Genomic DNA, 115343 nt, shown 5'->3' on the forward strand with positions numbered 1-115343 from the left:
GTTGCCGTAATCGGTCACCACGTGCTGATCCCATATCTTCTGATAAAGGGTGCGAGGGCACATTACGTTTTTCTCCTCAAAGGCAATGGCTTACGGTTCCCTCCCGGCAGTTTCGCGACAGGGGGCGCCACCACTTTTTTCCTTGATCTTGGGTGGACCTTACTATTTCATGAATACGCATTCAACAGAAAAGCTGCCTCACTGAATCAAGTAGGCGTAAACAGCAACAGGGAGAGCATCATGAGGCTCGGAGTCGATGTGGGCGGTACGTTTACCGACCTGCTACTTCAAGATGACGCGGCGAACAAAACGTACCGGGCGAAAACGCCCTCGACGCCGCAGGACCAGTCGATCGGCGTCGCCGAAGGGGTGCGCCTGATCTGCGAAAAGGCGGGCGTGAAGCCGTCGGACATCTCGCTCGTCCTGCATGGGACGACGGTCGCCACCAACGCCGTGCTCGAAGGCAAGGGGGCCCGTGTCGGCCTGCTGGTGACCGAAGGGTTCGAGCACACCCTGCACCTTGCGAAATCGTGGACGCCTGGTCCGCTGTTCGGCTGGATCGTGATGGACAAGCCCGATCCGCTCGCCGCACTGAAGGACACACGGGGTATCCCCGAACGGGTCGACGCGCGCGGCAACGTGGTGCGCGAACTCGACGAGGCGAAGGCGATCGAATTGATCGACGACCTCTGCGGCTCCGGCATCGAGGCTTTGACGATCTCGCTCATGCACTCCTACGCCAACCCCGCGCACGAACGGCGGTTGCGCGAGCTTGTGCAGGAGCGTTTCCCCGACATGACGGTTTCGCTGTCCTCCGACATTCTGCCGGAATTCCGCGAATACGACCGCGCGATCACGACGGTCATGAACGACTATGTGCGCCCGATCATGACGCGCTACCTGTCGCGCATCGAACAGCGCCTGAAAGAGGTCGGGGTCGAAAGCCGCCTGCATATCGTGCGCTCGGACGGCGGGTTGATGAGCGCCGAGGCCGCTGCGCAACGGCCCGTCCACACCGTGCTGTCCGGTCCGGCAGGGGGCGTCACCGCCACCGCGATGACCGCGCGGCGCACGGGGATCAACAAGCTCCTCGCGTTCGACATGGGCGGCACATCGACCGATGTGTCGGTCATCATCGACGGAAATCCGATGATCTCGCGGTCGACCGACGTGGGCTATTTCCCGGCCAAGGTGCCGACGCTGGACGTGCGCAGCGTGGGCGCAGGCGGCGGCTCGATCGCCGAGGTGTCCGAACTGACCACCTCGCTTCGCGTGGGTCCGCGCAGCGCGGGCGCGATGCCCGGCCCGGTCGCCTACGGGCGCGGTGGCACCGAGCCGACCGTTTCCGACGCGAACGTGATCCTGGGCTACCTTCCCTCGCGCCTTCTGGGCGGTGACATGACGCTGGACGTCGACGGCGCGCGCGAAGCGGTCGCCAGCATCGGCAAGAGCATCGGCCTGTCGCCGGAAGACGCGGCGCAGGGCATTCTCGACATCGCGAACGAAGTGATGCTGGGGGCCTTGCGCGTCATCACCGTGCAGCGCGGTCTCGACCCGCGCGACTTCGGCATCGTCGCCTTCGGTGGGGCCGGACCGCTCCACGCCAACGCCATGGCGCAGGTGTTGGGCTGCTACCCGGTGGTCGTGCCCCACAACCCCGGCGTCCTGTCGGCGCTGGGCTTCCTCGAAGCCGAGTTCAAGAACGAATTCGTGCAGACCCTGATCGGCTCGGTCGCGGGCATGAACGACGGCAAGGTGTTCGAGCATTTCGCCGACCTTCGCGGCAAGGCGCTGGAATGGCTCGACGAGCAGGAGGTCGAAAAGGCCGACCGCGGGCTCAAATACACCATGGACCTGCGCTATGAGCAGCAGGGGTTCGAGGTCGAGATCACGGTTCCGTCCGAGATGATCGACAAGGCGGACGGGCTGGACACCGTGCTCAAGGATTTCCACGAAACCCACGAGCGTCTTTATGGTGTGCGCTTCGACCTGCCGATCGAGCTGGTGGCGCTGCGTGTCGTCGCGACCGGGGCGACGCCGCCGGTGGAATACACGATGCCCGAGGACGGCACGACCGACGTGGCCGAAGCGATCATCGAAACGCAGCCCGCCTATTTCCACGGCGAATGGATCGACACGCCGCATATCGACCGGGACCGGCTCGCGACCGGCGCGCGGATCGAAGGGCCGGCGATCGTGCGACAGTACGATACCACGACCGTCCTGCTGCCGGATCACTATGCCGAGGTCGACGAGACCGGCAACCTGATGATCTGGCCCACCAACAAGGGAGAATGATCCAATGACCAAGAAACTCGACCCGATTACACTCGACCTGATCGAGAACGCGCTTCTGAACGCGCGGTTCGAGATGGACAGCGTCGTGACCCGCGTTGCGCTTTCTCCGGTGATCCGCGAACAGCACGACGAGTTCCCGATGATCTGCAACCCTGCGGGCCAGATGGTGGTGGGCCAGTTCGGCTCCTACATCCCCGAGATCGTGGAGCAGTACAAAAACAACATCAACGAAGGCGACATCTTCGTCTGGAACGACCCCTACGCCTGCAAGGGCTCGATCTCGCACAACAACGACTGGTGCGTGATGATGCCGATCTTCCATGAGGGCCACCACGTCGGCTACAGCTCGATCTTCGGGCATATGGTGGACACGGGCGGCAAGGTGCCCGGTTCGATGCCGGCGGATGCCTACACGATCTGGGAAGAGGGGCTGCGCGTCCCGCCTGTGAAGATCTACGAGGACGGCAAGCTCAACGAGGGCGTCCTCCAGATCATGCTGAACAACAGCCGGACGCCCGACATGAACCGCGCCGACCTCATGGCGCTCATCGCCGGGTGCCGGACGGCGGCCAAGCGGGTGCAGGAAATCTGCGACCGTTTCGGGCGCGACAGCTATCTGACCGCCTGTGACGAGCTGATGTCGCGCACGCGCGAAGCGATGCGTGTGCTGATCTCGAAATACATCCCCGAAGAGCCGGTGACCTTCACCGACTACGTGGACGACGACGGCGTGGGCAACGGCCCGTTCAAGCTGCACCTTTCGATCTACAAGAAGGGCGAAGTCGCGGTCATCGACTGGACCGGGACCGACGATCAGGCCGAAGGGCCGATCAACTTCCACATCCACGAAGGTCTCTGCAAACTGTTCTTCGGCGTCTACATGATTATGGCCTTCGATCCCAAGATCATGTTCAACGAAGGGTTCTACGACCTGTTCGAGATCATACTTCCCGAAGGCAGCCTTCTCAATCCCAAGTTCCCGGCCGCTCTGTCGAACCGCCTGAACACGCACACGCGGTTCTTCGACTGTCAGGCGGGCGCGCTGGGCCAGCAGGCCCCGCACCTGTCGATGGCGGCGGGCTACGGCACCAGCCCGCACTTCATCTTCACCGGGACCGACGAGAACGGGAAGTATTTCCAGCTTATGGAGCTTCTGTTCGGCGGTGTGCCGGGCCGTCCGCGTGACGACGGTCTGGACGGACACGCGTGGTGGCCGCTCTTCAGCGCGACGCCCATCGAATACATCGAGAACTACTACCCGGTGATCGTGGAGCGTTACCGCCCGGTGCAGGATGCCGGTGGGGCCGGTCTTCACCGTGGCGGTGCCGGGATCGAAAAGGTGTATCGCGTGCTCGCCTCCGGTTCGATCTCGATCCACGACGACCGCGAGGTGGTGCCGCCCTGGGGCATCAACGGCGGCCTGCACGGCGGCACGTCGAGCAAATGGGTCGTGCGCGCGGGCAAGGATGAGCCCGAGCGCATTCCATCCAAGACCGACAGCGTCAAGGTTGAACCGGGTGACCGCATCATCTTCATCACCGCCGGGTCCGGTGGCTGGGGCGATCCGCTGGAACGGCCCGTCGAGAAGGTGCTGAAGGATGTGCGCGACGGGCTCGTGTCACGCCAGAAGGCCGAGCGCGACTACGGCGTGCTCATCGGCGAGGATCTGACTGTGGACGAGAACGGGACCGAGGCTCTGCGCAAGTCGCAGCGCAAGGAGCGGGGCGAACCGGCACCGTTCGATTTCGGCTTCATCCCCGGCGTTCACGAAGCGGCTGAATAAGGCCCTTTGCGGTGGGCGTGCCTAGCGCGCCCACCTTCCCATTCCGGGCACGGTGTGGCCCGGGATCAGATCGCCGGGGATCACCCGGCGCTGCGCTTCGGCCCCTTTCAGGTTTTCCGGCGCGGCCTTCAAAAGCTCGAGCGTTTCCGCGACCATCCGTTCGACCGGCTGACGCACCGTCGTCAGGCTGTAGGGCGCGCGCTGCCCCTCCCGGATCCCGTCGAACCCGGCGAGCATGATGTCATCGGGTATCTTCAGGCCGAAGTTCTCGTTCAGTGCGTCGGCGCAGCCGATCGCCATGATGTCGTTCACCGCGAAGATCGCGTCGGGGAAGCGCGGACCCGGCCCGTTGAAGCGGCGGATCATGGCGTTTCGCGCGCCGGAATAGCTCGATTCACCGTCGACCTCTTCGATTTCGACCCCGGCGACCCCGTCCACGGCGGACCGGAACCCTTGCACCCGGTCGATGCTCGTCGATCCCTGCGGATCGCCCCGCACGATAAGGATGCGCCGCGCGCCCGCGGCCGCCATCAGCCGCCCCAGAACCGCGCTCCCCTCGAAGTTGTCGCACTGGACCCCGGACAGTTCGGACCCGACGACGCGGCGGTTGAACATGACCACCGGAATGCCCAGACCTTCGCTGAGTTTCACGAGTTCGGACGACATCTGGGCCGAGGTGACGACCAGCCCGTCGATGGGATAGCGCATCGCCTGCATCATCACGTCGTCGCTGTCGCGCCCGTCCTGCACCGAAAAGGCGAGGACTTGGCGATGGGTGCGCTGGATGGATTCCACGAACACCTGCAACGTCTCGGAATAAAAGGGATTGTTCAGGTTTCCGCTGATGACCGCGACCATGTTGCTGCGCTTCGACGACAGGCTCGACGCGAACACGTTCGGCACGTAGTTCAGTTCTTTCGCGGCGGCCAGAATGCGGTCGCGCTTTTCCTTCGTGATGCTCGCACCGGGCGTGAAGGCGCGCGACACGGCGGGCTGTGACACGCCCGCAAGTTTGGCCACGTCGAAGGAAGTCACCCGTGATTTAAGACGTGCCATCGATACAAAATACCTTTTCCGTCCACCACCGCGCCGACCGGGGCCAGCGCGGATCACTCTCTAATGGATTGCACGCCCCGAGGCGATCATATTCTGCACCCATGCCACGGGCCCTTGGCGGGCGGCAATCCCTGCATCCGAATTCAAGGCTCGGGGAGAAACCCAAGAATGCATGATTGACAATGAATCGAATTCTGAGAAAGATGTGAATGCGTATTCAAGTCAACGACGAGTCGACCAAAACGACCGCGACGCACATCAACGGCAACAGGGAGATACACATGACACACTCCAATACAATCAAGGGCCTGGTATCGGCGCTGGCGCTTTCGGTCGCCGGTACGGCGGCAAGTGCGCAGGACGCCTCGGAAGGCATCGCACGCGCTCAGGAGGCCCTCGCGCCTTACCTCGAACAGCCGGTTTTCACGGCGCCGGGCGACCCCTTCGATATTCGCGAATGCGCCGCGGACCGCAAGATGCTGGCGATCCCGAACAGCAGCGCCAACCCCTTCCTCAAGGGGATCATCGACCGCATGAAAGCGGTGGGTGAGGACATCGGGCTCGAAGTCGCCGAATGGGAAAACCAGGGCCAGCCCAGCCAGTGGGTGCAGGGCTTCGACTTCGCGATCCGCGACGGTTTCGACGTCATCAACCTGATTTCGGGCATCTCGCCCGATACCGTCGTGCCGCAGATCACCGCCGCCAACGAGGCGGGCGTAAAAGTGACCACGTCGCACTTCTACGACCCCTCGGACACGCCGAACGAACTGCTGTCCTCGACGCTTCCCGTCGGTTTCAACGAGATCGGCAAGATCCTCGCCAACTGGGTCACGGTGAACACGGACGGTGCGGGCAAAGTCCTTCTCGTCGTGTCGCGTGAAGTGCCGCCCACCATTCCGCTCGTCGACGGGTTCGAAAGCGTGCTCGCCGAGAACTGCCCGGATTGCGAAATCGTGCAGGAGGTCAACGTCGGCGTGGCCGAATGGGGCACCAAGATCCAGTCGTCGGTTCAGTCGGCGCTTCAGGCCAACCCCGAGATCGACGTGATCGTGCCGATCTACGATTCCATGTCGCAGTTCGTCGTCCCGGCTCTTCGCCTGACCGGCAACCTCGGCTCGGTGAAGGTCGCGACCTTCAACGGCACGCCCTTCGTGCTCGACTACATCCAGGAAGGCTCGGTTTCGATGGACATTGGCGAAAGCCTCGACTGGATCGCCTATGCCACGGTCGATGCCAACATGCGTGACCTGTGCGGTCTGCCGGTGCCGGAGAAGCTGAACGTGCCGTTCTACATCTTCGACGAAGGCAACGCCGAGATGGCAGGCACGCCCGCGCAGTTCGACACGGGCTATGGCGACGCCTACGTGTCGGGTTTCCGTGAGCTCTGGGGCCTGAACTGATCCCCATGACAACCGAGCAGATCTCTGCGCGGAACGATCGGGTGGCGTCGACACAGACGCCACCCACGCTTCGCCTGGAGAACATATCCAAGACATTCCGCGCGACCCGCGCGCTGGAAGGCGTCTCGCTGACCATCGAGCCGGGTGAGGTGCATGGGCTTCTGGGGACCAACGGCTCCGGAAAGTCCACCCTTATCAAGGTTCTGGCGGGGTTCCACGCCCCCGATCCGGGCGGTTCGATGCAGTTCAACGGGCGCGACGTTCCGCTGCCGCTGGACCCTTCGACCTTCCGCCGTCTCGGGATGAGTTTCGTGCACCAGAACCTCGGCCTCGTGCCGTCGCTTACGGTGCTCGAAAACCTTCGCCTGTCGCAGATCGCGCTCGGCAAGGGTCGCCGGATCAACTGGCGCAAGGAACGCGCGGCGGCGCAAGAGACGCTGGACCGCTACGATGTGGACGTCGAACAATGGCGCCGGATCGACGAACTCAGCGCCGTGAACCGCGCGCTCATCGCGATCATCCGGGCCTTCGAGGAAATCCGCGAAGAATGCGAGCGCACGGGTGAACCCGGCCTCGTCCTGCTGGACGAACCCACGCCGTTCCTGCCAAAGGAAGGCGTGGACCGGCTGTTCCAGCTTATGCGCCAGATCGCCGATCATGGCTCTGCCGTCACCTTTATCTCGCATGACATCGACGAGGTGATGGAGATCACCGACCGCGTGACCATCCTGCGCGACGGCAAGGTGTCGGGCGAAATCGAAACACGCGATGCGAGCCGGGACCAGATGATCGAGATGATTATCGGCCGCTCCCTTGCCAGCGCCGCACCCCCCGTTCACGTCGCCCGTAAGTTCGAACCGATGGCCCGGCTGAAGGGCCTGTCGGGTGCAGGTATCCCGACCTGCGACATCACGGTCGGGAAGGGCGAGATCCTCGGGCTGACCGGGTTGATCGGCTCGGGCTACGACAAGATCCCCTACCTCGTCTTCGGCGCGGACTCCGCGCATTCGGGCGAGATGACGCTCGACGACGGCAAGCACTTCGACCTGCGCACGATGACACCGGCGGCCTCCATCGCCGAAAACATCGCGCTTCTGCCCGGTGACCGGGACACCAAGAGCGGCGTCGGCAACATGAAGGTGTTCGAGAACATGCTTCTGCCCGACATCGGCGGTTACGTGCAGGGCGGGTTCCTGCGCAACGGCCAAATGCGGCGCGAGGCGAAGGCGCTCGGAGAACGATTCGAGGTGCGCCCGAACGACCCGGAACTGAACCTGGGCAACTTGTCTGGCGGGAACGCTCAGAAGGTTCTTATCGCCCGTTGGCTGAAACGCGAGCCGAGGCTTCTGTTGCTGGACGAACCGACGCAGGGCGTCGATGTCGGCACGCGCGCCAACATCTTCAAGGCGGTGAAAGAGGCCGCCGCCAAGGGTATGTCCGTGATCTGCGCCAGCTCCGATGCCGAACAGCTCGCCGAGCTGTGTGACCGCGTGCTCGTCTTCGCGCGCGGCTGTATCGTCGATGAGCTGGCCGGCTCGCAGGTCGACAAGGACAACATCACGCAAGCCTGCTATTCGTCGCTGGGCACGGCCGAGGGTCGTGCACAAGACGCAGCGGGCCAAGACAAGGGGACACCATGAGCACGTCCACGGAATCCGCAACGCCACGCAAGAAGTCCAATGTGAACGCCATGCGGCTGTTCGAACGCTACGCGCTGATCCTCGTGTGGTTTCTGCTGATCGCAGGGTTTTCCATCGCCATGCCGGAGTCCTTCCTGCGCTGGGGCAACTTCTCGATCCTGTTCGCCTCCTACGCGCCCGCCGCGCTTCTGGCGCTGGCGATCATCATTCCGCTCACATCGGGGGACTATGACCTCGCCGTCGGGGCGACCATGACATTGTCGTCCTGCATGATCGCGGTCCTGAACTCGTGGATGGATGTGTCGATCGAGCTTTCGATCCTTCTCGCCCTTATGGGCGGGCTCGCGGTCGGCCTCTTTCACGCGCTGTTCATCGTCTACTTCCGCATTCACTCTCTGGTCGTGACGCTGGGCAGCACCTCGCTCATCTCGGGCATCGTTCAGTGGTTCACCAATTCCTCGACCATCGGCGGCATCGACAACGCGTTGATCATGTGGGTGGTCGGTGGACGGCTGTTCGGCGTGCCTTACGCCTTCTACTACGCGTTCGCGGCGGCAATCGTCCTGTGGTATGTCTTCGACTTCACACCGCTTGGCCGGCGGCTTCTGTTCGTCGGGCGTGGGCGCGAAGTGGCGCGGCTGAACGGCATCCCGGTGGAAAAGATGCGCGTGGGCGCGCTCGTCGCCTCGTCCGTCGTCGCCGCGCTCGCCGGGGTGCTCTATGCGGGCGTCCTCGGGTCCGCCGACCCGTATTCGGGGCTGAACTACCTGCTCCCCGCCTTCGCCGCGGCCTTCCTTGGCTCGACGACGATCATGCCGGGGCGCTTCAATCCGTGGGGCACCATCGTCGCGGTCTATTTCCTCGGCACCGGGATCACCGGCTTGACCATGTTCGGCATTCCGCTGTGGGTCACGAACGTCTTCAACGGCGGCGCACTGATCCTCGCCGTGACGATTTCGCAGCTGACCCGCGGGCGCGAGGCGTCTGACATCGGCTAAATCGCGAGCGCAGGACAGCTCTCAGCGGGCGAGCTTCTGAGACGGGTTCGGGCTCTGCCGAGGGCCCGCGCCTGCTGAGGGTGCCGTCTGATGGTCGGGCAGGGGGCTTACCGTTGGCCCACATCGGAACCCGACCGCTTCGCTGCACTGGCGACGTGTTCCGGTCTTCTCGCGGCAAAGGCTACGAGAAAAAAACGGCATTGAAGCACTGCGTTCACGACCGTCGATTATGATGGAACGCCAAGTCGCACCGTCTGCTGTCCTATACGGTTTGCAACACGTCTGATGAGCCGAAGCACTCACGAGTGAAAGTTCACGCGCGGTCTGCGCACAAAATGTCAGTGCGCAAATACAGTCTTAAAAGGCACTTGCCTCCCTGACACCATCAGTCCTCGCGTTTGACCCGCTTGCGTCCCGAATGCGTCCAGTCCGGTTCGACCGCCTCGCGGGGTGCCGTAAGCGCGGTTTCGCTCAGGTATTTGGTCGAAGACCAGCCGCCGTCGACCGCAAGGATTTGACCGTTGATCCAGGCCGATTGGGGAGAGGATAGAAACCAGATCGCGTTCGCGATGTCCTCGACCGTGCCCCATCCGGCGGCGGGGGTCATGTCGGTGTTCATGCGCCGAAAGGCTTCGACCTCCAGCCGCGCCTCGGTCATCGGGGTCGGGATCACGCCCGGCGCGACCGCGTTCGAGCGCACGCCGGATGACCCGTATTGCGCCGCCATGTGCAGCGTAAGCGCGTTCAGCCCGCCCTTGGCCGCCGAATAGGCCCCACCGCGCAATCCGCCGACAAGGGAATAGGTCGAAGACACATTGACGATGGTCGCCGTGTCGCCGAACGCCGTCAGCGCCTCCCGGCACAGGCGGAACGGTGCGCGCAACATGAGGTCGAGAAACCGGTCGAGCGTGTCGTCATCGGTGGAATGCACCGGCTCCGGGCTGCCGACGCCCGCGTTGTTCACGAGGTGATCGAGGCGCCCGAATTCGTCCATCGCCAGCGCCACGGCCCGTTTCGGCGCGTCGTCGTCGGTGATGTCGGCGGCGAGCGTCACCATCGGGGCGGGGAGGTCGGCCAGACTGGCCCGCGCGGCGTCTAGTTTCGTCGCGTCCCGGCCCACGCCGACCACGGCGACGCCGTTTTCGAGGAATGCGCGCGCGGTGGCGAGGCCGATACCGCTCGAGGCGCCGGTGACGATGGCTGATTTCATGCGTTGTCTCCATAGGGCGCGAGCGGTGCGGGCAGGCTCAAAAGATCGGCTGGTCCGATGAACTGAGCAAGCGCATGGGCGTGTTTGAGAAAGAGATGGGCGTTCGCCTCGGCGGAAAAGCCGATGCCGCCGTGAATCTGGATGCCGGTGCGCGCGTTTTCGAGCGCGACGCGCGGGGCGAGGCGGGTAAGGGCGGCGACCTGAAAGCCCGCGTCCGGGTGACCGTCGCAGAGCGCAATCGCCGCCATGTCGAGCAGGGCCGACACCATCTCGATCCCCAGCGTCATGTTGGCGGCATGGTGCTTGATCGCCTGAAACGTGCCGATGGGTTGACCGAACTGCTCGCGGATCTTGGCATAGTCGACCGCCAGATCACGCGCGCCGGTGGCGACGCCCAGCAGTTGCGCGGCGGCAAGCAGGCGGGCGAGGTCTGCGTCCACGGGCCGATTGGTGCCGGTGCGCGCCATCTTGGCGACGGGCAGACCCGCGCCGAGCGGGGCGGTCGTCTTCGGGTCGGTGACGGGCGAAAGGCCGAAACCGCCGTCCACCCGTATCACCGCGTGATCCGCGCCCTCCGGGTCGATAAGTGTCCACGTTCCGTCGCCCGCGACGCCGATACAGGCGGTCACGGCCGCGTCCAGCCGCCGCGCGATGGCGGTGGCGAGCGCGCCGGGGCCGACGAGGTGACGGCCCAAAGCCACGTGCAGATGCGCCTCTTCCACGATGCCGAAGCCCGCGCCCCCCGCATCTTCTGGCAGGGCGAGCGCGAAGGCCCCGAAATCCTCCAGCGGGGCAAGGTCGTCACCGCCCATGCCCTCTTGCAGGCGCGCCACCGGATAGTGGCTGTCGAGCATCGCCTGCGCGGCGTCGAGGATCTGGCGCAGGTCTTCGCCGGGGGTCAGATCGAAACTCATACCCGTGCCTCCCGCGGCAGGCCGAGGATGCGCTCGGCGATGATGTTGCGCTGAATTTCCGCGGTGCCGCCCGCGATCGTCTCGGAATAGCTTTCAAGGTAGCCGTGCGTCCAATGGCTGTCGGTCAGACTGTCGGGGCCGAGCACGTCCATTGCCGCACGCTCGATCCGCTGGGCGAGTTCCGCGAAGGTCAGCCGGACGAGCGAGCCGTCGAAGGGCGTGTCCGGGTCGCGCAGGGCCGTGCGATAGGTCATGGCCCTCACCCCCGCCGCCTCGGCCCGCAGGTCGGCAAGGCGTTGTGCGGTCGCAGTGCCGGGTGTGGGTCGGGCAAGTGCGATCAGCTCTTCGACCTTGACCGACAGGTCGAGTTGCAGCGCCATCGCTGCCGTGCGCCGTTCGAAGGCGAGCGTCGTCATGGCGACCGACCAGCCGTCGTTCACCTCGCCCACCACGGCGTCCAAAGGGATGCGCACGTCGTCATAAAACACCTCGGCGAAATGCGTCACCCCCGCCATGTTGCGGATCGGGCGGACCGTGATGCCGGGGAGCTTCATGTCGCAGATCACCCAGCTCAGCCCGTTGTGGCGCTTCGATCCCGGCTCGGTGCGGATCAGAAGCTCCTGATAATCCGCGATGTCGGCGTAGCTTGACCAGATCTTCTGGCCGTTGACGACAAGATGGTCGCCCTCGATCCGTCCCGTCGTCTTGAGTGAGGCGAGGTCCGAACCTGCGCCGGGTTCCGAAAACCCCTGACACCAGATCGAGCGACCATCGAGAATGCGGGGCAGGTGAAATGCCTTCTGGGCTTCGGTGCCACGCGCGAACACGGTCGGCCCGGCGTGGTTCAGCGCGACGAAGGTGCAGTCGAGCGGTGAGGGGGCACGGGCGCGGGCGTATTCCTCGTACCAGATCAAAAGCCGCGCAGGCGACAAGCCGTGCCCCCCGTATTCCTTGGGCCACGCCAGCCCGGACCACCCCGCAGCGGCGCATTTTGCCAACCAGTCGGTCGCGTATGTGCGCGAGGCCTCTCCTTCGCGCGGCGCAGGCTCGGCCGGGCGGTTTTGGATGAGCCAGTCCCGCGCTTGCGCGCGAAACGCCTCGTCATCGGCCGTCGGGTCAAGCTGCATCGCATTCATCCACAAAATTCCATATCGTGGGATCATAGAATTGCATGTGGTTGTTTCCTCCCTATGCCCGGCTTCCCGGCTCGGCCATAGGCTATACGCCTGAAAACATCTTGGTCAAGCCGGGGACTGTTGACATGGGGCGGGTCGGCCGGCATTTTCAATTCCGCCGCGCGGGCCAGAAACTGTCTCGCATAATGGGAGGGTTTTCGATGGATTTCACATGGACCGAGGAAAACGACACCTTCCGCGCGCGGGTGCGTGACTTCCTCGACCGTGAGTTGCCCACCAACTGGGACGAAATCGCGCGGCACGGGCCGGGTTCGCGGGAACAGACCGAGTTCTCGCTCGAATTCTGCCCCAAGCTCGCCGAGGCCGGATTGCTCGTCCCCCACTGGCCCGCCGAATGGGGCGGCGCGGATCGTCCGACGTGGGAACATTTCATCATGGGCGAAGAGATGTGGGCGGTGGGCGAGCCGCGCGGCGGGCAATACATGAACGTCAACTGGATCGGCCCGGTCCTGATGCGCTACGGTTCCGACGCGCAGAAGGCGCAGTACCTTCCCGACATGGCGGCGGGCCGCGCGATCTGGTGTCAGGGGTTTTCCGAGCCGGGGGCGGGCTCGGACCTTGCTTCGCTGCGCACCAAGGCAATCCGCGATGGCGATGACTACGTCATCAATGGTCAGAAAATCTGGACTTCCTATGCGGGCATGGCCGACACCTGTTTCCTGCTCGCGCGCACCGGCGGGGCCGATCAGGGGCGCTCGGCCATCGCGATCTTCCTCGTCCCGATGGACACGCCCGGCATCGAGGTTCGCGCGATCCCCAGCCTCATCGGCCACGGCGACATTCACGAGGTCTTTTTCACGGACGTGCGCGTCCCGGCCTCCTGCCGTCTTGGCGAAGAGGGCGAGGGGTGGACGATCATCTCCTACGCGCTGGCCAACGAACGTGTCGGCATCCCGCGCTATGAAATGTCGTCTCAGGTGCTCGACGTGATGGTCGGCGAACTCAAGGCGCGAGGTGCGTTCGGCAATGCAATCGTGCGCGCCAAGGCGGCCGAGGCGGCGGCGGCCTGCGAAGCCGCGCGGCTTTTGGTCTACCGTGTGGTGGACGAGCGCGCGCGGGGCGTGCCGCCGGGCACCGCCGCAAACCTCGCCCGTGTCGCGGTGGTCGAGGCCGACCATGCGGTGACGGATTTCGGGATGGATTTTCTGCCCGACTGTTTCTCGGGAGACGGCCACGCCGGGATGCTCGCCCATCATGAACGCGCCATCGTCACGGGCATCGCGGCGGGGGCGGCTGAAATTCAGCTGAACCTCGTGGCCCGCCGCCACCTCGACCTGCCGAAAGGGGCCTGACCATGCACCTTGCGTTCAACGAAGATCAGGCGACCTTCGCCACCGTGCTCGCCCAGATGCTTGGAGATGAGGCCGAGACCGGCTTTCACACCGTCGCGGATTGGGGGCGGTTCGATTATGGCACGGCGCTGGATGCGCGGCTCGAAGAGGCCGGGTTCTATGACGCCGCCGCAGAGCCGGACCTCGGCACCGTGGCCGCCGCAGCGATGGTGCACGAGGTGGCGCAAGTCCCGGTGACGGTCGAATGCGCGGCCTCGGCGCTGCTGCGCCCCTTCCTCGGCGGTGACGTGCCGCGCCCGCTTGCCGTCGTGGTCGATGACGCGCCCGGCGCGATCCGTTTCCTGCCGCAGGCGGGGGCGCTCCTGTCGATCACCCACGGGGCTGTGCGGCTGGCGAGGCTCGACGGTCAGGTGCGTGAGGTGGCGAGCCTCCTTGCCTATCCGATGGGTGAGGTGGCGCGGGACAAGCTGGACTGGACCGATCTGGAGGTCGAGGCCGCGCAAATCCGCACACTCTGGCAGATCGCGCTGGCCGCCGAGCTGTCCGGTGTCCTAGCCGGAGGCCTGTCCTCGGTCCTCGCCCATGTGCGTGAACGGACGCAGTTCGGCCAAGCCCTTGGCAGTTTTCAAGGCGTGCAGCACCGCCTCGCGACGGATTCGGTCTGGCTCGAAGGCGCGCGGCTCCTCATGCTCAAGGCCGCGTCCAGTCGCTCGGCGCAGGATGCGAGCCTCGCGCTTGCCCATGTCCAGAACCATGCCACGCGGATCGGTTATGACCTGCACCAGTTCATGGGGGCGATGGGCCTGACACTGGAACACCCGCTGCACCGTTGGACCTACCGCGCCCGCGCGCTGCGCGCCGAAATGGGTGGCGCACCGATGGCCTTCCTCGACTATGCTGAGGCGAGATGGAGGGCGGCATGAGCGACCTGCCGGAGTTTGAAACCCTGCTGCTGACCCGCACCGGGCGGCGGCTGAAGATCACGATGAACCGGCCCGAGGTGCTCAACGCCTTCGGTGGCCCGATGCATTCCGAAATCATCGACGCTCTGGCCTTTGCCCGCGACGACACCGGCAGCGACGTGGTGGTCATCACCGGGGCGGGTCGTGCCTTCTCGGCAGGCGGCGACATCGAGGGGATGCGCCGCGTCATCGACGATCCGACGCTGTTCGACAAGGAAGCGGCCGAGGCCAAGGCGCTCATCTTCACGCTTCTCGACATCGAAAAGCCCGTGGTGGCGCGGATCAACGGCGCGGCCATCGGGCTGGGCGCGACCATCGCGCTGTTTTGCGATGTGACCTTTGCTGGTGAAAGCGCCAAGATCGGCGACCCGCATGTGGCCATCGGTCTGGTGGCCGGTGACGGTGGCGCGATCATCTGGCCCGCGCTCATCGGCCTGCACCGCGCCAAGGAATTCCTGCTGACCGGCGAAACCCTGACGGCGGCCAAGGCAGGCGAGATCGGGCTGGTCAATCACGTGGTCGCCGACGATGCGCTCGACGCCGCCGTCAACGGGTTCTGCGACAAGCTGATCGCCGGGGCGCAGCCTGCGATCCGCTGGACCAAGACCGTCATGAACATGGAGCTGAAGCGCATGGCCCATGCGCTGATGGACCCCGGCATCGCTTATGAATCCCTTTCCGTGCGCACCGAGGAACACAAGGCCCGCGTCGATGCCTTCCTCGCCAAGGCCCGCGAGAAACGGAAATGAGCAGGATCGACGAGCGGATGGCGGGGCTCTCCCCCGACCGTCACCGCGCACCGCGTCGTCCCGGTCTGGGCGAGATTGCGCTGGACCTGACCGCGCAAGACCCCGACCGCGAGGTGATCCGCGACGGCGAACACCGCCTCACACGTGGCGAGATGCTGGACATGGCGCTGCGCTTCGGCGGGGCCTTCGAGCGAATGGGGCTGACGCCCGGTGCGCCCATCGCGTTCCAGCTTCCGAATTGGTGGGAGGCGGCGGTCATCAACCTCGCCTGCGCGCTGTTCGGCTACCGGATCGTGCCGCTCTTGCCGATCTACCGGAAGGCCGAGTTGCAGGTGATCCTGCCCGCTTGCGGGGTCGAGGCGATCTTTCTGCCGCCCGCCTCGGACAAGGTCGATCACCCGGCCATCGTGGCCGCGCTCGATGCGCCGCCCGCCCATGTCGTGACCGTGCGCGGCGACGCGCCCGGCGCGGCCCGGTTCGACGATCTGGTCGCAGGTCCGCCAGCCGAGCCGCGTCTGCCGGACAGCCGGGACGCCAAGATCGTCATTTTCACGTCGGGCAGCACCGGGCGGCCCAAGGGCGTGATCCACACCCATGACAGCCTCGACGCCGTGGTGCGCAACACCGCCGGGTTCTGGTCGCTCGGGGCCGAGGACGTCATGTATGTGCCATCGCCCATCGGCCATATCGGCGGGTCGATCTATGCCTTCGAGTTCCCTTGGATCACCGGCTGCCGCACGGTGCTTGAGGATCGGTGGGAGCCTGCGCGCGCCGTGGCCCGGATCGACGCCGAGGGTGCCACTTTCATGGCCGGGGCGACGCCGTTCCTGACCATGCTTCTGGAGGCGGCGGGGCAGGCGGGGTCCGACCTGCCAAGCCTGCGCCGCTTCGTCTGCGGTGGGGCCAGCGTGCCGCCTGAACTGGTGCGCCGCGCGCTTGCCGCATGGCCGCAGGCGATCGTCTCGCGCGCCTATGGCTCGACCGAAGTGCCGCTGGCGTGCCCCGGCATCCGCGACCGGGCCTCCGCCGAGGCTCACGCCGAAACCGACGGGGAAATGGCTCTCGACCTCATGCTGGACGAGGGCGAGATCTGCGTGCGCGGGCCGCAGATGTTCGTGGGCTACCTCGACCCCGAGGACGACGCGGGCGCCTTTACCCAAGACGGCTTTTTCCGCATGGGCGATCTGGGCCGGATCGTGGACGACCGTTTCATCGTCATCACCGGGCGCAAGAAAGACATCATCATCCGGAAGGGCGAAAATATCAGCCCGCTGGAAATCGAGAACGCGCTGCTCGCCCACCCGCTGGTCGATCAGGTCGCCATCGTCGGCGCGCCGGACCCGGAACGCGGTGAGATGGTCGTGGCCTTCGTCGTGGCGCGCGACGGCTTCGATTTCGCGGCAATGACCGATCACCTCATGGCCGCCGGATTTGCACGGCAGAAGTTTCCCGAACGTCTCGAACGGCTCGCGGCGCTGCCGATGAACGCGGTGGGAAAGGTGCAGAAACCTGACCTGCGGGCCAAGGCGGCGGCGCTGGTCACGAAGGCCTAGGTGCGGTTCGAAGCGTGCAGGCCATGTTCGGTGCCGATCGCGCCGGGCGAACGGAAGGCAAGACCAGAATGAAAGACGGCAATCAGGACGGAACTCAGGCGATCCGGCGCGCGGCGGCGATCCTGAAGCAGATCGCGCATGTGTCGGGGACCGCGCCCAAGACCCTGCGCACGATTTCCGAAGCCGTGGGCCTGCCCCGCTCGACCACGCATCGCATCCTGAAAAGCCTCACCGATACCGGGCTGGCCGCCTACAACGCCGAGACCCGCCGTTACGAGGTGGGGATGCTCAGCTACGAGCTCGGCCTCGCCGTCAGCGACCGGGTGCTGGGCCTCGCCCCGTGGACGGCCTGCGTCGACCGCGTGGCCGAACGCGCGAACGTCACCACCTATCTGATGCGCCGTTCGGGGTTCGAGGCGGTGTGCATCCACAAGGCCGAAGGCCGCACGGTGATCCGCGTGATCCCGGTCGAAGTCGGCCAGCGGCGCTATCTGGGCGTCGGGGCGGGGGCCACCGCGCTTCTCGCCGGGCTGCCGGACGCGACCGCCGCACGGGTGATCGCGGCCATCGCGCCGGAGTTCGACGCCTTCGAAAGCCTGAGCGCCGACAGCGTGCGCGACGCGATGGAACGCGCGCGTCGCACCGGCTTTGCGGAAAGCCGGGGGCGGGCCTATCGCTCGATTTTCGGGTTGGGGCGGGGCATCAGGGCCTTCTCGGACCAGCCGGACCTTGCCATTTCCATCGCCGTCCACGCGCAGGATGTGAACGACACCCGGATCGAGGACTGGAAGCGGATCATTTCGGAAGAGATCGAGGCGACCGAGGACCGGATCGGGCCCGTCGGTTAGGTCGGACCGCGCGCGACGTGCCGGATGAACATTTCGGCAAGGTAGGTGGCATCGTCGGCCAGCCTGTCCGTATGACCGTCCACGATAGCCTGAATGCTCATACCGCTGATCGTCCCCGAAATCATGCGCGCGCTCTGGTCGATGTCGATATCGGGAAGCAACTCGCCCATGTCCTGCGCCTGTTTCAGGTAGCTGCGCAGGTTGGCGTGATAGGCCGCCTGAAGCGCTGCGACACGCGGTTGCAGGTCCGGGCTCGCGCCCATGGACTCGACGATCAGGTGATACAGGGCGATGGCGCTGTCGGGCATGTCGCGCACGGCGTCGAGTTGCAGGCGGATGCGTTCGGCCAGCGCCGCGCAGCCCCGGCGGTCGCCCACACGCTTTTCGACATGGCGCAGGAAGCGGTCCTCGATCGCTTCGAGCACAGCGATCAGGAGGGCGAGCTTGGTGCCGAACCGCTGCACCGGGAGGCCCTTGCTGTAACCCGCATCGAGTCCGATCTGTGCGAGGTTCGCGCCGGAGATGCCCTTTTTGCGGATAAGCGCCATGGCCGCGCGCAGCATCCGGCGGTCGGATTCCTCGCGCCGTTCTTTCTTGGGGCCCAGTTCAACGCTCGCGTTCATCGAAGTGTCCTTTCACGCGTCGCGCCTTTTGCCACCGGGCGCGGAGGGTTCGCAAGCCGCCCCGCTCATCGCATCGTGCTGGCGCCGGGCAACCACGTCACGATGCCCGGCACGAGGATCAGAAGGATCACCACCGCGATCGCGGTGAGGGCGAAGGGCAGCACGCCAAGAAACACGGTGCCGAGGGAAATGGGCTTGCCGAGGTTCGCCTCCGGGTCCGACGCGATCCGGTGGACGATGAACGTCAGGATACCAAGAGGCGGGGTCAGCAGCCCGACTTCGGCCATCACGACAAGAAACACGCCGAACCAGAGCGGATCGACGCCGACCGAGATAAGCGGCGAGAGCAGAACGGGGATGGTGAGCAGCATCATCGCCAGCGTGTCCATGAACATGCCGAGGATCAGGTAGGCGACGATCAGGATGAACAGAAGCTCCACGCGTCCGAGCCCGAGTTCCGCGATTTCGGTCGCGATGAAGTTGGGCACCTGACTTAGCGCCATGGCGCGGGTCAGGACGGCGACGCCGACGATCAGCAGAAAGACCGAGGCGGTGCCGGTCAGCGTGCCGATCAGGGACTCTCGCAGCATTCGGACCACGGCGCGCAACCCGCCGCCGGTGCGAAACAGATGGATGGCGCCCAGGATCAGGGCGGCGAACATGCCGCAGACCCCGGCCTCGGTCGCGGTGAAGATACCCGCGAACAGCCCGCCGATCACGATGGTGATGACGATGGCGATGGGGATGACGTCGAGCGCCGAGCGCCAGCGCATCCCCCATGTCACGTCCGACATATCGACACGCGGGGCAAGGCCGGGGCGCAGCTTGGCGCTGACCACGATCATCGCGGCGAAGGCAAAGGCGAGGAGCAGGCCCGGAATGACGCCGGCCAGAAGCTGTTGGCCGACCGGCAAGGACGCGGCCCCGGCATAGACGACGAGCAGAAGACTGGGCGGGATGATCTGCCCCAGCGTGCCCGCTGCGGCGACGCTGCCCACCGCCAGTTGCGGGCTGTAGCCGGATTTCAGCATTTCGGGGATCGACACGCGCCCCAGCGCATAGGTGATGCCGATGGTGCTCCCGGAACTGGCTGCCAGGGCCGCGCCCGCGAAATTCGTGGCGACCGCCAGCCCGCCAGGCATCCAGCCCAGCCACACGCGCGCCGCGCCGAAGGCCGAGGTCGTGAGGCCGGATTTCCACAAGATCATGCCCATCAGGATGAACATCGGAATGACGGACAGGGACCACGACGCGGTCGCGTCGAAGGCCACGCTTTCCATGGTCGAGCGCACGACCCGCGCGCCCGACAGGCTGTAAAGCCCGATCACGGCGGCGCCCAGCATGGCGACCCCGACCGGGATGCCCATGAGCAGAAGCACGATGGACAGAAGAACGATCAGAAGCCCCACGATCTGTTTCGGCAGATCGCCCGCGAGCATCAGGTAAAGCGACCCGCCCGCGACGATGAGCGCGATGACGAAGATGACGACGCCGACGCGCGAGGCGGGGCGGGACAGGGTGGCAGCCTCGGCGCTCATACGGCTTCCCCTTCGGCATGAACCGTGTCGGGCAGCGGGTAGCGCCCCGAGAAATAGCGAAAGCTGGTGGCCGCGGTTTGCAGGGCAAGGGCCAGAACCCCCGCGGGGGCCATGAACATGGTCGGCCAGACGGCGACCGGCGGGCTGGACGACGTGGTCTTGCCGAAAGCGGCCGCATCCATCGCCTCGTTGAACGCATGATACGCCAGCACCAGAAGCAGAACGGTGGCGATCAGACCGAAGACCCCTTCGACCATCCGGCGCATCGTTGCCGGAAGCGTGTCGAGGAGGATCGTCACCTTGATATGCTCCTGCTTCCATTCGGTGAAGGCGAAGGCCATCAGCGTGAGTGTCGGCATCCACCAGTTCTGGGTGTATTCCAGCGTGCCGGGGAAGGGCCGGTTCATCGCCGCGCGCCCCGTCACGTCGACCAGCACGTTCACGGCGAGAAGTACCAGCGCGACCCCTGCGATCAGGGCGAGGGCCAATGCCAAGCCGTCGACAAGCCGCAACAGCGCGGGGTCGGTCGGCCCGGGGCCGGTCGGGTCAGCGGGTCGGTTCACGTCGGTCATGATGTTTGAAATCCTTCACCCGAAACGGCGGCGAAGCAAGGGCGGCCCGCCCCGGCTTTGGGGGGCGGGCCGGAGAGGTTCAGTTCATAAGGCCGGGCGTGACCTCGGAATTGAACTTCTCGTAAAAGTTCGACAGGTCCACCTCGGACAGCCCGGCGAAGGCGTCCACGATGGCCTCGGGCGTGCGCTCGGCCACTTCGTAACCATCGGCGACCAGCGCCTCGGTCCAGTAGGCGATGCGCGCCTGATAGTCGTCGACGAAGGCCTGCGGATCGCTCACGCTATCCGGTGCCGTGTCGGCCAGACCCGCGACATAGGCCGCGCGCTGTTCCTTGGCGATGGGCTCCAGCGCCGAGACGTCGTTCGTGTGGATCACGTCGCCCGCGGCGATCAGCTCGCCCGCCTTGGCCTCGATGTCCATGTAGCCTTCCCAGATGTCATAGGCGGCCTTCACGTTGGCTTGCGTGATGAAATCCTGAAGCTCTTTCGGAAAGTCGTTCCAGACGTCGAGATTCATCACCCAGGTCGAGGCCTGAAGCTGCGCCATCGTCACCGGCACGTATTCCGGCGCGACGTCCTTCAGCACCAGCCCGTCCGCATATTGGTTCGGGTTGATGACCATGCAGTCGAACACGCCGCGTTGCAGCCCCTCATAGGCCTCGCCCCAAGCGATCGACACGGGCGTCATGCCAAGCGCCTCGGCGGTCTGCGACCAGACGGCACCGATGGCGCGGGCGCGTTTGCCCTGCGCGTCTTCGGGGGTCGAGATCGGCGTGTTGCACAGAAGGTTATAGGCGGGCGTCGCCGTGGCTTGCAGCACCTTCACGTTGTGGCTGGCGTATTCCTGCGTCAGCGGCTCGAAAGTCAGCACGGTTTCCAGCGCGGCTGCACCGCCCGCCGCCACGTCATGCACGGTCGAGCCGGACAGGGCGGCACCCATGCCGAAAAGCCACGATCCCACGGGCAGTTCCTGCGGCATGTAGGACGGGATGATAAGGCCGATGTCGGCCACCCCGTCGCCCACGCCCGACAGCGTGTCGAGCGCACCCAGCAGGGACGAGGACCAGTAGTTCTCGAACGTGATCTTGCCGCCGGTGAATTCGGTGATCGACTCCTCCCACGCGACCATCGCCTTGCCGAAGTTGGCGTTCTGGTCGCCCGAGAAATCGGCGAGTTTCAGGGTCATGGGCTCGAGATTGTCGAGCCATTCCTGCGCTGTGGCCTGCGACGTGACCGACATCGCGATCAGCGCGACGGCGGACACACTTGTCCAAGTCTTGAATGTCATCAGTTCCTCCCTGTGCCGTCTCCGGCGCTTGTCCTTGTCGCGGCGTGGGCCGCGATGTCAGGAACGCTAGCACCTCCTACTTTGTGGGACAAGATTTCATGCTTGGCTAATTCATTGGTAAGCGAAATATTTTGTGTGAAGGCGGGCCGATGCGACATATAGCCATGATTTTAAGGGGTATTTGTGCGGACGCACCTTTTCAAGCCTGCGACGGATTATGTCTCGAAACGTGAGATGATGCCGGTTTTGTCCCGTTATATGAGATGGCGGCCTGCGCCGTCGCAAAATACGGGACGGATCACCACATCGCGACGAAGTCGGGGTCGAGGTGCACGTCGATCAGAAACGGCGCGGTGCGGGGCCTGTTTTCGAGAGCCTCCGGAAGCGCATCCAGATCGCCCGCGCAGCGGATCGCGACCCCGTCGCCGCCCAATGCGCGGGCGACGGTCGTGAAGTCCGGCCAGTCGAACAGCGTGATCGAGGGGTCGAGCTGCTTGTCGCGGAACTGGATATGCTCGGCCCCGTAGCTCCCGTCATTGAACAGCACCACGATCAGGTCGAGGCCCGCGCGCACCGCCGAATGGAACTCGGCCAAATTGCCCAGCATGAAGCCGCCGTCACCGCAGAACAGCACGGTCGGGCGGTCCGGCCGCATCACGCCTGCGCCGACGGCGGTGGCAAGGCCAAGCCCGATGGCCCCGAAACTGGCTGAGGTCACATGGTCGCGCGGGCCGGGGGCGGTCAGCAGGCCATAGCTCTTCACCATCCAGCGGCCCGCGTCCGTGACCAATGTGCGATCCGAGGGCAGGATGTCGTTCAGCCGCGCCAACGTGGTCAGGAAATCCACCGAGCCGTCGCGCGGGGTCGTTGCGGTCGCGGGCGGGGGCATGTCCAACCCCTGAGCGGGCAGATCGTTGGTGAAGCCCGAGCCGGGGATGTCCGCCTCGTCGATCCAATATCGAAACGTGTCGGCCACGCTCGCCGGATCGCCCAGAATCGACACATCCGCAACCGCGCCGGTGCCCAGGTCGCAGGCCCGGTCCGCAATCTGGATCACGCGCTTGTCCTTGACGAATGCGCCCTGCGCCGTCGTGTGGAAATTGAGCGATGCGCCGAACGCGATGATGCAGTCCGCGCCCATGATCGCATCGGTCGCCTGCGGCGTGCTGACAGTGCCGCAAACGCCAAGTGCGTGGTCCTCGCCCCGAAACAGATTCTTGGCGCGCATCGTCGTGGCCACCGGCGCCTCGATACGGCGGGCGAGTGCGAGCAATGCGTCGCGCGCGTCGATGGCCCCGCGCCCGGCCAGCACGACGGGCCTGCGCGCGGCGGCGATCATGCCGACCGCGTTGTCCAGCGCGTCGCCCTCGATCTCGGTCTTGGGCAGGCCGGGCACGTCCCAGCTTACGTCATGGCCGTCGACATCGGACCATTGGAAATCGGCGGGCATGTTGAAGGCGATGGGCCGCCGCTCGGCCTTGGCGCGTCGCACGGCGCGCGCCAGATCGTCGAGGGCCGTTTGCGGGCTGCGCATCTGCTCGAACCCCGCGCCCGACGACAGGACCACCGCCTTCTGGTCGATGTTCTGAAGGTTCTCGCGGTCGTGCACCGGCGTGTCGCCACACAGCAGCACGATCGGCGTATTCGACCGCACCCCCTCGGCAAGCGCCGTGACGCAATTGGTCAAAGCGGGGCCGTGGGTGACGGTGCAAAAGCCGACGTCGCCTGTCAGCATCGCGGCCCCGATGGCCATGAGCACGGCACCGTTTTCGTTCGCGGCGGTGACGTATTGCGTGCCGTCCAGCCGCGCGTAAGCATCGACGAAATAGGCGTTGGCATCGCCAACGACGCCGAAAAGATGTGTCACGCCATGTGCCGCGAGACTGCGGGCGAGACCCGCGAACAGGTGATTGGGCATGTCGACTCCCGTGGCCGGCTGAGCTGGCGTCTTGATTTCGCTAACTCACGGATTAGCGAAATTCGCCGGGTCGGGCAATGGAGACGTTCAGGAGGTCTGCCCGATCTGGGTGGCACGAGAGAGGGCGCAGCGGTTGTTTTTCCGGCCTGACCCATCCGCGACGCGTCCTTTGTCTGCCGTAACGTGATGTAAGATCAAATGGTTATCCGCTACAGTTGTAACGTCCGGAAACCGTTGCCACAGGTTCGGACGGGTATCTCACCGCCGAGCCATGAAAGCGAAGTTTCTCAGATGCGAGGGCGAGCCAGCCAAGGCGCAACCTCGACCCGCTGACCCAAAAAACGCCCGGTGAGGGACACAACTACGTCGCGGCGAAAGCGGACGAACCTGCTCTCGCCCGGACCCATTCGAGAAGCCCCGCCACCGGCACCCCACAAGGTCCGTTTCGAAATTCCTGTTGACATCGCAACAAATCCTGACGAACGTGATGAACGTGCCGGAGAGGGAAACCGGCCAAGGGAGGACATCATGAAAGTCAGTTTTACCGGCCTTTCGGCCGCCGCTCTTCTGTTGCTCGGAACCAGCCTCGGTGCGCAGGCCGACACGATCAAGGTCGGCGTCGTCGCGCCGTTTTCGGGGCCGTTCGCGCTCTACGGCAAACAGTTTCAGGAAGCGATCGAAGTCTATCAGGCCGAGCACGGCACCACCGCCGGCGAGCACGAGATCGAGTTCATCTACAAGGACTCCGGTGGCCCGAACCCGGATCAGGCCCGCAGCCTGACCCAGGAGCTTCTGATCAAGGAGCAGGTGGATTACCTTGCGGGCTACGTGTTCACGCCGAACGCGATGGCCGTCGCCCCGCTTCTCGACCAGTCCGAGACGCCGCTTGTGATCTTCAACGCCGCCACCAGCGCGATCAACGCGCAGTCCGACTTCTATCTGCGCACGAGCTACACGCTCTGGCAGGTTTCGATGCCGCTGGCGGAATGGGCCTATGAACAGGGCATCCGCTCGGTCGTGACGACGGTGACGGATTACGGCCCCGGGATCGACGCCGAGAACGCCTTTGTCGCGGCCTTCACCGAGGCCGGGGGCGAGGTGCTGGATTCGATCCGGATGCCGCTGTCGACCACCGACTTCACGCCGTTCATCCAGTCGATCCGCGATCAGTCGCCGGATGCACTGTTCACCTTCCTGCCCGGCGGCCCGCCCACCTTCGGGTTCACCAAGACCTATAACGAAAACGGTCTGCGCGACGAGGGGATCATGTTCCTGGGCACGGCCGAGACGGAGGAATCGAACCTTCAGGCGTTCGGGGATGCCGCCATCGGCCTCACCACCGCCTACCATTACTCCGCCGACCACGACAGCGACATGAACCGGGCCTTCATCGCAAAGAATCTCGAGTTGCATCCGGACTCGGTGACCAATTGGGCGACCATCGGGGCCTATGACGGCACGCACCTGATCTATGAAATGGTCGAGGCGGCAGGGTCCGACGGGCCCGCAGCGATCGAAGCGGCGAAAGGGCTGGAATGGGAAAGCCCGCGTGGCCCGCTGGTCATGGACCCGGAAACGCGGACCGTCGTGCAGAACGTCTATATCCGCGAAGTCGAGCGCGACGCGGAAAGCGGCCTTCTGGTCAACCGCGAGAAGGGCGTGATCGCCACCGTGGGCGATCTCGGCTGGGGCAAGTAAAGGACGGGGCAGGGCGCCTTCGGGCGCCTTGCCTGACCGGCAGCAGGGCAGGCGATGTCGCTCATTCTCAACATCCTGATCGACGGGGTCGCCTATGGCATGATCCTGTTCATGATCTCGGTCGGCCTGTCGGTCACGATGGGGCTGATGCGGGTCATCAACCTTGCCCATGGCGGGTTCGCCATGCTGGGCGGTGTCGTCGCCCACGTTCTGATGAGCGAGGCGGGCGTCGGATACGTTCCCGCCGCGCTTCTCGGCATCGCGGCCACCGTCGCGCTCGCCTGGCCTCTGGAGCGGCTGATCTACCGCCGCATCTATGGGTTCGGCGACTTGCAGCAGGTACTGGCGACCATAGGGCTTACGTTCCTGATGATCGCGACCGTGAACCGCCTCCAAGGCTCCACGCTGCTTGCGCTCCCGTTGCCCGGCGGGCTTGCGCAGTCGGTGGACCTCGGGTTCCGCACGCTGCCACTGCACCGCATCGTCGTGATCGGGGTCGGCGTCGCGGTCATCATCGGGCTGTGGCTGCTGATCGACCGGACCCGGTTCGGAATCCGGCTACGCGCCGCCGTGGACAACCGTGCGACGGCCGGGGCCATCGGGATCAACACCGGACTGATCTATTCCGCGACCTTCTGCCTTGGTGCGGGTCTCGCAGCCCTCGGCGGTATCCTCGGGGCCGAGATGCTGCCCATCGAGGCCTATTATCCGCTGCGCTACATGGTGCTTTTTCTGGTCGTCGTCGCCGTCGGCGGCATGGGGTCCATCGCGGGAAGCTTCGCGGCCGCGCTGGGCCTCGGACTGATCGAGACCGCATCGCGCTACCTCGTGCCCGAATACGGGACGATCTTCTATTTCGCCTGCATCATCGTGTTCCTCGCGGTCAGGCCCAAAGGTTTGTGGGGGCGGCTCGCATGACACGTCTCGCCCGTATCCCCTTCGCCGCCGAGGCGCTTCTGGTCCTCGTCGTGATCGCGGCCTTCTTCGCCTTCCCCTACAACCTCGCGTTCGTGACGCGCATCCTCATCATGGTGCTTTTCGTGCTGTCGATCGACCTCGTGCTCGGGTTCGCGGGGATCGCGACACTGGGTCAGGCGGCGATGTACGGCACCGGGGCCTATGCGGCGGGGCTGTTCGCGGTGCATGTGACGGCGGCGCCGCTTCCCGGTCTGGTGGTCGGGATGGTGGCCGGTGCGATCCTCGCGGTCGTGTCGGGTCTAGTGCTCATGCGGACCAAGGGCCTGACGCTCATCATGCTCACCATCGCGGTGGCGCAGATCTGCCATGAGATCGCGAACAAGGCGCGCGACGTGACGGGCGGGGCGGATGGCCTGCGCGGCATCCGGATGGAGCCGGTGCTGGGCCTGTTCGAGTTCGATTTCATCGGCCGCACGGCATATTGGTATGTGGCGGTCGTGGTGTTCGTGGTCTTTCTCGTACTGCGCAGGCTGGCCGCCGCGCCGCTTGGCCTGTCGCTGCGCGGCATTCACGAAAGCCCCGAACGCATGACCGCCATCGGCGCGCCGGTCTACCGCCGTCAGGTGCTCGCCTACACTCTGGGTGGCGGGATCGCCGGAATAGCCGGGGCGCTGGCGGCGCAGGTCACCCAGCTCGTCAGTCTCGAAGTCTATTCCTTCACGCTGTCCGCCGAGGCGCTCATCATGCTGATCCTCGGGGGGACCGGGCGGCTGTGGGGCGCGATCGTGGGCACCGTCCTGTTCATGACCGTGCATCATGTCGCGGCCAGTGCCGATCCGTTCAACTGGCTGTTCCTGATCGGGTTCCTCGTCCTCGGCGTCGTCTTTTTCCTGCCGGGCGGGATGATCCGGCTTCCGGCGGCGCTCATGCGGTTGGGGAGGCGCTCATGACCACCGGACTTCAGGTGCGCGGGCTTCAGAAACGGTTCGGCGGGATCGTGGTCGCCGACGACATCAACGTCGACCTGCCATCCGGCGCGCGTGTCGCGCTGATCGGACCGAACGGGGCGGGCAAGACGACCTTTTCCAGCCTCATCACGGGCAAGCTGACCCCCAGCGCGGGCGAGATCACGCTGGACGGACGCGACATCCGCCCGATGGGCGAGGCCGAGCGGGTGCGGGCGGGCATCGCCAAGACGTTCCAGATCACCACGCTGTTTCGCGACCTCACGGTGCGCGACAACCTTCGCCTTGCCGCGCAGGAACGCGACGGGCGGGCGCGGGCGTGGTTCCGGCGCGCCGACAGCTGGGCCGATGTCGAGGACGAGATCGCCGCGCAACTCGCGGCCTTCCGGCTCGCACCCTTGGGCGACAAGCGCGTCTCCGACCTTGCCTATGGCCAGCAGCGGTTGGTGGAAATGGCGATGACCCTGATGCTCAAGCCACGCGTCCTGATCTTGGACGAGCCGGCGGCCGGGGTTCCGTCGTCCGACAGCCACCTGATCACGGATGCGATCGAACGGCTGCCCGACGACCTCGCCGTGCTCATCATCGAACATGACATGAAGCTGGTGTTCCGCGTCGCGCGGTCGATCATTGTTCTGGTGAACGGGCGCATCCTGACACAGGGCGCGCCGGAAGACATCGCAGCGGACCAGCGGGTGCGCGATCTGTATCTGGGGGCGCATCATGGCTGATCCGGTTCTCAAGCTCGAAGGCGTCGTTTCAGGGTATGGCGATACCACCGTGTTGCACGGGATCGACCTGACGGTTGGGCAGGGCGAGCGGGTGGCGATCATCGGCCGCAACGGCGTGGGAAAAACCACGCTCCTGTCCACCGTCATGGGCCTGACCCGGCTGCACGCGGGCCGGGTCATGTCGGCGGGCGTCGATGTCTCGACCCTTGCGCCGCACAAACGGGTGGGGGCCGGTCTTGGCCTTGTGCCCCAGACCCGCGACATCTTCCCCTCGCTGACGGTGGAAGAAAACCTGCTCGCGGGCCTGCGTGGCGATGCACGGATCGACGAGGCGTATGAGATGTTTCCGCGTCTCGCGGAACGCCGCACAAACGGCGGCGCCCAGTTGTCCGGCGGCGAGCAGCAGATGCTCGCCATCGCGCGCACGCTACTCGGTCAACCGCGCCTGTTGATGCTGGACGAGCCGCTCGAAGGGCTGGCCCCGGTGATCTGCGACATGCTCATGGAGACGTTCGAACGGATTGCGGCGGACGGCACACATACCGTTCTACTGGTCGAACAGCACACGGAACTGGCGCTGGACTTCGCGGAACGTGTCGTGATCCTCGACGCGGGCGCGGTGGTCGAGGATGCGACCGCCGAGGCGCTCAGGGCTGATCCCGCACGGGTCGAACGCCACGTCGGGGTCGGGATGCTGGCGGACTGAACCTGTCGCCCTTGACAGTCGGCCCTCCATTGGACAGTTCGAGGTGACGATCTACGCGGGGCCGGTGCATGGCGAAAGACGACAAATCCAAAGACGGAGCGGGCCGCTGCCCGGAAGCACGGATTTCCAGCCCGACGCGGCTGGGCAAGGCCGGTCATCGCGTCATCGACATCAACACCTACATTCCCTACTTCCTGTCGTCGGTGAACAACGCGCTGTCGTCGGGCGCGTCGGCCCAATACCTGCGCGACTACGGGATCGGTATCGTCGATTGGCGCGTGATCTCGATGCTCGCCATCGAACCGGGCATTCCGGCCTCCCGCATCTGCTCGGTCGTGTCGCTCGACAAGGGCGCGACGAGCCGGTCGCTCGCCAAGCTGGCCGAGGTCGGTATGGTCACTTTCGAGACGTTCGAGAACGATCCGCGCCGCCGGAAATGGACGTTGAGCGAGGCAGGGTACGAGATCCACGACACGATCCTCGCCGCCGCGCTGGAACGTGAGCGCAAGCTGATCGCGGGCGTGGACCCGGACGATCTGGAGGCTTTCCTGCGCGTGATCCGCATCATGCGGCGCAACGTCGACGACCTCTAGGTTGCACGGCGGGGACTGCCCCGCCTTCCGGTCTCACTCCGCGCGGAAACGCTGGACGAGCTCTTCGGGGATCGGCGCCGATTTCAGGCCGCGATCCGGGTCTTTCACGGTCCAGACGCGGGTTTCGACCCCTTCGACGCAGACCTTGCCGTTCTTCGTGAGCGTATGACGAATGTCGAAGCTGCGGTCCTTCACTTCGGCCACTTCCGTCGTGATCTCGATATCGTCGCCGTAGCTGCACGGTGCCTTGAACGTCGCACGGGTGTCGACGAGGGGGCAGCCCGCCGCGCCGAATTTCGCCAGCATCTCCTGCTTGGGCCACCCTGCGGCTTCGTAGAGCATCGAGGTGCCGTGGTCGAACCAGCGGAAGAACTGCGGGTTGAACACGATGCCCGCCGGGTCGCAATCGCCCCATTCCACGCGGCGCTTGAGGGTGTTCGACAGCATCATTTGTTCCTTTCGTCGAAGACGCGTTTCGCCTTCATTTCGGATTTCGGCAGAGTGTTCGGCGTCACCACCTCGACCGCGCAGCGGATTTCGCAACGCGAGCGGATTTCCTTGGCCACACGGTCGGCCACGTCGCTTTCGTGTTCGACCAGCACGCGCATGACGTCGAGGCCGTCGTCCTGCGTCGTCAGCCGGATCTGGAACTCGTCGCCGGTGCCGGGAACGGCGCGCACCGCCTCTTCGATCTGCACCGGGAAGAACTTGATGCCGCGCAGGTTGATGAGGTCGTCGGAACGGCCGGTCATGCACCCCAGCCCGCGAACGTGATTGCGGCCACAGGCACAGGGTTCACGGCTGAGGCGGGTATAGTCGCCCACGAGGAAGCGAAGCTGTGCGGAGCTTTCCGAGTTGAGGTTGGTACAGACCGTCAGCCCGCGCTCGCCGTCGGCCACGGGGCTGAGGGTATCGGCATCGACGGTTTCCCAAAGCTGGATGTCTTCCATGAAGTGAATGAACGGCTCGTCGCCTTCCTGATATTCGGGGCAGGAGTAGCCGCCGCAATGGGGGGAGGCTTCGGTGCAGCCGTAGAATTCCACCGCTTTGGCCGCCCACAGGTCTTGCAGCCGTTCGAGCGTGCCGGAAACGCCTGAGAACGGCTCGCCCCCCGTGACCATCCATTTGATCGACGTGGCCGCCGGGTCCATCCCCATGTCCTGCATCACGCGGCCCAGATACAGCGCGTAGGACGGGGTGCAGACGAGGACGGTGGGTTTGAAGCGGTCGATGAAAGACGCGCGCGCGTGGCCGTCCACACCGCCACCCGGCACGACGGGAAGCCCCATTTTGGCCAGTGTGTATTGCACGCCCCAGGCGAACACGTGCGGGCCGAAGCCGACCATCGGGATCGCGCTGTCGCCCTGACGCAGCCCGCCGGAATAAAGCGCGCGGGCGTTGGCCTGTTCCCAATACTGGCGGTCGAAATGGGTGTAGCGGAACACGCGGGGCACACCTGTCGATCCCGAGGACGAAAACAGCATCCAGCCGCGGTCGGCCCAGTCCTCGTCCGAACAGGTCGTGTAGGTGCCGTAGGGCGGATGTTCGGTCGCGTCCTCCATCATCTCCTGCTTGGTGACGATGGGCCAGTTGGCGATCAGGCTGTCGCCGTCTTTCAGGTCCGTGGGGGCCACGCCCAGCTTGTCGAAACGGCGGCGGTAGAAGGCGCTGTTTTCATAGAGAAACGGCGCGACGGCGGCGATCTTTTCGTTCTGGACCGCTTCGATCCGGTCGCGCGACCACGTGTCCTTGTCCGACCAGTATTCCGGCGTGACTGGCGTCGAGCGATCCTCGTGATACGTCTCGAGCACGGCTTTCCATGTCTTGCGCGTCTCGTCCGCGCGGGCGCTTGGGTGCGTCATGTCATCCTCCCTGACGAAAGGCTCCGGCGGCCCTCCCGCCGCCGAAGCCCATGGCTCACGCTTCTTCGAGCGATCCGCGCTTGATGCCGATGTCGGAACGGTAGCTCTGTGCCGCTTTCGAGATCGGGCTCGGGGCCACGGTCGCACGGATGCGGACCTGCCGATGCGGTTCGATGTTGCCTGCCGAGCGCGATCCGCCACCGTCCTCACCCCAGACCAGCACGACCTCGGTGCCCGGTTCGGCAAAGGCCACGTCAACGGAAGCGATCGACATCATCGCGCGTTCGTTGGTGGTGTAGCCGGGATAGGTCGCAAGGCCGATCAGGTTACCTTCGGTGTCTTCGACGCGGTCGTAATGCATCCGGGCGATGGCGGCCAAGGGCATGGTGATGGGAAGCGGGTTCACCTCGCCGGTATCCTCGAGCATCGACTGCTGCACGCCCATCACGTCTTCGGCGTTCCAGACCAGCGTCACCTTGCGGCGTTTCTGCTCGGTCCCCATCGCCTCCAGCGCGTCGCGCCCGATGAAATCATGGTCGAACTTGATGATGTGGCCGTAATTCACGTCATAGGGTGTGAGGTAATAATCCTCGATGTTCTCGGAATAAAGCGACCCGCCGAGCGACATCCGCATGGAGGCGTTCTTGGCGCTCATCCAGTCGCGATAACCCTTGGTGCCTTGTCCGGTATAGACGGCGGATACGGGAACCGCCCACCAGCCGCTTTCGATCACTGTGGTGAAATAGGCGATGGAGCCGACCATGCGCAGGCCGTATTTCTCGCCCGCCGTCATGAGCAGCTTCTTTACAGCGCGGTAATCGTCCCACGGCCCGGAAATCTCCAGCCCCGGCATCCCGCCCATCGAGTGACGCATACCGCGCGCGGTGTAGTCGCCCAGCTTGATCTCGGCGGATTTGAAGAACTTGATTTCGGGCAGGGGGCCGCCGTTCAGCTCTTCCAGCAGTTCCCACGCCTTCGGGCCTTCGACCTGAAAACGGTAGAATTCGCGCCGCTTGGCCTTGTTCAGCGTCCACATCGGGTCGCTTTCGGTCGTCACGTCGAAATCCAGCACTTCGGCGTTGTATTCGACCCATTCGGTCGTCGCCGGGTTGCCCACGACCATGTAGTCGTCTTCGCCCATCCGGTAGAGGATCGCGTCACCGATCAGGTAACCTTCGGGCGAGCAGCAGACGAGTTGCTTGGCTGCGCCGATTTCGAAGGTCTTGAAGCTGTTGACCGACAGGTATTGCGTGAAGGCCAGCGCATCGGGGCCGCGCACATGGGTCGAGTTCATGTGGTAGCTCTGGTCGTGCACCGCGATGGTGTTGCGCCATGCCCATTGTTCGTCGCGCCACGTGGTGAATTCGGGCCGCACGCCGTCGCCCGGCATCATCTGGCTGTAGATCGTCATCGCCGCCTTGGGCGCATTGCGAAACAGATGATCGGTGACGTTGGGAATGGTTTCGAGCAGGTCGGAAAGCGACTGCCCCGTATCTTTCTGTGCCATGGTATCCTCCCTCTTGGCCCGACATCGTATCGCATCTCGTGACCAGTTCGACTCGAGACTAGCGATCTGTTGCGATGTCAACAAGTGCACCTTGTCGATTTCGGGTTGTGATGTCAACACATCTTTCCTCGGCTGCACGTCCCGGAACGGGCGTCAGGAAACTTTAAGTGGAGAGGTTGGGTCGCCGGATTGCGTCTGCGCCGGACCCGACCGACGCTTCGATCCCGCGCGCCTGTTTCACACCGTCCGCGTCACGGCCCGGATTGAGTGGCTCTGTCTTTGCGCCCTATACAGGGCGATGAACACGCCGTGGCCGCGGCCGGGCGGAGGGGTCTTGGTCAAAGTTCACTTCGGCTTCAGGCTGCGGCGGAACCAAGGGAAACGGCAGGTCGCCCTGCCTATGAAAACGGAAACACGGATGAAAGACATCGAAGACATCCTCGCACAGGCGACTTACCGCCGCGATGGCGCACGTGTTTATGGAGCCCCGAACTGGGACAGCACGGCGGTGCTCGTCTGCAACATGCAAAGGTGCTGGACGGTGCCGACCGAGCCCTTCTATCGGTTGCTTCCCGGACAGGACGACGGCTTTTTCCTTCAGGTGAACGACTTCGCGACGCGTGCGCGGGACCGCGGGGCGAAGATCGTCTGGCTTCGGACCATGACGGGACCGATCGGTGCGGACGACTATTGGTCGACCTACCTCGATCATTTCGTGGGGCCGCAGAACCGCGGCCCGGCGGTCGAGGCCCTGTTGCCGGGCAGCGAGTCGCAAGACCTCGATCCGCGCATGACCGTGCAGTCAGCGGATTGGATCGTCGACAAACCGCGCTTCGACGCGTTTCTGAAGACCGGCCTGGACGAGCGTTTGCGCGACAGCGGGGTCGACGGCGTGGTCGTCGTCGGGACCGCCACCAATATCTGTTGTGAAAGCACGATCCGTTCCGCAATGGGGCGCGATTTCGCGACGTGGATGCCGCACGATCTGGTGTCCGCGCCCACGGTCGACGGCCATGTCGCAGGCCTCAGGTCGGTGGCGCAGAGCTTTGCGGAAATCTCGGACAGCGCACAGCTTTTCACGGATTGACGCAACCGACGCGACGCCCGTTCGCGGGCGCCCCACGGCCCGAAACTTCTCGAAATGCCGCGATTTTACGCAGGCCTGCGTGCATGGCATGCACCGCGTTCCGTCGTCGTGCGTCTTGTGCTTGGCCGAGGGCATTCCCCCGGTGACGGAGGGGAAAAACCGTTTGACGCATCAAACCGTGATCGCATTACATAAAATGAGATCGCAGTTTGGGGAATCATGTCACAGGGGACGCTCACACTTTCCACGGGTTTCGAGGGCGGCAGCGCGCTTCCCGTCCGCGTGAGCGGCGAGACCCTGCGCATCCGTCTGCGCGCCGATGCGGCCGGGTCGGACATGAACTGGTTCTATTTCCGCATATCGGGCGCAGCCGGGCGTGAGCTTCGGGTCGTGATCGAGAACGCATCGGACTTGTCGCGCCTTGCCGGGCGGGACGAGGTGCCGGACTGCTGGACCGGGTATCGGCCATTCGTCTCCGCGAACCGGCGCGACTGGACCCGATGCGATGCGGATTATGCGGACGGCGTCTTTACCATCAAGACCCCCGCCGTCGCGGATACGGTCTGGGTCGCCTATTACCCGCCATTCCCGATGGACCGGCACGACGCGATGGTCGCGGCTGCGGTCTCGGATGCGCGATGTCGGCTCGAACGCCTTGGCGTGACGCCGCAGGGCCGCGATCTCGACCTGCTTCGGATCGGAACGCCAGGGCCGGGCAAGCCGAAGGTCTGGATCATGGGCCGCCAGCACCCCTCGGAAACGATGGCGGGCTTCTTCGTCGAAGGGCTGCTTGCCCGGCTTCTGGATCCGTCCGACGCTTTGGGCCGCGCGCTGTGCGACGCCCTCGACATCTTCGTCGTACCGACCGTGAACCCGGACGGCTGTGCCATGGGCAACACCCGGCTGAACGCGCGCGGCATGAACCTGAACCGGGCGTGGGACGGGACCGATCCCGAAACCGCGCCCGAGGTCGCGATGATCCAGACCCGGATGCGTGCGGAAGGGGTGGATTTCTGCCTCGACGCCCATGGGGACGAAGAATTGCCCTATGTCTTCCTTGGCGGTCCCCTTGAGATTCCGTCGCGCTCGTCGCGCCTCGATACGTTGTTCAAAGACTTCGGGCAGGCACTGGAGCGGTCCTGCCCGGCTTACAGCATGGATGACCCTTATCCGGGCGGCGCACCGGAAACCGCCGATCTGCGCATGGCGTGGAACGCGATTGCCGAGGAATTCGACTGCCTGTCGATCCTTCTGGAAATGCCGTTCAAGGACACCCATCGCGACCCCGACCCGGAAATGGGTTGGAGCCCAGCGCGATGTGCCGATCTGGGGCGGTCGATGCTCGATGCCATAGATGCCGTCAGGCGGAGGTTGCGGTGATGGACGATCAGACGACATCCGAGGCCAAACTATCCGGTCCGGGGCCGGTCAACGAACGGATCGTCCGTGACCTCAGAACCCGCCTGATGCGGGGCGAGCTTGCGCCGGGCGAAATCCTGACACACCGCAAGCTGGCCGAGCAACTGGACGTCAGTCCGATGCCCGTGCGCGACGCCCTGCGCCAGCTTGTCGCCGAACGCGCGCTCGAGGTCGCGAACGGCAACCGCTCCGTGGCCGTTCCTCGGCTCAACCACGCCAAACTGCATGATCTGAAAACCATTCGGGAAGGTGTCGAAGGACTCGCCGCGCGTCTGGCCGCCGAACGCTGGAAACCCCACGAACTCGCCCAGATCGAGGCCATTCTGGCGGAAACCTCCGACGGGGCCGGATCGCCCGATGCGTCAAGAAACCAGCGGTTCCATTTCGCCATCTATGCGGCGTCGCAAAGTCAGGTGCTGCTGCCCCTGATCGGGAGCCTCTGGCTTCAGTTCGGTCCCTATCTGCCGCGAGCCGGGCAACTGGCGGGCGGCAAGATCGGGGCGGGAGACAAGTATCATCGCGAAATCGTCGAGGCCCTTCGCGCCCGCGACGCGGACGCCGCCGAAGCGGCGATCGTCGCCGACATCGGGCAGGCGATGGACCTCCTATTGACCCATGGTCTCGGTGACACCGGGAGCGGGGGGTAGAGCAATAACAGATCGCCCCAAGGCGACATTCTTTTCACCCAGAGAGGTAAACTGACATGACTGAGACACGACACGACACTTCGGCGCCCGGCGGCCTGAACCGGCGCACCTTCCTTCAACTCGGGGCAGGGATGGGGCTCGTCCTGACGCTGCCCGCGGGCCGTGCCTTCGCGCAAGGCGCCGATACACTGACGGTCGCGATTCCGGCCGACCTTGGCGGTTGGGATCAAGATTTTCTGGCCTTCGACACCATCGGCCTCGCCGTGATGAAGAACACCTATCCTTACATGATCGACTACCCGGTCATGGATCTGGAAGGGGGGCAGGTCTTTGAAACCGAAGGCGTTCTGCCGCTTTATGCCGAAAGCTTCGAGCCGAACGAAGACGGGACGGTCTGGACGCTCAAACTCAAGCAGGGGATCAAGTTCCCCTCGGGCAATGAACTGACCGCTGCGGATGTGAAATGGTCCAAGGACCGCGCCTTCGCCGCACAGGCCAACGTCGCCGGTATCTACCGCATTCTCGGTCTGACCGAGCCGGATCAGGTGAAAGTCGTCGACGACTACACCGTCGAATTCACCCAAGGCACCGCCTCGGCCATGTCGACGCAGATCCAGATCATCTCGCTTTACGTCTATGACAGCGAGCTTCTGAAATCCCACGCGACGGACGAAGACCCGTGGGCCAAGGAATGGGCCAACGTGAACCCGATCGACGGCGGCGCCTATAACGTGACCGAATATCGTCCGGGTGAGGAAATCGTGCTGGAAGCCAACCCGGAATTCCCGGGCGAAGCACCGGGCGTGAAGACCATCCGGTTGCAGGTCATCCCGTCCGCCGCCAACCGCCGTCTGCTGCTTCAAAACGGCGATGTGGACGTGGCGCTCGCGCTGCCGCTGCGCGACGTGATGGACATGTCCGAAGCCGAGGGAGTCAAGCTTCTGTCGGCTCCGAACAACCAGCTGGTCTTCGTGCCGATGAACACCACCATCGCGCCCTTCGACAACCCGGCGGTGCGCAAGGCGATGGCAAAAGCGGTGCCCTACGATGCGCTCATCAAGTCGGTCTATTTCGACGAGGCGCGCCGCGTGAAAAGCGTTCTGCCGCTCGAAATGCCGGGTTACTCGGAAGCGGGCTACCCCTTCGACACCGACTTTGAAGCGGCAAAATCCGAACTGGCCGAAGCAGGTTTCCCGGACGGGTTCGAAACTTCGATCGTCATCGTGTCCGGCGACACCGAAGCCGAGCGGATCGCGGTCCTGCTTCAGAACGCCTTCGGTCAGGTCGGCGTCACGCTGAACATCGAGAACGTCGATCCGGCCACGATGCAGACGCGCCGTCAGGAGAAATCCGCGCCGCTTCAGGTCGCCGCAGGACAGTTCTGGGTCAACGACTTCGAATACCTCGGCGCCACCGCGCTCAGCCCGACGGGCTTCCTCAACTACGCCAACTACAACAGCGAGAAGATTGCCGAACTGCTCGGCTCGCTGGCCGGTGTTCTGGACGAAGAAACGCGGATGGGCATCATTGACGAGGCGCAATCGGTGCTGGCCGAAGACGTGCCGTGGCTCGTCCTCGCTCAGCCGAACTTCATGCTGCCGGTGACGGAAGGGGTCGAAGGCTGGGTGCAGCCTGTCGATGGCCTGTTCCGCCTGCGTTACCTGACGGCCTGATCCAGACCGATGCGCGTCGCCGCTTACGTCCTGAAAAGGCTCCTACTGCTGATCCCGGTTCTCATCGGGGTCAGTCTGATCGCCTTTTTCCTGATCCGCCTGCTTCCCGGCGATCCGGTGCTTCTGATCGTCCCCGAAACGGCGACCGAAGCGGACATCGCGGCGGCGCGTGAACGGCTGGGTTTGGACCAGCCGATCCTCACGCAATACCTCAGCTACGTCGGCGGCGCTCTGACGGGGGATTTCGGGACGTCGATCACGACGAACCGCTCGATCTCCGCCGATCTGGCGCAGCGTATCCCGCTGACGCTTGAGCTTTTGATCTACTCCATGGCAGTGGCGCTGGTGCTCGCCGTGATCGGCGGCGTGGCGGCGGCGCGGCACTGGCACAAACTGCCCGACAAGGTGCTGCGCTTCGCCGCGCTCTTCGGCAACTCCGTGCCGGAGTTCTGGCTCGGCCTCATGCTCATCCTGCTCTTCTACCAAGGGCTGCACGTCGCCCCGCCGCCCTCTGGCCGGGTGGACATGAACCTCGCCGTGCCCACGCACACCGGTTTCATCCTGATCGACACGCTGATCGCCGGGAACGGCAAGGCGTTCCTGTCGGCCCTGCATCACTTGATGCTCCCGGTCGCGACGCTGGCGATCACAGTGACCGCGCCGCTTCTGCGTTCGGTCCGCGCCTCGGCGCTCGAAGTGCTGGCGAGCGACAATTACCGCTGCGCCGCTGCCCACGGGCTTGCCCCGCGCGTGCTGCGCCAACGCTACCTGATGCGCCAGACGCTGACGCGGCTGCCCGCGCTGTCGGCGATCGTCTTCGGCAACCTTCTGGGCGGGTCGGTCCTGATCGAATACGTCTTCTCGTGGCAGGGCCTAGGGCAATGGGCACTGCGCGGCATGCAGGTGCGCGACTACCCGGTCATTCAGGCCTTCGTCCTCGTCGCCGCGACCACTTACGTCCTCATCTTCCTGCTGGCCGATGTCATTCAGGCCGCGCTCGACCCGCGGGTGAAGATGTGACCGCGATCCTCGCCCTCCCGCGCCGGATCGTCCGGCTGCCCTCCATGGTCCTCGCGGGTCTTGCGATCCTTACGCTGGTCGCGCTCGCCGCCATCTTTGCCCCGTGGCTCACCGGCTGGGGGCCCGAGGAGATGGACATGATGTATTTCCTCGAAGGCCCGATGCCCGGCCATTGGCTCGGCACTGATGCCAACGGCATGGACGTTCTGAGCCGAATCCTGCACGGCGCGCGCATCGACCTTGGCGTGGCGATCGCCGCCGTCGCCATCGCCGTGACGCTCGGCACGCTCGTCGGCCTGATTTTCGGCTATGCGGGCGGCTGGGTCGATCACGTCGGGATGCGCGTGCTCGACATGTTTCAGGCGTTCCCGGTCTTCATCCTCGCCCTCGCGGTCGCCGCGATCCTTGGCAATTCGATGATCAACCTGATCCTGACCATCGGCTTCATCAACGCGCCGCCCTATGCCCGCCTGATCCGGGCCGAGGTGCTGTCTTTGCGGAGCCGCACCTTCGTTGAAGCCGCCGAGGCGGCCGGCAATTCGCATATCTCGATGCTGTTTCGGCACCTCCTGCCGAACGCGCTGACCCCGATCCTCGTCATCGCGCCGCTCAACTGTGGTTGGGCGATCCTGATGCTGGCCTCGCTGTCCTTCGTCGGTCTCGGCGTTCCCGTGCCGGGGGCCGAATGGGGCGCGATGATTTCAGCCGGCGCGGCGGACATCGTGGGCGGGCGCTGGTGGACAGCGACCTTCCCCGGCATTGCGCTGTTCATCACCGTGCTGGGCTTCAACCTCGTGGGCGAGGGCCTTCAGGAGAAGGGGGTGAAGCGATGAGCGCCCTTCTGGACATCCGCGACCTCGCCGTGACCATCCCGACAGCCGAGGCCGAGGTGGAGGCGCTGCGCGGCGTGTCCCTGTCGCTGGCGCAGAACGAGGTCGTCGGCATCGTCGGTGAAAGCGGCGGGGGCAAGTCGATGATCGCGCGGGCGGTGACGCATATGCTGCCGGGGGCCGCGCGGATGACCGGCGGGATCGAACTGGACGGGCGGGACGTGGCCACGCTCGCCGGGCCGGACCTGCAAGCCTTTCGCGGCGGCGACGTGGCGCTTTGCTTCCAATCGCCGCGCTCGGCCCTCAGCCCCACGCGCACCGTGGGCAAGCAGATGGCTGACCGCTTTCGCGCCCATGCGCCCGGCGGTGACCTGCGCGCCCGAGCAGTTGAGGCGTTCAAGGCCGTCGGCCTGCGTGAGCCTGAGCGCCAGATCGACCGCTTCCCGCACGAAATGTCCGGCGGCATGTGCCAGCGCGTGATGATCGCGCTCGCGCTCGCCTGTTCGCCGCGCGTGCTGATCGCGGACGAGCCGACCACGGGGCTGGACGTCACTCTGACCGGAGAAATCCTTGATCTGATCGCAGCGCAGGCACGGGATGGGCGCGGGGTTCTCATCATCTCCCACGACATCGCGGCGCTGTCGAAGGTCTGCGACCGGCTTGTGGTGATCGAAGCGGGGCGGATCGTCGAGGATGGCCCCACGCGGGCGGTGATCCATGCCCCGAAAAGCGACTACACCCGCCGTCTGATCGACGCGGTGCCGGACATCCGCCGGAAACGTGCCGTGACGGACGAAAAGCGCGGTGAAACCCTGATGGTTCTGTCCGATGTCGGCGTGACCTATCAGGGCCGGTTCGGGCGCAATCGCAAACCGGCGCTGGCTGGCGTGAACCTTGAAATCCGCAAGGGCGACACCATCGCCATCGTGGGCGAGAGCGGTTCAGGCAAATCGACCCTGTCGCGCACGATCATGGGGATGCTGAAGCCGACCACGGGCCGCGTCGACTTTCGCGGCACCGACATCGCGCGGCTGTCCTTCGGGCGGAAACGTGGCCTGCGCCGGCATATGCAGATGGTCTATCAAGACCCGCTGGATGCGCTCAATCCCCGTATGAGCGTCGAGGATATCGTCTCCGACCCCCTGCGCCTTGTCGAACGCGACGCCGCGCGGCGGTCTGCACTGATCGACAGGGCACTGACCGAGGTGGGGCTGGACCCGACCTTCCGCACCCGCCTGCCGCACGAGTTGTCCGGGGGGCAGGCGCAGCGGGTGGGTCTGGCCCGTGCACTCGCTATCGACCCGGACCTCGTGGTGCTGGACGAGCCGACATCGGCGCTCGACGTCACCGTGCAGGCCCAGATCCTGACGCTTATCCGACGCCTGACCGAACGGCGGGACCGAGCCTATGTGATGGTGTCCCATGACCTCGCCACCGTGCGCGCGCTTTGCGACCGGGTGGTCGTGGTCGACGCCGGTCGCATCGTCGAGGACGGCCCGACCGAACAGATTTTCACCGATCCGAAATCCCCCAAGACGCGGGCGCTGCTGGATGCCGCGCCGCATCTTGCCGATAGACCAAAGGAAGACGCATGAGCACTGACTACCGGATCGCCGTCGATATCGGCGGCACCTTCGTGGACGCGGTCGAACTGGACATGGCCACGGGTGCCTTCCGGTTCGAGAAAGCCCCGACCACGCCCGCCGCCCCCGCCGAGGGCGTGCTGGACGCCGTGGGCCGCCTGCGCGAAAGCCTGTCCGACGTGTCGATGTTCATCCACGGCACCACGCTGGGCCTGAACGCCGTGCTGGAGCGGCGCGGGGCCAAGACCGGGATCATCACGAACGACGGGTTCCGCGACATCTTCCTCGTGGGCCGGGGCAACGTGCCGGACGCGCATATGTACGACTTCCAATACCAGCGGCCCGAAAGCCTTGTCCCGCGTCGCCGGATCGCGGGCGTGGTCGGGCGGCTCGACTACAAGGGGCGCGAGATCACGCCCTTGGACGAGGATGGCGTGCTCGAAGCTGCACGGCTTCTGGTCGAGGATCACGGGGTCGAGGCTATCGCGGTCGCCTATCTCTTTTCCTTCCGTAACCCGGCGCATGAACAGCGGGCCGCCGAAATCATCCGGGCGCTCTATCCGCAGGTGAAGGTCTCGGTCTCGTCCGACATAACCCGTGAGCACCGGGAATATGAGCGCACGTCCACAACCGTGCTCGACGCCTATATCCGCCCGATTTTCGAACGCTACATCGACGAACTGCGCGCGGCGCTCACCTCGCGCGACTTCAAGGGTCGGTTCGCCATCATGCGTTCCGGCGGCGGGGCGATGTCGGCGCAGGCCGCCAAAACCTCGCCCACGCAGACGGTGCTGTCCGGCCCGGCGGGCGGGCTGGTCGGCGGCGCGCTGATCGCGGAAATCCTTGAGCGGCCCGACCTCGTGACCTTCGACGTGGGCGGCACATCGCTCGACGTCTGCCTGATCGAAGGCACCGTGCCGCAGGTCGCGCATGAGGCCGCGCTTGAGAACCTGCCGCTTCTCATTCCGACCTACGACATCCGCACCATCGGCGCGGGCGGCGGATCGATCGCCGCGATGGAGGCGGGGCTGCTCAAAGTCGGGCCGCGGTCCGCCTCCGCCGTTCCGGGGCCGATCTGCTACCGGCGCGGCGGGACCGAGCCGACCGTGACCGACGCGGCGCTGGTGCTGGGCTACATGGACCCCGAGAGCTTTCTGGGTGGCCGCATGACCCTTGACGCAGACGGCGCGCGTGCGGGAATCGAAGCGCAGATTGCCGGGCCTCTGGGGCTGGACGAAACGCAGGCCGCCGCGCGGATCTATGACGTGATGGTCGCCAAGAACATCGGTGCCGTGCGGCAGTTGACCGTGGAACGGGGCCGCGACCCCGCCGATTTCTCGCTGCTGGCCTTCGGCGGGGCTGGCCCGCTCATCGCGCCGCTCGTCGCGCGTGAGATGGGGCTGGCCGAATGCATCGTGCCACTGCTCCCGTCGGGCTTCTCGGCGTGGGGGATGCTGGGGGCAGACATTGTCGACGATTTCGCCCAGACCGACCTGACCGTGCTGGGGCAGGGCGACCTGTCCACCGTTGCCGATAAGTTCAAAGGGATGGAGGCGGAAGCCGCAGCCTCGCTCGAAGCGCAGGGCGTGGGCGCGGGCGACGCGCTGATGGAGCGTCAACTGGAGCTTCGCTATCTGGGCCAAGAACACGCGCTGACCCTCACGGTCGGGGCCACGCTGGACGAGGCCGACCTGACCGCCCGTTTCGCGGACGCCCACCGCGCACTCTACGGTCACGCGATGGAAAGCCCGGTGCAGGTGCTGACGACCCGCGTGCGCGGGATCGGGCGGACCCGCAAGCCGACGATGGTCAAGGCCGACGCGCCCGCGACGTCCCCCGCGATGCCCGCCCCGACCGCCACGCGCCCGGCCTACTGCTTCGCCCGGCGCGAAATGGTCGATTTCGCGGTCTACGCGCGCGACACGCTCCCGGCCTTCGCGGCCTTCCACGGCCCCGCGCTGGTGGACGAAGGCACCTCCGTCACCGTCATCCACTCGGATCAGGCGGTCGAGGTGAACGCCTACGGCCACCTCGTCATCACGCAGGAAGGAGACGCGGCATGACCACGGTAGACGGCGCTTTCACCGAGATCGTCCAAAGCTACCTTTCGGCTGCGGCGAACGAGATGAAGGCCACGCTTGTGCGCACCAGCTTCAACCCGGTGATCTACGAGGTGCTGGACTTCGGGATCAGTGTCTATGACGACAAGCTCGACCTGATCGCGGAAGCGCCGGGGCTGACGTTCTTCCTTGGCGCGAACGATTACGCGGTTCGCCGGGTGCTGGACTACTACGGGCGCGAGAACCTGAAAGAGGGCGATGTCCTGATCTCGAACTACCCCTACTGGAACGGGGCGCACGCGGCGGATGCAACGCTCATGGCCCCAGTGTTCGACGAGCATGGCAAGCTGTTTTCCGTCATGCTGATCCGGGCGCACTGGATGGACCTTGGGGCAAAAGACCCCGGATACGTGCTGGATTCCACCGACATGCATCAGGAGGGGCTGGTGTTCCCCGGCACCAAGGTCTTCTCGGACGGCAAGCCCGTGCAGGAGATCATCGAGCTTATCAAGTTCAACAGCCGGATGCCCGAACATGTGCTTGGCGACCTGAACGCCCAAGTTGCGGCGCTGCGAACGGGCGAGCGGCGGCTGCACGAGATCCTCAAGAAATTCGGGCGCGCCGATCTGGAAGCCGCGATTGCCGCGATCCAGACCCACGGCGAGACGATGACGGCGGAGGCGCTGAAATCGCTGCCCAAGGGAAGCTGGAGCGCCGAGGACATTCTGGACGACGACGGGATCGGGGACGATCCGGTCCCGATGAAGGTCACGGTCACGATCACCGACGACGATTTCACGATCGACTTCGACGGCTCGTCGGGCGCGGCCAAGGGGCCGATCAACATGCCCTTCGGCGCGACACAGGCAATCTGCAAGACGGTGTTCAAATCGCTGACCACGCCGCACCACGTCTCGAACGCGGGCCAGATGCGCGCGCTCAAGGTCAAGGCCGAGGAAGGGACGTTGTTCCACGCGAAATACCCCGCGCCGACCTATACGCTCTGGACCGGGATCGTGGCGCTGGAGCTTGTGTTCAAGGCCATTGCGCAGGCGATCCCGGATCGGCTGGCCGCCTCGTCCGGCGGCGATGTGCCCGGCTTCATGATGATCGGCACGCACCCGGACACGGGCCAGATGTTCGCGATCTCGAACAACGAGGCCTGCGGTTGGGGCGCCAGTCCCGATCACGATGGGGCAAGCGGGCTTCTGCACCTGTCCGAGGCCATCGTGCGCACGACGCCGCTCGAGGTGATGGAGACCAAGACCACCATGCTCATGGAGCGGGTGGAACTGACCCCCGACAGCGGCGGGGCCGGGACGCATCGCGGCGGCGCTGGCGTCACGCGGGTCATCCGGTTCCTGGATGACGGCGAATTCCTGACCGTGGTGAAGAAAACGAAAAGCCCGCCATGGGCGCTGAACGGTGGTCTGCAACCAGCGGCCAACCGCGTGACGCTGTTCCCCGGCACCGACCTCGAACGCGACGTATCCACCCAGCGCACGCCGGTCAAGGCGGGCGACCGCATCCGGGTCATGTCGGCGGGCGGCGGCGGGCATGGCGACCCCGCTGGCCGATCACGCGAGGCCATCGCGGCGGACATTGCCGAGGGCTACGTGACCCTTGCGGCGGCCAAACGCGACTACGGGTATGAGCCGGATGCCTGATCCCGCCCGTGATATCGACGGGGCCGAGGTGGAAATCCTGCGCGCCCGCCTTGGCTCGGTCGCCGAGGAGATGCGCACGACGCTCAAGCGCACCGCGTTCTCGCCAGTGATCTACGAGGTGCTCGACTTCGGGATCAGCGTCTATGATGCGAACCTCGACCTGATCGCGGAAGCGCCGGGGCTGGCGCGGTTTCTGGGCGCGAACGACTTCGCCGTTCCGACCGTCATTCGCCACGTGGGCGCGGACACCCTGAATCCCGGCGACGTCGTGGTCGCGAATTACCCCTACTGGAACGCCGCCCACGTCTCGGACGTCAGCCTGATCGCGCCGGTCTTTGTGTCGGGCCGGGAGGCGCCCTTCGCCTATCTCTGCGTGCGGGCGCACTGGATCGACATGGGGGCCAAGGACGCGGGCTATGTGCTCGACTCGACCGACATGCACCAAGAGGGGCTGATCCTTCCGGGGCTGAAACTGGTCAAGGGCGGCGTTCCTGACCGGGAATTGTTCGAGCTGATCCGCTTCAACAGCCGGATGCCCGACGTTCTCCTGGGCGACATCGAAGCGCAGCTTGGCGCGTTGAAGGTGGGCGAGCGGCGGCTTGTGGCTTTGGTCGAAAGCTTCGGCGTGGACCGGGTCGAAGCCGGGATCGCCAAACTCATCGCCTACGGTGAAGACGTGGCGCGCCGGGCGCTTGCCGATCTGCCGGAAGGTGAGTGGGAGGCTGAGGACTGGATGGAGGGCGACGGGATCACCGACGACCCGATCCTGATGAAGGTTCGCGTCACGCACCGGAACGGTCGCATGACCATGGATTTCTCCGGCTCCGCGCCGACCGCCAAAGGCCCCGTGAACCTGCCGCTCGGGTCCACGATGGCCACCGCCAAGGTGGCGTTCAAGGCGCTCACCTCGCCGGGGATGCCGACGAACGCGGGCCACATGCGTCCGCTCGAGGTGATCGCCGAGCCTGGCACGATCTTTCACGCCGAATACCCCGCGCCGACCTATACCCAGTGGACCGGGCTGGTCGCGCTGGAACTGATCTATGCCGCGCTTGCCAAAGGGATGCCGGACCGCGTTCAGGCCTCGTCCGGCGGCGACGTGCCGGGGTTCATGATGATCGGGACGCACCCGGACACCGGCCAGCCGTTCGCGCTGTCCAACAACGAAGGCGTCGGTTGGGGCGCGACGGCGACCCATGACGGCAAGGTGGCGGGCAGTCACCTGACCCAGACCGTCGTGCGCAACACGCCTGTCGAGATCATGGAGACGCGCACCGCCATGCGCGTCGAACGGCTGGAACTCAGGGCGGGCAGCTTCGGGAACGGCGAATATCGCGGCGGGCCGGGGATCACCCGCGACATCACCTTCACCGCGCCGGGCGAGTTCCTGTCGATCGCCAAAAAGACGCTCACCCGGCCTTGGGGGCTGAACGGCGGGGGCGAGCCGGAGCCGACCCGTTTCACCTATTTCCTCGGCACGGACCGCGAGAGGCGCATCGGCACATGGCGCACCCGCGTCGAACCCGGCGACCGTGTGCGGGTCGAGACGGCGGGGGGCGCGGGCTATGGCGATGCCGCCCGTCGCGACCCGAAAGCCGCCGCCGCTGACCGTGCCGATGGACTGACGGAGGAGACCACATGACGGACGACACTTTCGAGCTTTACGACCTGCGCGTGGAAGTCATCCGCTCCGGCCCCGGCAAGATCTATTGCGGGCAGGAAGGCGACTATTTCGAACTGCGCGGCGAGATGCTGCATCTGCCGGAGGGGCAGGGGTTCTCGATCTATTCCCTGTCCGCCGTTCTGCCGCTGCTCGCCGCCAAGCAACGCGACACCCACCCGAACGACTGGATGAGCACGGATGCCGCCTGTGCCTGTCCCGACCCGAATTGCCCGACCCGGCTGCGCATCACCCGGATCGGAAAACGCACATTCAGCCACGCCGCGACGACCGCCGTGCCGCTGACAAAGACCGAGGAGTGAACATGAGTGACATGGAACGCGCGACGATGGGCGATGGATATGCCATCAGCCGCATCATCAAAGGCGGCTGGCACCTTGCAGGCGGCCACGGGAAGATCGACGAGGCTCAGGCCGTGCGCGAGATGTATGCCTACATGGAGGCCGGGATCACCGCCTTCGATTGCGCCGACATCTATACGGGCGTCGAAGACCTGATCGGCGCGTTTCGGCGCGATGCCAAGGCGAACGGGCGGACCGACCTGCTGGACAGGCTCAAGGTCCATACCAAATGCGTGCCGGACCTCGACAAGCTCGCAACCATCCAGAAACGGGACGTGGAGGCGACCATCGACCGCTCGCTCAAGCGGCTGGATGCCGAACGGCTCGACCTCGTCCAGTTTCACTGGTGGGATCTGGGGGTGCCGCGTTACCTCGAAGTGGCCTCGTGGCTGTCCGAGATGCAGGCGGCGGGCAAGATCGACCGGCTGGGGACGACGAACTACAACACGGACTGCATGATCGCGCTGGACGGGGCCGGGTTCGACATGACTTCGATCCAGCTTCAGTACTCGTTGATCGACCGCCGCCCGCGGAAACGCATAGTCGATTTCTGTGCCGCCAAAAACATCAACCTCTTGTGCTACGGCACTGTCGCGGGCGGGTTCCTTTCTGACAAATGGCTGGGCGTGGACGAGCCGACCGGGGCGCTCGAGAACCGGTCGCTGACGAAATACAAACTCATCATCGAAGACATCGGCGGGTGGGACGTGTTCCAGTCGCTTCTGCGCCTGCTGCGCGACATCGCGGACAAGCACGACACCGACATCGCCTCCATCGCCATGCGTGCCATGCTGCTGGAGCCGCAAGTGACGGCGATCATCGTGGGGGTGCGCCATGACGGCCACCTCGGCCGCCACGCGCGCGTGTTCGACATCGCGCTCGACGACGACGATCTCGCACGGATCGAGGCCGAGCTCGACCGTCACGACGTGGTCGCTGGCGACGTCTATGACGTCGAGCGCGACCGCCACGGCCGCCACGGGCGCATCATGAAATACAATCTGAACGAGGCCTGACATGACCCTTTCGATCAGCGGCAACATCCCGCAGGGGCGCATCAACGTGATCGACGCCTCGGACCCGTCCAACATCCGCCTGTCCCTGCCGAAAGACCCCGGAACCCCGTTCTTCGCATGGTATAACTTCCGCGTCTCCGGCGCGCGCGGCGTGCCGCTGACCTTCGTGTTCGAGGACATCGGCGCGAGCGTGGCGAACCGCATGGACAACCGGGACGATGTGGAGGACGCTTGGACCAACACAGGGCCGCTCGTCAGCGAGGATGGCGAGATCTGGGTCCGCACGCCCGCCGTTTCGGATGGCGAGACATGGACGTTCAGCTACACGCCCAAGGGCGATCTCGTCACCTTTGCCGAGTTTCCGCCCTTCGGCCCCGAACGCGATCAGGCGCTGACCTATCGGGCGCTGAAAGACGCCGATGTGCGGCTCGAGGTGATCGGCCAGTCGGTTCAGGGCCGCCCCATCGACCTCCTGACCTTCGGCACGCCCGGCTCCGACAAACCGCACCTCTGGATCACGACACGCCAGCACCCGTCCGAGACGCAGGGCGGGTTCTTCCTCGAAGGGCTGTTCGACCGATTGCTCGACCCTTATGACGCCGCCGCACGGGTGTTGCGTGCACAAGCGGTGCTCTACATCGTGCCGAATGCGAACCCCGACGGAAACGCGCTTGGGCTGTCGCGGGCCAATGCGGCCGGTGCGAACCTCAACCGGGAATGGGAAAGCCCGGACCCCGAACGCGCCCCCGAAGTGGTGGCGATCCGTGAGCAGATGCTTGCACGCGGTCTGGATTTCTTCCTCGACGGTCATTCCGACAACGAGTTGCGCTGCAACTTCATCTGGCCGTCCGAGAATGTTCCGACATGGACGCCCGACCGTTGGGACATCTTCCGGACCTTCGAGACGGCGCTGGACGCGGCGTCGCCCGACTATGAAACCGGACACCCCTATCCGGGCGGTGCGGCGCCCGCCGTGGCCGATCTGGGCATGGCATGGAACTGGGTCGGCGCGGCGTTCCCCAAATCCCTTTCGGTTCTCTTAGAACAAGCCACGAAGGATACCACCTTGCACCCGATGGCGGGGCAGGGGTGGCTCCCGCAACGTGCGCGCGGACTGGGGCGCGATATCGTGCCCGCTTTGCTGGCCGTCGTCCCGCATCTCAGCCGGCAGGGACGCGCCGAACCCTACTGACCGGACCGCCGCAACCGCTGCGGATTGGCGCGGTTCATCGGATTGGCGGTGATCCTGCCCGCAACAGTCCGTTTTCAGCTTGGGCAGCCCTGCGGCCACCCTGTTCCAGAACACGTCGAAACGGCTTTATTTCAAGGCCACCCGCGCCCCAGGTCCGGGCGGTCGGCACGCACGACGGGCCGGCGACGTTCGCCGGATGTTCGAACCGCGCGGCCATTTCTTGCGAGCCCGCGAGGCAACACCCGGCGGCGTCAAATTCACGCTTGATTTCAAAATCTTGCGTCGCGCGCCGCCCGATCGGCTCGCGTCGGAGTTCGAAATCGAACGTGTCGTCGCGCCCGCCCGGCCGGACGCGCGAGTGTTGACTCGCCAATCGGTTCTAGCGCAGCGTGAAGGCGAACCACGAGGAATCGCTAAGTATTTTGACGGCGGCCACCCGGACAGGGCGGCTCTCGTGGTGGTCTCTCTGTGGCTCATGACTTGATTGATTGCGGTCCGGTCCGCGCATGTCGCGCGATCCGGGAAAACGAATTTCAGGAGGTATGGCGGCCATGCTGCAACTCAAACATCCGGGCGTCTACACTCAGGAACTGCCAAGCGGCGTGCGGCCCATCACGGGCGCGTCCACCTCGGTCGCGCTTTTCGTCGGCCCCACGGTGACCGGGATCGACGACAGGCCGATCCGTATCTTCAGCTTCGCGGATTTCGAGCGCGCGTTCGGGGGCCTCAGCCAGACCTCGAACCTGTCCTATTCCGTGCTCCACTTCTTCGCCAACGGCGGGTCCGAAGCCTATGTCCTGCGGGTGCCGCCGGAGGGGGCCGTCGCAGCCTCAAGCGGGTTCAAACGGGCGGATACGGACACCCAGACCTCTCTCACCGTCACCGCCCTGTCCTCCGGCGCGGCCTCGAACGAGATTTTCGTGGCCTTCGACGCTTTCGGGATCGAAGCTAACCCCTTCGGCGAAGACGGAGACACCAAGCGGTTCAACATGACGATCACCGACCGGGCCACCGGGCGCGTTGAGCGATTTGGCGACATCTCGACCTCGTCGTCTTCCGCCCGCTTCGCACCGCTCGTGGTGAACGACGCGGGCCTCGGCTCGCAAATCGTCGGCGTCGAGGTGAACGGCATCGACAACCCCGCGCCCGAAATGACCGGGTCGGTCTTTGCGATCGGGACCGCCCCGACCCCGGGCACGTTCGGTGCGGACGTCAAGGTCAAGCTGTCGGTCACCTTCCCGAAAGCCGACGGCACCCCTGATCCGGCGGCCTCGATCGACGGGCACGAGATCACGGTGTTTCTTTCGGGCAAGGCCCAGCCCGCCACGCCGCTCGAACTCGCCAAGAACCTGACCGCCGCCATCGCCGGAGCGATTGCCGAGGACGAAACCCTCAAGGCGAAAATGGGCGACTACGCGGTGGTCGCGACGGCGGAGGAGGGCGGCGCGTTCCTGCGCCTGATGCTGAGTGCCCCGGTCGGTTCCGCCACGCAGGCCCGGCGCACGGACGGGACCGTCACCCTTTCCGCGCCGACATCCGGCACCAACCTGATCGCGACCTACGGGCTCGACGCCAAGACCGAAGGTCCGTCGCGCTACCAACTCGGTGCGAAATACCCGGCGGCCCATGTGAATGTGAGCGGGCTGGTTCCCGGCGCGACCGGGCAAAGCCACGGGCAGCCGACATCGGACGACTTCAAGTCTGCGATCATGGCGTTGGAGGAACCCGACCCGTTCTTCAACATCCTCTGCCTGCCCGACATCGTGCGACCCAGTCCGGGCGACCCCAACGCACCGCAGCATTCCAACTACGGCGCGGTCTATGGCGAGGCCGCGCGCATCTGCGACAAGAAATTCGGCTTTCTCTTGATCGACCCGCCGCCCGACGTGACCACCTATGTCGGGGCCGAGGCGTGGAAAAGCGGGCGTTTCATCTTCGCCTCTGAACATGCGGCCGCCTATTTCCCGAACATCCGGGTGGATGAACCGCTCGTGCCCGGCAGCATCCGGACCCATCCGCCGTCGGGCGCGATTGCGGGGCTTTACGCCCGCACCGATGCGGAGGCGGGCGTCTGGCAGGCACCAGCCGGGACCAACGCTGTTCTGACCGGCGTCTACGGCCCGGCGGTGGACCTGTCCGACAGCCACCACGGCGTGCTCAACCCCGTCGGCCTGAACGTGATCCGCAAATTCCCGATCTACGGAACGGTCGCATTCGGGTCGCGCACGGTGGACGGCGCCGATGCGAAGGGGAGCGAATACAAGTACATCCCCGTGCGGCGCACCGCGAACTACATCCTGCGCTCGCTGTCCGAGGGGCTGCGCTGGGCGGTCCACCAGCCCAACGGCGACGAATTGTGGTCGCAGATCCGGGTGAACGTGAATGCCTTCATGCAACGGCTGTTCCGCGCGGGTGCCTTCAAGGGCGTCACGGCGCAGGAGGCGTTCTTCGTGGCCTGTGACGCATCGACGACACCGCAGAGCGACATCGACCTTGGCATCGTCAACGTGGTGGTCGGGTTCGCGCCGCTGAAACCGGCGGAATTCGTCGTGATCTCACTTCAACAGATGGTCCAGGCAGCGGAATAAGGAGCGGACGGTATGGCACAATTTTCGGTAAACGCGCGGCGTCTCGACCCCTACAAGAACTTCAAGTTCCGCGTGAAATGGGATGGCGACTACGTCGCCGGGGTGTCCAAGGTTTCCACCCTGAAGCGGTCGACCGAGGTCATCAAGCACCGCTCCGGCGGCGATCCATCGACCTCGTTCAAGGCGCCCGGACGCACGGAGTATGAGCCGATCACGCTGGAACAGGGGGTCACCCATGACCGCCGGTTCGAAGCCTGGGCGAACAAGGTCTGGGCTTATGGCACCAAGCCGGGGGGCGAGGTGTCGCTGGATGATTTCCGAAAGGACATCATCATCGAACTGATGAACGAGGCGGGGCAGGTCGTCATGACCTACAACGTGTTCCGGGCCTGGGTTTCGGAATACGAGGCGTTGCCGGACCTGGACGCGAATGCGAACGCGGTGGCCATCGCGAAAATCAAGCTGGAGCATGAAGGGTGGGCGCGTGACCGCGCGGTGGTCGAGCCGAAGGAGCCGACCTTCGCAACGCCATGACCCGACATGATCTGACTGCGGCCGATGTTCTGGACGCCTGGCGCATCGGTGATCCGGCCCCGCCCCATCTGCGTTTGGCGCGGTTGATGGCCGTGTTCGTGCCGGGCGAAACGCTCAGAACCGACACGCTGGGCGCGCGCAACCAGCGCGTGATCCGGCTGGGCCGCGCCCTTCTTGGCGATGCGCTGGAGGCCCGTCTGACCTGCCTGTCCTGCGGGACCGAGATCGAATTCGCGGTTCCCGAGGACGCGATCCTGTCTGCCCCGGTGCCGGGCCCGGACACGGTCGTCGCGGTCACCGTCGACGGTCAGGTCCATCGGTTCCGTGTGCCGACCATGGCCGATCTCGATGCCGCAGGGGATGCGCTGGACCTGACCCGGCGCTGTGCGCTGGACGATACGCCCTTTCCCGAGGCGGGTCTTCCCGCGCTGGAGGCGGCTTTCGCGTCCCACGATCCGGGGGGGGACATTCGCATCGACACGGCCTGTCCCGAATGCGGGGCCGAGACGGAGGCGAGCGTCGAACCGGCGGGCTTCGTCGCGGCGGGCATCGACCGGCTGTACCGCGCGCTCCTGACCGAAGTCGATTGTCTGGCGCGCGCCTATGGGTGGACCGAGGGCGAAGTCCTCTCGCTGCCGACCGACCGGCGGCGCGCCTATGTCGCCATGGTGACGGCCCGTGCGGCGCAGGCGCGGGTGCCGGGCCGGAGGGTCCTGGGATGAGCGGGTATTTCAACGCTTTGCAACGCGCGGCGACAGGTCGACCCGGCGACGCCGCGCCGCGCGTGCCGTCCCGGTTCGAAGGGGGCATCGACCGGGGTGGTCCGGACGGGATGCAGTTCACCGAGGAAGCGGACGAGGACATCGGACCGGACGCTACCTCGCCGCCTGCACGCAAGACGACGGCCGCCCACACGGCCGGGGAGGATGAAGGCCAAGTCCCGCCGCAGACCTTTACGCATGAGCCTAGCGACGTGACCGCGCCATCGGTTCGGACGGCGGAGACGGTTGCAGCTCCGGTGTCCCCGCAGGCAGTCGAAACTGAAGTGGTGCCGCAAGAGACATCAGTTCCGACAACGGCAGAGCAGGATGAACGGTGGACCGCCCCCGCGCCGCCAATGCCTGCGGCAGAGGCCGAAGCAGCACCGGAACCGAACAACCCGACCGAACCCGCACCCGCCGCGCAGGACGTCGCAAAACCGACCGAAGCCTCGGCTCCGCCGCGCGAAGAGCCGCACGCCCAAGACGAACCGACCCCGACCCACGAAACCGACGAGGGTGACCTGTTCACGGCCTTGCTCGAGCAGCTTGGAACGCTGTTCGTCCCCCCGGCTGCCGAGGATGTCAGCCCGGCCCCGTCGCCGCTGGCCGAGGCGCAGGCGGCCCCCGAACTCGTCATCGTCGAAATCGGACAGATCGATATTCGCCTGACCGATCCCGCCGCGAAACCCGGACCCGCGCGGACCCCGCGCCCGACGACGCATTCCCCCGTCGCGCTCGACGATTACCTCGAGACCCGGGGGCGGCGATGAGCGTGCCTTTCGCCGTCCCCGCCACGACCTTCGTCCTGAAGGGGCTGATCGAAGCGCGGTTGAAAACGACCTATGGCAGCCATACGCCGCCGCCGGTCACGATCGCGCCGCCGCCCCGCCCGGCGGCCACCAACGCAGTGAACGGCACGACGCCCGCCGAAGCGGCGGGGCTGATCCTCTACCTGTATCAGGCGGGACCGAATACCGCCTACCGCAACCAGTTCGAACCCCATGTGACCTCGCAGGGGGCACGGCTCGCCCCTTCGCCACTTGTCCTCGACCTCCACTACATGCTGGCGGCCACAGGATCGGGGCTGGAGCGTGAGGTGCTGCTCGGCACCGGCATGTTCGCGCTTCACAACGTCGGGATTTTGTCGCGCCCGCTGATCGCCTCGGTCCTTCATGGCGTCGCGGCCTCGGAGTCCGGCAGCTTCATGGATGGCCTTTACGCCGAGCCGCTCGACACGCCCGAAAGCCAGCCCGAGGAAATCTCGATCTCGCAGGAGCCGGTGGACGTGGATCAAGCCACGAAGCTCTGGTCTGCGCTTCAGTCCCCGCTTCGACCGTCCGCTTTCTACAAGGTTCAAGCGGTCTTCCTCGTGCCGGACGAGGCCTATCCCGACCCCAACACCGTGGACGAGGTGAATATCGCAGTGGTGCCGGACCCGGTTCGGGCAGACCAGGGGGGCGAAGCATGAGCGCCCTCGTGCCTCTCGCCGGGCGGCTGACCGCCGACGCGCTAACCGCATCGGCCAAGGGCGAGGCGCTTGCCGGTTTCGCGCCGCTTCATGCGGCATTGGAGGCGGGAGAGGGGGCGGCGCTGGCCGATCTTGCCGAGACCTTCGATCTGGCGCCGGGCGAAGTGGAACTCGTCGCCGTCCTTCTGGCCTGCGCGACCTCGGCCCCGGTCGCGCGCGAGGTGGCTGAGGCCGCGGGCGGTTTGAGCGGTTGCCCGGTCTGGCTGGCCAGCGCGTTGATCGGGGATCTCGGGCCCGAGGCGCTTTCCGCCAGCCACGCCCTGCGCCGCTTCGAGATCGTCGAGATGAGCGAGGGGGCGCGCGCGGCGGCGCGGCTGACGCTGGCTGACCCTGTGCTCGACCGTCTGATCGGCGCACCTGTGCGTGACACGCTCATCACGGCACGGATGTCTCCGGTCGGCGCGGGCCGGACCGGGGGCGCATTGGCTGGCTTGCGGGTGTGTCTGGCGCGGCGCGGGCCGGACGGGATGCCCCCCGTGGTGCTCGCCGGGGCGATCGAGACCGGGCGGGTGGCCGATGGGCTTTCCGGGCTGGGTCTCGACCCCTGGGTCCTGTCGGCCTCCGACATCCCCGACGATCCCGTTGCGCGGGATCGGCTTGCGCGGGTCTGGAGCCGCGAGGCCGCGCTCGACCGGCGGGCGTTGATCGTGCAGGCGGGCGAGGGCGCGCGCGCCGGACTGCAAGCCTTTTGCGACCGGATCGCGGGGCAGGTGGTCGTCACCGGGCCGGTTCATGCCAATGGGTTCACCCGTGCGGTGATGGTTCTGCCCGACAGCGCGCCGCGCCGGGCAGACGCGATGGTCTGGGCCGCCGCCCTCGGGCCAGAGCGGGCCGACCGGGTGGGATCGCGCGCTCTGGCCCGCGTGGCCGGGCATTTCGCGCTGGGCGATGCCGACATACGCACCGTGGTCGCGCGCGCGGGGGACGAGATCGACGCGGCCCAGGATGACGACGGCGCAGCGGCACGGCTCTGGCACCATGCGGCGCGGGCACATCAGGTGCGGCCCCTTCCGGGCACATCGCTGCGCGAGCCGGTCTTTACTTGGGACGACATCGTGCTCCCCCGCCAGATCGAGGGCGAGATGCGCCGGATCACCGCCCATGTACGCCATGCGACCGACGTGTTCGACGATTGGGGTTTCGGGCGCAGCATGGGGGGCCGGGGCCGGGGCGTCGCGGTTCTGTTCTCGGGCCTGTCGGGCACCGGCAAGACGATGGCCGCCGAGGTTCTGGCCAGCGCGCTCGACCTCAGGCTGATGGTGATCGACCTGAGCCAGATCATCTCGAAATACATCGGCGAGACGTCCAAGAATATTGCCGCCGCATTTGCCGAAGCCGAAAGGAGCGGCGCGGTCATGGTCTGGGACGAGGGCGATTCCGTCTGGGGTGCACGCGGGCAGGTGGGGTCGGCCACGGACCGGCACGTGAACGCTGAGACGGGCGACCTTCTGGCCCGGATCGAGGCGTTTCAGGGCTTTACCGTGGTCACGACGAACATGCGCGAGTCCATTGACCCCGCGTTTCGCCGCCGTTTCAGGTTCGCGTTGGATTTCCCGCTGCCGTCGGCCACCGAACGGCTGACGCTGTGGCAAAAGGCGTTTCCCCCGGCCGCGCCGACCGCCCGGATCAACCTTCACGCGCTGGCCGACCTGCCGCTTTCGGGCGGGGCCATTCGCAATGTCGCGCTCAAATCCGCCTTCGCGGCAGCGGATCAGGGCGGGGCGATCACCGAAACGATGATCGAAGCGGAACTGGCGGCGGAACTGGCGAAAGAGGGCAAGCCCGCCCCCGTCATCCGCTGGGGGGATATCGTGCAATGAGCGAGGCTCCCCTCACCATCCGCATCGGGCGACTGACCGTCCACGGCGCGTCGGGCATCGTGACACGGCGCGAGGCCGACCGCATCGCCGGGTGTCTGGCGCGCGATCTTGCTCCGGCGCTCTTGCAGGCGACGGCGGCGGGCCTGCCGCGTGACCCGGCGGTCGCTGCGGTGGCGGGCGCGGTGCGTTCGGCCCTGTCGCGTGCGGGCCTGAACCTGCCGGAGGGCGAGACATGAGCGGGCGGCGGATGGACCCGGTCGCGCGCCCCGTGCCGGCTAAGCCCCATGTGGCCCCCGCCGAGGTCCGATCCACGCCGCCGATCGCCGCATTCGCCCCGACCCGCGCGGGCGGCGGGCAGGCGATCGGGGCCGACCTGCGCGGACGGCTGGAGGCGGCGTTCGGACGGGATCTCGGGCATGTGCGCGTCCATGACGACGCGCGCGCCCATGATGCGGCGCGGGCCTTGGGCGCCAATGCCTTTGCGACCGGCTCGGACATCGTGTTCGGGGCCGGACGGTATCGCCCCGACACGCGCAGGGGCACGGCGCTGATCGCGCATGAGGTGGCGCATGTCGTGCAGCAGGCCAACCGTCCGCTCGCCAGCGGCGGGCCGACCCCGACGGACGGCGAAACACTGGCGCTCGAACGGGCCGCGGACGGCGCCGCCGCTGCCTTTGCCGCAGGGCGGCCCATGCCCGCGCTCGGCGCCGCGCACCCCGGCACGATCCAGCGCCAGCCGGAAGGTGAGGCCCCAGCGCCGATCACGGACAGCCCGGCAGCGCAGGCCCCCGTGCGTCTCCCGCCGGGGATGAAGGTGGTGCGCGACGTGCCTTTCGGCGATGGCCGTGACGAGCTGGTGGTGCAACTGGACAGCTTCGCCCTGCCGCTCGAAAAGGGCATCGGGCCTTGGGTCAAGGACGCGCACGACCTTGCGGGCGGCGCCGGGCGGCTGGTCTTCACGCCCCTTTTCAACGGCACCGATCCGGAGCGGGTTTCGGCGTTCAAGGAAGGCAGCGAGAAATACAAGAAGATCTGGCTGAACAACTTCGGCTTCTCCTCGGAAATGGCGCTGTCCGACGCGTTTCTGAAGGCGGGCGAGAGCGATCCGGTTGTGGCGACCGCGTTGAAGGCCAAGGGGGTGGACAAGACAGTCAGGAACCTCGGCAAAGGGCTTGGAAAATCCGGCTGCGACATCGACCACATCGTCGAGAAGCAGATGGGCGGCACATCGGTTCCCTCGAACCTTCAGATCCTCGATGCGACCAAGAACCGGGAGTCCGGCAGTAATACGTTCAACAAGCTACTGGAGGTCGTGGATGCGATCCGGGCGCCCGATATGCGCGGCAGCGAGGTGCGCAACATCCAGATCCGGCTTGGCCATGTGACCGTGCCCACGGGAACCGACGACCCGAGTTTCCATATCGAAGACATGCTGCGGGCGGGCCGGATCAAGGGCACGATGCCTGAAAGCGCGACCGCGGGCAGCCCTCTGGCTCTGGTGGCCGGGGGTGTGACCGAGGTGATCCGGGTGGCCGAAACCGGCGTCACGCCCATCGACAATTCCGCCAAGCGCCTGATCCCCGGTGTGCGGATCAAGTCCTACGAACGCGGTGCCGAGGGCGCATGGTCGAAGTCGGAAAAGGTCTCGGGGCGTCTGGATTCGCTCGCCAAGAAACGGTCGGGAGCGGACAGGCCGGAGGTCGACCTGATCGCCGAGATGGCCACCGGACCGGTGCCCGACAATGTCGCCGCAGGCGAGATGCGCAACCTCAGGCTGACGCCCGGCGCAAATGAAAAGATCGAGTTCTACTACCCCTATCTGTCGCCGGGATACCTGAGCTTCGCGCCGCTCGACGCGAAAGGCGGATTGAAGGCCAAAGGAACGATCAATTCGACCGTGCCGATGCTGAGCGACATCGCCGTGGAATATTCGGCGACACAGGACGGTGGCGAGAAACTGGCGGTCGTCGGCGCTCTTGGGAAAGACGCGCTGACGGCGCCCGGCAAGCTCTTTCGCTTCACCGAGGGGGCGCTGGCACTGGACCTGATGCCTGAGTTCGTGCCGCGCGGGTCCATCGGGTTCGAGATCGGGCCCGCCGAAAAACCCATCGCGACAGGCAAGCTTGAGGCGGGCCTGATCGGTGGGGCGTTCAACGTGACCGGATCGCTGGTTCCCGCGATGGGGCTTCCGGGGATCGACGCCGCCGAAGGCAACGTAAGCTACACCTCGGGCGCGGGCTGGGCCGGATCGCTCAAGGCCAAATCGTCGAAGATCAGAGGCGCGCGCGTCGACGCCGAGATCGGGTTTCGGGAGGGCGATGGCGGCATCGCCGTATTCGCTAGTGGCGGCCTGAGTTTCGGGCTTGGCGGCGCGTCGGTCGATATGAAACTGGACTACGCGGACGAACGGCTGGTCTACTCCGGCGGCGCGACGGTCACCGACCCTGTGCCGCTCGTGAAATCGGTCGCCTTGCACGGCACCTATTCCGAGGGCGAGGTCGTCCTGACCGGAAACGCCGGGGTCGAGGTCCGGGGCGTGAATGCAGGGCTGGAAATGACCTATCGCCGCAAGGACGGCGAAGCGGGCGCGTTCAGCGGGACCGGCACGACCCAGCTCAAGGCGGGCAAGGCGACCGGGACGATCACCGTGACGCTGCACCCGGATGGCGTCATCTCGGGCACGGGGCTGATCGCCTATCAACTCAACGATCACCTCCGCCCCGAACTCGGCGTCGAACTGGAGCGCAGCGGACGGGTGAAGCTGAAGGGCGGGGTGAGCGTGGACGACATTCCCCTAAGCCCGGCGTGGCCCAAGGATGGCAAGGCGCTGAACACCCTGTTCGAAGCCGGGGTCGAGATGCCGTTTCCGCTGCCGCCACCCCTGACCTTCATCAACGCGACGGCGGGGATCAGCGGCGCGGTGCGCTTCGGCTACCAGCTGGGCCCCATCGCGCTGAAAGAGGTGACGTTCGAGGGATCGTTCTATCCGTTCGAGGCCGAGATGGAGGTCAAGGCAGCCTTGAGCGGCAAGATCACGTTGCCGGGCTCTCTGAACCTCGAAGGCGTCGTCGAAGGGTCGATCGGGGCGGAACTTGCCAAGGGGGCCGTGGGGGTGAAGGGCAAGCTGGCGGTCGTGCCGGGACTGCATCTGAACCTCGATGCCTCCACGCCGTTTTCGGCCGATTACGACAAGGACGGGCTGGCCCTGTCCGTCGCCGCACAGGCGAAGCTGGCGATCACCGGAACCGTGGGGTTCGAAGCCGCGATCGAGGGCTATGCGGCCTACGGCCTGATGAGCCACGAGATCCGCGAAAAGTTCGCGGAATACGGTCCGGTGAACATCGGGCCTGAATTGACGCTGCATCTGGGCACGCTGTCGCGGGCGAAGGACGGCACCATCACGCCGCCCAGCCTGTCCGAAATCCGCATCGATCCCGCCATCGACCCCAAGGCGTTCATGAAACAGTTCACCGCCGAAGGCACCGGCCAGAACAAGGTCACGGTCACCGAAAAGGTGCCGGATGCGACCGAACGGCTCAAGCGTGGCCTGGAAGATGCGAAGGGCCGGGCGGTGGCCGGCCCCAGCGGCCTCGGCTTTTCGACGTTGGAGTAGCAGATGGTCGCGTTGTCCCAATCTCCCCGTGCGCTGAAAGGTGGCTTCGTCGTGATGGACGGCGACGGCAAGGCGGTGATCCGAACCATCGTGTTCCAGTTCAACCCCGACAGCCTGACGCGGCGACTGACGCCTGCGGGAGCGCAGTCCGGCGCAGAGGGAACCGCGGCGCTGCGCCTGACCGGCCCGCCGCAGGAAACCCTGACATTCGAGATCGAACTGGACGCGACCGACAGTTCGGTCGCCCCGGGCGGTCCCGTTCTGGCACCGGGCGAAGAAGGGATCACCGCCGATCTCGCCCTTCTCGAAGTGCTGATTTCGCCCAAGGTGGACGACATGGTGGCGGGGCATGAGATGGCGATGCGCGGGGCGTTGGAAATCCTGCCCCTGCCTTCTCCGCTGGTGCTTCTGGTGCTGGGGCCGAACCGGGTGCTGCCGGTCAGGATCACGGATGTGTCGGTGACCGAGGAAGCGTTCGACACCAACCTCGACCCGATCCGCGCGCGTCTGTCCATCGGCACCTCGGTTCTGACGGTGGACGATTTGGCATGGGGAACGAAGGGGGCCGAGCTTTACATGGCGGCGCTGGCGCGGCGCGAAAAGCGGGCTGAGGGGAAGGGCGGCGCATTGTCGGCGCTCGGCCTGTCGGGAACGCCATGAGGGGAGAGAGCGCATGAGCGATCCGGTTCTGCCGACCAGCCGTTACTACACCACGCCCGTTCGCATCGACGAAGGCGAAGGCGGGGATGGCGTGCCGTTTCTGGGCCGACGGATCATCCCCGCGCGTGATCGGTTCGTGCCTTTGGGCCATGTCGAACTTGCGGGCGACGAACGGATCGACGCCCTCGCGGCCGAGCGGATGGGCGACCCGCTGCTTTACTGGCGCATAGTGGATGCGGACGGGGCCGACGACCCGGCGCGTGTCACCTCCGAGCCGCGAAAACGGCTGATGCTGCCCTTGCCACTGGAGGCGTCCGGCGATGGCGACACTTAAGGGCGTCTCCCTCTCGCTCAGGATCGGGCCGCTCGCCACATCGCTCGCGCCCGAGCCTTTGATCGCGGCCTTGGAAAGCGCTGAAGTGACCGAGGCGACGGGGCGGCGGTCGGGATATCAGATCACCTTCACCTACGGAAAAACCTCGCCCATCGCGACGGAATTCCTTCCGTCCGGTATGCTCGATCCGATGAACCGCGTGATCCTCGTCACGACGCTCGACGGGGTGTCGCGGGTGCTTGCGGACGGGCCGATCAAGCGCCACGACATCACCGCCACGCGCCAGCCGGGGCAGAACCGCCTGACGCTGACGGGCGAGGATATCACGGGTTACATGGACCTGATCGACTTTACCGGGTTTCCGTTCCCGGCGATGCCGCCCTTCGCCCGCGTCGCGCTGATCGTCGCGAAATACGCGATGTATGGCGTCATCCCCATGGTGATCCCTTCGCCGTTCTCGGTGGTCGCGTCTCCCACCGAAAAGATCGCGCAGCAGCAGGGGTCGGACTTCGCCTATGTGTCCAAACTGGCCTCGGACGCGGGCTATGTCTTTTACATGAAGCCGGGGCCGGAGGTCGGGACCAACACCGCCTATTGGGGCCCCGAAGTGCGGGTGGGCACGGCACAACCGGCGCTGACGCTCGATTTCGACCAGATGTCCAACCTCGACGAGATGAGCTTCAGCGTCGATGCCAACGTCGCCGAGCTTGCCTTCGGGTTCGTGAAGGCCGGCAATTTCTCGGTTCCGGTCCCGGCGCCGCCGGTGGGCATATTGAAGCCGCCGCTGGCCGGGCGTCCGGTCGTGCCCGGCAAGACCCGGCTTCTGGAAACCGAACGGCTGAGTGCACCGGAGGTGGCCGGGATGATCCTGTCCGGCACCGCCAAGGGCGATCCGGTGCTGGCGAACGGAACCATCGACCTCGCGCGTTATGGCCAGCCGCTCAACGCCCGGCAACTGGTGGGCCTGCGCGGGGCCGGGCGGGCGCATGACGGGGTCTGGTATGTCTCATCCGTCACCCACTCGCTCACGCGCGGCGCATGGCGCCAGTCGTTCCAACTCGCCCGCGAGGGCCTGATGCCACAGAAAGAGACGGTGACCCCATGACCGACGGACCCAAGTATTTCGGCAAGTACCGCGCGACGGTTCTGAACAACATCGACCCGCAGAACCAGGGCCGGATCATGGTTCAACTCGGCGACAAGTATGGTGCGTTCCCGTCCACCTGGGCGATGCCCTCCTTTCCCTTCGCGGCCAAGGCGATGGCAGGGATGGTCGCGCTGCCGCAATTGGGCGCAGGCGTCTGGGTCGAGTTCGAGGCGGGCGATCCCGACTACCCGATCTGGTCGGGGGGCTTCTTCCCCGAGATCGGCGGTTTCCCGGCGCTGGCGCTGGCCGGTGCGTCTCCGGTGACGCCCAACATCCATTTCCAGACCACGACCGGAACATCGGTCACGCTGTCGGACAACCCCGCGCAGCAGGTCCTCATCAAGACCGCGACGGGGGCGCTCTTCATGATGGGGGCGGCGGGCACCACGATTTCGAACGGGCAGGGGGCGACCATCGTGATGTCCGGCCCTTCGGTCATCATCAACAACGGCGCGCTTGTCGTGACCTGAAGACGGGGGAAGGGAACATGCCGGGACCGATACTTCACGCCAACACGATCGCCACCTGCCCGCACGGGGGCACGCTGACGATCCTGCCGAAAAGCCCGCGGGTCACCGTGTCCGGGCAGCCGGTCGCGGTGCTGACCGACCCGGGGATGGTGGCGGGCTGCGCCTTCACCCTGCCCAACGGCAAGCCCCAGCCCTGCGTCACGACGCGCTGGATCGCGGCGTCCACGCGCGTCACTTCGCTGGGCCAGCCCGTGCTCATCAATCCGCTCTCGGCCCTGTGCCTGTCGGCCGAGCAGATCCCCGGCGGGCCGCCGATCATTTCCGGCTCGCAGACGCGGGTGGTCGCACAATGACCCGTCTGGCCTTTCCCTTCGGTCCCAGTGCCGAGGGCCGCGCGGCGACGCATATGCCGTGCAGCGCCGCCCATGTGCGCGACATGCTGCGGCACGTCATCCTGACGATGCCGGGCGAGCGGGTCATGCGGCCCGCCTTCGGCTCGCCCGTGCGGCAGATGCTGTTCTCCGGAGGTGGCGGGATCGCGACCGAGGCGCTGGCCGCCGCGCTGGAAGCCGGGCTTCAGCAGGAACTGGGGCACCTGATCGTGATCGAGCGCCTGAGCGCGACCTTCGACGGCGATGCGGCCAGGCTCGACGTGGACCTGGCCTATCGGCTGCGCGCGACCGGGGCCAGCGACACCCTGACCGTGTCGAAGGCGCTTCCATGATCGGCGCACGCTATACATGTTGCGACCCGGGGCGCCGGGCGGCGGTGGCGGCCGCCGAAGGTCTGACGGGTATCGACTATGTCGAGGTGGCGGTCGGGCGGACCGTGGCGGACCCGACGGAGATCCGCGTCAGACTGGTCTCGCCGCTCCCATTGCCCGGACCTGCGCTGACCGGCGAGAATTTCGCGATCACCGGGGGTGTGCGGTTCCCCGCACCCGTTGTAGCCCCGGCTGTCGAGGCGTTGAAGAACCACCAAAGCGTCCTTGGCTACCGCCTGACCCTGCCGGGCGGGCAACCCACCGATTTCTCGACCTATTCGCTCTCCATCGTCCGGGCGGCGGGCGCGCGCCGTCCCCCGGACGGCTTCGATCCGCGTCTCTCCTCGGTCGAGATTTCGTTCAAACGCGATTGCCCGACCGACTTCGATTGCGCGCCCGAGGGCGGCACCCCGCCGCAGAGTTTCGCCAACGAGGCGCTCATCATCGACCGCACCGCACGCGACTGGCCCGCGCTCCGGCGGCAGCTTCTGGACCGGATGGCCGAACTGGTGCCGGGGTTCGCGGGGGCCGAGGCCGCGGATTTCACGACCACGCTGGTCGAGGCGCTGGCCTATCGGCTCGATCAGCAAAGCTACCGGCTGGATTGGATCGGGACCGAAGCCTTGCCCACCACGGCCCGCGAGCCAAGGTCGCTGGTGCGTCACGCACGGCTGGTCGATTACGTCCCGCCGCAGGGGGCCAGCGCACGGGTGCCCGTTGCGGTGACGCTCGGCTCTGGCGGGCCGGAGGGCGCGGTGATGCCCGCCCGGACACCTGTGCTCGTCCGCCAAGGCGAAGCGCCGCCGGTGTTGGGGATCGGTGCCTATGCCGCGCGGCTTCAAGGCGGGGTGCCGGTGGTGTTCGAGACGTTGGCGGATCTGCCGCTCTGGTCGTGGCGCAACGCGATCGGGTTTCACAGGTGGTCCGATGACGCCTGCCTGTTGCCGCGCGGGGCGACGCAGGCGACGCTGGTCGATACCGGGGGCGGCGCCGGGCCGATCCGGGCGGGTGACCTGCTCGTTCTGGTCGAAACGGCGGCCCCGGACACCGGGCTTGCCGCCGATGCAGATCCGCAGCGTCGGCATATGGTGCGCGTGACCCGCGCCGAGCCAGAGGAAGACCTGCTCGACCCATCGTTGCGACTGGTCACCGTGACATGGGGGGCGGCAGACGCGCTCCCCTTCGATCTCGTGTTGTCGGCACGGCCCAACGGGGCGAACGCGGCGCGGGGGGCGGTGGCCTGCGCTGCGGTGCTGGGCAATGTGACGCTGGCCGATCACGGCGCATCGTTGCCGCCGCCGGAGCATCTGACCGACGTGGCGCAGAGTGTGACCTCGACGGCAGAAGCGACCTTGTCCGCGACCGCCGACAGCCTGCGCCCGGTCCTGACCCCGCTCGAGCCCGAGCCGGGGTTCGTCTGGCGCCCCAAGCTGGACCGGGCCGATCTGTCGCGGATCGCACCCGTGGACCTGACGGCGCCCCCCGACACCGCGCCCGCCGCCGCCCTGATGACGGTCACGCCCGAGGCGGCATTGCCCGCGCTCGACCTGCACGACGATTTCTCGATCTGGCGGGCGCGGCGCGATCTGGTGTCCGCGGGCGCGTTCGAGCGCGGCTTCGTGGTCGAGACGACCGTCGACGGGCGGGCGGCCCTGCGCTTCGGCGACGGCGTGAACGGGCTGGAACCTGCGCCGGGGTCGACGATCCGGGCAACGGCTAGGATCGGGGTCGGGACACGCGGGAACATCGGGCCGGGTGCGCTGGCGCATTGCGTATTACCTGTGCCTCTAGAAGGCGCGGCGATCACGATCACCAACCCGCTCGCGGCATCCGGCGGGGCCGATCCCGCCGATGCCGCCACGATCCGCGCCAGCGCGCCCGAGGCGTTCCGGGTGCAGGACCGGGCCATCACGCCCGAGGATTACGCCGAGGTCGCCATGCGCCACCCCGAGGTCGTCAACGCGACCGCCATAGCCCGCTGGACCGGCGCTTGGCAGACCATGCTGATTTATGTCGACCGCGCAGAGGGGCGACAGGTCGATCCGGGTTTCAGGCGCGAAGTCGAAGACTTCCTCGACCGCTACCGGATGATCGGCTGCGACGTGGCGGTCCGCGCTCCGCGTCCCGCGCCGCTCGACATCCACCTCGAGATCTGCGTGGCAGCATCGGCGCTGCGGTCCGAGGTAGCCGCCGCTGTGCGCACGGCGCTGCGGCCCACAGGCCCGACAGATGGCTCGCCCGGATTTTTCCATCCGGACCGGCTGACCTTCGGCACGCCGCTCTATCTGTCGGTGCTGGTGGCGACGGTGATGGCGGTCAAGGACGTCGCCAGCGTGACGCCGCGCCGCTTTCAACGTCTGGGCCGCCGCGATGCAGGCGAGTTGCGCGCCGGGGTCATCCGGCCCGCCGAAGCGGAAATCCTCGAACTGGCGGACGACCCGAATTTCCCTGAACGCGGGCGGCTGACCCTGAACATGGGAGGCGGACGATGACCGAGCGTTGCGCCTGTGGCGATATGGGCTGCGGTTGCTCCGATGGGGCGGCCACCTCGATTCCCGTGGGCGATCCGGTGGTCTTTCGCCACGGAGCCATCCGGGAGCGTATGGAGGACCGGATCGGTCGGGTGCGCATCGGCACCTCCGCCCCGCTCGCCCCGCTGACCACCCGCGACTCCGCCGACCCGGCCATCGCCCTCATCGACGCCTTCGCGGTCGGGTTGTCGAACCTTGCTTGGAACGCGAACCGCCTGTGGCAGGACGGTTGCCTGAGGCTGACGACCGACCGTGACGCGCTGGTCGCATTGGCCGGTTTGGTCGGCTATACGCCGCGCCCGGCGATCTCCGCTGTGACGACGCTCGCGTTGACGGTGGACGAGACCGAGGGGGCGCCAGACCGCGTGACCGTGCCGAGGGGCCTGAAATTCGCGACCGTGCCGGGGCAGGACGAGATGCCCGTGACCTTCGAGGCGGACGAGGACGTTTTGGCACTTCGCGCTTTCAACACCCTGTGGCCCCTGCGCACGCCCGAAATGCCTGTTGTGACCGTCGACACCGAAACGCTCGTGCTTGCGGGCACGGCGAGCGGCGTTCGCGCGGGTGACATCGTGGCCGCTCAGATCACGCCGTCCAACTGGCTGGTCGCAAGCGTGACCGAGGTCGAGCGACCCGCGCCGACGCCACTGGACGGCGACGTGCCGGGCGAGATGACGCCTGCGGTGGCCATCCTCACGCTGGGCAATCAGCGCCGCGTGATTGCCGAAGACGCGGCGGGCATCGGTGCCGACCCTTTGACGGTCGTGGTCCTCGGCGACAAGGCGACCGGGTTCGGCGCAAGCGCGCCCGACATCGCCCTGATGTCCGACGAGGTGCGCAAGGCAAAGGGCGACACGGGCGAGAAGGACGCGACCGAGTGGAAGAATTTCGTCCTGTCACGAGATGGGACCGCAACGGGCGGATCGGTGGATCTGAACGCGGCCTATGCCAAGGTCCGGGCCGAAGGGCTGGCGCTTTTCTCCTACCCCAACAAGGTCCGCATCGCGCAGGATGGCACGCCTTACCTTCCCGGCACCGACGGGCGGCGCCCCGAAGCCAACCCGGACGTGCCGGAGGGCTACGACGTTCACGCCCCCCGGCACGAACGGCTGACGCGCATCGCCTCGACCCGCGAGCGCGCACGCAGCGATTTCGCGATGGCCTCGGAGGTCACCGAGATCGCAGTCGAGGGTGTCGATCTGAGCACGGCGGAGTTCAGCTTCCGCGACCGGCTGCGCGACACCACGATCCGGCTCGAGACCGGGCGCGAAGCGATGGTGGTCGGCCTGAAGGACGAGGGGCTGCCGCGCGACGGCGCGCGTGACCGGATCGAGGTTCAGGGCGTTCTGGACGGCTTGTCACCGGGGCGGCGGATCATCCTCGAAGGCACGCTTTTCGGCACCGGTTCCCATGGCGCCGAAGTCGCGGTTCTGGCACGGGCCGAACCGGGGCCGGGGATGACGACGCTGGTGTTCACCGCGCCGCTCGCCAACACCTTCCACGCCGCCGGGCTGCGGCTGCGCGGCAATTGCGTGTCCGCGTCTCAGGGTGAAACCACGATTCCGGCGACCGAGACGCTGGGCACCGCGAATCCGGCCCGTACCCTGCAACGCTTCGCGCTGGGCACCGGGCCGCTGGCGCATGTGCCTGCGCCGGGCGCGCGCGGCTACGCCCCCGCGCTCGACATCCGCGTCGGGGGGCGGCTTTTCGATGAAAGCGACACGCTCCTCGGCAAGACCGGGGCGGACCGGACCTACCGCGTTCATCCGCCAAGGCCCGGTGGCCGCGGCACGTCCGGGGTGCAGTTCGCCGGACGATTGCCGGGCGGGGGGCAGGCGGTGACCGCGGCCTATCGCACCGGGGGCGGAATCGCGGGCAATGTGGATGCCGGGCGGATCGAAACGATCATGACGCCGGTTCTGGGCCTGAAATCCGCGACGAACCCGATCCCCGCGACCGGCGGGTCGGACCATGAGGGCATCGAAGACATCCGGGACGCGGCCCCCGCTTCGGTGCGGGCCTTGGACCGGGTCGTCTCGCGCGGGGATTATGAGGCCTTCGCGAGCGGCTATCGCGGTGTCGGAAAAGCGATGGCAACGGTGCTGCGCGACGGGATGCGCGAGGTCATGGTCATCACCATCGCGACGACCGAAATTGCGCCGCCCGTGACCGGCTCGGCCCTGCCCACCGATCTGGGCGCGGCATTGCGGGCCGCCGGACCGCCCGGACGGGCCATCAGGATCGAGGGTTTCGATGCGCTGGAGGTGTCCGTGACGCTCGCCCTTGCCCATGATCCCGCGCTGGACCGTGAAACGGTGGAGGCGGCGATCCGCGCCAAATTGGCACAAGCGTTTTCGCCCGCCGCACGCGCCTTTGGCGCCGCGCTCCACGCGTCCGAGGTTCTGGCCGTCGCGCAGGCCGTCGAGGGTGTGGTCGCGTTGCGGGTCGTCACGCTGACCTCGGCGGCGCCCGGCGGGTTCAGCCCGGCGCAGGCGCGGCTGCCCTGTCCGGTTCCCCGGTTCGAAGGGCGGTCGTTCCGGCGAGGCGGGCTGCTTTACCTCACCGCCGACACGATCACGTTCGAGGAGATGGTGCCATGACCTCCACCCGGTCCCCCGAGATCACGCAGGAGCGGCGCGACGATGTGGCGGCGCGGCTTTACGCCCTGCTTCCGGCCGACATCCGGGCCGAAGACGCGGCGCAGGGCCGGGCGCTCGAGGCATTCATCGCTGTCCTCGCGCAAGGCAGCGCCGAGATCGACCGCGAGCTTGATCGCTTCCATGACGCGCTGTTCGTCGAGACGGCCCCGGAGGACGCTTTGACCGAACTGGGCGCGCTGGTGGCGGCGGAACCGATGAACCCCTTGCCACAGGGTGCCGGCTGGAATGCGCGGGCATTCATCGCGAATACGATCCGCTATCGCCGTGGCAAGGGCACGGCGCGGGTTCTGGCCGCGCTGGCCGCCGATATCACGGGCGAAGGCGCTCAGGCGGTCGAGGTGTTCCGGCGGCTGGTCCGGTTGCAGCATCTGGCGGACCCGCGCGGCGATCGACCCGGCCTTGCCTCGCTTGTCGACGGCGAGACGCGGGCGCGGGCCGGCACGGCGCAGGATGCGCTGCCGCGTGTTTCGGACCTGCGGTCGATCTCGCGCGCCGGGGGGCGCGGCTTCGTGCCGTCGGTGGGGCTGCACCTTCTGCGCCCGGTTGTCCCGGTCTTCGCCGCCCCGGACACACGCGGCCTCGACCGTGATGCGTTGCCCGCCGTAGACGTCGCCGCGCTTCCCCCGATGCAGCCTTGGCCGGTGGGCGAACCTCCCACGCAAAAAGCCGGGTATTTTCAACTCGCGTCGATGCCGGGCGAACCGATCCGCCTGTTCAACCCCGACCGCCGCAGCGACGGGGATGAGGCGACGGGTGGCAGCGTTCGGCCCGAACGGATGCCCGACCGCCTGCGCCGCCTGCCGCTTCACAGCGAAACCGACGCCTTGCGCCGGGCCCATGCGAAAGGGGAGGTCGGGACACCTGTGGCGGGCCAGTGGTTCGACCCGCTGAACCCGGCTTTCACGCTGTTCATCCGGGCGAAGGGGCAGGCCACGTTTCGTCAGATCCCGGCGCGGGAGGTGCTGATCGCCAACTTCGACGAAGCGCCCGCAAAGCGTCCCGTCCCGGAGCGGGCTTACGACTGGGTGCGACCCGGCGAAACGGTCACCTCCACGGGTGCCGCGCCGATTTCCGCGGCCTTCGATCCGGTGACGGGGCGGCTCGTGCTGCCCGCGGGTGTCGAGGCGGATGAGGTGCGTGTCGCCTTTGCCACCGGGATCGGGCGGCCCATCGGGGCTGGACCGCATGAACGCAACGCCCCGGATGTGCCGTTCGAACTGGTGGACGGCGCGGGGCGAACCCATTTCATTCGCATTGTGGACGGGTCTCGTGCGAGCGAACCGGAGCCGGGCAAGGCCGTGCGCCGGGTCGAAACCCTGCAACAGGCTCTGGCCGATTGGAGCGCACATGGCGACCGGCCCGGCACCGTCGGGGTCATCGTGCTGGCCCGATCCGACCGCGATGCCCGCACCGCGAACCTGACGATCAAGACCCATCCCGGCACCGAACTGACGCTGGTCGCCGCCCAATGGCGACCGCAGGTGGCGCGTCCCGGCGTGCCGGTGGAGGCGAACCGCCACGGCTATCTCGTGCGGCGGGAGCGGATGTTCACGCTTGCCGCCGCCATTCAGGTCGAGCCAAGCCGCGCGCCCGGAACGACCCCTGCCGAAGCGGAAGAGATCGGGACACTCACGTTTGACGGGATCGCCTTCACGGGTGGCATCGCGACCGCGCCGCATTCCGTCAGCGCGCTCGCGCTGCGTTATTGCAGCATCCGGGTGAAACCGACGCGCGCCGCGCTGAATGTCCGGCCGGGTCAGCCGATTTCCGTGACCATCGAGGATTCGCTCGTAGACAATGTCCGCGTCTGGAGCTCCAGCAAATACGGCGATGCGCGTGGGAGCCGGCTCACGCTGCGGCGTTCCATCGTCGGCGGCACGCCGGAGATGTCGCTGCATATGAAAGCGCCTCAGGCCGACGTGACGATCTGCGACACGACGATCCTGGGCCATGTCGAGGTCGGCACGCTGGATGCGACGAATGCGATCTTTGCGGGAAGCCTGAAGGTGATCCGCCATCAGGTCGGCTGTATGCGGTATTCCTATTCCGCCACCGCGCAGGCGCTTCCGAAACGGTTCCGCTGCCAGCCCGACCTTGCGTTACAGGCGGCACGATCCGAGGGGCGGGTGTCGGCAGCACAGGCCGAGGCCATCGCGCTGGGACTGGCGCCCGTATTCTATGACACCGATCTTTGCGAACCGATGGTGGGGGTTCTGCATCCGTTGACCGACCCCGGCATCCGTGCGGGGGGCGAAGGGGACACGGAAATGGGGGCCTTTGCCCCGACCGGCACCCCGATCCGGCGCGCGAACCTGACCCGCGCGCTTGACAGTTACCTGCCCTTCGGCGCCGAAGCCGAGATTTTCGACGACAGCCTTTCCAGCTCCGCAATGTATTGGAGACATCGCCCATGACCATTCGCAACGATGCTTCGCGTCACCTGTTCCGGCCCGAGGACAAGCGCGCCCCGCGCCGGGTCGTCCCGCGTCAGGGTCAGGTGCTTCTGGACACCGACCTGTCGCACACCGCCGAGTTGCCGCTCTACCGGATCGAACGGGAGACGGCCGAGACGCTGGGCCCCGACGACCGGCTCTTGGTGACGGGGCGTGCGTTCGAGCCGCGCAAGTCGGGGCAGTCCATAGAGTTTTCGCGCGGCGCGGCCTATCTGGCCGGCACGCGGATCGAGAACCCCGACAATGTCACGCTTGACGGGCAGCCGAACCCTGTCGATTTGCAATCCGCCCCCGGCGATACCTTCGCCTATGTGCTCAAGACGGTGGAGCGTTACGTCGATCCGGTCGAGGACGCGGCCTATGCCGACAAGGCGCTTGGCGATGCCGAGGCCGCCGGACGCGCGATGCAGGACTGGCAGATCCTGATCCTGCCGCTGCCCGACAAGACGCAGTGCGCCAATCTTATGCACACCGATGTCTGGCGCGGGATGGCGAGCCATTCCACCGGGCGGCTTTCCGTCGATGTGGCCGCGGCGGCGACGGTGGCGGACCCCTGCACGATCCTGCCGGAGGGCGGTTTTTCCGGGCTTGAGAACCTGATGTACCGGGTGGAGGTGCATGGCGGCGAACCCGTGGCCGAACATGCGCCGGATGACGGGCGGGTTTACGGTCTGAAGGGGCTGAAGCTGAAAGTGTCCCGGCGCAATGCCTCGACCCTCGTGCGGATCGACGAGATGTCCGGGGCCGAACTGCGTGTGTCGCCGCCCGCCCGCGACCCGAGGACGTGGTTCGCGCCGGGCACCTATGCCGAGATCGTCACGCCGCAGGACGACATCGACCCGACCGCCGCGCAGGCGGTCGAGGGTGGGGCCGGGCGGCTCTTCGCGGTGACGCGCGCGACCGAGGATCGGGTGACGCTGGCCGCCACCCCTGCCGACATCGCGGCGACCGGGGCGCTGGGCAACGGCGACTGGTTCCTCAGGCTCTGGGACCGGATGCCGGACGGTGCGGGCGTGGTCGTTGTCGAAGATATCGACAGTGACGGGCGGTCCAAGCCGCTGGACATCGGGCTCGGCCTGTCGCTGATCCTTGGCGGGGGCGAGGATGCGGTGTTCCGGCGCGGCGATTTCTGGACCTTCACCGCGCGGGCGGACGGCAGTATCGACTGGCCCGAAGGCGCGTTCGAGGTGCCGCACGGCCCTTGGCGCAAGTATGCGCCGATCGGGATCTTCGGAAGTGGCCACCCCGACTTCAAGGTCGAGGATTGCCGGATCATCCTTCCGACCCTGTCCGACCGGATACTGGCCTATCAAGGCGGTGACGGCCAAAGCCTGTTTCCCGAGACCGAGGATAGGTTCCAGCCCTTGCCGGGCAAGCTGCGCCTTGCCGTGATGCGCGGCGAGCGCCCGGTGCCGGGTGCCCGGATCGAATGGTCGTCGGTCGACGATTTCTCGGCCGGACAGATCGAAGGTCAGGGGATCAAGCCCTCGGACCCGGCGGTGACCTATGCCGATGAACAGGGGCGGGTGGAGGTGACATGGAGCCTCGATATCGGGGCTGCGGAAAAACCGCACGGCTTGCGCGCCACATTGGACGGCGGCGCGGAGCCGGGCCAGTCGGTGATGTTCACCGCCGATGTGAACACCGCCGCCCGCACGCTCTACCGTAACGACGATGCCGTGTGCCCGGACCTGAAAGGTCTGCGCACGGTGCAGGATGCCATCGACGCCCTATGTCAGCGCGCGGACGCCGCGCCGGACCTCCCCCGCGTCATCGCGGTGAACTGGCCCAACGACGGGTTCGTCACGATCAAGGATTTCATGGACGACGGCCTTCGGTTCACCTTCAACGAGCGGCTCGACCGCAACTGCGTCGAAGCGCAATACGCGTGCTGGGTGAAACTCGTGATGGCGAACGACGCCGCCCAAGGCACCGGCGCGCCCCCGATGCTCGAAGTCGTCATGGTCGGGGAACTCGCCTTTCTGAAAAAGAAGGACGAGGAGACGAATGAAAAGATCGACCGCCACGTTCTGATCTGGACGCCCAAGGCGGACGCGGCGAACCTTGAAAGCGTCATGAAAGAGGCCGGGTTCGAATGGGTCGCCGGGACCAATTCGTTCCGCGTGCTCGTGCAACTCGACGCCTCCACCATCTATGCCAGCGACAAGGCCGGGACGGCGCCCCGGCATATGAACGGGTCGGTGTCGACCGAACTCACCGGAAGCCCTGCGCGGCACGGCTTCCGGCTCGACGAGGACGGAAACATCGCGGCAGGCGATGCGGCGACGAGCTGCGATTTCAAAAGCTGGTTCTATCTGACCGAGTAGGGGCGACAATGACATACGACTTCGATTTCACAGACTGGGCACCGGGATCGGTGCTGACCAATTTCATGCTGTCCAGCAGCCCCGCGAACATCTGGGACAAGACCGGCAAGGGGGCCGTTTTCGGAACCGGGTTCGTGGACAGCAACGGGACGACGGTGACGACCGGGCAGGCAGAGATGCACCCGGCAGGGCATCGCCCGTCGATGCAGGGCCAATATGCCGAAGCGAACCGGTTCGCCTTCGTCTACACCGCGCCACGCCACGTGACCTTGAGCCGGCTCGCGTTTCGCTGCGTGGATGCGGGGGGCAACGCGAACCTGTCGGTGAACGGTCGGTTTCTGTCCGTCAGCGACATGCATCAGGTCGACGGCGTCGATTTCGACGGCGCGCTGGCTTCCGTGGCCGTGGACAGTTCTGTGCCGGGCGATCCGGTGCTGACCGTAACCTTGACCGGTGTGATCTATCCGAAAAATTTCTTCGGCCATGTGGTGTTCGGCGGGGCCGAACTTCTCGTGGACCGGGTCACCTGCGACGAGGCGTGAGGGCCGGGCTGGCACCCGATGCGGGGCTCACAGCGGGTCGATGCCGAGGTAAAGCACAACGTCCTGAAAATCGTCGTCGCTCGACCCGAGCCGCATCTGATCTTCGAAGCCGATCCGGATCGCGCCCCGTCCATCGGACGAAATGCCGGAGACGACATGGTGCGCGCCATCTGGGTTCAGCGTCGGGTCGTGGCTGAAGAACACCCGAAGGCCGTCGAGCGCGGCACCGTTACTGGCAAGATGGAAGCCGCCCGACCCATCTGGCTGGAACGAGAAGGCGTCGGCATCGAACACGCTGGCCTCGATGTGGCGCGCGCCGTCCTTGACGAGGAAGAACCCGATGTCGTTCTCGGGCGTGCTGACGGACAGGGCAATCGGCCCGGTGGCCGTCCAGGCATCGCGGGCCAGAATTGCGACATGGCCGAGGTTGCCAGACGGATCGATTTCGTAGATGCCCACGCTGTTGCGGGCCGAGGACAGCGCCCCCGCCTCGAACGTGACCGTCATGCCGCCGATATTGTGCCCGGAAAAGAACGCCGGGGCCGTCACGCCGTTGATGTCGTCAGGGTCCACCCTCGCGCCCTCAGACAGGTCGGGAAGGTGCGCCTCGAAGGTGATCGTGGTGCCGTCAGCGCCGCGTGAAACAAGAAAATCGCCGTCCGAAAGCGGGGGAAGCGCGATGCGCCCTTCGGGTGTCCCGTCCCTATCGACGTCGATAATGAGGGTGCCGTCGATATCCACCGACACGTTCGCACGGGTGAACGCGCGGTCGGTGATGAGGATGGCGTCGTCCGCGCCGAAGCCGGGGATCGTGTCGCCGAGCAACGTGTCCAGCGTGCCCGCGATCAGGTTGCGCCCCGGCAGGAGAGTCAGGCTCTCGGCCTCGCTGGCGGTCGCGACCCGGTTGGCCGGCCCGTCCCCCGCCACCACGTCGAGCACGAGATCGGCGATACCGCCCGTCGCTATCCCGAGCGAGGTATGGGCGACCGAAACCGTCAGCGCGCCCTGAGCCACCGACATGGCCTGTTCCGGCGGCAGGTAGACCCGACCTTCCGTCTCGCCATGGGCGATGTGGATGCGGGCGAACAGGCCGTCGAACGCAGGGGCGGCGGCCCCGGAGAAGGCGAGGTCGACGAATTGCGGCCCCACGGAGGGCGCGTCCGTCGTCAGCACGATTTCGAGGAGCGTGTCGCCGGTCTCATAAACCCCGGGCGCCGGGCTGCTCAACGTGCCGCCCACGGCGCGGGAACGATCCACCGTCACGTCGAGCAGGAAAATCCCCGCCTCGCCGAAGTCGGATCGGGCGAACTGGCGGTCCCGGTCGTAGACCTCCAACCGCACCTGATCCGTGGTCGTGGCGCTGCCGGACGTGTGGACATAGGCGACCCGTTCGGCGGCGAGATCGGCAAGGCTGAAGACGCTTCCCTGATCCAGAAGCGTGGTGCCGAGGGCGATGAACCCGATCTCGGGCCGGTTCGCCACGAGCAGGAACACATCCTCGGGCGCGCTGTCGCTGTCGGTCACGGGTATGTCGCCGACGCTCAGAATGATGCCCGTGTTCGCCAGCACGCCGACCGCGGCGGACCCGGCCCCCAGCACGGGTGCCGTGACATGGCCGGTGACGGTCGGGGTCAGCGTGTCCGGGGCAGGGCGCGGCGCGGGGTTCGTGCCCACCGGGTCGAAGTCGGTTTCGGTCTCGGTCGTGCCATGGACCGGTGACGAGGCGATGCGATGCTCGTGAACGACGACGTCTAGCAGCGATATGTCGAGGGGGATCGCGCCTGCGCTGTCCGAGACGACGAGGTCGACGTCGCGCAGCGTGCTGACGACTTCGCCGCGCGCGCCGGACACGCCGAAGTTGGGGTCGAAGTAACTCGTGACATTGCGTACCGTGCTTGCGGTTTCGGCGACATCCACCGCGCCCAGTGCCGAAAAGTCGAAATCGACCGCACCGCGCGACAGAAAGCGATGCACCCCATCCTCGCCCATGCCTTCGAACACGAAGGACTCGATGCTCGCGAATTCGAGGGTGCCGATGATGCCGCCGCCCGTGTCGAGATAGTCGATCCGGCCGTCGGTCAGGGTGTCGAACACCACGTTCAGGCCTGTCGGAACGACCCGAACGCCGCTGTCCAGCTCGTCCGCGAAAAGATAGTCGCGCAGGCCGGACCGCACATCGCCGGGGGCGATGAAATCCGGTGACGTGCGGAAGAGGCCGCTCAGATCGACGCGCAGCGTATCGGTGTCTGCGCCGCCTTCGACGCGCCCCGTGACCATACCACCCCGATTGGCGATCACCGTGTCCGATGTGAAGTTCTGCGGGTCTAGATACCTGTTGGTGGCGATATGGATGATGTCGTCAGCGTTGCCCGCGTCGAGCGTCAGGTTGCCCGCGAGCTTGGTCAGCACATCCGCGCCGGCCCCGCCGTCGACCGTATCGTCACCAGCGCCCGCGGCCACGATGTCGTCGCCGTCCCCCCCTTGGAACGTGTCGTCGCTTTGGGCGATGAAGTCGAAGCCCGAGGCGGTGTCATGGGCGCGGAAGTAGTGGTCTATGATGATGTCTGCGCCGTCGCCGCCCTCGGCCCAGACGCTCGCGCGTTGCCGTCCGAGGTCCACGTCGCTCAATTCGATGCGGATCACGTCATGCCCGGTGCCGCCCGCGACTTCGGTCAGGGCCGAGGCCGCCACGGCGGCGGCATAGTCGGGCTGGAAAATGTCGAGCCAGATCGCCTCGCTCACCGTGATCCGGTCGTCGTCCGCGCCCCCGTCCAGACGCGAGAAGGCCTGACCGATCAGCTCGTCGTCGCCGTCACCTCCAAAGGCCTCGCCGGTGAATTGCGTGAGTTTGAGGATGTCGTTGCCGGTTTCGCCGAAGATCGACACGCCGCGCTGGGCGGGCGGCAGAAAGTCGAAGAAATCACCGACGACTTCGAGCCAGTCGTTCCCGATGCCGCCAGAGATCGTCTTGCCCGAAACCCCGTTGTCGGCCATGCGCACGGTCGCGGAATCGTCGCCGTCGCCCGCGAGCAGTCCCCAGCCGATTGCGGTGAGCCCGTTGGTGCCGCGCGCCACGATGTCGTCACCATCACCGAGGACTAGCATCATCGCCCCGCCGCCCTGCATCCGGTCGTCGTCCGCGCCCAGATCGACGAGGCCGACACCGCTGATCGGGTCGAAGGGCGTGGATGAGATGGGCGCACCCACGTCCTCCACCCGGTCTGACCCCGCCCCGGTGCGCAACGTTGTGACGGTGCCGCCGCCTGACAGCGCGGTGAACACGCGGTCGTTGTCCTCGCCCGTGTCCACGATGGCGCCCGCGCTATGGAACACCACCTCGATCGTGTCGTCGCCCGTGCCGCCGGTCACGGTCCCGATCGCCTCGATGTAGTCGTTGCCGGGTCCGCCGTCCTGCACGACGGTCGCGACCGCCGGTGCTTCGCGCAGAATGTCGTCGCCTTGGCCGCCGCGCATGGTGATCGTGTCGCCGGCCGTGAAGCCCGAGAAATCGCCGCCGAGCACCCGAATCTCGTCATTTCCGGGGGTGCCTTCCGCATCCGGGTCGGCCAGCGTGACGAGCACGGGCGACCCCTCCGGCACCGGCACCTCCCGGATCAGTGTCAGCTGGTAGGGCAGGTCGAACGGGCCGGTCGTCAGGGTGACCTCACGGCTCTGGCTGTCGAGCTTGATGACGTCGAGGAAGTTCAGTCCACCGTCCGGCACCTGCTCGGCCCAGAGCGCCTCGGAGACGAAGTTCGAGATGACGGCGTCGGGCGAGAACACCTCGCCGGGGTTACTGAGCGAGACCGTCTTGATCTGGAACTTCGCCTGCCCGGCGGTCGCGCTTAGCGACATGACCGGGGCCAGCCTGAGATCGCTGGTGAAAGTCCCCGTCATGCTAAATTGCACGGTCGGGCGTTCGCCGGGTTCCAGCGCGTCGAGTTCGGCATCGGTGAATGTCATCGGGTCCGACAGGGTCGCGATCCGCGTCACGTCACCGACCGTCACCTGATACTCGATCTCGCCCGGTTCGAACCGGATATCCTGCAACAGCTCCAGCCCGAGGTTGAAGGTGGAATCGAAGACGACCACCTCGGCATTCGGGGCCAGCGGCAGGGCGTCGTAGGCGTCCTTGAGTTTGTCGCGAAGTCGCGCGGGTATGGCGAGGTGCTTGAGCGTCGTGTCGAAGACGTCGACCTCCAGCACGTCGATGAACCCGAATAGCTCCACGTATTTCGCCAGCGCCTCGCCCCCGATACCGCCGGTCGGCACGGTGGCGGCGACGAAGGCGCCAAGGGTCTGCGCGAGGGCGTCGAGGTCGAATTGCGCGTCGATCAGCGGGCCGGATTTGACCGTCAGGTCGATGATGGGTGCGCCGCCCGACGTCCCGGCACTCTCGCCCGGTGCATAGGCTACATCGACCGGCGTCGCGTTGAGCGGGTTCAGAATAATGTCGATCAGCCCATCGACCGCCACGATCTGCGTGTTGCTGGCCATGTCGGGCAGGTAATCGGCGGTGTCGAACAGCGTCAGCCGCCATTCCTCGCCGGTCGCATCGGCAAGGCTGACCGAGCCGGAGCCGATGTCGTAGCTTTCGCCGGTTTCGAACCACGGCAGATGGGCCTTTACGTTCGAATAGTCGACCTGACCGTCGAGGTAGAGTTCGGCCTTGAGATCCGAGGTGAACACTTCGCCCGTGAACTGTGCCGCCGCGGTGTTGCTGCCGAAGGCGAAGGTGACATCGGCGTCGTTCAGCCGTTCATGGTCACCGAGGTAGAAGAGGTTGAGGTCGTAACTCACCGCGCCCGTGTTCAGGGCTGAGGCCGGGGTATAGACGACGCCGGTATCGAAGCTGGCCGTGGCGGACCCGCTGACGAGGCCGGACCCTTCGGGAATGTCGAACAGATCGAAGCTCGGGTCGATGAGGTCGGCCAGTCCCAAACTGTATTCCGCCTCGGACAGGGCCGCGAACAGGTTGCCGCCCCCCAGGCTCGAAAATGAAATGTCGAATGTATCGAAAGCCCGCAGGCTCGTTAAATCTGACAATAGGCCCCCCGGCTCGAATGCTCCGTTCCAATAGCCTGAAACAATCCGGTAACTATGGCCCGATAACCGGGTTCGATCAAGGAAGCGGTCGCCGGAACGCCTGACGGTTTGCCGGGGGTTAGAGAACGGTCATCACACCCCGTGGTCCGGATGTGCGCGCTCTGCGTTGATGCGCGTGCCGCCCGTCCCGTGGGCGATTGCCTGCGCGGGCATCACTTGCGCGCCGGCCACGCGGGTGACGGCACGCGCCCCGGCGAGCGCGACGTTTTCCCCGTTGACCGAAACCGGAACATACCTAAAACCGATCCTGCAATGATATTTCAAGCCAACACCGCCGACGTTCCGGCCAGCATCGAAGTTGACCTTTGTATCGTCGGAGCGGGCGCGGCGGGCCTGACCCTAGCGGACGAGCTTGCCGGGACCGGCCTGAAGATAGCAATTCTCGAAACGGGGGATATAGGCCGCGACAAGGACGCGCAGGTCTTTTCGGATACGGAAAGCGTCGAGAAAGCCGTGCCGCGCAACGCGCGGATACGGCAGTTTGGCGGATCGACGACCGCTTGGTCCGGCAAATGGCTTCCGTTGATGCCCGAAGACCTGAAAGGTGCCGCGTGGATCGAGCGGAGCGGGTGGCCGATCACGCCGGAGGAGTTGGCCCCCTATTACGAGCGTGCCTCGCGCCGTCACAAGGGTCCGGCGCCCGAGGACTTCGCGCAGTGGACCGCCCCCACCGAAGGCGACGCGGGCGCGCGGCGTCTGAAGCCCGCTTCGGTCTATTGGCTTGGGAAGAACCAGCTCGATTTCGGCCAGACCGTCGGCAAGGTCGCCGCGAACAGCGAAACCATTGCGGTCTATCTGAACTGCACGGCGACGGAGATCGTTCTGACCGACGATCATTCGGGTGTCGCCGCGCTCAAGGCCCGGACTCTGCGCGGCAAGACCGCGTTTCAGGTGATTGCGCGCGACTATGTTCTGGCATCGGGCGGTATCGAGAACGCAAGGCTTCTGCTGGCGTCCAAGAGCCAGATCGAAGGCGGGGTCGGGAATGCCCACGACAACGTGGGACGCTTCTACATGGATCACCCCAGCGGGAATGTCGCGAAAGTCGTTCTGGCCCCTGGCAAGACCTTTCCCGACGATCTCGGCATGGCGATCCCGTCGAATGGCCGCGACCGGATGGACGTCGGCTCCTACATGGCGCGGCGCATTCGCGAGAAGGGGCGGCTCGTGAATGCCTATTTCGTCTGGCGACCGGCGCTCGACGTGGTGCCGACCGACGATATCCGAAAGCTGTTTTCAACGCTCGTGCTGATCCGGCATCGTCCGACACGGGTGAAACTCTATCGCGAGCTTTTGCGCGATGTCTTCAAGGTGCCAAAGGGCCTTGCGGTGCGGTATCTCTGGTTCCTCCTGACGAAGAAAGCGGGGCTCAGGGGGCCGGACCGGACCTTTCAGATCAATTATCACATCGAAATGGCACCGGATCCCGAAAACCGGGTCACATTGTCGGACAACCCCGATCCGCTCGGGCATCCGCTTGCGAAAGTCCGGTGGAAGGCGTCTGAGGCCGAGTTGCACTCGGTCCTCGAACTTCACGACGAGCTTCAGGCCCTGCTTGCGGAGACCGGCGCGGGAACGCTCATCTGGACGGCGGGGCAAAGGCCCGAAGCCGCGGACCTGCCCTATTCCAGTGCATCGCATCACATGGGCACGACGCGGATGGGCGCGCGGCCAGAAACCTCGGTTGTCGATCCGGATTGCCGCGTGCATGGTATTTCGAACCTGCATATCGCCGGGTCTTCGGTGTTTCCGACCGGCGGCTTCGGCAACCCGACATTCACAATCGTGGCCCTGTCCATTCGTTTGGCGGACCGCCTCAAGGAAAAGCTGTTATGACACCGAAAATCGCTATCGTGGGCGCAGGCACGCGCGTCAGGTCGACGGTTCTTCCCGCCATCCTCGCGCTGGGCGACACGGTCGAGTTGGCCGGCATCCATTCCCGTAAGCCACGCGCCGTGCCCCTGCCGGACGGCAGCGAGGTGCAGACGATCACGTCGCTGGAGGCGAAACACTTCGACGGCGTCGATATCGTCATCGTCGCCGTCAAACCGGCTGCGATCCGAAAGGTGCTCGACGCGCTGAACGCGGTGCCGGGGAAAAAGACCATGTCCGTCGTCATGGACACGCCGCCCCTGCGGTTGTCCGACCTCATCAAGTCGCGCATGTTTCGGGGCTTCAAATCGGTCATTGTCGGGGAAGACTGGATCAAGCTGTCGCCGATCCTCGCCATCCGCGATCTTGTCGCCAGCGGCGCGATCGGTGACCCGAAACGGATCACGCTCGATCGGATGAGCTATCGGTACCATGGCCTTGCGACCTTGCGGGCGCTTGCGGGGTCGCGCTGGTTTCGCTCCATGAAAGCGACCACGAAGAACGGCAAGGCCACCTATGACATCGTGACCGGCAATGGGGTGCGCTGCGTCACGATCATGCCGCGCGACTACGACAACGGGGTCATCTCGGTCAGCGGCACGACGGGCTGGGTTTCCAACGACCCCGGCTTCGACGGCGAAGGCACCGGCCACGTCCTTGGCTTTCCGCAAGACCCGTCGGGCTGGCATCAGCCGACCACGCTCGACGGAACGCCCCTGCCGTCCGATCCGGTCGAGGACCATATGGCATCCCTGCCGCTGGCGTATCTCGAGGATCCGTCCATGATAAACCGGCTCAAGATCCGGGGGTATGCTCGGCTGATCGAAGACCTGATCGCCGGCGAGGTGGAGTACGACATCACCGATGGCCTTTACGATTTCGTCGCCACGACGGTCGTCGAGCGCCTGAAGCGGTTCCGCGATTTCGGTGCGGGCGGCGGTCAGACCAGCCTTCTGCGCGCCGTGCTCGCCCGGCGTGGATAGGGGCCTTTGGTCGCGACCGGAACGCGCCTGCACCCGAACATCGCAAATGTCCTGCCTATGGTTTCAACGGCCGGGCCAGCCCCTGTGCCCTGACAGTCCAACGTCTGATTTCGTCATTTAACGATCCCGTGCTAACCTGAACCTGCCGTGCGTTTTCACGGTTCGGGTCGGGACTCGAGGGGGATTATTGTATGACGTCCGTTCTTCGGCATTTGCCATTCGTCGTCGCGGCGTGGGCCTTTACGCTTTCGACACCGCTAATTGCACAGAACAAACCCAGCGATTTCCCCGGGTTGAGCGACGCAAGGGCCGCGATCAAACAGTATCTGCCGACCCGGCAAATGTTCTGGATTCTGTTCGACGCGGGGCAGGGCAATACGCCCTATGTGGCCTATTGCAAGGACTACGTGGGTGCGAAATCCGAGATGCAGGGGCGTGTCGTCGCGGCGCGCAACAACTCGCGCGCGCTGTCGTTCTTCACGTCGATCACCTCCCGGCAAGCGCAACTCCTGCCGCCCGACATGCTCGACATGGCGCTTGAGAACGACATCATCGACTGCGTGGGGTTCGGTGGCGATCCGGCCCCCGGCGCGGCGACCGGCCAGGCGAGCGCGGCGATCTACGACGAAAGCGAAATCCGCCGTGTCGCGCAGTCGCTCGGCGCGCCACTGGACGACGAGACGTTCTATCAGCGTCCCGGCGTGATGGACTGGTATCTCTATCGGGTGTCGAACGGCGATGTGCTTGAGACCCAGCAGTTGCTCCGCTCTTTCCGGATCGAGGGCCAGCGCCGAAACCAGCCCGTCTTCGATCATTTCGCTGGGTTCCTTGCCGTGCGCGCCTATGAGCGCGTGGCCGATCCCACGATCCTCGCGCAGGCGGGCGAGGGGCGTGCCGCACGGGGGGAGTGCCGCGATATGGTCGAGTTCTGCAAGGGCATCCAGATGGAACTCAGGCGCATGGGCCTTTACACCGGGGCCATCGACGGGATCATCGGCAGCGGCACGCAGGCTGCTATCCGCCGCATCGCCGCGACGCGCCCCGCCGCGAACCCGGCGGATCTGATCGATATGAACGACATGATCGGACCGCCCGGCGGCACGCCGCCCGCAGCCACGCCGACGCCCGCACCCGCCCCGACCCCTGCGCCTGCCGCGACCGATACGTCTGGCGCCGACGACCTGCTGGGGGCAGGTAGCCTCGATGATTTCTAGGTCGGTCATCCGGGCGGCGTTTGCCTGCGTCATCTTCGCGGTGTCCCTGTGCGCAAGCCTGCCCGCGACCGCGCAGACCCGTTTCGCGAGCGTGCTGGAGGGCGTGGGCCGACCGAACGCGGTCAAGATCAGCTATCCGGTCGATCCTTGCGGCGACCTTTATGCAGCGCTGTCGTCGCGGCTTGCCGAGACCGAGCTTCGGTTCGACGGCGGCGTTCTGGATACCGAGCCGTTCTTCCTGCATTTCTGCAACGAGAAGAAGGACGAATGGGTGGGCCAGATCACCGACGCCGTCACAGGCCCCATCACCGACGTCCAGACCCAGATCAACGCGACCGTCGACCGTCAGGTTGCCGAACTGACCGGCGGGTTCTGGAAATTCGTGGCGGAACAGCTCTACGCGATCCTCCCGCCCGAGGCGCAGGCGAAATACGCGCCGGGGTCGCCCGAGATGGACGCGATGGCGGTCGAGTGGCTGAACGACGCCCCGGCGGAAGCGCAGGCCTATGCGTTGGCCTATTTCACGACCGGAGAAGACCGGGCATGGCTGTTGTCGGCATGGAAAACCTATGTCGACCTGACGAACGGCCAGTCCGCCGAAATCATCGCGGGGCTGCGCGGTCTGGCGGATACAGCGCAGACCCGCGTGAACCAACTTCTTCGCGCCGGGCAGGAACTGGACGCCTCGCCTCCTGACACGCCCACCGCGGATGCGTTGGAAAAGGTCGGGCTGTCCGGCGAATGGATGGACAGGTTCAAGGCGAACGAGGGCCAATTGCGCGCGATCAACGAGACCTATCAACTCGGTCAAGCGGCGGCGGTCATCTATTCCGCCGTGGGCACGAACGAGCCGGTCAGTCAGGTTCAGGGCTTTCTCGGCCTCATGCGGATCGGGGGCGAAGTGGCCGGCACCGTTGGCGGACCGCTGACGCAGTTCATGGGCGACATCGTCATCGCCTATGTTGATGCGGCCGAGCAACTGCTGGCCGCCACGCTGGCGCTCGAACAGAAGATCAACCAGCGCAACGGTTTCTGCCTTGGGGTCGGCGTGCCGTCGCGTGACCCCAAGGCGCAGTATTTCAACGACAAGGGCCTGCTCGCCTGCCCGATGAAATACGGCACATGGCCGTTCAAGCACATCTACGTCACGCAGGGCGCGCAAGACGCCACCTACTATTTCTACAACGGCACGACGTTCCTCGAAGGCACGAATGGCACGGGGCGCGCAGGCGTTCTCGCGGCGATGGACCTGATCGACGCCGGTGCCGAGCTTGGCTATCCCATCGTGCGCGACCCGGACGGTCACGTGAACCTGATCGGGTCGGTCTACAACACCTCGCCGCCGGGCGGTCCGCTGGCGCTGATGCAGGAAGCGCGCGATATCGTCGACGAGATCGAAGGCGGTATGGCTGCCCTGCGCACCCTCGTCGCACCCGGCGACCGCTGTTCGCTCGACCAGATCGTCGGTGCCGCTGCCGCGGCGGTGGGTGAGACGCCCGAGGCGCTGGTCCGCCCCCTCGCGGTCGGAGGCGACAGGCTGGCCAAGGTCATCGCCGCCTCCTTCGTCGCGTTCGAGGGCGGCTTCGGCCCCGGTGTGCGACGCGGCGGCGACGCGATGGAGACGTATCTGGACCTCGCCGACAAGATCGGCGGTCTGTCGGTCGTGATCCTCGAGGGCCGGGTGCGTGACGAAAACGGGCGGCCGGTGCCCGGCGCGATCCTCGACGTGTCGGTCGCGAATGGCGAAGAAGTGCGCGGATGCGAGGCGTGGCAGGCGAATGCCGCGGGCCGCTTCACCATCACCGCCTTGTCCGCCGGGTCTTTCCCGGTCGTGTCGGCCTCTGCCGAAACAGCGTCGGGGCGCGGGCCGACCGAACGGTTCCGGCGCGGCTATGTCCGGCGCAACGCGCTTTTCTACGAGCGTCGGGACGGCGGCACGACCGCGCGCACGGACATCGTGCTGACGGTGCCGGTGCCGCAAGCCGAGACCCCCGAGACGGGGGCCACGCCGCCGGAGCCCGCACCACCCCCCGTGACCACCGGAGAGCCGGAGCAACCCGAACCGGACACCCCGGACCCCGAGGTTCTGGCCGCCTGCCTCGCCCTCGAACGCGGCATCCTTGAAACCGAGGCTCAGCTTCTGTCCGGCAACACGCCCGCCTTCAACCGTGTCGCCCAACGCCTCGATCCCCATGCCGGGGCGACGGGGCAGGGCGCGTTGTGCGACCCGCCGCTTGCCGACCGTCTCGCCGATCTGCGCAATCGCGTCGCGCAGGCGGAACGCGTGGCCGACGCGGCGCGGGCGGCCTTGGCCTCCTGCGATCAGGCGGCCCTGTCGCGTGCGGCGGCCGAGATCGCGGGGCTTTCCGGGGTGCGGCTGACCGCCCTGTCCGATCAGGTCCGGCAAGCGTCATCGCTCATCGCGACCTTTGAGACGGCGCGTGGCGACTACCGGGCTAACCGGCTGGGGCCCGCACGGGCCGGGCTCACCCGTGTCCTCGACCAGTCGCGCGGCGCCACGCCGCCCCTGTGCCCGGCCTACGCGGATCGCGCCGAACAGGGATTGGAGCAGATCGCCACGCTGGAGGCGTTCTCGGCGCAGGTCACAGATGCGATCACCGTCTGCGACACCGCGCTCATGGATCGGCTGGCGGCGGCGAGCGCGGGGCGGGACCATCCGCTGTTTCAGGTCGAAATCGACAGGATCGCCGCAGGCAAGACGCGCTGCGCGCAAGCGCGTGCACGGGAAGAGGCGGATCGGGTCGCGGCGCAGCAGGCGGCCTGTAACGGCTTCCTCGCCCGCTTGAACAGCGCCCGGGCCGACTACCGCGACAACAAACTGGTCCCGGCCCAGACCGCGCTGGCCGAGCTCAAGACCGACCTCTTGGTCCGGGGGCGGCATTGCGACGGGCTTCTCGACCGGGTCGATCTGGGCCTGTCCAACATCGCGAAATTGAGGGGTCTGGAACGCGACCTGACATCGGCGGTCGCCGGGTGCGACATGGCGCGACTGGATGAGATCGAGGCGACAGCGCGGTTCGAAGGGCACCTCTGGTTCAAGACCGCGCTGGGCCGGATCGCAGCGGCGAAGCAGGACTGTGCGACCCCTGCGGCACCGCCCACTGTTTCGGACCCTTGTGCCGAGTTGTCGCGGATGGAGGGCTACGTGACCACGGCTGTGGATCGGTCGAACTGGTCCGAAGCGCGTAGCCTTTTGGACGAGGCTTCGGTGCTGGCCAACATGGACGAGGCGCTGACCTACTGCCCCGAACAGCGCGGCCGCGTGCAAGGGGCGGTCGCGGCGGTCGCGACCATCGAAAGCGCGCTGGCCGAGGTCGACCGCGCGGTCGGCACCTGTTCCGGCGATCTTGCGGCGCTTGCCGCGCGGCTCGACGAGATCGCGTTCAACGTCGCCGCCCTCGACCGGGCGCGCACGCGAGTGGCACAGGCACAGCGCGACTGCGCGCAGGCCGAGGAACAGTCGGTCACCCGAACCCCGCCGCCCACGACCAGCCGCCCGACGTCGGGCGACAGCGACGACCTCGACGGGCGCTGGCGCGGCTCCGGCCAGATCCTCATCACCGGGGACGGAAAGACCTTTCCGTGGCCGGTCAACGTCGATGTCACGGTGCGGAATGGCGTGGCGACGGGCAACCTGTTGTTCGAGAGCGACCAAATGCCGATCACGGGCCGGGTTTCGCGCGACGTGCTCGAGCTTCAGGGCACCATCACGAAAGACGGTGTCACGGTGTCGGTGGATTACGACGCACGGGCGCGCGGTGGCACGCTCGAGGCGCAGGGGTCGGTCCGGATGCCGGACATGGTCTGCGCCATGTCGGGGATCGGCGCGGCCATCGGCGGTGCGATCGCGGGGGCCACGTCGCTCGGCATGATCGAAGAGGACGAGCCGGAAGAACCCGATTGTCCGACCGCGACCTATACCTCGGACTGGACCGCGCGGCGCTGACCGCCCCTTGGGGCTCAGTCGTCCTGCGACGACGGGCTGATCGACACGCGGTCGGCCAGCCGGTTGTGCAGCTTTTCGAGCACCCGAAAGAACGCTTCCAGATCGTCCTCGGCGATGCCTTCGACGATTTCGTCGTTGAGCGGCATCGACAGTTCGCGGATCGAAGCGATCATGGCATGGCCCTTGGAGGTCAGCGTGATCGCGTTCATGCGCCGGTCGCCGGGCACCCGTTCCCGTTCGAGACAGCCCTGTTTTTCGAGCGACTTGACCAGCTTGGCGACCGCCGATTTCTTCATGGCGAGGTTCTCGGCCAGATCGTTCTGCGAAATGCCGGGGTTCACCCAGATCAGGCTGAGGATGCCGATGGAACCGGATTCAAGCTGGAGCGGCCCCCGGATCGACGCGCCGAACGACCGCAGCATGGAATGCAGGTTGCGCGTCATGAACGGCAGGTCCCGTGCCAGCGGCCCCAGAATGACTCGGGTTCTGGCTGATTTCTGGTTATCGCTCACTTCGCGTCCTCCACGTTCCAGCAACGTCTCCAATCTGCCGGGCGATTGCAAGCGATTGACGCAGCGAGACAGTTCATTTAGTGAACGATATTGTGAGGGAGGACACCGTGCGAACAGGCGTTTTCGGCTTCGGCGCGCCATATGGCGTATTCGCGTCCATCGGTCTGGTGCCGGTCGATGTCACCCTTCATCGCACGCAAAGCCCCACAGCCGCCGACCGTTACATCGAACCGTTCATGGACCCGTTCGCGGCCTCGGTCCTGCGTGGCATGGTGGCCGGGGAATTCGACGATCTCGACGCGATCATCTTTCTGCGCGAAAGCCCCGGCGCGATGATCGCCTGCCAATATGCGTTCGAGCTTGCCCGCCGGGGGGTGATGCCCGCCCATGCCCCGACCCCCATCATGCTCAACATCCTGCCTGCGGATCACGCGGCGGCGGATCGCTTCAACCGGGCCGAACTCGACCGGCTGACCGAGACGCTCGGCCGCCTCGGATGGGTCGCGGAGCGGGGGGCCGAGGGTCACGCGGGCGCGTTCGATTTCCTCGTGCAGGCCCAGTCCGCGGGGGAGGTCTCTGGCGAAAACGCGTTCGACACAAGGGCCGGGGTCGCGGCGGGTAGGATGGCGAAGGCAGCGCCTTACGCGGCCCAAGGGCCGAGGTTCGCCCTGTTGGGCGCCCCCCTCGGAAATGGCGTTCTGCACGCGGCGCTCGACGCGCTGGGCACGCTCGCCATTGACCAGCAGGCCCTCGATCAGGCTCACGCAGCGCGGGGCACGGGCCTGCCCGACGCGCTTCGGGCACAGGCCGCGAACCCGTTCGCGGCGCGGCAGCCGAAGCCGCTCTACCTTCCCGCCGTCGCCGAGCTCCTGAGCGAGCATCGGATCGACCGCGTGGTCTGGCAGGTCGACGCGCATGACGATCTCTGGGGGTGGCTGATGCCGCAGGTGCGCGCGCTCTGCGCCGATCTGGGCGTCGGCTTCACCGATCTGGGGTTTCTGCCGCGCTGGCCGGAGCCCAGTGCCATCGTGATCGGAGCGGGCGTCTGATGGCCTATGAACCGCTCGCCATTTCCGCCGAGGCGATGGGATACCAGCGCGATTGGACCCGGTCCCTGCGGTCGCGGATCGAGAACGGGGCCAAGTTCGCCTTCGTCAACGCCGACACGCCGCATGAGATTTTTCACGCGATGGACATGCCGGTGGTCGTGAACCAATGGTGGTCGTCCGTGATCGCGGCCAAGCAACTGTCCACCTACACGCTTGATCGCGGCGCCGCGATGGGGTTTCACGACAGCCTTGCGAAATACTCGGCCATGGGCGTGATTTCCGCGCTGGACGGCGACCCGGACAAGCAGCCGTGGGGCGGATTGCCCGATCCTGCGATCCTGTGTGCCCGGCAGTCCTCGGACGACCAGCAGCGACTGTTCCAGATGTATGCGGACAAGGCCGGGGCGCGTCTGGCGCTTCTGCATTCACCCGCAGCGGCGGAGAACCTGAACGACTGGTGGGTGCGGGCCCGTGACGATTGGGAGGCGCTTTACGGCACCGCACGGCTCGACCTGATGCAGGCGCAGATCACCGACCTGATCGCGGACGTCGAAGAGATCACCGGGCGCCGGTTCGACCACGAAGGCTTCGGGGCCTACATGGAGCAGATCGAGAAGCAGGAGCTGATCTTCGAAGAGGCGAGCCGGATGATCGCGGCGGCCGAGCGGATGCCGGTCAGGATCGGCGAGCAGATCCCGAACGTGATGATCCCGCAGTGGCACCGCGGCTCGGACTGGGCCGTGGGCCATGCCGAACGCTTCCGCGATGCGGTGGGCGAGCGGATCGCGGCGGGGCGCGCGGTGGTCGACGACGAACGTGTGCGCATGATGTGGATCGGCGCGGGGCTGTGGTTCGACACCAAGTTCTACACCGCCTTCGAAGAAGAGTTCGGCGCGGTCTTTGCGTGGTCGATGTATTTGCCCTTTGCAGCCGACGGGTATGTGCGGCGGTCCAAGGGCGACTATCTGCGCGCACTCGCCGCGCGGGTGGTGACGATGAACGAGCAGTTGCATCAGGCACCCTGGGCAAATGCGTGGCTGGTGAAACAGGCGCGCGACTACCGGATCGACCTTGCCGTGGTTCTGGTGCCCGAAGCCGACCGTCCGTCGGGTTATGCCACCAACTTCATCACCGAGGACTTGCGGGAAGCCGGGGTCGAAGTCGTCGAAATCCACGCCGACATGGTGGATGCGCGCAAATGGAACGGCGCGCGCGCCAAGGCGGATGTGATCGACGGCATCCGCCGTGTGAGGGGTGCGACATAATGGCATTGACAGGCCGATAATAGTTCACAAAGATACATAAATAGGGAGGACGCGTTTTGACACGTGCGCTTGAGGGCTACACCGTCGTCGATTTCAGCCACGTCGTGGCCGGTCCCCTTGCGACTCATTTCCTCGCCCTGAACGGTGCCCGCGTCATCAAGATCGAAACGCCCACTGGCGACCTCCTGCGCAATTACTCCCCCAATCGGGAAGAGTGGGGCATGGCGCCCGCGTTTCGCGGCATCAACATCGGCAAGGAAAGCGTGTCGCTCGACCTGAAGTCCGCCGATGGGCTGGCGGCCGCGCAGCGGCTGGTCGCCGAAGCCGACATCGTGGTCGAGAATTTCCGGCCCGGTGTGATGGAGCGGCTCGGGCTGGGATACGAGGCGGCCAAGGCGCTGAACCCGGGCGTGATCTATTGCTCGGTCTCGGGCTTCGGCCAGACCGGCGAGATGCGCGATGTGGCCGCGATCGACCAGATCGTTCAAAGCCTGTCGGGGCTCATGAAGCTGTCGGGGAACGAGGGCGATCCCGCGATGCGGATCGGCTTTCCCATCGTCGACACGTATTCCGGCCTGCTCGCGGCCTTCGCGATCCAGACCGCGATCATCCAGAAGGAACGCGGGCTGGTCGAAAGTCAGAACGTGGATGTAGCGATGCTGGACGCGACGCTGGTCATGCTGTCCTCGGTGGTCAATCCGCTTCTCATGGCCGGGCAGCAGCACGTGCGCACCGGCAACCGGGGGTTCAGCCGGTCGCCGACCGCCGACACCTTCGCCTGCAAGACGGGCGAGATCACGGTGGGCGCGGTCGAGGATCACCACATCGCCAAGATGCTGGACGTTCTGGGCGTGGCGCACGTGCTGGACGATCCGCGCTTCGCGACCCGGATCGACCGGCTGCGGAACGCGGACGCGATGCGCGTTCACCTCGCCGCCGCGTTCGAGACCCGCGACGCGGCCGAATGGGAGGACGCATTTCGTGCGGCGGGTCTGTCGGCGGCGCGGGTGATGGATATCGCGGAAACTGTGGCGATGCCGCATCTGGCGGAGCGTGACCTGTTCCTCGACATCGCGGGCGACCGGGTGCTGAACGCGGGCTTCCGGCTTGCGACCGGCGGGCCGGGAACTGATCAGGGGGCTCCCGAACTGGGCGCCCAGAACGAGATAACAGCAGAGACGGCGGTCTGAACCGCTCACATTCAACGACCTTCAGGGAGGAGAACATGAAGGACTTCATCAAGACCACGGTGCTTGGCGCCCTGCTTGCGACCGCAGGCAGCGCGGCTTTTGCCGAAACCGAGCTTCGGCTGTCGGTGGAAACCCCGCCGGGCCACGTTCGCAACCTTGCAGCCGAACGTTGGGCCGAGGCGATTTCCGAAGCCTCGGGCGGCGAAATGACCGTCGAGGTGTTCCCGGCGGCACAGCTTTACAAGTCGGCGGACGCGATCCGGGCGCTCGCCTCGGGCGCGCTGGATATGTCGATCCAGGCCAACGTGACCATGAGCCAGTTCGAGCCAAACCTGTCGTTCTCGATCCTGCCGCTCTTCTTCGGACGCACGGCGGAGGAGGCCAACGCGATCCTGAACGGACCGATTGCCGACGAAATGGGCGAGATGCTGTCGAAGAAGGGCATCAACGTGCCGGGGGCGGCCTTCCTGTTCGCGCCTCAGCACACGGCGTTCACCACCGAAACCGCCGTGGACAGCTATGACGATCTGGCGGGCCTGAAACTCGCCACCCCGCCGTCGCCGGTCGTGGTTGCGGTGCTCAAGGAAATGGGCGGCTCGCCGCAGGCCGCGCGCCGCTCCGAGATCCCGCTGCTTCTGAGCCAGGGCCAGATCGACGGCATGGGCGGCGTGACGGAGCTGACCATCATCGGCGGCAAGCTGTGGGAATCCGGTATCAAGAACGTCTTCGCGGACAATGCGGGTTGGGGCTTTTACATGCCGGTCGTGTCGCAAGCGACGATGGACAAGTTGTCCGAAGACCAGCAGGCCATCATCCGCGACACCTGGGCCGAAGTGGGTCAGTGGGCAGCGGCCCATGCCGCCGAAGAAATGGCGTCGGCGCGCGAGACGCTGGCGGCGAACGGCGTGACCGTGGTCGATGCGGACCCCGAGATGGTGGCCGAAAAGCGGACCGCGCTGATCGAGCTTCAGGACAAGATCGTGGCCGACGGCGGCATGGATGCCGACTTCATCGGGCGCGTGACCGAGGCGCTCGACGGCTCGATGTGACAAGGCTTTCGCGCCGCTTCGGACATGGGGGCGGCGCGACCGTAATTCCGACAGGTATCGAATGATCCCCCGAATTCTCAACCTGTGGTCTCGGGTCGAGACCGTTCTGATCGGCGCTCTGCTCATCATCGCGCTCGCGGTGTTCCTTGGCGGCGGTCTCCTACGGATCGTCGCCCCCGCCTATGCGGTGGACTGGGCCACCGAGGTGTCGATCTACTTCATCATCTGGGCCACCGTGCTGGCAGGCGCCGCCATCGTGCAGGAGGATCGTCACCTGCACACCGAAGTGTTCATCGCCGCCCTCAGCCCCCGACTGCGGCGGGTGCTTGGCTGGGCGATGTCGATCCTGTCGATCGGCTTCATAGCGATCATGCTGATCTACGGCTGGCAGGCTTACGAATTCGCCAACCTTCTCGATGAACGCTCCGGGTCGTCCCTGCGCGCGCCGCAGGGGTTCGCTGTGTTCCTGCCGTTGCCTTTGGGCATGGCGCTGATCCTCATACGCTGCGCGCTCATGCTGATGAACGGCCAGCGCCCGTTCGGCCATCTGTCGAACGCGCCGGACCGGGGGGAATAACCGATGGACGCCTTTTTCGGCCTCGGGGGTATGCTCCTCCTCATGGCGCTCGGCGCGCCGATCTTCGTGGCACTCGGCGCGACCGCGATGATCATGATCGCGATCGAAGGGCGGCCCCTGATGGATGCCGCCGCCCATACGGTCTCCGGCCTCAACTCGCCCACCTTCGTGGCGGTGCCGTTCTTCGTGCTCGCGGCCACCTTCATGCAGAAGGGTGGGATCGCGCGGATCATCATCGACGCGGCGGAAACATGGGTCGGCCATTTCAAGGGCGGGCTGGGGCTGGTCGCGGTGATCGCGACCACGCTGTTCGCCGCCATTTCCGGCTCCTCCGTCGTGACCGCGATGGCGATGGGCACCTTCCTGATCCCGGCCATGGTCGCGCGCAACTACGACCGACCCTTCGCGCTGGGCCTCGTCGGCGCGTCGGGCACGATGGGAATCCTGATCCCGCCGTCGCTGTCGATGATCCTTTATGGCCTGATCGCCGAGGAAAGCGTGCCGCGCCTGTTCATCGCGGGCGTCGTGCCGGGCCTGATTCAGGCGATGCTGCTTGCCGCTTGGGTCATGTTCTATTCCCGGCGCAAGGGCTATGCCTCCGGCGTGCGCGCGACGCGGGAGGAGTTCATCCGCAAGAACCTGAAGGCGATCCCCGCCGTCGCGATCCCGCTCTTCGTCTTCGTGGGCATCTATTCCGGCTACACCACCGTGACCGAAAGCGCGGGCGTCGCGGCCGTGGCCAGTATGCTGGTCGCCGTGTTCGTCTACCGCGAAGTGTCGCTCAAGGACGTGTTCGCGATGACCGCCGAGGGGATGAAAGCCGCCTCGGCCGTGTCGTTCATCGTCATGTTCGCGTTGCTCTTCGCCCACTGGATCACTGGCTCGGGCGTGCCGACGAAACTGGTCGAATTCGCCATCGGGCAGGACCTGAAGCCTTGGCAATTCCTGCTCGCGCTCAACATCGTGATGCTCGTGCTCGGCATGTTCCTCGACGCCATCGCGGTCATGCTGATCGTGACGCCGATCATCCTGCCGGTGCTGGGGCCTTTGGGCATCGACCCGGTGCACTTCGGCATCGTGCTGATCGTCAACATGGAGATCGCGTTCCTCACCCCGCCGATCGGCCTGAACCTCTTCGTTCTGTCGTCGATCTCGAAGGCGCCGATGTCGGAGGCCATACGCGGCATGATCCCGTTCGTCCTGATCATGGCGTGCTTCCTCATCCTTATCACCTATGTTCCGGAGATCACCCTATGGCTGCCGAACAGATTGATGAACTGAGGTCCGTCTGGGACCCGCATGACCCGGAGACCATCGAGACCTATCCGGCGGTCTGGCGTGCGCTGCGCGAAAGCCACCCGGTCGCGTGGAGCGACAACTGGGGCGGGTTCTTCACCGTGATGCGCTACGACGACATTCTGACGGTCGAGAAAGACCCCGAGACGTTCACCGCGACCAAGCTGTCCATCGTGCCGGCGTCGCCGAAGCTCGGCCTGCCGCGCCTGCCGTTGCAGAAAGACCCGCCCGAAAGCGAGCGGTATCGCAAGGCGATGAACCCGTCTTTCAAGGCCAACAAGATCAAGACCTTCGAGCCGCAGTTGCGCGACCTCGTCGAACGACTGGTCGCGGATGCGAAGGAGGCAGACGCAGCGCAGGTCAACTTCCCCGAACAGATCGGGGAACCGATGAGTCAGGGCTCGCTTGGCCTGATCGTCGGCTTCGACACCGAGGAGTCGCTTGAGATCGGGCGGCTGTCGGCGACCTATGTTCACGCGATCCAGAACCGCGACATGGGCACCGCCGCCCGCATGTCCAAAGGCGTCGATGCCTTCGCCATCAAACTGGCCCAAAGCCGGATGGAGGAGCCGCGCGACCCGGAGGAGGACATGGTCTCTTCGATCATGGCCTATCCCGGCAAGGGCGAGCCGTTTTCCGAGACCGAGCTTGCGGGCATGGTGCGGCTGCTTTTGGTCGGCGGGCACATCGCGTCGCGCTGCCTGATGAATTCGCTGGCGTGGCACCTGGCCACCAACCCTGAGCACGCACAGCTTCTGCGCGACGAGCCCGAGGTGAAAGCGACCTTCCGCGATGAAATCCTGCGGTTCTATCCGGCGAACCAGAGCCTTGCCCGCGTGGCGACGAAGGACACGGTGCTGAACGGCACGTTCATTCCCAAGGGCACGCCCGTCGCGATGAACTATGCTTCGGCCAACCGCGACCCGCGCGCCTTCGACGACCCCGAAACCTTCGACCCGCGCCGCAGCCCGAACCGGCACATCACCTTCGGCTACGGCACGCATATGTGCATGGGGCAGGCGATGGCGAAATTGCAAGTGGACGCGATGACCGACGTCCTGATCGCGCAGCCCGGATTGAAGGTCGTGGGAACGCCGACATGGGGCCGCTGGACCGAATTCGGCATCAACACCCTGACGCTCGACATGCGAGGTGACGCATGACCCACAAGGTGGATTTCAAGGTTCCCGAATCCGAGGATTTCGACAGCCCGCACGCGCTGTTCGCCGAGTTGCGCAGCCATTGCCCGGTCGCGTGGTCCGACGACATGGGCGGGTTCTGGGCGGTGACCAAGCACGCCGACGCGAAAGCGGTGCTGGAGAACTGGCAGATGTTCACCACGACGGTGCAGAACGTGGTGCCGCGTGTGGCGACGACACAGCGCCGCCCGCCGCTTCACCTCGACCCGCCCGCGAATACGCCCTACCGCAATGCGATCCAGCGGTTTCTGACACCGGCCCGCCTGTCCGAGTGGGAGCCGCGGCTCGAAACCATGGTCGCGCGCTTCCTCGACCCGTGGATCGCGGCGGGTGGGGGCGATATCTGCAAGGACTTCTCGTTCCTTCTGCCCATCGCGCTGCTGGCCGAGTTCTTCAACCTGTCGCCGGACAAGGCCGAACTGATCCGCGAGGTCGGGGCCGAATTCAACATGGCGCTCCAACGGCAGGACTTCGACCTGCTGCGCCAGAAGTCGGACGAGCTTTACGACATCGCCGCCGACCTGATCGCGGACCGCCACGCCAACCCGCGCGACCCCGACCAAGACCCGACCGCGAGCCTGCTTGCGGTGCGTGTCGATGGCGAACCGCTGGCCGACGACTTGATCCTCGGCGCGCTCCGGCAATTCCTGCTGGTCGGGATCATCGCGCCCACGACCTTCATCGGCTCCATGGCGGTGCATCTGGCACGTCATCCCGAACACCACGCCGAGCTGTCCGAAAATCCCGATCTGGTGCCGGAGGCGCTGGAGGAACTTCTGCGCCTTTACACGCCTTATCGCGGCTTCGCCCGCACGGCGCGGGAGGATACCGAGATCTCGGGCTGCCCCATCGCCAAGGGTGACCCGGTGGCAATCGTGTTCACCTCGGCCAACCGGGACGAGGAGGTGTTCCCCGAGGCCGATACCTACCGGCTCGACCGCGAAGCGCGCGACCTTCTGACCTTCGGTCGCGGTCCGCACATGTGCCCCGGCGCCCCGCTGGCCCGCGTGCTTTTGCGCGAAACGCTGCGGCAGTTGACGCAGAAGACCCTGCGCCTCGAACAGCGCGGCGGGATCGAAATGACCAATTGGCCGGAATACGGCCCCCTCAGCGTAGCGTTCGATGTGGTTGTGTAGGGGAGGACGAGCGAGCCGTTCGTGTCAGGCGCTTGGCCCGCGCGGAGCGGCCCGGACCCCGCAAGACGGGACTGCAATTGCCGCTGGCTGGCTAAACGGTAAGGCTTCGCCGAACGCGCTCCATTCCGCCCAAACGTCGGACGGTATGCCGATGAATTGGACAATCCCGCCGTTCATTACCCAAAAGGTTAATCGCAAAGTTATTGCGGGATCAGATACGAACCTTACACTCTCCGTATTGGGTGAGTGCTGAGTAGGCGCCATTTTCCGGCGTTTTGACACTTATTTTATCAATGAATTTGCGGGAGGGCGCCTCATGGCCGCGCGTATTGTCGATCTTTCCTTTCTGACCCCGTCCTTGGGATTCACCGTTCAGGGTGACGTGGCGAGCGATTTCGCCGGTTTCAGCGTATCCACCGCCGGGGACGTCAACGGCGACGGTCTGACGGACTTCGTCATCGGGGCGTCCGGTCAAGACGCGGGCGGCTTCGGCGCTGGCGGCGCCTATGTGCTCTTCGGTCGCAACGACGGGTTCTCGGACATTGACCTTAGCAGCCTGACGGCCAGCGATGGCTTCTTCATTCAGGGTCATTCCGTCGGGGACACCGCCGGATTTGCGGTCTCCGGCGCGGGCGACGTGAACGGCGACGGGTTCGACGACGTGATCGTCGGGGCCTATGGCAACGACGCGGGCGGGACGTCCGCCGGGGCAGCCTATGTGATTTTCGGCAAGGGCACCGCGTTTTCGACGGTGGACCTGAGCACGCTTCCCCTGACCGACGGGTTCACGATCATCGGTGACGACGCCGACGACTTCGCCGGTCGCGCCGTCTCTTCCGCCGGAGATGTGAACGGCGATGGAATCGACGATTTCATCGTCGGTGCCTCCTACGGCGATGATGGCGGCGCCTTCGCGGGCGAGGCCTATGTGATCTTCGGCAAAACGACGGGCTTTTCGAACATCGACCTGTCGTCCTTCACGGTATCCGACGGCTTCATCATTCAGGGCGACGAAGCGGGCGACCACGCCGGGATTTCCGTCTCTTCCGCCGGTGACATCAACGGCGACGGCTACGGCGACATCGTGGTCGGCGCCGTGAACGGCGACGACGGTGGCACGCAAGCAGGCGAGGCCTACGTCATCTTCGGACGCAACGGGGGCTTCACGAATATCGACCTGACCGGGCTTGCCCTGTCGGACGGCTTCATCATTCAGGGCGATGTAGACGGAGATTTCGCCGGTCGATCGGTCTCGGGTGCGGGCGACGTGAACGGCGACGGCTACGACGACATCATCGTGGGGGCCTATGGCGGCGACGACTCCGCTTCTTCGGCAGGCGAGGCCTATGTCCTCTTCGGCAAGGCCTCGGGCTTCACGAACATCGACCTGACCGGCCTCGCGGCGAGCGACGGGTTCATCCTGCGCGGCGGCGCGGCGGGCGACTTCGCCGGCTACTCGGTCGCCAACGCGGGCGACGTCAACGCGGACGGCTACGACGATATGCTCATCGGGGCCTACGGGCAGAATGACGGTGGCAACAACGCGGGCGCGGCCTATGTCGTGTTCGGCAAGGCTTCCGGCTTCGGCACGGTCGACCTTGCCGCGCTCGGAACCGGCGAAGGGATCGTCATCACCGGCGACGAGGCCGACGACCTGGCCGGGCAGGCGGTCGCGGGGGCGGGCGACGTGAACGGCGACGGCATCGACGACGTCCTCATCGGAGCGTCCGGCGGCGACAACGGCGGAGCGGGCGCGGGCGAGGCGTATGTCGTCTACGGCGGTTCGGCGACGGGGTTCGGCGCGCGCGTCGAACTCGCCTCGCTGGGCGGAGACTACGGGTTTTCCGTTCGGGGCGTTTTCCCCGAGATGCAGGTGGGTTGGGCCGTGTCCGGGGCAGGCGACATGAACGGCGACGGGATCGACGATTTCGTGGTCGGTTCGCCACATCCCGGTCTCGGCAACGGCGCCGCCGATGTCGTCTACGGTCGGGTCGGCGGATACACCGACTCCGACATCATTCCCTTGGCCGCCTCCAACGGTTTCCGGGCGATCGGCGAAGCGGTCGACGATTGGGCCGGTTACGCCGTGTCCGCCGCAGGTGATGTGAATGCGGATGGGTATGACGACCTGATCGTCGGCTCACCCCACTATGGCGGCAGCGACGAAGGTCGCGCCTATATCATCTATGGCGGCGTCGGCCTTGCGCCCTGGGGTGGGGTCACTAGCAACGTGATCCTGAACGGGAACGGCAACGCAAATGCCGGTTTCTCCGTAGCGGGTGCCGGAGACTTCAACGGAGACGGCATTTCCGACGTGATCGTCGGTGCTCCGGCCAACGATGACGCGGGCAACGACGCGGGCGAAGCCTATGTGCTTTTCGGCGGTGTCAGCGGCATCGCCAACCTCGCCCTGTCGGATACCGGCGCGCTTACCCCCGATAAAGGGTTTGCCATCCGGGGCGATGCGGCAGGCGACCTTGCCGGGTTCGACGTGGCGCGCGCGGGCGACGTGAACGGCGACGGCTTCGATGATGTCCTTGTCGGCGCGTTTTACGGCAGCGACGGGGGCGCGCTCGCCGGCGAGACCTACCTTATCTTCGGCAGGTCCAGCGGGATCGCAGACATCGATCTGACCGGACTGTCGGCGTCGGTCGGGATTATCATTCAGGGTGACGCCGCTGGCGATCGGCTGGGCACCAGCGTCTCGTGGGCGGGTGACGTCAACGGCGATGGCTTCGACGACATCATCGTCGGCGCCTATGCCGGGGATGACGGCGGCGTCGATGCGGGCGAAGCCTATGTCCTGCTGGGCAAAGCGTCCGGCTGGAGCAATATCGACCTGTCCAGCCTCTCGTCCTCCGACGGCTTCAAGATCGTCGGGGGCTTGGCTGGCGATGGCGCCGGGGTCAGCGTCTCGCGCGCCGGGGACATCAACGGCGACGGCTTCGACGATATGGTCGTCGGCGCGCGCGGCGTGGATATCAACGGCTCGGAATCCGGCGCAAGCTACGTCATCTTCGGCAAGGCATCCGGCTTTTCGGACATCGACCTGGGCGATCTCGCCCCGTCCGAGGGGTTCATGATCGTCGGTGAAGCCGACAGTGACTGGAACGGTCATGCGGTGTCTGCCGCCGGTGACGTGAACCACGACGGGATCGACGACCTGATCGTCGGGTCGCCCATGAACGATGAATACACGACGACTTCGGGCAAGGCCTATGTCATCTACGGCCGGGCGCCCACGGCGTCTGCGGATCGCACCGGCACCGACATCGGCCAGCGGATCCTCGGGGGACATCTGGACGACATCCTGAACGGTCTCGGCGGCGAGGACGATCTACAAGGGGGTGACGGGGATGACACGCTCGACGGTGGGGATGACGATGACCGGGTGCTGGGTGGCGCGGGTTCCGACACGCTCAGGGGCGGGGCCGGACGCGACTGGGTTCGGGGTGGCGACGACGGCGACATGATCGAGGGCGGGGATGACCGCGATATGCTCTTCGGTGACGAGGGCGACGACGATCTGGACGGTGGCGACGGAAACGACCGGCTCGAAGGGGGCGCGGGGGCCGATGACCTCGACGGCGGGCTCGGGGGTGCGGATCTGGCGGTCTACAAGAAGTCCGCCGCTGGCGTGACGGTGGACCTGGGCGCCGGCACCGGCACCGGCGGCGATGCGCAGGGCGACACGCTCACCGGTATCGAACGGGTGATGGGCTCGGATCACAATGACGTTCTGACCGGCGACGGGGCCGATGACATGCTGATCGGTCTTGGCGGGCAGGACATCCTGCTCGGGCTCGACGGCAACGATCGCTTGGTCGGTGGGGATGGATGGGATGCCCTCTACGGGGGCGCGGATCGTGACATCCTGATCGGCGGCGAGGGCGACGACTACATGGACGCTAGCTTCGGCGACGACAAGCTGATCGGCGGCGCGGGTGGCGACGAGATGTATGGCCGGTCGGGGATCGACACCGTGCTCTACACCGGGTCGAGCGCCGGGGTGACGCTGGATCTCGGCGCCGGGACGGCCTCGGGCGGCGACGCCACGGGAGACACCTTGTCCGAGATCGAGAACGCTCAGGGTTCGGATTTCGACGACGATATCACCGGCGACGGCGGCGCGAACAGGCTGATTGGGCGCGACGGGGCCGATACGCTGTCCGGTCTCGGCGCCGACGATTTCCTGCGCGGCGACGCGGGCGACGACACGCTGGACGGCGGCGCGGGCCGCGACCGGATCTTCGGCAACGATGGGGCGGACGTCATGACCGGCGGGTCGGACGGCGACACGTTCGTGTTCCGCGAGGGCGACACCGGGCTGGGCGCGGCTGCCGACCGGATCACCGACTACGAAGTCGGCACCGACCGCATCATCCTGCGCTCCATCGACGCCGACACGACCACGGGCGGCGATCAGGCCTTCGCCTTCGGCGGCACGCTGACACTGAGCCAGTCGGGCGGCGACACGATCATCGCGCTCGACACCGACGGCGACACGGTGGCGGATGCCGAGATCTACCTCACCGGGCTGCTCACACTCACGGAGCGGGATTTCGTGCTGTAGGGGGCGGGGCAGGGCCATCGGTCGAACGGCCCTGCCACCCTCATTCACCATTATCGGGCGTGAGCCAGCGCCTTATCCGACGATGAGTTGCTTGATCTGAAGCGCCTCGAGTTCCAGCTGGTTCAGGCGGAAATGCACGACGTCGCCGATGGTAATCATGCCGATCAGCGCGTCGCCATCGACCACGGGCATGTGGCGGAACCGGCCTTCGGTCATGAGCCGCAGCACGACCACGAGCGGCTCGTCGGCGGTGCAGGTCTCGACCGTGCGCGTCATCACCTCTTCCACACGGTGCGGCAGCGTTTTACCGGGCTGGTCGGCCAGTTTGCGCACGATGTCGCGCTCGGACAGGATGCCCGCGAGCTTGCCCTCTTCGTCGACGCACAACAGCGCCCCGATCCGATTGTCGCGCAACAGGACGACCGCGTCATGCAGGGTCTGCTCCGGGTGGATCGTGATGATCCGACCGTCCTTCTTGTCCAGCACGTCCTGCACCGTCGCGTGGCTGACGGTGGTGTTGGACGAGACCGACTGGCTGGTCGTCCGGGGGTGTTCGTCGTCCTTGCGCAGATGCGGGCGGTATGATTCGGGCATGTGGCGTTCCTTGCTTGTTCAGACGGCGTGGGTCATACGCATAGTCTAAACCGCAAATCGCGCAGTTGGGTTCAAAATTCGTGCCGGAACAGTTTCTTACCCCCTTGGTCGCCACGATCATCTTCGTGATCGCCTGCATCGCGGGATATGGCTACCGCCGCGTGTGGAAGGCGGAAGGGGCGCGGTGGAAGCTGTGGGTCTACGGCGTGATCGCCGCCGCGGCGCTGCTGGTGCTGGCCTTCATCCCGCTTTCGACGCCCGGCTGACGGGGTCAGGCGCGGCTTTCCGCGTTTTCCAGCATCTTCCGGGCGCGCGGACAGTCGGACAGGCGGCCCCGCAGCGGGCTGTCCGGGTCGATTTCCTTTTTGCATACGATGCAATGATCGGCGCCCGCGATGGCGTTGAGGCCCCCGCAGCTTCCCTTGATCCGCTTGTTCGAAAAGATCACGCCCACCGCCATGCCCAGCATGACGAGGACGAGAAGTCCGAAGGTGAGGATGAGGGTGTCCATGCGGTGCCCCGGTGTCAGGCTTGCAGCGCCGAGAAGCGGCTGCTTTCGGTGGTCTTGTAACCCTCGGCGCCGTCACGGTCGATGAACACCACCGCGAGGTTCTGCGCCTCGGCGATCTCCAGCCCGCGGTCCCGGCCCAGAACCAGCATCGCGGTGGACCATGCGTCGGCCAGCATCGCGTTTTCCGTCAGGACGCTTGCCGAAACGGTGTTGTGGGTGATGGGTCGGCCCGTGGTCGGGTCGATGATGTGAGAATAGCGCGTCCCGTCCGCCTCGAAATAGTTGCGGTAATCGCCCGAGGTCGCCATCCCGAGGTTCGAGACATCGACGACGCTGTAGACACTGCGCGCGCCCGCGACCGGGCTTTCGATCCCGATATGCCACGGCGTGCCGTCCGCATTGTGCCCGGCAGTGTAAAGGTCGCCGCCGATCTCGACCATGAAGTTCTCGATCCCGAAGCTGCGCACCGCCGTCGCCACGCGGTCGACACCATGCCCCTTGCCGATGGCGGGCAGGTAGATCTCGGCACCCGCCACGGATTTGCGCAGCGTGCCGTTTTCAAGCGTCAACACGCGCGATTGCCCGGTGAGGGCGCGCGCTTCGGCAATCGCCTCTTCCCCCGGAACGCGCGTGGTGGACCCCGCTGCGCCGAACCCCCAAAGGTCGATGAGCGGGCCGACGGTGACATCGAAGCGCCCGTCGGAGGCGGCATGGACCGCATTCGCGTTTTCCATCAGGTCGGCCAGCGCGGGCGACAGGCGGATCGCTTCGGTTCCGGCGGCGTTCACGCGCGAGATTTCCGAGGTCGCGTCCCAGTTCGACATTTCGTCATTGACCTGAGCGAGGGCGGTGTCGATCGCGGCCGCCAGTGCCGCGCGGTCGACCGCCTTGCCGCCTTTCAGCGCCACGACGTTATACTGCGTGCCCATCGTCATCCCGGTGAATTTCAGCACTTCGTCCTCGAGGTTGCAGGCCGCGAGGGCCGCCGTCGAAAGGATCAGGAAGGATCGGCGGGAGAGGGTCGGGATGCCGGACACTGCGCTAAACTCCGTAGATTGGCGCGCATCGGGCGCGCAGCCTGTCCATAATATCACCGTCCGGGGGCCGCAACCGCATGCACTGGACAATTTGGACCAAAAAAGCGGTCGGATGCACTTTTGTTCGGCGGCGCAGCATTGCATAAGGGCGCAAAAATTCGGATGGCGACCACCGTGCAAAACTACACGCTACGAAAAGGTCTCGACCTGCCCATCGCGGGGGCGGTGACGGACACGACGATTCATACGGCGAATGTCGGAACCGTCGCGCTGCTGGGGCATGACTATCGCGGCCTGAAGCCGCGGCTGGCGGTGGAAGAGGGCGATACCGTCGCCGCCGGCGCGCCGATTTTCGTGCATAAGGACAATCCCGAAGCCCAGATCACCGCGCCCGTATCGGGCCGGATTCGCGCGGTTCACCGCGGCGCGCGGCGTCGTCTGATTTCGGTCGAAATCGAAGTGGACGCGGGCGCTGCCGCGCCGGTGGACTTCTCCGCCGTGGGTGACGTGGCCACGCGCGAAGGTCTGGTCGAACGCCTCGCCGCCGCCGGTCTGTGGACCTCGTTCCGCACGCGCCCCTATTCCAAGGTGCCGCTGACGACCGACGCGCCGGCCGCGATCTACGTCAATGCGATGGACACCGAGCCGCTGGCCGCCGACCCCGCCCTCATCATCCATGAAGCGCCCGAGGCGTTTTCGCGCGGGCTGGAAGCCATTGCCAAGCTGACCGACGGCAAGACCTATCTCTGCCAGTCGCAGGGCGCGTCCATTCCCGGTGCGGACCTTGCCGGGATCACGCCCGTCGCGTTTTCCGGCCCGCATCCCGCGGGTCTGCCCGGTACGCACATGCATTTCGTCGAGCCGCCCTCGGCCACCAAGACGGTCTGGAGCATCGGCTATCAGGACGTCATCGCCATCGGTCAACTTCTGCTGACCGGCAAGCTGGACGCGACCCGCGTCGTCGCGATCACCGGACCGCTCGCCAAGCCGCGCCTCGTGCGCACCGTCATGGGCGCGTCCCTGACCGAGCTGTGTGCGGGCGACAATCCGGACGGCCTGCCGATGCGCATGATCTCGGGCTCGGTGCTGTCGGGCCATGCGGGCGAGGGGGCGGATGCCTATCTCGGTCGCTACGACCGCCAGATCACGTTGATCGAAGAAGACCACAAGCAGATCCCGCTGGGCTGGATCAGGCCGATGGGGTCGAAATTCGCGATCCAGCCCGTGCTGGGGTCGGCCTTCGCGAATAAGCTTTACAGTCTGACCACCAACCTCAACGGCGGACGCCGCGCGATGGTGCCGACGGGCACGTTCGAGACGCTCATGCCGCAAGATTACCTGCCGACGCAGCTTCTGCGGTCGCTTCTGGTGATGGACACGGATCAGGCGCAGACGCTGGGCGCGCTGGAACTGGACGAAGAGGACCTGGGCCTCGTCGGGTTCGCCTGTCCGGCAAAATACGAATACGGCATGGCGCTGCGCGACTGCCTGACCAAGATCGAGAAAGAGGGCTAGGGCATGGGTCTGCGCAACTTCTTCGACAGGATCGAGCCCAATTTCGTCAAGGGCGGCAAGTACGAACGCTACTTTCCGATCTACGAAATGGTCGAAAGCTTCCTGTTCACGCCCAAGACAGTGACGACCGCCGCGCCCCACGCGCGCTCCTACGTCGATATGAAGCGGATCATGACCTATGTCGTGATCGCCACGGTGCCTTGCATCCTGTTCGGCATGTATAACGTGGGTCTTCAGACCAACATGGCGATTGCCGAGTTCGGCGCGTCGGGCTGGCGCGCGTGGATCATCGAGACGCTGGGCATCGGCTTCAACGCGAACAACGCGCTGGCGAACGTCTTGCATGGCGCGCTGTATTTCCTGCCGATCTACATCGTGACGCTCGCCGCAGGCGGGTTCTGGGAGGTGCTTTTCGCCACCATCCGCCGCCACGAAGTGAACGAGGGCTTCCTCGTCACCTCGATGCTCTACACCCTGATCCTGCCCGCCTCGACGCCGCTCTGGCAGGTGGCGCTGGGTATCTCATTCGGCGTGGTCATCGGGAAAGAGGTGTTCGGCGGCACCGGCAAGAACTTCCTCAACCCCGCGCTCGTGGGCCGCGCGTTCCTGTATTTCGCCTATCCCGCCTATATGTCCGGTGACACTATCTGGACCCCGGTGGACGGCTATTCGGGCGCGACCGCGCTGGCCGTGACCGCATCCGAAGGGGTGAGCCAGCTTGCAACCTACGGCATCACATGGATGGACGCCTTCGTCGGCACCATTCAGGGCAGCTTCGGCGAAACCTCGACCATCGCCTGCCTGCTCGGTCTTGCCTTCCTGCTCACCACCCGGATCGCCAACTACCGTATGGTTCTGGGCTGTCTCTTGGGCATGATCGCGTTCTCGTCGCTTTTGAACTGGATCGGGTCGGACACCAATCCGGCCTTCGCGACCCCGTGGTACTGGCACCTCGTGATCGGCGGCTATGCCTTCGGCCTCGTCTTCATGGTGACCGAACCCGTTTCGGGCTCCCACACCAACGCAGGCCGCTGGATCTACGGCGCGCTCATCGGGTTCATGGTCGTCATGATCCGCGTCATCAACCCGGCGTTCCCCGAAGGCATGATGCTGGCCATCCTGTTTGGCAACGTCTTTGCGCCATTGATCGACTACTTCGTCGTGCAGGCCAACATCCGCAGGAGGGCACGCCGCAATGCCTGACAAGGATACCGAAAACCGCGTGAACGAGACCGGCGAGGCCGAATTCACGCCCGAAATGAACCCGCCCGTCCGTGACGAGCCGCTGACCGAGGCACAGAAGGCCCGCAAGGGTCCGATCCGCCGCTTCCTCGACACCCCGCCGGACAACACCGTGAAGACCGTGGTCGTCGCGCTGGCCCTGTGTCTGGTCGCCTCGATGGTCGTGTCCGCCGCTGCAGTGTCGCTGCGCCCGCTTCAGGAAGAGAACGCGGCACTCGACAAGCAGGTGAACATCGTCGAAGTCGCGGGCCGTTATGAAGAAGGCATGGACGTCGCCGCCGCCTTTGCCGACTTCGAACCGCATGTGGTCGAGCTTTCAACCGGCGCTTTCGCTGATGGTGCAGACATTGAAGGGCAGGTTCTCGACCCGCTCACCTTCGACGACCGCGCCGCCGCTGACGATCTGACCCTGTCGGCCCCGCTGGACGACGATCCGGCAGGCATCGGTCGGCAGGCGAATTACGTCACCGTCTACCTTCTGCGGGCCGAGGACGGGTCGCTCGACAAGGTGATCCTGCCTGTCTACGGCTACGGCCTCTGGTCCACGCTTTACGGCTTCATCGCCGTGGAAGAGGACGGGAACACCATCTACGGCCTCCAGTTCTATGAACATGCCGAAACCCCCGGTCTGGGTGCCGAAGTCGACAACCCGCGGTGGAAGGCGCTCTGGCGCGGCAAGAAGCTGCGCGACGATGAGGGCGACCTCGAGATCAACGTCGGCAAGACCGTCACCGCCGCCGGGCCGGACTATCACATCGACGCGCTTTCGGGCGCAACGCTCACCTCGCGCGGTGTCGACAGCCTCGTGCGGTTCTGGATGAGCGAGCGCGGCTTCGAACCCTTCCTTGAACGCGTCAGAGCGGGAGAGATCTGATGGCACAGACCTACCGGACCATGCTGGTCGACCCGATGGTCGACAACAACCCGATCACGCTTCAGGTGCTTGGCATCTGTTCCGCGCTTGCCGTGACATCGTCGCTTCAGGTCGCGGCGGTCATGGCAATCGCCGTGACGCTGGTGACGGGCTTTTCCTCCATGTTCATCTCGGCGATCCGCACCCAGATCCCGGGTTCGATCCGCATCATCGTGCAGATGATCATCATCGCCTCGCTGGTGATCGTGGTCGATCAGGTGCTGAAAGCCTATGCCTATGAGATTTCCAAGACGCTCTCGGTCTTCGTCGGCCTCATCATCACGAACTGCATCGTGATGGGCCGCGCCGAGGCGTTCGCGATGAAGAACCCGCCGATCGCCTCCTTCGTCGATGGCGTCGGCAACGGGCTGGGCTACGGCCTGATCCTGATGATGGTCGGCTTCATCCGCGAACTGCTGGGGTCGGGCAGCGTTTTCGGCTTCACCATCCTGCCGACCGTGAACAACGGCGGCTGGTATGTGCCCAACGGCCTTCTCCTCCTGCCGCCCTCGGCGTTCTTCGTGATCGGTCTTCTGATCTGGGGCTTCCGGTCGTGGAAACCAGAGCAGGTGGAAGAGCGTGAGTATCGCATTCAAACGGTGGAGGCGCACTGATGGAAGCCCTGCTTTCCCTCGCCGTAAAGGCCATCTTCGTCGAGAACATGGCTTTGGCCTTCTTCCTCGGCATGTGTACCTTCCTCGCCGTGTCGAAAAAGATCTCGACCGCCATCGGTCTGGGCATCTCGGTCACACTGGTGCAGGCCATCACCGTGCCCGCGAACAACCTGATCCTGACCTACCTGCTCGCCCCCGGCGCGCTGGCCTGGGCGGGCTTTCCGGACGTGGACCTCACCTTCCTCGGCCTCATCAGCTACATCGGCGTCATCGCGGCCATCGTGCAGATCCTTGAAATGGTGCTCGATAAGTACTTCCCGCCGCTCTACAACGCGCTTGGCATCTTCCTTCCGCTCATCACGGTGAACTGCGCCATCCTCGGCGGGTCGCTGTTCATGGTGGAACGCGACTACAGCTTCTCCGAGGCGAGCGTCTACGGCGTGTCCTCGGGCCTCGGCTGGGCACTGGCGATCACCGCCATGGCAGGCGTTCGCGAAAAGCTGAAATACTCCGACATCCCGGACGGGCTTCAGGGTCTCGGCATCACCTTCATCAGCGCGGGGCTCATGGCCATGGCCTTCATGTCCTTCTCCGGCGTGAAACTCTGAGGGGACAGGCGAAATGGAAACCTTCGGACTTGGCGTCGCGCTGTTTTCGGTAATCGTCCTCGCGCTCGTGTCGCTCATCATGGCGGCGCGCTCGCGGCTCGTGTCCACCGGCAACGTCAACATCACCATCAACGGCGAACGCACGATTTCCGTGCCGGCCGGTGGCAAGCTGCTCCAGACGCTGGCCGCCGAAAAGCTGTTCGTCCCGTCGGCCTGTGGCGGCGGCGGCACCTGCGCCCAGTGCCGGGTGCGCATCCACGAAGGCGGCGGGTCGATCCTGCCGACCGAGGAAAGCCATATCACCAAGCGCGAGGCTGCCTGCGGTGACCGCCTGTCCTGTCAGGTGGCCGTGAAGCAGGACATGCAGGTCGAAGTCCCCGAAGAGGTGTTCGGGGTGAAGAAATGGGAGTGCACGGTCCGCTCCAACGACAACGTCGCGACCTTCATCAAGAACCTCGTGCTGGAGCTGCCCGAGGGCGAAGACGTGAACTTCCGCGCCGGTGGCTACATCCAGATCGAAGCGCCCGCGCATCACGTCAAATACACCGATTTCGACGTGGCCGAGGAATACCGCGAGGACTGGGACAAGTTCGACATCTGGCAGTATGAATCGACCTGCGACGAGCCGATCGAGCGGGCGTATTCGATGGCGAACTACCCGGACGAAAAGGGCCTTATCATGCTCAACGTCCGTATCGCGACCCCGCCGCCGCGCACCCAAGGAATTCCGCCGGGCAAGATGTCGTCCTACATCTTCAACCTGAAGCCGGGCGACAAGGTGACGATCTCCGGCCCGTTCGGCGAGTTCTTCGCCCGCGATACGCCCAAGGAAATGGTGTTCATCGGCGGCGGTGCGGGCATGGCGCCCATGCGCAGTCACATCTTCGACCAGCTCAAGCGGCTGGAAAACCGCGACCGCAAGATCACCTTCTGGTACGGCGCGCGCTCCAAGCGTGAGATGTTCTTTGTCGAGGATTTCGACCAGCTGGCCCAAGAATTCGACAATTTCGAATGGCACGTCGCCCTGTCCGACGCGCTGCCGGAGGATGACTGGGGCGGCTACACCGGGTTCATCCACAACGTGCTCTTCGAGGAATACCTCAAGAACCACCCGGCGCCGGAAGACTGCGAATACTACATGTGCGGCCCGCCCATCATGAACCAGTCGGTCATCAACATGCTCTTGGAGCTTGGGGTGGACCGCGAGGATATCATGCTCGACGATTTCGGCGGCTGACCGACGCCTGTCACACACGAAACGCCGCCCAACACCGGGCGGCGTTTTCCGTTCGTGCGCCACAGCCGCCTGTGCCGCGCATCCCTGAACAGCGGCGGCTCTGGCCTTTGTCGCCGCACACCCTTAGGTTCGCTGCCGACGGCGCCCATTTGTTGCGCCCAGACGAGCCAGGCCGACGACGGCCCAGCCAGCACTCCACATGAAAAGAAAGGGTCGCCCCGATGGCAAACCCAGCAAGCCGTATTCCCCGCCTCATGTCCGTGACCGCGAAAACGTGGATCACGCCGAACATGATCCGCGTCACCTGCGCCGCCGACTGGATCAAGACGTTGGAAGCCGGGATCGAAGGCGCACATTTCAAGCTGTTCATGCCCAAGGCGGACCAAACTGCCAATGATTTTCAGCGCCAGCTGGAAGAGGGGCCGCGCCCCGACGTGCGGACCTACACGATCCGCTTCATCCGCGTGGATGCCGGCGAGATCGACATCGATTTCGTCGACCACGGCGACAGCGGCCCGGCCTCGGCCTGGGCACGGCGCTGCGAACCGGGGGATGTGGTCGGTTTTGGGGGCCCCGGCCCGGTGAAGATCAAGGAATTCCACGCCGATACCTATGTCGTCGCCGCCGATATGTCGGCCATCCCCGTTGCCGCCGCGACGCTCGAAGCGATGCCGCGTGACGCCAAGGGCACCGCGTTCTTCGAGATCACGAGCCAGGACGACCGGCAGGAGATCGACGCGCCTGAGGGGATCGACCTGAACTGGCTCATCCACCCGGACCCGAGCGCACCGCTGACCCAGAGCATCGACCGCATCGGCGCCATGCCCGCGTTTCACGGCACCGTTCAGACCTGCATCGCGGGTGAAAGCGGCATGATAAAAGCCCTGCGGGAAGAGATCGTGAACCGGCGCGGCGTGCCCAAGGGCGACGCCTATATCTCTGGCTACTGGAAGATCGGCCTCATCGAAGATGAGCACCAGCAGGTCAAGCGGGCCGAAGCGGCGGGCTGACCGCGCCTCAGTCCAGATCCGTGGTCAGGCTGAAGCCCTCGGCATGCAGCCCCGCCACGATCTCCTGCACATGCAGCTTGTCGCGGGCTTCGATCACCACCTCGAGCTCCGCCTGTTTCAGCGCGACGCTCTGGAACATGCGCTGGTGAATGACCTCGACCACGTTGGCGCCCGCCTCTCCGATCATCCGCGAGATGACGGCGAGTTGGCCGGGCGTGTCGTCGATCTCGAACGTGAGCCGCGCGATGCGCCCGTCGCGCACAAGCCCGCGCAGGATGAGCGTCGACAGGATGCGGCTGTCGATGTTGCCGCCGCAGACCACGAGCCCGACCTTTTTCCCCTGAAGCTCGCCCGCCAGTTTCTGTACCACCGCAAGTCCCGCGCCAGCAGCGCCCTCGGCCACGATTTTCTCATGTGACAAGAGGTCGAACACCGCCGCCTCGATCTGCTCCTCGGTGACGCTTGCGATCCGGTCGACCCTGCGCCGGATGACCTCGACGTTCGCGGGCGAGGGGGCTTTGACCGCGATCCCCTCGGCCAGTGACGCGCCCTTGAAATGGGGGGCCGTGCCGTCGATCGCGGATTTCACCGCGTCGAACAGCTCCGCCTGCGCGCCGATCACCTGAACCTCCGGCTTGATCGCCTTGGCCGCCGTGGCGATCCCCGCGATCAGCCCGCCGCCCCCGATGGGCACCACGATCACGTCGAGGTCGGGTTCCTGTTCCAGCATCTCGCAGGCCACGGTGCCTTGGCCCGCGACCACGATGGGGTCGTCGAAAGGATGGATCAGGACAAGCCCGTCCCGCGCCATCATCTCGCGCGTGGCCTCCATCGCCTCCTCGAAGGTCTTGCCGTGCAGCTCGACCGTCGCGCCGAAATCCTGCGTCCGCTTGATCTTGTTGAAGGGCGTGCCGTGCGGCATCACGATGACCGAGGTGATCCCCAGCCGCGTCGCGTGATAGGCCACGCCCTGCGCGTGGTTGCCCGCGCTGCACGCGATCACGCCTGCGCTGCGTTCCTCATCCGTCAGACTCAGAAGCTTCGCCAGCGCCCCGCGTGCCTTGAAGGCGTTGGTATGTTGCAGGTTCTCGAGCTTCAGATGCAGGTCGATGCCAAGCTGAAGCGATAGCCGCGTGGCGGGCACGGTCGGCGTGAGCAGGGTGGCATCCGCAATCGCGGCGCGGGCGGTGAGAACATCGTCATAGGTGAGGGTCATGGGGGCCTCCAGATCAAGGCACCCGTCTGAACCCGCCCGCGCGCCGGGTCAAGCCACGCCCGCGCAAAAGAAAACGGCAGCCCCCGGATGGGGACTGCCGCGCGTTCAAAAAGTCCGGTCTCAGAAGTGGACCGACAGGCCCATCTGACCCACATTCTGCGGCGGTGCGAACTTGGTCAGGTTGATGCCTTTGACCGCGTTTTTGTACTCGTCCAGCGTCGGCGTGCGGCCAAGGATGGCGGACAGAACCACAACCGGGGTCGAGGCCAGCAGGCTCTCGCCCTTCTTGTCCTCGGCATCCGCCACGACGCGGCCCTGGAACAGGCGGGTCGAGGTGGCGAGCACGGTGTCACCCTTCGCGGCCTTTTCCTGGTTGCCCATGCAGAGGTTACAGCCGGGGCGTTCGAGGTAGAGAATGTTCTCATACTCGGTGCGCGCGGTGGCTTTCGGCGACAGATCGTCGAACTCGAAGCCCGAGTACTTCTGGAGGATTTCCCAGTCTCCCTCTTCCTTGAGCTCGTCGATGATGTTGTAGGTCGGGGCCGACAGCACCAGCGGTGCTTTGAACTCGACCTTGCCGGTTTCCTCTTCGAGGTTCTTGAGCATGTGGGCCACGATTTTCACGTCGCCCTTGTGCACCATGCACGAGCCGACAAAGCCCAGATCGACCTTTTTCTCGGCCCCGTAGTAGGAGATCGGGCGAATGGTGTCGTGGGTGTAACGCTTGGAGACGTCCGCGTTGTAGACATCCGGGTCCGCGATCATCGGCTCGACAATGGCGTCGAGGTCCACGACCACTTCGGCATAGTACTTGGCGTTGTCGTCGGGCTTCAGCGCAGGCTTGGTGCCCGAACGGATTTCTTCGATCCGGCGCTCGGCGATCCCGATCAGCTTGGCGAGCATACCGTTCTCATGCTCCATGCCCTTGTCGATCATGATCTGGATGCGGTCGCGCGCAATCTCGAGCGACTCGATCAGTGTCTCGTCCTCGGAAATGCAGATCGACGCCTTCGCCTTCATCTCGGCGGTCCAGTCGGTGAAGGTGAAGGCTTGGTCCGCCAGAAGCGTGCCGATGTGCACCTCGATGATCCGGCCCTGGAACACGTTGTCGCCGCACTGTTTCAGCATCTGCTGCTGGGTTGCATGAACCACGTCGCGGAAGTCCATGTGATCGGCCATTTCGCCTTTGAACGTGACCTTGACCGATTCCGGGATCGGCATCGCCGCCTCGCCGGTGGCAAGCGCAAGCGCCACGGTGCCCGAGTCAGCCCCGAACGCCACACCTTTGGACATGCGGGTGTGGCTGTCGCCGCCGATGATGATCGACCAGTCGTCCACGGTGATGTCGTTCAGCACCTTGTGGATCACGTCCGTCATCGCGTGGTATTCGCCCTTGGGGTCACGCGCGGTGACAAGGCCGAACTTGTTCATGAAGGCCATAAGGCGCGGGGTGTTGGCCTGCGCCTTGGCGTCCCACACCGATGCGGTGTGACAGCCCGACTGGTAGGCGCCGTCGACGGACGGCGACAGGACGGTGGCCGCCATGGCTTCCAGTTCCTGCGAGGTCATGAGGCCGGTGGTGTCCTGCGAGCCGACGATGTTCACCTTCACCCGCACGTCCGACCCGGCGTGAAGCGGCTTGCCCGGCGTGGTGCCACGGGCGTTGGCGTTGAAGATCTTTTCGACGGCGGTCAGCCCCTGACCCTCGTGCGACACCTCTTTCGACGGCGCGAACACCTCGGGCATCTCGACGCCCAGCGTCTCGGCCGCGAAGGATTGCAGCATCTTGCCGAAGACGATGGCATAGCTGCTGCCCGCCTTCATGAATTCGACCTTCTGCGGCGTGAAGGCGGACGAGATGTCGACCAACTCGTTCCCATCCGCATCGCGCAGCTTGCGGTTCTTGGTGTCGATCTTCAGCACCGTGCCGGTCTCGACCGAATACTTCTGTTCGAGCACCGGGTTGCCGTCGTTGTTCAGGATCGGCTTGCCGTCGGCGTCCACCTTCTTGACCCAGTTCTTGAGGTCGAGGCCGATGCCGCCGGTCACGCCCACGGTCGTCAGGAAGATCGGGGAAATGCCGTTGGTGCCCGCGACGACGGGGGCGTAGTTCACGAACGGCACGTAAGGAGAGGCTTGCTTGCCCGTCCAGAGCGCCACGTTGTTCACGCCGGACATGCGCGACGACCCCACGCCCATCGTGCCCTTTTCCGCGATCAGCATCACGCGCTTGTCGGGGTGCTGAAGCTTCAGCTCTTCGATGTGCTTCTGCGCGGCCTCGTCGATCATGCACTTGCCGTGCAGTTCCCGGTCCGAGCGCGAGTGCGCCTGATTGCCCGGCGACAGAAGGTCGGTCGAAATGTCACCCTCGGCAGCGACGTAGGTGACGACTTCGATTTCGTCCTCGATGTCGGGCAGCTTGGTGAAGAATTCGGCGTTGGCGTAGCTGTGCAGGATGTCGGTCGCCACGGCGTTGCCGGCCTCATGCGCCTCTTTCAGGCGGGCGGTATCGGCCTCATACAGGAACACCTGCGTTTTCAACACTTCGGCCGCCTGCGCGGCGATGTCCGCGTCGTCGCCCAGGGCGAGGTCCAGAAGAACCTCCACCGAGGGGCCGCCTTTCATGTGCGACAAAAGCTCGAACGCGAATTCCAGGGTGATCTCGGCCACCTTGGCTTCGCCCAGAATGATCTTCTTGAGGAACGCCGCTTTCACGCCAGCCGCCGCCGTGGTGCCGGGGAGCGTGTTGTAGATGAAGAAATTGAGCGAATCCGCGCGGTGTTCGTGACCTTCGTCCTCGATCTGCGCGATGATTTCGGCAGCCAATTCCGCGCTGTCGATGGGCTTGGGGTGCAGGCCCTGTGCCTTGCGGGTTTCGATTTCTTCAAGGTAGCTGGCGTAATGGCTCATAAAGGTATCCGCTGGTTGGCTGACGGGTTTCAGTGGGCGAGGCGATCGTCGTCGAACTGCGCGAGTCCTTAGCAGATCGCATTTGTATGCGGTCGTATACATTTCGGATTTCCGGCGCAAGTCCCTTGCACGCGGACCAGTGCCTGCCCCGCGTTCACGCCGCGACCCGTGTGGGCTTTAATTGTGCGGAACTAAACCCGTCCGTCGGGTCAGGCAGCCACCGACCGGCGCGATACCACAGCGTTCCATGCGAGCAGAGCGACGATGACCGCCGCCCCCGTGGCCTCGACCCTGAGGTCGGGCCAGAACACCGCGATGATGGCCGGGGCGAGCGCCACGCGCTGCCAGATCGGGATCGGGGCGAACAGGAACCCTTCGAGCATCGCCGCAAAGGCGGTCAGGGCCACAATGGCCAGCGCGCCATTCCAGATCACGAGGGGCAGGGGGCCGCCCACGATGATCACCTCGTTGAACACCATGAACATGGGGATGAGGTACAGACCCTTGGCGTATTTCCACGCCTGAAAGCTGGTCTCCATCGGTGTGGACCCTGCGATGGCCGCGCCCGCGAACCCCGCGAGCGCCACGGGGGGCGTCACGTTACTGTCCTGTGAATACCAGAACACGACGAGGTGGGCGATCAGGATCGGGACGCCGAATTCTTCGGTCAGGGCGGGACCCACGAGGATGATGAGCACGATATAGGCCGCCGTGACCGGCAGACCCATGCCGAGGATCAGGCTTGCGATGATGACCAGAAGCAGGGCGAGGATCATGTTGCCGCCCGAGAACGCCAGCATCATGGCCGAGAATTTCAGCCCCAGCCCGGTCAGGCCCACGACCCCCACGATGATCCCTGCCACGGCGCAGGCCATGGACACGGCCACCGCGTTGCGCGCGCCCAGTTCCAATGCCCGAAGCGTCATATCCCATCCGCGTCCGAGCAGGGCGGTGAACCCGTCGAACGAGGGCGAATGACGGAAGAAATCCCACAACGCCCGCGCTACGGCGGCCAGCGCGACCGAGACGACGGCGAAGTAGCCGACCCTGAGCGGCGAATATCCGGCGGTCAGGAAATAGACCAGCACGACCAGCGGCAGCAGGAAATGCCAGCCCTCTTTCAACACGTCGCGCACGCGCGGCAGATCGGCGGCGGGGATGCCTTTCAGCCCCAGCTTCACGG

The 115343-nt window shown here is 65.8% G+C and carries 91 protein-coding genes (2 of these 91 running past the window's edge); 70 read left to right on the forward strand and 21 right to left on the reverse strand.

Annotated features, from left to right (window positions below; all coding sequences use genetic code 11):
• Positions 1–63 carry the 5' portion of a 3-isopropylmalate dehydratase large subunit gene (gene leuC / locus HOY44_RS15855; protein ID WP_287435955.1) on the reverse strand. Its footprint begins 1341 nt before the window's first position, so the window shows 63 of its 1404 coding nt (coding positions 1–63); it begins with the start codon at positions 61–63; its stop codon lies off the left edge, out of view.
• A gap of 177 nt (positions 64–240) precedes the next feature.
• Here leuC and HOY44_RS15860 point away from each other — a divergent pair, with 177 nt between their 5' ends.
• Together HOY44_RS15860 and HOY44_RS15865 are read left to right on the forward strand one after the other, a co-directional pair.
• Entirely contained in the window at positions 241–2298 is a 2058-nt protein-coding gene (locus HOY44_RS15860) for a hydantoinase/oxoprolinase family protein (protein ID WP_287435957.1), read from the forward strand.
• Positions 2299–2302: 4 nt separating this feature from the next.
• Positions 2303–4081 carry a hydantoinase B/oxoprolinase family protein gene (locus tag HOY44_RS15865; RefSeq protein WP_287435959.1) on the forward strand — a complete coding sequence of 593 codons (1779 nt, stop codon included), beginning with the start codon at positions 2303–2305 and terminating at the stop codon, positions 4079–4081.
• A 21-nt stretch (positions 4082–4102) separates the two neighbouring features.
• On the opposite strand, the gene HOY44_RS15870 is transcribed toward HOY44_RS15865, so the two are convergent.
• On the reverse strand, positions 4103–5137 hold the full coding sequence (locus HOY44_RS15870; RefSeq protein WP_287435961.1) for a LacI family DNA-binding transcriptional regulator: 1035 nt from the start codon (positions 5135–5137) through the stop codon (positions 4103–4105).
• A 281-nt stretch (positions 5138–5418) separates the two neighbouring features.
• Here HOY44_RS15870 and HOY44_RS15875 point away from each other — a divergent pair, with 281 nt between their 5' ends.
• Genes HOY44_RS15875 through HOY44_RS15885 form a run of 3 tightly spaced genes read left to right on the forward strand, consistent with a single transcriptional unit; the run spans position 5419 to position 9175 of the window.
• The gene (locus HOY44_RS15875; RefSeq protein WP_287435963.1) at positions 5419–6537 is read left to right on the forward strand and encodes a sugar ABC transporter substrate-binding protein; all 1119 of its coding nucleotides are present in this window, start codon (positions 5419–5421) and stop codon (positions 6535–6537) included.
• 41 nt (positions 6538–6578) lie between these two features.
• A complete protein-coding gene (locus tag HOY44_RS15880) occupies positions 6579–8177 on the forward strand; it encodes a sugar ABC transporter ATP-binding protein (protein ID WP_287435965.1) in 1599 nt (532 codons plus the stop codon).
• On the forward strand, positions 8174–9175 hold the full coding sequence (locus HOY44_RS15885; RefSeq protein ID WP_287435967.1) for an ABC transporter permease: 1002 nt from the start codon (positions 8174–8176) through the stop codon (positions 9173–9175). The genes HOY44_RS15880 and HOY44_RS15885 overlap by 4 nt, the downstream gene beginning before the upstream one ends.
• A 385-nt stretch (positions 9176–9560) precedes the next feature.
• Here HOY44_RS15885 and HOY44_RS15890 read toward each other — a convergent pair whose 3' ends face one another.
• Genes HOY44_RS15890 through HOY44_RS15900 form a run of 3 tightly spaced genes read right to left on the reverse strand, consistent with a single transcriptional unit; the run spans position 9561 to position 12426 of the window.
• Complete coding sequence (locus HOY44_RS15890) at positions 9561–10385, reverse strand: SDR family NAD(P)-dependent oxidoreductase (protein WP_287435969.1); 825 nt, start codon at positions 10383–10385, stop codon at positions 9561–9563.
• Positions 10382–11299, reverse strand: a complete 918-nt coding sequence (locus tag HOY44_RS15895) for an acyl-CoA dehydrogenase family protein (RefSeq protein WP_287435971.1) — start codon at positions 11297–11299, stop codon at positions 10382–10384. The genes HOY44_RS15890 and HOY44_RS15895 overlap by 4 nt, the downstream gene beginning before the upstream one ends.
• Positions 11296–12426 (reverse strand): acyl-CoA dehydrogenase family protein, encoded by a 1131-nt coding sequence (locus HOY44_RS15900; RefSeq protein WP_287435973.1) that lies wholly within the window; start codon positions 12424–12426, stop codon positions 11296–11298. The genes HOY44_RS15895 and HOY44_RS15900 overlap by 4 nt, the downstream gene beginning before the upstream one ends.
• 209 nt (positions 12427–12635) lie before the next feature.
• On the opposite strand from HOY44_RS15900, the gene HOY44_RS15905 reads away from it, so the two are divergent.
• From HOY44_RS15905 to HOY44_RS15925, 5 genes are all read left to right on the forward strand, one after another.
• Positions 12636–13787, forward strand: coding sequence for an acyl-CoA dehydrogenase family protein (locus HOY44_RS15905; protein ID WP_287435975.1), 1152 nt, complete (start codon positions 12636–12638; stop codon positions 13785–13787).
• Positions 13788–13789: 2 nt separating this feature from the next.
• Positions 13790–14710, forward strand: coding sequence for an acyl-CoA dehydrogenase family protein (locus tag HOY44_RS15910; protein ID WP_287435977.1), 921 nt, complete (start codon positions 13790–13792; stop codon positions 14708–14710).
• Positions 14707–15498 carry an enoyl-CoA hydratase/isomerase family protein gene (locus HOY44_RS15915; protein ID WP_287435979.1) on the forward strand — a complete coding sequence of 264 codons (792 nt, stop codon included), beginning with the start codon at positions 14707–14709 and terminating at the stop codon, positions 15496–15498. Before HOY44_RS15910 ends, HOY44_RS15915 begins: the two co-directional genes overlap by 4 nt.
• Positions 15495–17051, forward strand: a complete 1557-nt coding sequence (locus HOY44_RS15920; RefSeq protein WP_287435981.1) for an AMP-binding protein — start codon at positions 15495–15497, stop codon at positions 17049–17051. The genes HOY44_RS15915 and HOY44_RS15920 overlap by 4 nt, the downstream gene beginning before the upstream one ends.
• A gap of 68 nt (positions 17052–17119) precedes the next feature.
• Positions 17120–17899 carry an IclR family transcriptional regulator gene (locus HOY44_RS15925; protein WP_287435983.1) on the forward strand — a complete coding sequence of 260 codons (780 nt, stop codon included), beginning with the start codon at positions 17120–17122 and terminating at the stop codon, positions 17897–17899.
• Here HOY44_RS15925 and HOY44_RS15930 read toward each other — a convergent pair.
• The 5 genes from HOY44_RS15930 to HOY44_RS15950 form a co-directional block, all read right to left on the reverse strand.
• Positions 17896–18522, reverse strand: a complete 627-nt coding sequence (locus tag HOY44_RS15930) for a TetR/AcrR family transcriptional regulator (protein ID WP_287435985.1) — start codon at positions 18520–18522, stop codon at positions 17896–17898. The two genes, HOY44_RS15925 and HOY44_RS15930, sit on opposite strands and share 4 nt — an antisense overlap.
• Before the next feature lie 65 nt (positions 18523–18587).
• Positions 18588–20060: a TRAP transporter large permease gene (locus HOY44_RS15935; protein ID WP_287435987.1), complete on the reverse strand. Its 1473-nt coding sequence runs from the start codon at positions 20058–20060 to the stop codon at positions 18588–18590.
• Positions 20057–20632: a TRAP transporter small permease subunit gene (locus HOY44_RS15940; protein ID WP_008330042.1), complete on the reverse strand. Its 576-nt coding sequence runs from the start codon at positions 20630–20632 to the stop codon at positions 20057–20059. Before HOY44_RS15940 ends, HOY44_RS15935 begins: the two co-directional genes overlap by 4 nt.
• Positions 20633–20711: 79 nt before the next feature.
• Positions 20712–21920, reverse strand: a complete 1209-nt coding sequence (locus HOY44_RS15945; protein WP_235889067.1) for a C4-dicarboxylate TRAP transporter substrate-binding protein — start codon at positions 21918–21920, stop codon at positions 20712–20714.
• Between the two features lie 298 nt (positions 21921–22218).
• On the reverse strand, positions 22219–23838 hold the full coding sequence (locus HOY44_RS15950) for a thiamine pyrophosphate-binding protein (RefSeq protein WP_287435992.1): 1620 nt from the start codon (positions 23836–23838) through the stop codon (positions 22219–22221).
• A gap of 528 nt (positions 23839–24366) precedes the next feature.
• Between HOY44_RS15950 and HOY44_RS15955 the strand changes: the two genes are divergently transcribed.
• From HOY44_RS15955 to HOY44_RS15980, 6 genes are all read left to right on the forward strand, one after another.
• A complete protein-coding gene (locus tag HOY44_RS15955; protein ID WP_287435993.1) occupies positions 24367–25536 on the forward strand; it encodes an ABC transporter substrate-binding protein in 1170 nt (389 codons plus the stop codon).
• A 54-nt stretch (positions 25537–25590) separates the two neighbouring features.
• Complete coding sequence (locus HOY44_RS15960; RefSeq protein ID WP_287435996.1) at positions 25591–26454, forward strand: branched-chain amino acid ABC transporter permease; 864 nt, start codon at positions 25591–25593, stop codon at positions 26452–26454.
• Positions 26451–27404: a branched-chain amino acid ABC transporter permease gene (locus tag HOY44_RS15965; RefSeq protein WP_287435998.1), complete on the forward strand. Its 954-nt coding sequence runs from the start codon at positions 26451–26453 to the stop codon at positions 27402–27404. The genes HOY44_RS15960 and HOY44_RS15965 overlap by 4 nt, the downstream gene beginning before the upstream one ends.
• Positions 27401–28150 carry an ABC transporter ATP-binding protein gene (locus HOY44_RS15970; RefSeq protein ID WP_008330036.1) on the forward strand — a complete coding sequence of 250 codons (750 nt, stop codon included), beginning with the start codon at positions 27401–27403 and terminating at the stop codon, positions 28148–28150. The genes HOY44_RS15965 and HOY44_RS15970 overlap by 4 nt, the downstream gene beginning before the upstream one ends.
• Positions 28143–28856, forward strand: coding sequence for an ABC transporter ATP-binding protein (locus HOY44_RS15975; RefSeq protein ID WP_138423368.1), 714 nt, complete (start codon positions 28143–28145; stop codon positions 28854–28856). The genes HOY44_RS15970 and HOY44_RS15975 overlap by 8 nt, the downstream gene beginning before the upstream one ends.
• Before the next feature lie 68 nt (positions 28857–28924).
• On the forward strand, positions 28925–29449 hold the full coding sequence (locus tag HOY44_RS15980; protein WP_008330034.1) for a MarR family winged helix-turn-helix transcriptional regulator: 525 nt from the start codon (positions 28925–28927) through the stop codon (positions 29447–29449).
• Positions 29450–29482: 33 nt separating this feature from the next.
• Here the strand turns inward: HOY44_RS15980 and HOY44_RS15985 are convergent, their stop codons facing one another.
• The 3 genes from HOY44_RS15985 to HOY44_RS15995 are packed head-to-tail and all read right to left on the reverse strand — an operon-like array spanning position 29483 to position 32818.
• Positions 29483–29896 (reverse strand): acyl-CoA thioesterase, encoded by a 414-nt coding sequence (locus HOY44_RS15985; RefSeq protein WP_287436002.1) that lies wholly within the window; start codon positions 29894–29896, stop codon positions 29483–29485.
• Positions 29896–31311, reverse strand: coding sequence for a phenylacetate--CoA ligase family protein (locus HOY44_RS15990; protein WP_008330032.1), 1416 nt, complete (start codon positions 31309–31311; stop codon positions 29896–29898). The genes HOY44_RS15985 and HOY44_RS15990 overlap by 1 nt, the downstream gene beginning before the upstream one ends.
• Positions 31312–31366: 55 nt before the next feature.
• Positions 31367–32818, reverse strand: a complete 1452-nt coding sequence (locus HOY44_RS15995) for an aminomethyl transferase family protein (protein WP_287436004.1) — start codon at positions 32816–32818, stop codon at positions 31367–31369.
• A 418-nt stretch (positions 32819–33236) separates the two neighbouring features.
• On the opposite strand from HOY44_RS15995, the gene HOY44_RS16000 reads away from it, so the two are divergent.
• The 33 genes from HOY44_RS16000 (at position 33237) to HOY44_RS16160 (ending at position 73765) form a co-directional block, all read left to right on the forward strand.
• Positions 33237–33905: a cysteine hydrolase family protein gene (locus HOY44_RS16000; RefSeq protein ID WP_287436006.1), complete on the forward strand. Its 669-nt coding sequence runs from the start codon at positions 33237–33239 to the stop codon at positions 33903–33905.
• 219 nt (positions 33906–34124) lie between these two features.
• On the forward strand, positions 34125–35285 hold the full coding sequence (locus tag HOY44_RS16005; RefSeq protein WP_287436008.1) for a M14 family metallopeptidase: 1161 nt from the start codon (positions 34125–34127) through the stop codon (positions 35283–35285).
• Entirely contained in the window at positions 35285–35971 is a 687-nt protein-coding gene (locus HOY44_RS16010) for a GntR family transcriptional regulator (RefSeq protein ID WP_008330028.1), read from the forward strand. Before HOY44_RS16005 ends, HOY44_RS16010 begins: the two co-directional genes overlap by 1 nt.
• A 56-nt stretch (positions 35972–36027) precedes the next feature.
• Positions 36028–37644: an ABC transporter substrate-binding protein gene (locus HOY44_RS16015; RefSeq protein WP_287436010.1), complete on the forward strand. Its 1617-nt coding sequence runs from the start codon at positions 36028–36030 to the stop codon at positions 37642–37644.
• A 9-nt stretch (positions 37645–37653) separates the two neighbouring features.
• Positions 37654–38664, forward strand: coding sequence for an ABC transporter permease (locus tag HOY44_RS16020; protein ID WP_138423360.1), 1011 nt, complete (start codon positions 37654–37656; stop codon positions 38662–38664).
• Positions 38661–39497 (forward strand): ABC transporter permease, encoded by an 837-nt coding sequence (locus tag HOY44_RS16025; RefSeq protein WP_287436012.1) that lies wholly within the window; start codon positions 38661–38663, stop codon positions 39495–39497. The genes HOY44_RS16020 and HOY44_RS16025 overlap by 4 nt, the downstream gene beginning before the upstream one ends.
• A complete protein-coding gene (gene nikE / locus HOY44_RS16030) occupies positions 39494–41089 on the forward strand; it encodes a nickel ABC transporter ATP-binding protein NikE (RefSeq protein WP_287436014.1) in 1596 nt (531 codons plus the stop codon). The genes HOY44_RS16025 and nikE overlap by 4 nt, the downstream gene beginning before the upstream one ends.
• Positions 41086–43140, forward strand: a complete 2055-nt coding sequence (locus HOY44_RS16035) for a hydantoinase/oxoprolinase family protein (RefSeq protein ID WP_287436016.1) — start codon at positions 41086–41088, stop codon at positions 43138–43140. Before nikE ends, HOY44_RS16035 begins: the two co-directional genes overlap by 4 nt.
• Positions 43137–44804 (forward strand): hydantoinase B/oxoprolinase family protein, encoded by a 1668-nt coding sequence (locus HOY44_RS16040; protein ID WP_287436018.1) that lies wholly within the window; start codon positions 43137–43139, stop codon positions 44802–44804. Before HOY44_RS16035 ends, HOY44_RS16040 begins: the two co-directional genes overlap by 4 nt.
• The gene (locus HOY44_RS16045) at positions 44797–46446 is read left to right on the forward strand and encodes a hydantoinase B/oxoprolinase family protein (protein WP_287436019.1); all 1650 of its coding nucleotides are present in this window, start codon (positions 44797–44799) and stop codon (positions 46444–46446) included. The genes HOY44_RS16040 and HOY44_RS16045 overlap by 8 nt, the downstream gene beginning before the upstream one ends.
• The gene (locus HOY44_RS16050; protein WP_287436021.1) at positions 46443–46787 is read left to right on the forward strand and encodes a TIGR04076 family protein; all 345 of its coding nucleotides are present in this window, start codon (positions 46443–46445) and stop codon (positions 46785–46787) included. Before HOY44_RS16045 ends, HOY44_RS16050 begins: the two co-directional genes overlap by 4 nt.
• Positions 46788–46789: 2 nt before the next feature.
• Positions 46790–47842 (forward strand): aldo/keto reductase, encoded by a 1053-nt coding sequence (locus HOY44_RS16055; protein WP_287436023.1) that lies wholly within the window; start codon positions 46790–46792, stop codon positions 47840–47842.
• Position 47843: 1 nt separating this feature from the next.
• Positions 47844–49034: a M14 family metallopeptidase gene (locus HOY44_RS16060; RefSeq protein ID WP_287436025.1), complete on the forward strand. Its 1191-nt coding sequence runs from the start codon at positions 47844–47846 to the stop codon at positions 49032–49034.
• A gap of 196 nt (positions 49035–49230) precedes the next feature.
• Positions 49231–49518 (forward strand): hypothetical protein, encoded by a 288-nt coding sequence (locus HOY44_RS16065; RefSeq protein WP_287436027.1) that lies wholly within the window; start codon positions 49231–49233, stop codon positions 49516–49518.
• 67 nt (positions 49519–49585) lie between these two features.
• A complete protein-coding gene (locus HOY44_RS16070) occupies positions 49586–51622 on the forward strand; it encodes a phage tail sheath C-terminal domain-containing protein (protein ID WP_287436029.1) in 2037 nt (678 codons plus the stop codon).
• A gap of 12 nt (positions 51623–51634) precedes the next feature.
• Positions 51635–52156: a phage tail protein gene (locus HOY44_RS16075; protein ID WP_008330013.1), complete on the forward strand. Its 522-nt coding sequence runs from the start codon at positions 51635–51637 to the stop codon at positions 52154–52156.
• Positions 52153–52878, forward strand: coding sequence for a hypothetical protein (locus HOY44_RS16080; protein ID WP_287436031.1), 726 nt, complete (start codon positions 52153–52155; stop codon positions 52876–52878). Before HOY44_RS16075 ends, HOY44_RS16080 begins: the two co-directional genes overlap by 4 nt.
• Complete coding sequence (locus HOY44_RS16085; RefSeq protein WP_287436033.1) at positions 52875–53687, forward strand: hypothetical protein; 813 nt, start codon at positions 52875–52877, stop codon at positions 53685–53687. The genes HOY44_RS16080 and HOY44_RS16085 overlap by 4 nt, the downstream gene beginning before the upstream one ends.
• The gene (locus HOY44_RS16090) at positions 53684–54385 is read left to right on the forward strand and encodes a Pvc16 family protein (RefSeq protein ID WP_287436035.1); all 702 of its coding nucleotides are present in this window, start codon (positions 53684–53686) and stop codon (positions 54383–54385) included. Before HOY44_RS16085 ends, HOY44_RS16090 begins: the two co-directional genes overlap by 4 nt.
• Positions 54382–56265, forward strand: a complete 1884-nt coding sequence (locus HOY44_RS16095) for an ATP-binding protein (protein ID WP_287436037.1) — start codon at positions 54382–54384, stop codon at positions 56263–56265. Before HOY44_RS16090 ends, HOY44_RS16095 begins: the two co-directional genes overlap by 4 nt.
• Positions 56262–56501 (forward strand): hypothetical protein, encoded by a 240-nt coding sequence (locus tag HOY44_RS16100; protein WP_287436039.1) that lies wholly within the window; start codon positions 56262–56264, stop codon positions 56499–56501. The genes HOY44_RS16095 and HOY44_RS16100 overlap by 4 nt, the downstream gene beginning before the upstream one ends.
• Positions 56498–59878 carry an eCIS core domain-containing protein gene (locus tag HOY44_RS16105; protein WP_287436040.1) on the forward strand — a complete coding sequence of 1127 codons (3381 nt, stop codon included), beginning with the start codon at positions 56498–56500 and terminating at the stop codon, positions 59876–59878. Before HOY44_RS16100 ends, HOY44_RS16105 begins: the two co-directional genes overlap by 4 nt.
• Before the next feature lie 3 nt (positions 59879–59881).
• Positions 59882–60538 carry a hypothetical protein gene (locus HOY44_RS16110; protein WP_008329999.1) on the forward strand — a complete coding sequence of 219 codons (657 nt, stop codon included), beginning with the start codon at positions 59882–59884 and terminating at the stop codon, positions 60536–60538.
• Between the two features lie 13 nt (positions 60539–60551).
• A complete protein-coding gene (locus HOY44_RS16115; protein ID WP_287436043.1) occupies positions 60552–60872 on the forward strand; it encodes a hypothetical protein in 321 nt (106 codons plus the stop codon).
• On the forward strand, positions 60859–61977 hold the full coding sequence (locus HOY44_RS16120) for a hypothetical protein (protein WP_287436045.1): 1119 nt from the start codon (positions 60859–60861) through the stop codon (positions 61975–61977). The genes HOY44_RS16115 and HOY44_RS16120 overlap by 14 nt, the downstream gene beginning before the upstream one ends.
• Entirely contained in the window at positions 61974–62489 is a 516-nt protein-coding gene (locus HOY44_RS16125; RefSeq protein WP_008329988.1) for a phage baseplate assembly protein V, read from the forward strand. The genes HOY44_RS16120 and HOY44_RS16125 overlap by 4 nt, the downstream gene beginning before the upstream one ends.
• Before the next feature lie 17 nt (positions 62490–62506).
• Entirely contained in the window at positions 62507–62842 is a 336-nt protein-coding gene (locus HOY44_RS16130) for a hypothetical protein (RefSeq protein WP_287436048.1), read from the forward strand.
• On the forward strand, positions 62839–63213 hold the full coding sequence (locus tag HOY44_RS16135) for a GPW/gp25 family protein (protein ID WP_287436050.1): 375 nt from the start codon (positions 62839–62841) through the stop codon (positions 63211–63213). The genes HOY44_RS16130 and HOY44_RS16135 overlap by 4 nt, the downstream gene beginning before the upstream one ends.
• Positions 63210–65744 carry a baseplate J/gp47 family protein gene (locus HOY44_RS16140; protein ID WP_287436052.1) on the forward strand — a complete coding sequence of 845 codons (2535 nt, stop codon included), beginning with the start codon at positions 63210–63212 and terminating at the stop codon, positions 65742–65744. Before HOY44_RS16135 ends, HOY44_RS16140 begins: the two co-directional genes overlap by 4 nt.
• Positions 65741–68383, forward strand: coding sequence for a baseplate J/gp47 family protein (locus HOY44_RS16145; RefSeq protein ID WP_287436054.1), 2643 nt, complete (start codon positions 65741–65743; stop codon positions 68381–68383). The genes HOY44_RS16140 and HOY44_RS16145 overlap by 4 nt, the downstream gene beginning before the upstream one ends.
• Positions 68380–70857 (forward strand): hypothetical protein, encoded by a 2478-nt coding sequence (locus HOY44_RS16150; protein WP_287436056.1) that lies wholly within the window; start codon positions 68380–68382, stop codon positions 70855–70857. The genes HOY44_RS16145 and HOY44_RS16150 overlap by 4 nt, the downstream gene beginning before the upstream one ends.
• Entirely contained in the window at positions 70854–73223 is a 2370-nt protein-coding gene (locus tag HOY44_RS16155) for a DUF6519 domain-containing protein (RefSeq protein WP_287436058.1), read from the forward strand. The genes HOY44_RS16150 and HOY44_RS16155 overlap by 4 nt, the downstream gene beginning before the upstream one ends.
• Before the next feature lie 8 nt (positions 73224–73231).
• Positions 73232–73765, forward strand: coding sequence for a hypothetical protein (locus HOY44_RS16160; RefSeq protein WP_287436060.1), 534 nt, complete (start codon positions 73232–73234; stop codon positions 73763–73765).
• Between the two features lie 27 nt (positions 73766–73792).
• Here HOY44_RS16160 and HOY44_RS16165 read toward each other — a convergent pair whose 3' ends face one another.
• Positions 73793–78811, reverse strand: coding sequence for a cadherin-like domain-containing protein (locus HOY44_RS16165; protein WP_287436062.1), 5019 nt, complete (start codon positions 78809–78811; stop codon positions 73793–73795).
• Positions 78812–79123: 312 nt separating this feature from the next.
• On the opposite strand from HOY44_RS16165, the gene HOY44_RS16170 reads away from it, so the two are divergent.
• The 4 genes from HOY44_RS16170 to HOY44_RS16185 all read left to right on the forward strand — a co-directional run bounded on the left by HOY44_RS16170 (position 79124) and on the right by HOY44_RS16185 (position 86907).
• Positions 79124–80707 carry a GMC oxidoreductase gene (locus tag HOY44_RS16170; protein ID WP_287436064.1) on the forward strand — a complete coding sequence of 528 codons (1584 nt, stop codon included), beginning with the start codon at positions 79124–79126 and terminating at the stop codon, positions 80705–80707.
• Positions 80704–81726: a Gfo/Idh/MocA family oxidoreductase gene (locus HOY44_RS16175; RefSeq protein WP_287436066.1), complete on the forward strand. Its 1023-nt coding sequence runs from the start codon at positions 80704–80706 to the stop codon at positions 81724–81726. The genes HOY44_RS16170 and HOY44_RS16175 overlap by 4 nt, the downstream gene beginning before the upstream one ends.
• Positions 81727–81917: 191 nt before the next feature.
• Positions 81918–82940, forward strand: a complete 1023-nt coding sequence (locus HOY44_RS16180; RefSeq protein ID WP_287436067.1) for a peptidoglycan-binding domain-containing protein — start codon at positions 81918–81920, stop codon at positions 82938–82940.
• Positions 82930–86907 (forward strand): hypothetical protein, encoded by a 3978-nt coding sequence (locus HOY44_RS16185; protein WP_287436070.1) that lies wholly within the window; start codon positions 82930–82932, stop codon positions 86905–86907. Before HOY44_RS16180 ends, HOY44_RS16185 begins: the two co-directional genes overlap by 11 nt.
• 14 nt (positions 86908–86921) lie before the next feature.
• Here HOY44_RS16185 and HOY44_RS16190 read toward each other — a convergent pair whose 3' ends face one another.
• Positions 86922–87419: a MarR family winged helix-turn-helix transcriptional regulator gene (locus HOY44_RS16190; protein ID WP_171042980.1), complete on the reverse strand. Its 498-nt coding sequence runs from the start codon at positions 87417–87419 to the stop codon at positions 86922–86924.
• 107 nt (positions 87420–87526) lie between these two features.
• On the opposite strand from HOY44_RS16190, the gene HOY44_RS16195 reads away from it, so the two are divergent.
• The 9 genes from HOY44_RS16195 (at position 87527) to HOY44_RS16235 (ending at position 100753) form a co-directional block, all read left to right on the forward strand.
• A complete protein-coding gene (locus HOY44_RS16195; protein ID WP_287436073.1) occupies positions 87527–88468 on the forward strand; it encodes a hypothetical protein in 942 nt (313 codons plus the stop codon).
• The gene (locus HOY44_RS16200) at positions 88468–89733 is read left to right on the forward strand and encodes a 2-hydroxyacyl-CoA dehydratase (protein ID WP_287436075.1); all 1266 of its coding nucleotides are present in this window, start codon (positions 88468–88470) and stop codon (positions 89731–89733) included. The genes HOY44_RS16195 and HOY44_RS16200 overlap by 1 nt, the downstream gene beginning before the upstream one ends.
• A 56-nt stretch (positions 89734–89789) precedes the next feature.
• The gene (locus HOY44_RS16205) at positions 89790–90923 is read left to right on the forward strand and encodes a CaiB/BaiF CoA transferase family protein (RefSeq protein ID WP_287436077.1); all 1134 of its coding nucleotides are present in this window, start codon (positions 89790–89792) and stop codon (positions 90921–90923) included.
• A gap of 35 nt (positions 90924–90958) precedes the next feature.
• Complete coding sequence (gene dctP / locus HOY44_RS16210; RefSeq protein ID WP_008329960.1) at positions 90959–91972, forward strand: TRAP transporter substrate-binding protein DctP; 1014 nt, start codon at positions 90959–90961, stop codon at positions 91970–91972.
• Positions 91973–92033: 61 nt separating this feature from the next.
• Complete coding sequence (locus tag HOY44_RS16215; protein ID WP_287436080.1) at positions 92034–92549, forward strand: TRAP transporter small permease; 516 nt, start codon at positions 92034–92036, stop codon at positions 92547–92549.
• A gap of 3 nt (positions 92550–92552) precedes the next feature.
• Positions 92553–93830 carry a TRAP transporter large permease gene (locus tag HOY44_RS16220; protein ID WP_287436082.1) on the forward strand — a complete coding sequence of 426 codons (1278 nt, stop codon included), beginning with the start codon at positions 92553–92555 and terminating at the stop codon, positions 93828–93830.
• Positions 93803–95008 (forward strand): cytochrome P450, encoded by a 1206-nt coding sequence (locus tag HOY44_RS16225; RefSeq protein WP_287436084.1) that lies wholly within the window; start codon positions 93803–93805, stop codon positions 95006–95008. Before HOY44_RS16220 ends, HOY44_RS16225 begins: the two co-directional genes overlap by 28 nt.
• On the forward strand, positions 95005–96180 hold the full coding sequence (locus HOY44_RS16230; RefSeq protein ID WP_287436086.1) for a cytochrome P450: 1176 nt from the start codon (positions 95005–95007) through the stop codon (positions 96178–96180). Before HOY44_RS16225 ends, HOY44_RS16230 begins: the two co-directional genes overlap by 4 nt.
• Before the next feature lie 316 nt (positions 96181–96496).
• Positions 96497–100753, forward strand: a complete 4257-nt coding sequence (locus tag HOY44_RS16235) for a beta strand repeat-containing protein (RefSeq protein WP_287436088.1) — start codon at positions 96497–96499, stop codon at positions 100751–100753.
• Between the two features lie 72 nt (positions 100754–100825).
• On the opposite strand, the gene HOY44_RS16240 is transcribed toward HOY44_RS16235, so the two are convergent.
• Positions 100826–101347, reverse strand: coding sequence for a CBS domain-containing protein (locus tag HOY44_RS16240; RefSeq protein WP_008329952.1), 522 nt, complete (start codon positions 101345–101347; stop codon positions 100826–100828).
• Between the two features lie 80 nt (positions 101348–101427).
• On the opposite strand from HOY44_RS16240, the gene HOY44_RS16245 reads away from it, so the two are divergent.
• Complete coding sequence (locus tag HOY44_RS16245) at positions 101428–101613, forward strand: hypothetical protein (RefSeq protein WP_040885516.1); 186 nt, start codon at positions 101428–101430, stop codon at positions 101611–101613.
• Between the two features lie 5 nt (positions 101614–101618).
• Here the strand turns inward: HOY44_RS16245 and nqrM are convergent, their stop codons facing one another.
• Positions 101619–101858 (reverse strand): (Na+)-NQR maturation NqrM, encoded by a 240-nt coding sequence (nqrM, locus tag HOY44_RS16250; RefSeq protein ID WP_287436091.1) that lies wholly within the window; start codon positions 101856–101858, stop codon positions 101619–101621.
• Positions 101859–101872: 14 nt separating this feature from the next.
• Positions 101873–102895 (reverse strand): FAD:protein FMN transferase, encoded by a 1023-nt coding sequence (locus HOY44_RS16255; protein WP_287436093.1) that lies wholly within the window; start codon positions 102893–102895, stop codon positions 101873–101875.
• Positions 102896–103069: 174 nt separating this feature from the next.
• Here HOY44_RS16255 and HOY44_RS16260 point away from each other — a divergent pair, with 174 nt between their 5' ends.
• The 7 genes from HOY44_RS16260 (at position 103070) to HOY44_RS16290 (ending at position 110034) form a co-directional block, all read left to right on the forward strand.
• On the forward strand, positions 103070–104410 hold the full coding sequence (locus HOY44_RS16260) for a Na(+)-translocating NADH-quinone reductase subunit A (protein ID WP_287437255.1): 1341 nt from the start codon (positions 103070–103072) through the stop codon (positions 104408–104410).
• Between the two features lie 3 nt (positions 104411–104413).
• Positions 104414–105613 (forward strand): NADH:ubiquinone reductase (Na(+)-transporting) subunit B, encoded by a 1200-nt coding sequence (locus tag HOY44_RS16265; protein WP_287436095.1) that lies wholly within the window; start codon positions 104414–104416, stop codon positions 105611–105613.
• Positions 105606–106526 carry a Na(+)-translocating NADH-quinone reductase subunit C gene (locus tag HOY44_RS16270; protein WP_287436097.1) on the forward strand — a complete coding sequence of 307 codons (921 nt, stop codon included), beginning with the start codon at positions 105606–105608 and terminating at the stop codon, positions 106524–106526. Before HOY44_RS16265 ends, HOY44_RS16270 begins: the two co-directional genes overlap by 8 nt.
• Entirely contained in the window at positions 106526–107179 is a 654-nt protein-coding gene (locus HOY44_RS16275; protein WP_287436099.1) for an NADH:ubiquinone reductase (Na(+)-transporting) subunit D, read from the forward strand. The genes HOY44_RS16270 and HOY44_RS16275 overlap by 1 nt, the downstream gene beginning before the upstream one ends.
• Positions 107179–107787: an NADH:ubiquinone reductase (Na(+)-transporting) subunit E gene (nqrE, locus tag HOY44_RS16280; protein ID WP_008329942.1), complete on the forward strand. Its 609-nt coding sequence runs from the start codon at positions 107179–107181 to the stop codon at positions 107785–107787. Before HOY44_RS16275 ends, nqrE begins: the two co-directional genes overlap by 1 nt.
• Positions 107788–107800: 13 nt before the next feature.
• On the forward strand, positions 107801–109024 hold the full coding sequence (gene nqrF / locus HOY44_RS16285; protein WP_287436102.1) for an NADH:ubiquinone reductase (Na(+)-transporting) subunit F: 1224 nt from the start codon (positions 107801–107803) through the stop codon (positions 109022–109024).
• A 221-nt stretch (positions 109025–109245) separates the two neighbouring features.
• On the forward strand, positions 109246–110034 hold the full coding sequence (locus HOY44_RS16290) for a siderophore-interacting protein (protein ID WP_287436104.1): 789 nt from the start codon (positions 109246–109248) through the stop codon (positions 110032–110034).
• A 7-nt stretch (positions 110035–110041) separates the two neighbouring features.
• Here HOY44_RS16290 and HOY44_RS16295 read toward each other — a convergent pair whose 3' ends face one another.
• The 3 genes from HOY44_RS16295 to HOY44_RS16305 all read right to left on the reverse strand — a co-directional run.
• Positions 110042–111250: a threonine ammonia-lyase gene (locus HOY44_RS16295; protein ID WP_287436105.1), complete on the reverse strand. Its 1209-nt coding sequence runs from the start codon at positions 111248–111250 to the stop codon at positions 110042–110044.
• A gap of 120 nt (positions 111251–111370) precedes the next feature.
• Positions 111371–114160, reverse strand: coding sequence for a bifunctional aconitate hydratase 2/2-methylisocitrate dehydratase (locus tag HOY44_RS16300; RefSeq protein WP_287436107.1), 2790 nt, complete (start codon positions 114158–114160; stop codon positions 111371–111373).
• A 209-nt stretch (positions 114161–114369) separates the two neighbouring features.
• Positions 114370–115343 carry the 3' end of a TRAP transporter permease gene (locus HOY44_RS16305; protein ID WP_287436109.1) on the reverse strand. 997 nt of this gene lie beyond the right edge of the window, so the window shows 974 of its 1971 coding nt (coding positions 998–1971); the start codon falls outside the window, past its right edge; the stop codon is at positions 114370–114372.

The sequence above is a fragment of the Maritimibacter sp. genome (assembly GCF_016774595.1).
Taxonomy (GTDB): Bacteria; Pseudomonadota; Alphaproteobacteria; order Rhodobacterales; family Rhodobacteraceae; genus Maritimibacter; species Maritimibacter alkaliphilus.

Excerpts from the sequence above, each read along its gene's own strand:
- HOY44_RS15860 (WP_287435957.1), top strand. The coding sequence starts at position 241 with ATGAGGCTCGGAGTCGATGTGGGCGGTACGTTTACCGACCTGCTACTT.
- HOY44_RS15865 (WP_287435959.1), top strand. The coding sequence starts at position 2,303 with ATGACCAAGAAACTCGACCCGATTACACTCGACCTGATCGAGAACGCG.
- HOY44_RS15870 (WP_287435961.1), bottom strand. The coding sequence starts at position 5,137 with ATGGCACGTCTTAAATCACGGGTGACTTCCTTCGACGTGGCCAAACTT.
- HOY44_RS15875 (WP_287435963.1), top strand. The coding sequence starts at position 5,419 with ATGACACACTCCAATACAATCAAGGGCCTGGTATCGGCGCTGGCGCTT.
- HOY44_RS15885 (WP_287435967.1), top strand. The coding sequence starts at position 8,174 with ATGAGCACGTCCACGGAATCCGCAACGCCACGCAAGAAGTCCAATGTG.
- HOY44_RS15890 (WP_287435969.1), bottom strand. The coding sequence starts at position 10,385 with ATGAAATCAGCCATCGTCACCGGCGCCTCGAGCGGTATCGGCCTCGCC.
- HOY44_RS15895 (WP_287435971.1), bottom strand. The coding sequence starts at position 11,299 with ATGAGTTTCGATCTGACCCCCGGCGAAGACCTGCGCCAGATCCTCGAC.
- HOY44_RS15900 (WP_287435973.1), bottom strand. The coding sequence starts at position 12,426 with ATGCAGCTTGACCCGACGGCCGATGACGAGGCGTTTCGCGCGCAAGCG.
- HOY44_RS15905 (WP_287435975.1), top strand. The coding sequence starts at position 12,636 with ATGGATTTCACATGGACCGAGGAAAACGACACCTTCCGCGCGCGGGTG.
- HOY44_RS15910 (WP_287435977.1), top strand. The coding sequence starts at position 13,790 with ATGCACCTTGCGTTCAACGAAGATCAGGCGACCTTCGCCACCGTGCTC.
- HOY44_RS15915 (WP_287435979.1), top strand. The coding sequence starts at position 14,707 with ATGAGCGACCTGCCGGAGTTTGAAACCCTGCTGCTGACCCGCACCGGG.
- HOY44_RS15920 (WP_287435981.1), top strand. The coding sequence starts at position 15,495 with ATGAGCAGGATCGACGAGCGGATGGCGGGGCTCTCCCCCGACCGTCAC.
- HOY44_RS15925 (WP_287435983.1), top strand. The coding sequence starts at position 17,120 with ATGAAAGACGGCAATCAGGACGGAACTCAGGCGATCCGGCGCGCGGCG.
- HOY44_RS15930 (WP_287435985.1), bottom strand. The coding sequence starts at position 18,522 with ATGAACGCGAGCGTTGAACTGGGCCCCAAGAAAGAACGGCGCGAGGAA.
- HOY44_RS15935 (WP_287435987.1), bottom strand. The coding sequence starts at position 20,060 with ATGAGCGCCGAGGCTGCCACCCTGTCCCGCCCCGCCTCGCGCGTCGGC.
- HOY44_RS15940 (WP_008330042.1), bottom strand. The coding sequence starts at position 20,632 with ATGACCGACGTGAACCGACCCGCTGACCCGACCGGCCCCGGGCCGACC.
- HOY44_RS15945 (WP_235889067.1), bottom strand. The coding sequence starts at position 21,920 with ATGACATTCAAGACTTGGACAAGTGTGTCCGCCGTCGCGCTGATCGCG.
- HOY44_RS15950 (WP_287435992.1), bottom strand. The coding sequence starts at position 23,838 with ATGCCCAATCACCTGTTCGCGGGTCTCGCCCGCAGTCTCGCGGCACAT.
- HOY44_RS15955 (WP_287435993.1), top strand. The coding sequence starts at position 24,367 with ATGAAAGTCAGTTTTACCGGCCTTTCGGCCGCCGCTCTTCTGTTGCTC.
- HOY44_RS15960 (WP_287435996.1), top strand. The coding sequence starts at position 25,591 with ATGTCGCTCATTCTCAACATCCTGATCGACGGGGTCGCCTATGGCATG.
- HOY44_RS15965 (WP_287435998.1), top strand. The coding sequence starts at position 26,451 with ATGACACGTCTCGCCCGTATCCCCTTCGCCGCCGAGGCGCTTCTGGTC.
- HOY44_RS15970 (WP_008330036.1), top strand. The coding sequence starts at position 27,401 with ATGACCACCGGACTTCAGGTGCGCGGGCTTCAGAAACGGTTCGGCGGG.
- HOY44_RS15975 (WP_138423368.1), top strand. The coding sequence starts at position 28,143 with ATGGCTGATCCGGTTCTCAAGCTCGAAGGCGTCGTTTCAGGGTATGGC.
- HOY44_RS15980 (WP_008330034.1), top strand. The coding sequence starts at position 28,925 with ATGGCGAAAGACGACAAATCCAAAGACGGAGCGGGCCGCTGCCCGGAA.
- HOY44_RS15985 (WP_287436002.1), bottom strand. The coding sequence starts at position 29,896 with ATGCTGTCGAACACCCTCAAGCGCCGCGTGGAATGGGGCGATTGCGAC.
- HOY44_RS15990 (WP_008330032.1), bottom strand. The coding sequence starts at position 31,311 with ATGACGCACCCAAGCGCCCGCGCGGACGAGACGCGCAAGACATGGAAA.
- HOY44_RS15995 (WP_287436004.1), bottom strand. The coding sequence starts at position 32,818 with ATGGCACAGAAAGATACGGGGCAGTCGCTTTCCGACCTGCTCGAAACC.
- HOY44_RS16000 (WP_287436006.1), top strand. The coding sequence starts at position 33,237 with ATGAAAGACATCGAAGACATCCTCGCACAGGCGACTTACCGCCGCGAT.
- HOY44_RS16005 (WP_287436008.1), top strand. The coding sequence starts at position 34,125 with ATGTCACAGGGGACGCTCACACTTTCCACGGGTTTCGAGGGCGGCAGC.
- HOY44_RS16010 (WP_008330028.1), top strand. The coding sequence starts at position 35,285 with ATGGACGATCAGACGACATCCGAGGCCAAACTATCCGGTCCGGGGCCG.
- HOY44_RS16015 (WP_287436010.1), top strand. The coding sequence starts at position 36,028 with ATGACTGAGACACGACACGACACTTCGGCGCCCGGCGGCCTGAACCGG.
- HOY44_RS16020 (WP_138423360.1), top strand. The coding sequence starts at position 37,654 with ATGCGCGTCGCCGCTTACGTCCTGAAAAGGCTCCTACTGCTGATCCCG.
- nikE (WP_287436014.1), top strand. The coding sequence starts at position 39,494 with ATGAGCGCCCTTCTGGACATCCGCGACCTCGCCGTGACCATCCCGACA.
- HOY44_RS16035 (WP_287436016.1), top strand. The coding sequence starts at position 41,086 with ATGAGCACTGACTACCGGATCGCCGTCGATATCGGCGGCACCTTCGTG.
- HOY44_RS16040 (WP_287436018.1), top strand. The coding sequence starts at position 43,137 with ATGACCACGGTAGACGGCGCTTTCACCGAGATCGTCCAAAGCTACCTT.
- HOY44_RS16045 (WP_287436019.1), top strand. The coding sequence starts at position 44,797 with ATGCCTGATCCCGCCCGTGATATCGACGGGGCCGAGGTGGAAATCCTG.
- HOY44_RS16050 (WP_287436021.1), top strand. The coding sequence starts at position 46,443 with ATGACGGACGACACTTTCGAGCTTTACGACCTGCGCGTGGAAGTCATC.
- HOY44_RS16055 (WP_287436023.1), top strand. The coding sequence starts at position 46,790 with ATGAGTGACATGGAACGCGCGACGATGGGCGATGGATATGCCATCAGC.
- HOY44_RS16060 (WP_287436025.1), top strand. The coding sequence starts at position 47,844 with ATGACCCTTTCGATCAGCGGCAACATCCCGCAGGGGCGCATCAACGTG.
- HOY44_RS16065 (WP_287436027.1), top strand. The coding sequence starts at position 49,231 with ATGTTCGAACCGCGCGGCCATTTCTTGCGAGCCCGCGAGGCAACACCC.
- HOY44_RS16070 (WP_287436029.1), top strand. The coding sequence starts at position 49,586 with ATGCTGCAACTCAAACATCCGGGCGTCTACACTCAGGAACTGCCAAGC.
- HOY44_RS16075 (WP_008330013.1), top strand. The coding sequence starts at position 51,635 with ATGGCACAATTTTCGGTAAACGCGCGGCGTCTCGACCCCTACAAGAAC.
- HOY44_RS16080 (WP_287436031.1), top strand. The coding sequence starts at position 52,153 with ATGACCCGACATGATCTGACTGCGGCCGATGTTCTGGACGCCTGGCGC.
- HOY44_RS16085 (WP_287436033.1), top strand. The coding sequence starts at position 52,875 with ATGAGCGGGTATTTCAACGCTTTGCAACGCGCGGCGACAGGTCGACCC.
- HOY44_RS16090 (WP_287436035.1), top strand. The coding sequence starts at position 53,684 with ATGAGCGTGCCTTTCGCCGTCCCCGCCACGACCTTCGTCCTGAAGGGG.
- HOY44_RS16095 (WP_287436037.1), top strand. The coding sequence starts at position 54,382 with ATGAGCGCCCTCGTGCCTCTCGCCGGGCGGCTGACCGCCGACGCGCTA.
- HOY44_RS16100 (WP_287436039.1), top strand. The coding sequence starts at position 56,262 with ATGAGCGAGGCTCCCCTCACCATCCGCATCGGGCGACTGACCGTCCAC.
- HOY44_RS16105 (WP_287436040.1), top strand. The coding sequence starts at position 56,498 with ATGAGCGGGCGGCGGATGGACCCGGTCGCGCGCCCCGTGCCGGCTAAG.
- HOY44_RS16110 (WP_008329999.1), top strand. The coding sequence starts at position 59,882 with ATGGTCGCGTTGTCCCAATCTCCCCGTGCGCTGAAAGGTGGCTTCGTC.
- HOY44_RS16115 (WP_287436043.1), top strand. The coding sequence starts at position 60,552 with ATGAGCGATCCGGTTCTGCCGACCAGCCGTTACTACACCACGCCCGTT.
- HOY44_RS16120 (WP_287436045.1), top strand. The coding sequence starts at position 60,859 with ATGGCGACACTTAAGGGCGTCTCCCTCTCGCTCAGGATCGGGCCGCTC.
- HOY44_RS16125 (WP_008329988.1), top strand. The coding sequence starts at position 61,974 with ATGACCGACGGACCCAAGTATTTCGGCAAGTACCGCGCGACGGTTCTG.
- HOY44_RS16130 (WP_287436048.1), top strand. The coding sequence starts at position 62,507 with ATGCCGGGACCGATACTTCACGCCAACACGATCGCCACCTGCCCGCAC.
- HOY44_RS16135 (WP_287436050.1), top strand. The coding sequence starts at position 62,839 with ATGACCCGTCTGGCCTTTCCCTTCGGTCCCAGTGCCGAGGGCCGCGCG.
- HOY44_RS16140 (WP_287436052.1), top strand. The coding sequence starts at position 63,210 with ATGATCGGCGCACGCTATACATGTTGCGACCCGGGGCGCCGGGCGGCG.
- HOY44_RS16145 (WP_287436054.1), top strand. The coding sequence starts at position 65,741 with ATGACCGAGCGTTGCGCCTGTGGCGATATGGGCTGCGGTTGCTCCGAT.
- HOY44_RS16150 (WP_287436056.1), top strand. The coding sequence starts at position 68,380 with ATGACCTCCACCCGGTCCCCCGAGATCACGCAGGAGCGGCGCGACGAT.
- HOY44_RS16155 (WP_287436058.1), top strand. The coding sequence starts at position 70,854 with ATGACCATTCGCAACGATGCTTCGCGTCACCTGTTCCGGCCCGAGGAC.
- HOY44_RS16160 (WP_287436060.1), top strand. The coding sequence starts at position 73,232 with ATGACATACGACTTCGATTTCACAGACTGGGCACCGGGATCGGTGCTG.
- HOY44_RS16170 (WP_287436064.1), top strand. The coding sequence starts at position 79,124 with ATGATATTTCAAGCCAACACCGCCGACGTTCCGGCCAGCATCGAAGTT.
- HOY44_RS16175 (WP_287436066.1), top strand. The coding sequence starts at position 80,704 with ATGACACCGAAAATCGCTATCGTGGGCGCAGGCACGCGCGTCAGGTCG.
- HOY44_RS16180 (WP_287436067.1), top strand. The coding sequence starts at position 81,918 with ATGACGTCCGTTCTTCGGCATTTGCCATTCGTCGTCGCGGCGTGGGCC.
- HOY44_RS16185 (WP_287436070.1), top strand. The coding sequence starts at position 82,930 with ATGATTTCTAGGTCGGTCATCCGGGCGGCGTTTGCCTGCGTCATCTTC.
- HOY44_RS16200 (WP_287436075.1), top strand. The coding sequence starts at position 88,468 with ATGGCCTATGAACCGCTCGCCATTTCCGCCGAGGCGATGGGATACCAG.
- dctP (WP_008329960.1), top strand. The coding sequence starts at position 90,959 with ATGAAGGACTTCATCAAGACCACGGTGCTTGGCGCCCTGCTTGCGACC.
- HOY44_RS16215 (WP_287436080.1), top strand. The coding sequence starts at position 92,034 with ATGATCCCCCGAATTCTCAACCTGTGGTCTCGGGTCGAGACCGTTCTG.
- HOY44_RS16220 (WP_287436082.1), top strand. The coding sequence starts at position 92,553 with ATGGACGCCTTTTTCGGCCTCGGGGGTATGCTCCTCCTCATGGCGCTC.
- HOY44_RS16225 (WP_287436084.1), top strand. The coding sequence starts at position 93,803 with ATGGCTGCCGAACAGATTGATGAACTGAGGTCCGTCTGGGACCCGCAT.
- HOY44_RS16230 (WP_287436086.1), top strand. The coding sequence starts at position 95,005 with ATGACCCACAAGGTGGATTTCAAGGTTCCCGAATCCGAGGATTTCGAC.
- HOY44_RS16235 (WP_287436088.1), top strand. The coding sequence starts at position 96,497 with ATGGCCGCGCGTATTGTCGATCTTTCCTTTCTGACCCCGTCCTTGGGA.
- HOY44_RS16240 (WP_008329952.1), bottom strand. The coding sequence starts at position 101,347 with ATGCCCGAATCATACCGCCCGCATCTGCGCAAGGACGACGAACACCCC.
- nqrM (WP_287436091.1), bottom strand. The coding sequence starts at position 101,858 with ATGGACACCCTCATCCTCACCTTCGGACTTCTCGTCCTCGTCATGCTG.
- HOY44_RS16265 (WP_287436095.1), top strand. The coding sequence starts at position 104,414 with ATGGGTCTGCGCAACTTCTTCGACAGGATCGAGCCCAATTTCGTCAAG.
- HOY44_RS16270 (WP_287436097.1), top strand. The coding sequence starts at position 105,606 with ATGCCTGACAAGGATACCGAAAACCGCGTGAACGAGACCGGCGAGGCC.
- HOY44_RS16275 (WP_287436099.1), top strand. The coding sequence starts at position 106,526 with ATGGCACAGACCTACCGGACCATGCTGGTCGACCCGATGGTCGACAAC.
- nqrE (WP_008329942.1), top strand. The coding sequence starts at position 107,179 with ATGGAAGCCCTGCTTTCCCTCGCCGTAAAGGCCATCTTCGTCGAGAAC.
- nqrF (WP_287436102.1), top strand. The coding sequence starts at position 107,801 with ATGGAAACCTTCGGACTTGGCGTCGCGCTGTTTTCGGTAATCGTCCTC.
- HOY44_RS16290 (WP_287436104.1), top strand. The coding sequence starts at position 109,246 with ATGGCAAACCCAGCAAGCCGTATTCCCCGCCTCATGTCCGTGACCGCG.
- HOY44_RS16295 (WP_287436105.1), bottom strand. The coding sequence starts at position 111,250 with ATGACCCTCACCTATGACGATGTTCTCACCGCCCGCGCCGCGATTGCG.
- HOY44_RS16300 (WP_287436107.1), bottom strand. The coding sequence starts at position 114,160 with ATGAGCCATTACGCCAGCTACCTTGAAGAAATCGAAACCCGCAAGGCA.